The organism is Roseibium sp. RP-7 (assembly GCF_053005225.1).
Genome location: NZ_JBRKQA010000001.1, coordinates 684062 through 798685 on the forward strand (window position 1 = coordinate 684062; position 114624 = coordinate 798685).

The 114624-nt window shown below is 59.5% G+C and carries 105 protein-coding genes and 2 tRNA genes (2 of these 107 only partly in view); 62 read left to right on the forward strand and 45 right to left on the reverse strand.

The features are described 5' to 3' along the window. From ACVDG9_RS03105 to rpmH, 11 genes are all read right to left on the reverse strand, one after another. Window positions 1–148 carry the 5' end (the start) of a LysR substrate-binding domain-containing protein gene (locus ACVDG9_RS03105; RefSeq protein ID WP_023002264.1) on the reverse strand. The gene continues 716 nt to the left of window position 1, outside the view, so 148 of the gene's 864 nt are visible here — the first part of the coding sequence; its start codon is at window positions 146–148; its stop codon lies beyond the left edge, outside the window. Between the two features lie 63 nt (window positions 149–211). Next, a complete protein-coding gene (locus ACVDG9_RS03110; protein WP_447237275.1) occupies window positions 212–1114 on the reverse strand; it encodes a DUF817 domain-containing protein in 903 nt (300 codons plus the stop codon). 133 nt (window positions 1115–1247) lie between these two features. Then, on the reverse strand, window positions 1248–1991 hold the full coding sequence (locus ACVDG9_RS03115; protein WP_447237276.1) for a pyrimidine 5'-nucleotidase: 744 nt from the start codon (window positions 1989–1991) through the stop codon (window positions 1248–1250). Then, on the reverse strand, window positions 1988–2875 hold the full coding sequence (gene argB, locus ACVDG9_RS03120) for an acetylglutamate kinase (protein WP_023002261.1): 888 nt from the start codon (window positions 2873–2875) through the stop codon (window positions 1988–1990). Before argB ends, ACVDG9_RS03115 begins: the two co-directional genes overlap by 4 nt. A gap of 98 nt (window positions 2876–2973) precedes the next feature. Continuing rightward, on the reverse strand, window positions 2974–3621 hold the full coding sequence (gene yihA / locus ACVDG9_RS03125; RefSeq protein WP_023002260.1) for a ribosome biogenesis GTP-binding protein YihA/YsxC: 648 nt from the start codon (window positions 3619–3621) through the stop codon (window positions 2974–2976). Window positions 3622–3757: 136 nt separating this feature from the next. After that, a complete protein-coding gene (locus ACVDG9_RS03130; RefSeq protein WP_447237277.1) occupies window positions 3758–4438 on the reverse strand; it encodes a CatB-related O-acetyltransferase in 681 nt (226 codons plus the stop codon). 228 nt (window positions 4439–4666) lie between these two features. After that, complete coding sequence (locus tag ACVDG9_RS03135) at window positions 4667–5320, reverse strand: transglycosylase domain-containing protein (protein WP_447238279.1); 654 nt, start codon at window positions 5318–5320, stop codon at window positions 4667–4669. 233 nt (window positions 5321–5553) lie between these two features. Beyond that, window positions 5554–6558, reverse strand: coding sequence for a hypothetical protein (locus ACVDG9_RS03140; RefSeq protein ID WP_447237278.1), 1005 nt, complete (start codon window positions 6556–6558; stop codon window positions 5554–5556). Between the two features lie 463 nt (window positions 6559–7021). Then, window positions 7022–8842 carry a membrane protein insertase YidC gene (gene yidC, locus ACVDG9_RS03145; RefSeq protein WP_197923138.1) on the reverse strand — a complete coding sequence of 607 codons (1821 nt, stop codon included), beginning with the start codon at window positions 8840–8842 and terminating at the stop codon, window positions 7022–7024. Further along, window positions 8839–9249: a ribonuclease P protein component gene (rnpA, locus tag ACVDG9_RS03150; RefSeq protein WP_023002254.1), complete on the reverse strand. Its 411-nt coding sequence runs from the start codon at window positions 9247–9249 to the stop codon at window positions 8839–8841. The genes yidC and rnpA overlap by 4 nt, the downstream gene beginning before the upstream one ends. A gap of 59 nt (window positions 9250–9308) precedes the next feature. Further along, entirely contained in the window at window positions 9309–9443 is a 135-nt protein-coding gene (rpmH, locus tag ACVDG9_RS03155) for a 50S ribosomal protein L34 (protein WP_006934271.1), read from the reverse strand. Between the two features lie 325 nt (window positions 9444–9768). Between rpmH and ACVDG9_RS03160 the strand changes: the two genes are divergently transcribed. From ACVDG9_RS03160 to ACVDG9_RS03185, 6 genes are all read left to right on the forward strand, one after another. After that, on the forward strand, window positions 9769–10590 hold the full coding sequence (locus ACVDG9_RS03160) for a TVP38/TMEM64 family protein (protein ID WP_023002253.1): 822 nt from the start codon (window positions 9769–9771) through the stop codon (window positions 10588–10590). A 36-nt stretch (window positions 10591–10626) separates the two neighbouring features. Beyond that, complete coding sequence (locus tag ACVDG9_RS03165) at window positions 10627–12057, forward strand: dihydrolipoyl dehydrogenase family protein (RefSeq protein ID WP_447237279.1); 1431 nt, start codon at window positions 10627–10629, stop codon at window positions 12055–12057. An 82-nt stretch (window positions 12058–12139) separates the two neighbouring features. Continuing rightward, a complete protein-coding gene (locus tag ACVDG9_RS03170; RefSeq protein ID WP_168686386.1) occupies window positions 12140–13612 on the forward strand; it encodes a sensor histidine kinase in 1473 nt (490 codons plus the stop codon). 215 nt (window positions 13613–13827) lie between these two features. Beyond that, a tRNA-Arg gene (locus ACVDG9_RS03175) sits at window positions 13828–13904 on the forward strand. Between the two features lie 764 nt (window positions 13905–14668). Beyond that, window positions 14669–14977, forward strand: coding sequence for a hypothetical protein (locus tag ACVDG9_RS03180; RefSeq protein WP_447237280.1), 309 nt, complete (start codon window positions 14669–14671; stop codon window positions 14975–14977). An 85-nt stretch (window positions 14978–15062) separates the two neighbouring features. Further along, window positions 15063–15566 carry a GNAT family N-acetyltransferase gene (locus tag ACVDG9_RS03185; protein ID WP_447237281.1) on the forward strand — a complete coding sequence of 168 codons (504 nt, stop codon included), beginning with the start codon at window positions 15063–15065 and terminating at the stop codon, window positions 15564–15566. A gap of 150 nt (window positions 15567–15716) precedes the next feature. Here the strand turns inward: ACVDG9_RS03185 and ACVDG9_RS03190 are convergent, their stop codons facing one another. Together ACVDG9_RS03190 and ACVDG9_RS03195 are read right to left on the reverse strand one after the other, a co-directional pair. Continuing rightward, window positions 15717–15968 (reverse strand): hypothetical protein, encoded by a 252-nt coding sequence (locus ACVDG9_RS03190; RefSeq protein WP_370197632.1) that lies wholly within the window; start codon window positions 15966–15968, stop codon window positions 15717–15719. Between the two features lie 127 nt (window positions 15969–16095). Next, window positions 16096–16305 (reverse strand): cold-shock protein, encoded by a 210-nt coding sequence (locus tag ACVDG9_RS03195; RefSeq protein ID WP_023002246.1) that lies wholly within the window; start codon window positions 16303–16305, stop codon window positions 16096–16098. A 449-nt stretch (window positions 16306–16754) separates the two neighbouring features. Between ACVDG9_RS03195 and ACVDG9_RS03200 the strand changes: the two genes are divergently transcribed. Then, window positions 16755–18326, forward strand: a complete 1572-nt coding sequence (locus ACVDG9_RS03200) for a bifunctional AfsR/SARP family transcriptional regulator/alpha/beta hydrolase (RefSeq protein ID WP_296599348.1) — start codon at window positions 16755–16757, stop codon at window positions 18324–18326. A 101-nt stretch (window positions 18327–18427) separates the two neighbouring features. Here ACVDG9_RS03200 and ACVDG9_RS03205 read toward each other — a convergent pair whose 3' ends face one another. Further along, window positions 18428–18694 (reverse strand): BA14K family protein, encoded by a 267-nt coding sequence (locus tag ACVDG9_RS03205; protein WP_023002244.1) that lies wholly within the window; start codon window positions 18692–18694, stop codon window positions 18428–18430. Window positions 18695–18859: 165 nt separating this feature from the next. Further along, a complete protein-coding gene (locus tag ACVDG9_RS03210) occupies window positions 18860–19561 on the reverse strand; it encodes a Crp/Fnr family transcriptional regulator (protein ID WP_023002243.1) in 702 nt (233 codons plus the stop codon). Window positions 19562–19730: 169 nt separating this feature from the next. Between ACVDG9_RS03210 and ACVDG9_RS03215 the strand changes: the two genes are divergently transcribed. From ACVDG9_RS03215 to ACVDG9_RS03235, 5 genes are all read left to right on the forward strand, one after another. Continuing rightward, on the forward strand, window positions 19731–20204 hold the full coding sequence (locus tag ACVDG9_RS03215; RefSeq protein WP_447237282.1) for a FecR family protein: 474 nt from the start codon (window positions 19731–19733) through the stop codon (window positions 20202–20204). Further along, a complete protein-coding gene (locus ACVDG9_RS03220; protein WP_447237283.1) occupies window positions 20201–22072 on the forward strand; it encodes a CHASE2 domain-containing protein in 1872 nt (623 codons plus the stop codon). The genes ACVDG9_RS03215 and ACVDG9_RS03220 overlap by 4 nt, the downstream gene beginning before the upstream one ends. A gap of 382 nt (window positions 22073–22454) precedes the next feature. Continuing rightward, window positions 22455–23807 carry an aspartate aminotransferase family protein gene (locus ACVDG9_RS03225; protein WP_077290837.1) on the forward strand — a complete coding sequence of 451 codons (1353 nt, stop codon included), beginning with the start codon at window positions 22455–22457 and terminating at the stop codon, window positions 23805–23807. Beyond that, window positions 23804–24892, forward strand: a complete 1089-nt coding sequence (locus ACVDG9_RS03230; protein ID WP_062490440.1) for an anhydro-N-acetylmuramic acid kinase — start codon at window positions 23804–23806, stop codon at window positions 24890–24892. The genes ACVDG9_RS03225 and ACVDG9_RS03230 overlap by 4 nt, the downstream gene beginning before the upstream one ends. A gap of 133 nt (window positions 24893–25025) precedes the next feature. Continuing rightward, window positions 25026–25643, forward strand: coding sequence for a GntR family transcriptional regulator (locus ACVDG9_RS03235; RefSeq protein ID WP_023002238.1), 618 nt, complete (start codon window positions 25026–25028; stop codon window positions 25641–25643). Here the strand turns inward: ACVDG9_RS03235 and ACVDG9_RS03240 are convergent, their stop codons facing one another. Both ACVDG9_RS03240 and ACVDG9_RS03245 read right to left on the reverse strand, forming a co-directional pair. Further along, complete coding sequence (locus ACVDG9_RS03240; RefSeq protein ID WP_023002237.1) at window positions 25644–26048, reverse strand: MAPEG family protein; 405 nt, start codon at window positions 26046–26048, stop codon at window positions 25644–25646. An 83-nt stretch (window positions 26049–26131) separates the two neighbouring features. Next, window positions 26132–27526: an L-serine ammonia-lyase gene (locus ACVDG9_RS03245; protein WP_031269831.1), complete on the reverse strand. Its 1395-nt coding sequence runs from the start codon at window positions 27524–27526 to the stop codon at window positions 26132–26134. A 249-nt stretch (window positions 27527–27775) separates the two neighbouring features. Between ACVDG9_RS03245 and kynU the strand changes: the two genes are divergently transcribed. After that, window positions 27776–28996, forward strand: a complete 1221-nt coding sequence (gene kynU / locus ACVDG9_RS03250) for a kynureninase (RefSeq protein ID WP_447237284.1) — start codon at window positions 27776–27778, stop codon at window positions 28994–28996. Here kynU and ACVDG9_RS03255 read toward each other — a convergent pair. Next, window positions 28989–31067, reverse strand: coding sequence for a putative bifunctional diguanylate cyclase/phosphodiesterase (locus ACVDG9_RS03255; protein ID WP_447237285.1), 2079 nt, complete (start codon window positions 31065–31067; stop codon window positions 28989–28991). The genes kynU and ACVDG9_RS03255 overlap by 8 nt on opposite strands. A 427-nt stretch (window positions 31068–31494) precedes the next feature. Between ACVDG9_RS03255 and kynB the strand changes: the two genes are divergently transcribed. From kynB to hemP, 10 genes are all read left to right on the forward strand, one after another. Then, the gene (gene kynB / locus ACVDG9_RS03260; protein ID WP_447237286.1) at window positions 31495–32124 is read left to right on the forward strand and encodes an arylformamidase; all 630 of its coding nucleotides are present in this window, start codon (window positions 31495–31497) and stop codon (window positions 32122–32124) included. 69 nt (window positions 32125–32193) lie between these two features. Next, the gene (locus tag ACVDG9_RS03265) at window positions 32194–32964 is read left to right on the forward strand and encodes an ABC transporter ATP-binding protein (RefSeq protein WP_447237287.1); all 771 of its coding nucleotides are present in this window, start codon (window positions 32194–32196) and stop codon (window positions 32962–32964) included. Further along, entirely contained in the window at window positions 32961–33668 is a 708-nt protein-coding gene (locus tag ACVDG9_RS03270) for an ABC transporter ATP-binding protein (RefSeq protein WP_023002231.1), read from the forward strand. Before ACVDG9_RS03265 ends, ACVDG9_RS03270 begins: the two co-directional genes overlap by 4 nt. A 5-nt stretch (window positions 33669–33673) precedes the next feature. Beyond that, window positions 33674–34546, forward strand: a complete 873-nt coding sequence (locus ACVDG9_RS03275; protein ID WP_023002230.1) for a branched-chain amino acid ABC transporter permease — start codon at window positions 33674–33676, stop codon at window positions 34544–34546. 15 nt (window positions 34547–34561) lie between these two features. Next, window positions 34562–35548 carry a branched-chain amino acid ABC transporter permease gene (locus ACVDG9_RS03280; RefSeq protein ID WP_447237288.1) on the forward strand — a complete coding sequence of 329 codons (987 nt, stop codon included), beginning with the start codon at window positions 34562–34564 and terminating at the stop codon, window positions 35546–35548. A gap of 93 nt (window positions 35549–35641) precedes the next feature. Next, window positions 35642–36847 carry an ABC transporter substrate-binding protein gene (locus ACVDG9_RS03285; RefSeq protein ID WP_055657548.1) on the forward strand — a complete coding sequence of 402 codons (1206 nt, stop codon included), beginning with the start codon at window positions 35642–35644 and terminating at the stop codon, window positions 36845–36847. 320 nt (window positions 36848–37167) lie between these two features. Then, window positions 37168–38346 (forward strand): BaiN/RdsA family NAD(P)/FAD-dependent oxidoreductase, encoded by a 1179-nt coding sequence (locus ACVDG9_RS03290; protein ID WP_447237289.1) that lies wholly within the window; start codon window positions 37168–37170, stop codon window positions 38344–38346. Window positions 38347–38546: 200 nt separating this feature from the next. Then, window positions 38547–39614 (forward strand): LacI family DNA-binding transcriptional regulator, encoded by a 1068-nt coding sequence (locus ACVDG9_RS03295; RefSeq protein WP_447237290.1) that lies wholly within the window; start codon window positions 38547–38549, stop codon window positions 39612–39614. A gap of 101 nt (window positions 39615–39715) precedes the next feature. Further along, entirely contained in the window at window positions 39716–40180 is a 465-nt protein-coding gene (locus tag ACVDG9_RS03300; protein WP_075283567.1) for an Rrf2 family transcriptional regulator, read from the forward strand. 424 nt (window positions 40181–40604) lie between these two features. Continuing rightward, the gene (gene hemP, locus ACVDG9_RS03305; protein ID WP_031269825.1) at window positions 40605–40820 is read left to right on the forward strand and encodes a hemin uptake protein HemP; all 216 of its coding nucleotides are present in this window, start codon (window positions 40605–40607) and stop codon (window positions 40818–40820) included. Window positions 40821–40936: 116 nt separating this feature from the next. Here hemP and ACVDG9_RS03310 read toward each other — a convergent pair whose 3' ends face one another. Further along, window positions 40937–42130 (reverse strand): HD domain-containing phosphohydrolase, encoded by a 1194-nt coding sequence (locus tag ACVDG9_RS03310; protein WP_447237291.1) that lies wholly within the window; start codon window positions 42128–42130, stop codon window positions 40937–40939. A gap of 176 nt (window positions 42131–42306) precedes the next feature. Between ACVDG9_RS03310 and ACVDG9_RS03315 the strand changes: the two genes are divergently transcribed. Both ACVDG9_RS03315 and ACVDG9_RS03320 read left to right on the forward strand, forming a co-directional pair. Continuing rightward, complete coding sequence (locus tag ACVDG9_RS03315) at window positions 42307–43560, forward strand: BaiN/RdsA family NAD(P)/FAD-dependent oxidoreductase (RefSeq protein WP_447237292.1); 1254 nt, start codon at window positions 42307–42309, stop codon at window positions 43558–43560. Further along, window positions 43557–44012 carry a YaiI/YqxD family protein gene (locus ACVDG9_RS03320; RefSeq protein ID WP_062490424.1) on the forward strand — a complete coding sequence of 152 codons (456 nt, stop codon included), beginning with the start codon at window positions 43557–43559 and terminating at the stop codon, window positions 44010–44012. The genes ACVDG9_RS03315 and ACVDG9_RS03320 overlap by 4 nt, the downstream gene beginning before the upstream one ends. A gap of 137 nt (window positions 44013–44149) precedes the next feature. Here the strand turns inward: ACVDG9_RS03320 and ACVDG9_RS03325 are convergent, their stop codons facing one another. Next, window positions 44150–44515: a BA14K family protein gene (locus ACVDG9_RS03325; protein WP_023002219.1), complete on the reverse strand. Its 366-nt coding sequence runs from the start codon at window positions 44513–44515 to the stop codon at window positions 44150–44152. Window positions 44516–44898: 383 nt separating this feature from the next. On the opposite strand from ACVDG9_RS03325, the gene ACVDG9_RS03330 reads away from it, so the two are divergent. Next, on the forward strand, window positions 44899–45111 hold the full coding sequence (locus ACVDG9_RS03330) for a cold-shock protein (RefSeq protein WP_006934329.1): 213 nt from the start codon (window positions 44899–44901) through the stop codon (window positions 45109–45111). A 198-nt stretch (window positions 45112–45309) separates the two neighbouring features. On the opposite strand, the gene choV is transcribed toward ACVDG9_RS03330, so the two are convergent. The 3 genes from choV to ACVDG9_RS03345 all read right to left on the reverse strand — a co-directional run bounded on the left by choV (window position 45310) and on the right by ACVDG9_RS03345 (window position 48220). Then, complete coding sequence (gene choV, locus ACVDG9_RS03335) at window positions 45310–46353, reverse strand: choline ABC transporter ATP-binding protein (RefSeq protein WP_023002218.1); 1044 nt, start codon at window positions 46351–46353, stop codon at window positions 45310–45312. Beyond that, on the reverse strand, window positions 46350–47192 hold the full coding sequence (choW, locus tag ACVDG9_RS03340; protein ID WP_055657561.1) for a choline ABC transporter permease subunit: 843 nt from the start codon (window positions 47190–47192) through the stop codon (window positions 46350–46352). The genes choV and choW overlap by 4 nt, the downstream gene beginning before the upstream one ends. Before the next feature lie 83 nt (window positions 47193–47275). Next, window positions 47276–48220: a choline ABC transporter substrate-binding protein gene (locus ACVDG9_RS03345; RefSeq protein ID WP_023002216.1), complete on the reverse strand. Its 945-nt coding sequence runs from the start codon at window positions 48218–48220 to the stop codon at window positions 47276–47278. A 364-nt stretch (window positions 48221–48584) separates the two neighbouring features. Here ACVDG9_RS03345 and betI point away from each other — a divergent pair, with 364 nt between their 5' ends. The 4 genes from betI (at window position 48585) to ACVDG9_RS03365 (ending at window position 53959) form a co-directional block, all read left to right on the forward strand. Beyond that, window positions 48585–49187: a transcriptional regulator BetI gene (betI, locus tag ACVDG9_RS03350; RefSeq protein WP_023002215.1), complete on the forward strand. Its 603-nt coding sequence runs from the start codon at window positions 48585–48587 to the stop codon at window positions 49185–49187. 15 nt (window positions 49188–49202) lie between these two features. Beyond that, window positions 49203–50861 (forward strand): choline dehydrogenase, encoded by a 1659-nt coding sequence (gene betA / locus ACVDG9_RS03355; RefSeq protein ID WP_152504677.1) that lies wholly within the window; start codon window positions 49203–49205, stop codon window positions 50859–50861. A 45-nt stretch (window positions 50862–50906) separates the two neighbouring features. Further along, window positions 50907–52370: a betaine-aldehyde dehydrogenase gene (gene betB / locus ACVDG9_RS03360; protein WP_447237294.1), complete on the forward strand. Its 1464-nt coding sequence runs from the start codon at window positions 50907–50909 to the stop codon at window positions 52368–52370. 305 nt (window positions 52371–52675) lie between these two features. Beyond that, entirely contained in the window at window positions 52676–53959 is a 1284-nt protein-coding gene (locus tag ACVDG9_RS03365; protein WP_023002212.1) for an adenylate/guanylate cyclase domain-containing protein, read from the forward strand. 72 nt (window positions 53960–54031) lie between these two features. On the opposite strand, the gene ACVDG9_RS03370 is transcribed toward ACVDG9_RS03365, so the two are convergent. Both ACVDG9_RS03370 and ACVDG9_RS03375 read right to left on the reverse strand, forming a co-directional pair. After that, the gene (locus ACVDG9_RS03370) at window positions 54032–54820 is read right to left on the reverse strand and encodes a glycosyltransferase family 2 protein (RefSeq protein WP_077290820.1); all 789 of its coding nucleotides are present in this window, start codon (window positions 54818–54820) and stop codon (window positions 54032–54034) included. Window positions 54821–54905: 85 nt separating this feature from the next. After that, window positions 54906–56576, reverse strand: a complete 1671-nt coding sequence (locus tag ACVDG9_RS03375; protein ID WP_447237295.1) for an alpha-glucosidase family protein — start codon at window positions 56574–56576, stop codon at window positions 54906–54908. A 571-nt stretch (window positions 56577–57147) separates the two neighbouring features. Between ACVDG9_RS03375 and ACVDG9_RS03380 the strand changes: the two genes are divergently transcribed. Both ACVDG9_RS03380 and ACVDG9_RS03385 read left to right on the forward strand, forming a co-directional pair. Continuing rightward, window positions 57148–58314: an acetyl-CoA acetyltransferase gene (locus ACVDG9_RS03380; RefSeq protein WP_023002209.1), complete on the forward strand. Its 1167-nt coding sequence runs from the start codon at window positions 57148–57150 to the stop codon at window positions 58312–58314. A gap of 217 nt (window positions 58315–58531) precedes the next feature. Beyond that, window positions 58532–60259, forward strand: coding sequence for a methyl-accepting chemotaxis protein (locus ACVDG9_RS03385; protein WP_081713387.1), 1728 nt, complete (start codon window positions 58532–58534; stop codon window positions 60257–60259). A 168-nt stretch (window positions 60260–60427) separates the two neighbouring features. Here ACVDG9_RS03385 and ACVDG9_RS03390 read toward each other — a convergent pair whose 3' ends face one another. Further along, window positions 60428–61534: a hypothetical protein gene (locus ACVDG9_RS03390; RefSeq protein ID WP_447237296.1), complete on the reverse strand. Its 1107-nt coding sequence runs from the start codon at window positions 61532–61534 to the stop codon at window positions 60428–60430. Between the two features lie 362 nt (window positions 61535–61896). On the opposite strand from ACVDG9_RS03390, the gene cysG reads away from it, so the two are divergent. The 7 genes from cysG (at window position 61897) to ACVDG9_RS03425 (ending at window position 69692) form a co-directional block, all read left to right on the forward strand. Next, window positions 61897–63360, forward strand: coding sequence for a siroheme synthase CysG (gene cysG, locus ACVDG9_RS03395; RefSeq protein ID WP_447237297.1), 1464 nt, complete (start codon window positions 61897–61899; stop codon window positions 63358–63360). Window positions 63361–63381: 21 nt separating this feature from the next. Next, a complete protein-coding gene (locus tag ACVDG9_RS03400; RefSeq protein WP_023002204.1) occupies window positions 63382–63681 on the forward strand; it encodes a DUF2849 domain-containing protein in 300 nt (99 codons plus the stop codon). Between the two features lie 62 nt (window positions 63682–63743). Further along, window positions 63744–65402, forward strand: a complete 1659-nt coding sequence (locus ACVDG9_RS03405; protein ID WP_023002203.1) for a nitrite/sulfite reductase — start codon at window positions 63744–63746, stop codon at window positions 65400–65402. Then, complete coding sequence (locus tag ACVDG9_RS03410; protein ID WP_023002202.1) at window positions 65389–66150, forward strand: phosphoadenylyl-sulfate reductase; 762 nt, start codon at window positions 65389–65391, stop codon at window positions 66148–66150. Before ACVDG9_RS03405 ends, ACVDG9_RS03410 begins: the two co-directional genes overlap by 14 nt. A 34-nt stretch (window positions 66151–66184) precedes the next feature. After that, entirely contained in the window at window positions 66185–66718 is a 534-nt protein-coding gene (locus tag ACVDG9_RS03415; protein WP_447237298.1) for a DUF934 domain-containing protein, read from the forward strand. 473 nt (window positions 66719–67191) lie between these two features. Beyond that, window positions 67192–67965 carry an enoyl-ACP reductase FabI gene (locus ACVDG9_RS03420; protein WP_023002200.1) on the forward strand — a complete coding sequence of 258 codons (774 nt, stop codon included), beginning with the start codon at window positions 67192–67194 and terminating at the stop codon, window positions 67963–67965. Window positions 67966–68264: 299 nt separating this feature from the next. Beyond that, on the forward strand, window positions 68265–69692 hold the full coding sequence (locus tag ACVDG9_RS03425; protein WP_447237299.1) for a GGDEF domain-containing protein: 1428 nt from the start codon (window positions 68265–68267) through the stop codon (window positions 69690–69692). 20 nt (window positions 69693–69712) lie between these two features. Here ACVDG9_RS03425 and ACVDG9_RS03430 read toward each other — a convergent pair whose 3' ends face one another. Further along, window positions 69713–70339: a TetR/AcrR family transcriptional regulator gene (locus tag ACVDG9_RS03430; RefSeq protein WP_023002198.1), complete on the reverse strand. Its 627-nt coding sequence runs from the start codon at window positions 70337–70339 to the stop codon at window positions 69713–69715. A gap of 94 nt (window positions 70340–70433) precedes the next feature. Here ACVDG9_RS03430 and ACVDG9_RS03435 point away from each other — a divergent pair, with 94 nt between their 5' ends. Beyond that, window positions 70434–71228 carry a MipA/OmpV family protein gene (locus ACVDG9_RS03435; RefSeq protein ID WP_447237300.1) on the forward strand — a complete coding sequence of 265 codons (795 nt, stop codon included), beginning with the start codon at window positions 70434–70436 and terminating at the stop codon, window positions 71226–71228. A gap of 213 nt (window positions 71229–71441) precedes the next feature. Here the strand turns inward: ACVDG9_RS03435 and ACVDG9_RS03440 are convergent, their stop codons facing one another. From ACVDG9_RS03440 to ACVDG9_RS03470, 7 genes are all read right to left on the reverse strand, one after another. After that, entirely contained in the window at window positions 71442–71825 is a 384-nt protein-coding gene (locus tag ACVDG9_RS03440) for a VOC family protein (RefSeq protein ID WP_031269808.1), read from the reverse strand. Window positions 71826–71965: 140 nt separating this feature from the next. Then, window positions 71966–73210, reverse strand: a complete 1245-nt coding sequence (locus ACVDG9_RS03445; RefSeq protein WP_447237301.1) for an RNA polymerase sigma factor — start codon at window positions 73208–73210, stop codon at window positions 71966–71968. After that, on the reverse strand, window positions 73179–73571 hold the full coding sequence (locus ACVDG9_RS03450) for a YciI family protein (RefSeq protein ID WP_023002194.1): 393 nt from the start codon (window positions 73569–73571) through the stop codon (window positions 73179–73181). Before ACVDG9_RS03450 ends, ACVDG9_RS03445 begins: the two co-directional genes overlap by 32 nt. 167 nt (window positions 73572–73738) lie before the next feature. Continuing rightward, on the reverse strand, window positions 73739–74722 hold the full coding sequence (gene mbfA, locus ACVDG9_RS03455) for an iron exporter MbfA (RefSeq protein ID WP_075283584.1): 984 nt from the start codon (window positions 74720–74722) through the stop codon (window positions 73739–73741). 184 nt (window positions 74723–74906) lie between these two features. Then, window positions 74907–76301 carry an aspartate aminotransferase family protein gene (locus ACVDG9_RS03460; protein ID WP_447237302.1) on the reverse strand — a complete coding sequence of 465 codons (1395 nt, stop codon included), beginning with the start codon at window positions 76299–76301 and terminating at the stop codon, window positions 74907–74909. 31 nt (window positions 76302–76332) lie between these two features. After that, window positions 76333–77787, reverse strand: coding sequence for a glutamine synthetase family protein (locus tag ACVDG9_RS03465; RefSeq protein WP_023002191.1), 1455 nt, complete (start codon window positions 77785–77787; stop codon window positions 76333–76335). 104 nt (window positions 77788–77891) lie between these two features. Continuing rightward, a complete protein-coding gene (locus ACVDG9_RS03470; protein ID WP_023002190.1) occupies window positions 77892–78569 on the reverse strand; it encodes a GntR family transcriptional regulator in 678 nt (225 codons plus the stop codon). A 200-nt stretch (window positions 78570–78769) separates the two neighbouring features. Between ACVDG9_RS03470 and ACVDG9_RS03475 the strand changes: the two genes are divergently transcribed. From ACVDG9_RS03475 to ACVDG9_RS03505, 7 genes are all read left to right on the forward strand, one after another. Next, entirely contained in the window at window positions 78770–80158 is a 1389-nt protein-coding gene (locus ACVDG9_RS03475) for a glutamine synthetase family protein (RefSeq protein WP_023002189.1), read from the forward strand. 150 nt (window positions 80159–80308) lie between these two features. Further along, the gene (locus tag ACVDG9_RS03480) at window positions 80309–81403 is read left to right on the forward strand and encodes a polyamine ABC transporter substrate-binding protein (protein WP_031269801.1); all 1095 of its coding nucleotides are present in this window, start codon (window positions 80309–80311) and stop codon (window positions 81401–81403) included. 81 nt (window positions 81404–81484) lie between these two features. After that, window positions 81485–82642 (forward strand): ABC transporter ATP-binding protein, encoded by a 1158-nt coding sequence (locus ACVDG9_RS03485; RefSeq protein ID WP_077290807.1) that lies wholly within the window; start codon window positions 81485–81487, stop codon window positions 82640–82642. A 9-nt stretch (window positions 82643–82651) separates the two neighbouring features. Continuing rightward, window positions 82652–83581 carry an ABC transporter permease subunit gene (locus tag ACVDG9_RS03490; RefSeq protein WP_077290806.1) on the forward strand — a complete coding sequence of 310 codons (930 nt, stop codon included), beginning with the start codon at window positions 82652–82654 and terminating at the stop codon, window positions 83579–83581. Further along, the gene (locus tag ACVDG9_RS03495) at window positions 83578–84402 is read left to right on the forward strand and encodes an ABC transporter permease (protein WP_023002185.1); all 825 of its coding nucleotides are present in this window, start codon (window positions 83578–83580) and stop codon (window positions 84400–84402) included. Before ACVDG9_RS03490 ends, ACVDG9_RS03495 begins: the two co-directional genes overlap by 4 nt. Window positions 84403–84541: 139 nt before the next feature. Then, entirely contained in the window at window positions 84542–85696 is a 1155-nt protein-coding gene (locus ACVDG9_RS03500; protein ID WP_447237303.1) for a GNAT family N-acetyltransferase, read from the forward strand. Between the two features lie 5 nt (window positions 85697–85701). Continuing rightward, complete coding sequence (locus ACVDG9_RS03505) at window positions 85702–86856, forward strand: GNAT family N-acetyltransferase (protein ID WP_447237304.1); 1155 nt, start codon at window positions 85702–85704, stop codon at window positions 86854–86856. A gap of 10 nt (window positions 86857–86866) precedes the next feature. Here the strand turns inward: ACVDG9_RS03505 and ACVDG9_RS03510 are convergent, their stop codons facing one another. Further along, window positions 86867–87112 (reverse strand): DUF6460 domain-containing protein, encoded by a 246-nt coding sequence (locus ACVDG9_RS03510; RefSeq protein ID WP_006940008.1) that lies wholly within the window; start codon window positions 87110–87112, stop codon window positions 86867–86869. Between the two features lie 298 nt (window positions 87113–87410). Here ACVDG9_RS03510 and ACVDG9_RS03515 point away from each other — a divergent pair, with 298 nt between their 5' ends. The 3 genes from ACVDG9_RS03515 (at window position 87411) to ACVDG9_RS03525 (ending at window position 91304) form a co-directional block, all read left to right on the forward strand. Continuing rightward, window positions 87411–88106, forward strand: a complete 696-nt coding sequence (locus ACVDG9_RS03515; RefSeq protein WP_023002182.1) for a CoA transferase subunit A — start codon at window positions 87411–87413, stop codon at window positions 88104–88106. Window positions 88107–88119: 13 nt separating this feature from the next. After that, window positions 88120–88749: a CoA transferase subunit B gene (locus ACVDG9_RS03520; protein ID WP_023002181.1), complete on the forward strand. Its 630-nt coding sequence runs from the start codon at window positions 88120–88122 to the stop codon at window positions 88747–88749. 386 nt (window positions 88750–89135) lie between these two features. Next, complete coding sequence (locus ACVDG9_RS03525; protein ID WP_447237305.1) at window positions 89136–91304, forward strand: putative bifunctional diguanylate cyclase/phosphodiesterase; 2169 nt, start codon at window positions 89136–89138, stop codon at window positions 91302–91304. Between the two features lie 28 nt (window positions 91305–91332). Here ACVDG9_RS03525 and ftsH read toward each other — a convergent pair whose 3' ends face one another. From ftsH to ACVDG9_RS03550, 5 genes are all read right to left on the reverse strand, one after another. Then, entirely contained in the window at window positions 91333–93159 is a 1827-nt protein-coding gene (gene ftsH / locus ACVDG9_RS03530; protein ID WP_447237306.1) for an ATP-dependent zinc metalloprotease FtsH, read from the reverse strand. Between the two features lie 105 nt (window positions 93160–93264). After that, entirely contained in the window at window positions 93265–94953 is a 1689-nt protein-coding gene (locus ACVDG9_RS03535; RefSeq protein WP_447237307.1) for an ABC transporter permease, read from the reverse strand. 319 nt (window positions 94954–95272) lie between these two features. Beyond that, on the reverse strand, window positions 95273–96316 hold the full coding sequence (locus ACVDG9_RS03540; protein WP_023002175.1) for a Fe(3+) ABC transporter substrate-binding protein: 1044 nt from the start codon (window positions 96314–96316) through the stop codon (window positions 95273–95275). Between the two features lie 269 nt (window positions 96317–96585). Next, on the reverse strand, window positions 96586–97278 hold the full coding sequence (locus ACVDG9_RS03545) for a DUF4336 domain-containing protein (RefSeq protein WP_367020132.1): 693 nt from the start codon (window positions 97276–97278) through the stop codon (window positions 96586–96588). A 26-nt stretch (window positions 97279–97304) separates the two neighbouring features. Next, window positions 97305–102011, reverse strand: a complete 4707-nt coding sequence (locus ACVDG9_RS03550) for a PAS domain-containing sensor histidine kinase (protein WP_447237308.1) — start codon at window positions 102009–102011, stop codon at window positions 97305–97307. 261 nt (window positions 102012–102272) lie between these two features. On the opposite strand from ACVDG9_RS03550, the gene ACVDG9_RS03555 reads away from it, so the two are divergent. The 6 genes from ACVDG9_RS03555 (at window position 102273) to ACVDG9_RS03580 (ending at window position 107036) form a co-directional block, all read left to right on the forward strand. Continuing rightward, window positions 102273–102659 (forward strand): phasin, encoded by a 387-nt coding sequence (locus ACVDG9_RS03555; RefSeq protein ID WP_031269792.1) that lies wholly within the window; start codon window positions 102273–102275, stop codon window positions 102657–102659. 366 nt (window positions 102660–103025) lie between these two features. Next, entirely contained in the window at window positions 103026–103544 is a 519-nt protein-coding gene (locus ACVDG9_RS03560) for a phasin (protein WP_023002171.1), read from the forward strand. A 226-nt stretch (window positions 103545–103770) separates the two neighbouring features. Next, a tRNA-His gene (locus ACVDG9_RS03565) sits at window positions 103771–103847 on the forward strand. A 350-nt stretch (window positions 103848–104197) separates the two neighbouring features. Further along, a complete protein-coding gene (locus ACVDG9_RS03570) occupies window positions 104198–104956 on the forward strand; it encodes an SDR family oxidoreductase (protein WP_447237309.1) in 759 nt (252 codons plus the stop codon). A 254-nt stretch (window positions 104957–105210) separates the two neighbouring features. Then, window positions 105211–106287 (forward strand): bifunctional DNA-binding transcriptional regulator/O6-methylguanine-DNA methyltransferase Ada, encoded by a 1077-nt coding sequence (gene ada, locus ACVDG9_RS03575; protein WP_447237310.1) that lies wholly within the window; start codon window positions 105211–105213, stop codon window positions 106285–106287. Continuing rightward, a complete protein-coding gene (locus ACVDG9_RS03580; RefSeq protein ID WP_447237311.1) occupies window positions 106284–107036 on the forward strand; it encodes a 2OG-Fe(II) oxygenase in 753 nt (250 codons plus the stop codon). Before ada ends, ACVDG9_RS03580 begins: the two co-directional genes overlap by 4 nt. 77 nt (window positions 107037–107113) lie before the next feature. Here ACVDG9_RS03580 and ACVDG9_RS03585 read toward each other — a convergent pair whose 3' ends face one another. Further along, window positions 107114–107308 (reverse strand): hypothetical protein, encoded by a 195-nt coding sequence (locus ACVDG9_RS03585; protein WP_152508421.1) that lies wholly within the window; start codon window positions 107306–107308, stop codon window positions 107114–107116. A 252-nt stretch (window positions 107309–107560) separates the two neighbouring features. Between ACVDG9_RS03585 and ACVDG9_RS03590 the strand changes: the two genes are divergently transcribed. After that, the gene (locus ACVDG9_RS03590) at window positions 107561–108049 is read left to right on the forward strand and encodes a hypothetical protein (protein WP_447237312.1); all 489 of its coding nucleotides are present in this window, start codon (window positions 107561–107563) and stop codon (window positions 108047–108049) included. 16 nt (window positions 108050–108065) lie between these two features. Here the strand turns inward: ACVDG9_RS03590 and ACVDG9_RS03595 are convergent, their stop codons facing one another. The 3 genes from ACVDG9_RS03595 to ACVDG9_RS03605 all read right to left on the reverse strand — a co-directional run bounded on the left by ACVDG9_RS03595 (window position 108066) and on the right by ACVDG9_RS03605 (window position 109886). Further along, complete coding sequence (locus ACVDG9_RS03595) at window positions 108066–108371, reverse strand: GNAT family N-acetyltransferase (protein ID WP_152508419.1); 306 nt, start codon at window positions 108369–108371, stop codon at window positions 108066–108068. Window positions 108372–108486: 115 nt separating this feature from the next. Beyond that, window positions 108487–109191 (reverse strand): pirin family protein, encoded by a 705-nt coding sequence (locus ACVDG9_RS03600; protein ID WP_152508418.1) that lies wholly within the window; start codon window positions 109189–109191, stop codon window positions 108487–108489. Window positions 109192–109319: 128 nt separating this feature from the next. Further along, window positions 109320–109886 (reverse strand): DUF3291 domain-containing protein, encoded by a 567-nt coding sequence (locus ACVDG9_RS03605; RefSeq protein ID WP_447237313.1) that lies wholly within the window; start codon window positions 109884–109886, stop codon window positions 109320–109322. Between the two features lie 188 nt (window positions 109887–110074). Here ACVDG9_RS03605 and ACVDG9_RS03610 point away from each other — a divergent pair, with 188 nt between their 5' ends. From ACVDG9_RS03610 to ACVDG9_RS03620, 3 genes are all read left to right on the forward strand, one after another. Further along, window positions 110075–110902, forward strand: a complete 828-nt coding sequence (locus ACVDG9_RS03610) for a sulfite exporter TauE/SafE family protein (RefSeq protein WP_152508416.1) — start codon at window positions 110075–110077, stop codon at window positions 110900–110902. Between the two features lie 132 nt (window positions 110903–111034). After that, window positions 111035–111736 (forward strand): AzlC family ABC transporter permease, encoded by a 702-nt coding sequence (locus tag ACVDG9_RS03615; RefSeq protein ID WP_023002160.1) that lies wholly within the window; start codon window positions 111035–111037, stop codon window positions 111734–111736. Then, on the forward strand, window positions 111729–112049 hold the full coding sequence (locus ACVDG9_RS03620) for a branched-chain amino acid transport AzlD family protein (protein WP_062490371.1): 321 nt from the start codon (window positions 111729–111731) through the stop codon (window positions 112047–112049). The genes ACVDG9_RS03615 and ACVDG9_RS03620 overlap by 8 nt, the downstream gene beginning before the upstream one ends. 1 nt (window position 112050) lies before the next feature. On the opposite strand, the gene ACVDG9_RS03625 is transcribed toward ACVDG9_RS03620, so the two are convergent. Beyond that, the gene (locus ACVDG9_RS03625; protein WP_447237314.1) at window positions 112051–113601 is read right to left on the reverse strand and encodes a bifunctional aminoglycoside phosphotransferase/ATP-binding protein; all 1551 of its coding nucleotides are present in this window, start codon (window positions 113599–113601) and stop codon (window positions 112051–112053) included. Window positions 113602–113729: 128 nt separating this feature from the next. Here ACVDG9_RS03625 and ACVDG9_RS03630 point away from each other — a divergent pair, with 128 nt between their 5' ends. Together ACVDG9_RS03630 and ACVDG9_RS03635 are read left to right on the forward strand one after the other, a co-directional pair. After that, complete coding sequence (locus tag ACVDG9_RS03630; protein WP_055657628.1) at window positions 113730–114110, forward strand: hypothetical protein; 381 nt, start codon at window positions 113730–113732, stop codon at window positions 114108–114110. Between the two features lie 382 nt (window positions 114111–114492). Then, on the forward strand, window positions 114493–114624 hold the 5' portion of the coding sequence (locus ACVDG9_RS03635) for a thiamine pyrophosphate-binding protein (RefSeq protein ID WP_447237315.1). Its footprint extends 1533 nt past the window's final position; the window shows 132 of its 1665 coding nt (coding positions 1–132); the start codon lies at window positions 114493–114495; its stop codon lies off the right edge, out of view.

The window sequence follows — 114624 nt, forward strand, 5'->3', positions numbered from 1 at the left end:
TGACCAGCGTCGCACCAAGCTCGTTTTCCAGCTTGCGCATCAGGTGGGACAGCGCCGAAGGCGAAACCCCGAGCTTTTCGGCCGCAAGCGACGCACGCCCGTGGCGGGCCAGCAGGGAAAAGGCATGTAGCGCACGCAGGGACGCCATGGTCGATCTCCGGAAAGTTGAATATTCTTCAATAATGAACCCCGGAGACCCTGTCGAGATCGGTCAGGCATTTTCGGCGGAACTTTCCCTTTTCGGCCTGTTCACAAGCGTGACCAGTACAAAGGAAATGATCATCAGAAGCACCCATGCATTCAACTTTGCGATTGAAACCAGTGTCCATGCATCGGCCTGGTCCGGATACTGCCAGGCGCGGGCGAAAGTGCCGATATTCTCCGCAATCCAGATGAACAGGGCGACCAGAAAAAAGCCCAGCACCAGCGGCATCTTGTGCCTGTAGCGGAACACCGAATAATGGACCCAGGTTCGTCCAAAGAGCAAAAACAGCAAGACGAAAAGGCCAAGCCGCAGGTCGATGATGAAATGGTGGCTGAAGAAATTCACGTAGATCGCGAGCGCAAACAGCCAAGTGGTCCACAAGGGTGGATAGCCGGTGTAGGCGAAGTGGAATATCCGGGAAACGCGGGCGAGATAGCTGCCGACGGAGGCATACATGAACCCGGTGAACAGGGGCACGCCGCCGATGCGGAAGAGGCTTTCCTCCGGATAGACCCAGGACCCGGCGGAGGTCTTGAAAATCTCCATGACCGTGCCGACCACATGAAAGATCAGAATGATCCTGGCTTCGTCCAGCGTTTCCAGACGCGTGGCAAGCATTGCGATCTGAAGACCAAGGGCCGCGAGAAACAGGAAGTCGTAGCGACTGAGTGCGGCGTCTTCCGGATAGACGAACCGCGTCAGAAGGATGATTGCGAGCAGTAGTCCGCCGAAGATGCAGGCATAGGCCTGCTTCAGGCCGAAGGCGAGAAACTCCGTCGCCGCCAGACCGAACAAGCCCTTGCCGAAGACCGGACGCAGCCTGTGCAGGAGGTGATTGATGAGCCTTTCCGTTCCGGAGCCTGGACGGGAGGGGGCTTGTAGAGGTTGGACGATCCCGGTGAGTAACATGTAACGCCTCAGCTGAAGATACCGGCCGGTCCGCAAGCGGCCGGCAGGTCTTCTATGCATCTGGCGATGTGCAGGAACTGTGCAGTGCCTTCACAGTTTTCAGCAATATTGCGAGCTGACCTGCGGTCGGGCGCTAGCTGATGGCGCCGAGCACGGCCTTCAGGAAACCGGTCAGTTCATCGGTGACGAAATCCACATGCGGATAGGGTTCGCCTTCCATGTCCCAGGTTTCCTGGAACACATCCCGCGTGCCGGTCGGCAGGATCAACGTCGTGCACATGCCAAGCGCATGCGGCACGCTCAGGTTCTTGGCCAGGTCCTCAAACATGGCAGCACGTGCCGGCGCGACGCCGGTATGTGCCAGGAAACGTTCGTAGGTGACCTTGTTGGGCTTGGGCACAAGATCCGCCGAGACGATGTCGAAGATATCCTCGAAATGATCCGCGATGCCGAGCGCAGTCGCCGTGCGTTCCGCATGTGGGCGGTCGCCGTTGGTGAAGATGAACTTCCGGCCCGGCAAGGCCTCGATCGCGGCTGCAAGGTCCGGATCGGGTTTCAGGGTCGAGTAGTCGATATCATGGACGAAACGCAGGTAATCGTCCGGGTCGATGGCGTGGTTGGTCATCAGCCCGCGCAGGGTCGTGCCGAACTCGTGATAGAGTTCCTTCTGATGCGCCATCGCCTCATCGGGCGGCAGGTTCAGGATCTTCTGCACATAGCGCGAGATCTGCTCGTTGATCTGCGGGAACAGGTCGCTCTCGTGAGGGTAGAGCGTATTGTCCAGATCGAATACCCAGGCTTCGACGCCTTTGAAGATCCTCAGGTCGCGGCGATGAGCCTGCGGGCCCTCGTGGGGCAGGGGGCGTTTTCCTGTCACGGGCGGATCAACGTCCCTGCGCCGCCGTCGGTGAACAGTTCCAGCAGCACCGCGTGCGGTACCTTGCCGTTCAGGATGACAACGCCTTCAACGCCGCGGTCCAAAGCTTCGATACAGGTTTCGACCTTGGGGATCATGCCGCCGGAAATGGTCCCGTCGGCAATCAGCTCATGCGCCTTGGCAACGGTGAGCTGCTTGATCAGGTTGCCGTCCTTGTCCAGAACGCCGGGCACGTCCGTCAGGAACAGCAGCCGTTTGGCGTTGAGCGAGCCCGCAATGGCGCCGGCAGCGGTGTCGGCGTTGATGTTGTAGGTCTCGCCGTCTTCGCCCGGGGCGACCGGGGCGACAACCGGAATGATGTCTTCCTTTAGCACCAGCTTCAAAACGGTCGGGTCGACCTTGTCCGGTTCGCCGACGAAGCCGAGATCGAGAACGCTTTCGATGTTGCTGTCCGGATCAACCACGGTCCGGGTCAGCTTGCGGGCGGTCACAAGGTTGCCGTCCTTGCCGCACAGTCCGACCGCGCGGCCGCCTTCGGCATTGATCAGCTGGACGATTTCCTTGTTGATCGAACCGGCAAGAACCATCTCGACCACTTCGACGGTGGCCCTGTCTGTGACGCGCAGACCGCCCTTGAACTCGCTGACGATGTTCAGCCGCTGCAGCATCTTGCCGATCTGCGGCCCGCCGCCATGAACCACCACCGGATTGACCCCGGACTGGCGCAGCAGCGTGATGTCGCGCGCAAAGGCCTGGCCGAGTTCCGGATCGCCCATGGCATGGCCGCCGTATTTCACGACAACGGTCTTGTTGTCGTAGCGCTGCATGTAAGGCAGGGCATGGGCAATGATGTTGGCGCGTGTGGCGGTGTCAGGCGTGGTCATGGAACGGAAATACTCACCGTGGCTGGGAAAACGTCTCGCGAAAGTCCCCTGCTATAGCCGGTTTGAAGTGGCTTCACAATCGGCGCAGGAGTGACGGGTCACTGGGTGGCCAGAAGAAACAGCTCCGCCCGCAGTTCGTCGACACCGCGGTTCTTTTCCGAGGACGTGGCCAGAATCTCCGGATGGGCGGCGACCCGTTTGCGCAGGATTGCCTTCGTGTCCTCGATGAGGCGAACGAGTTGCGGCGGTTTGATCTTGTCGGCTTTGGTCAGCACGACCTGATAGACGACGGCTGCCTTGTCGAGCAGTTCCATCGCTTCGAGATCGTTCTTCTTGATGCCGTGACGGCTGTCGATCAGAAGGATCACACGGCGCAGGTTCGGCCGACCGCGCAGATAGGAAAACACCAGCTGGGTCCAGGCCTCCACCAGTTCCTTGGGCGCCTGCGCATAGCCATATCCCGGCATGTCGACGATCGTCAGCGGCGTCTCGGGAGCAATGAAGAAGTTCAGCATCTGTGTCCGGCCCGGGGTTGCCGAAGTCCGGGCAAGGTCCTTGCGTCCGGTCAGCGCGTTGATCAGGCTGGACTTGCCGACGTTCGACCGTCCCGCAAAGGCGATCTCCGCTCCGGCCGCTTCCGGCAGGTTGGCCATGTCGGTGACGCTGGTGAGAAAATCCCACGGACGGCAGAACATCAGCCGGCCGGCTTCGAGGTCTTCATCGGAATATTTTTGTTCTTCGCTCATAAGCGCCTTCTACCCTGCCTGAAAGCAACCGTCACTAGTTTTGGCGTGCCGGTTCAAGCCTGCAACCCCGCAAGGCGCACCCATTTGAAAGGGACGCCTTGCAGGTCTTTTGGTCCGCACGGCCGGACTGTTCGGATCAGGCGCTGTTTCGTTTGGCATCACACTCACCGCCCAACCCTGTCGCGGCCGCCTCCAGGGCCTCGATATCCGCGCCGCGGATCGCATTGAGGTTCCGGGAGATCGTCTCGGCCGGCCAATCCCACCAGGCGATTTCAAGCAGCCGTTCGATAGTGGCTTCATCAAACCGGAGTTTTACCACCCGGGCAGGATTGCCGACCACCACCGCATAGGGCGGGACGTCGGACGCGACCACCGCGTGCGCGCCGATGATTGCCCCGGAGCAGATGGTGACACCGGGCATCACTGTTGCATTGGTTCCGAACCAGACATCATGACCGACAATGGTATCTCCCTTCAGGTGGTCGAAAATGGTCGCAGGATCGAAGCCCTGTTCCCAACCGTTTTGGAAGATGTTGAAAGGGTAGGTCGAAAAACCCGTCATGGCATGGTTGGCACCACTCATGATGAACGTCGTTCCCTGCGCCAGCGCGCAGAAATTCCCGATCTTCAGCCGGTCGCCGACAAAGTCGAAGTGATAGCGCACATTGCGGCTTTCAAACTCCGCTGCGTGGTTTTCATCGTTGTAATAGGTGAAGTCACCCACTTCGATGGTAGGGCGGGTGATCACGTTTTTCAGGTAAACCGTGTGCGGTTCGCCATTGAAGGGATGGAGCGTGTCGGGGGACGGGCCGTGCATGGGGCCTCCTTAAAAGCAAGAAAACAAGGGAAATTGGAAAACGCGTGTTGGACGCGGTTGACCTGCCGGTGAGCGGCTTCGCCTTGCGGATCAGGTCTTGCTTTATCGGATCATTGGTCCAGGCACTCCAAACGGGATCGGTTGAAAGACGCGAGAGCCTCGCGTCAAGGGTCGGGATAAAAACACGAGGTTCCGGCGCCGGTCAAGGTGGAACCTTTTAGGGCTTGTCTATTTGTCGCGGCAGCCTTCCAGCCAGACGTCGCCATTGTCCAGCGGTTTGCAACTGCCGGCAACCAGGCGTTCGATCCGCGCAACTCGGTCTTCAAGTTTCGGATCGTCTTTTCCAAGATGGTAGGTGGACGGGGCGATAAGGACCGCGACAAGGGAGAGAAATTCCCTCTCGGAAAGCTCTGCCGGAGCTTTCCCGTAAATGGCATTGCTTGCCCTGAAGAACCCGGTCATCCAACCGTCGGGCCCATGGCCCATTTCCAGGGTGTCGAGCCAGAGAGCCAGAATTTCCTGCTTGGTAAGCTCATGTTCCAGCCCGATTGCGTAACCGGTCTGCCGGATCTTGGCGATACCGGGCTGGAATGTTTCGAAACCGACGCGTTTGGCAAGCGATTGGGTAATCGTGGTGAGACCGCCTCCGGCACTGGATAGATCAACACCGGAATGGTCCACAAAGCCGGGATCCTCGACCTGCAGCAATTTCGCAAGTTGCCTTGGCCCAAGATCGACACCGCCTCGGCCGCCGGCAATCAGCCTGTCGGCGCGCGCGGACAGGCGAAAGGCATCGGCTCGGGCATCGAGATAACCGGCAAATCCGTAAACAAAGGCGGCGGCAGTCAGAAGCAGGACGAGGGCGGAAAGGATTTTGAGCACGCGCAAGGGACACCTCCGGAAATATATCTCGAACCGTGTCGGGCAAAGCGGGCACTGTCATGATGGAAACGAGGCCTAAAGACGGCACTTGCCTGCGTTTTTCACATCGAGGGCTGCGGGGATGTGTGGTAGGCGACGACCTGAAAAGACCTGCTTGAGTGGGGTTCTTCGGGTCGGTCAAGAACCCCGTCGAAAGTGGACCGGACAGGTGGTGCCGGTTTCTGGAGTCGTGTTCAGGTGGGAATGCGAACCCGGGCGTCGACACGCCTTTCACCATAAGCCCTGTCCTGCGGCATTTGGACTGCCCTCGGGTCGTTGAACAGGAATTCGGAGATTCTCGACATCAACCTGATACGTGTGTGTCTGTTGCCTTCGTGAAATCCGATATCATTAAGCCCTCTCACATAGGCTTGGAATGTCGGGTCCGGGGCGTTGTCCTGCGGTGGCTTGAAATAGAGCTCACCTTGTCCGAACGCAGGCTGATAGCCGAAAAACGCCAGGCCAAGCAGTTCGCGCGCCAGCACACGCGGGTTCTGGAATGATGCTTTCCTGTTGGTTTGTCTGTCCGTGTACTGTCCGAAGGTCCAGAACATGCCGGCGTTCCGGTTCATGAACTCCTTCCAGTGGTTCTTTTGATAGTCCACGGTTCCCTTCACAAGGTGCTCTGCATTTCTCCGGTTGGTCACATGCGGCAGAATCTTCTGCAGTTTCGGGACCTCTTCGTCCAGCAAATCCTCGCCGCATTGGCGAAAAAGGCCGGCCTCAGCGGTTTCCAGCGTCAGACTGAAGGTCTTGTGGGCAGTGATCGCACCGATGATGAGTGCATCGTTGAGAAGAGGCGTCCACTTCTTTTCACTCAGGATGGCGCCTCCTGTGACGGGCACGGGAGGGATGATATTGTTGTCCGCGTCCGTGTGCGTGCCTTTGCCATCGTTGCGGGCTCTTTGTTCCGTCCGGACATGCTTCCTGGTTACGTCTTCCTGGATGCCGCTGGCAGCCGTCACACCGAAGTTTGCGATCAGGTTTTTGCACATCCGGATACCGGTGCCGCCAAGCAAGGTATATGGCATTCGGTTATTTGCGGCAGCCCTGTACAGACTGTAAGCAGCCCGGCAAAACTGGTCCATTTTGTCCCGATCCTGCCAGTTGGACCAGTTTTGAACCCACGCGTTGTCGTCCCAGTAACGCTGCCAGTGAGGTTCAACCGCTGCTTTGAAGGCGTCGTAGTCTGCGTACATGTTCACGTTCTCCACGATGTGGCCATGCTTGCGGCCGCACAAAAGGGATCAGGCGCACGCTTTGCTGTGTGCCGGTTTCTGTTTCAGGTGTTGGCTGGCTTGCTTGTGTCACCGGGTATTGAGCAGGCGCTTTCTGCTGCGAGCACCCGGCCGCACAAGTTGTTGCGTCTCTGGCAGACAATTTGATGGAAGAAGGGCCAAATGGCCAGTGACGCCCGTCACTGCGCTCGCATGGGCCTTGAAGTGGTCAACGCTGGGTCTTGTCGAGAAATGGCGAACTCTTGCCGGTCATTTCCATACCGAACATTCACTCGACAGGCGGAGCGGGACAAAGTCGGCAATGTCCTGCCGACGGAAGCCAGGGGGGCGTCATAAGAACATCAAAAGGTTCGATGACCGGCCTCTCAATGAATAAGCCCCACCAGTTGGCGGGGCTTATTGTTTTCAGGCAACTGCCAGAGGACTAACTCTTGTCGTCGGGAGCTGGCTTCTTGCGTTTGAAGAGCGCCCCCAGATTGTCCCAGAGCTCCACCTTGGCTCCCTGACGGCGCATGATCACATACTGCTGCGTCACGGACAGGGTGTTGTTCCATGCCCAGTAGATCACCAGACCGGCCGGGAAAGAGGCCAGCATGAAGGTGAAGATCACGGGCATCCAGGTGAAGATCATCTGCTGGGTCGGATCGGGCGGAGCCGGGTTCATCTTCATCTGGATGAACATGGTGATCCCCATGATCAGCGGCCAGACGCCCAGCATCAGCATCTGCGGCGGATCCCAGGGGATCAGGCCGAACAGGTTGAAGATGGTGGTCGGGTCCGGTGCCGAAAGATCCTGGATCCAGCCGAAGAACGGTGCGTGGCGCATTTCGATGGTGACGTACAGCACCTTGTAGAGTGCGAAGAACACCGGGATCTGCACCAGGATCGGCAGACAGCCGGCCAGCGGGTTGATCTTCTCTTTCTTGTAGAGCTCCATCAACGCCTGTTGCTGCTTCTGCCGGTCGTCGGAATATTTCTCCCGAATTTCCGTCATTTGCGGCTGCACGAGCTTCATCTTGCTCATGGAGACGTAGGACTTGTTGGCCAGCGGGAAGAAGATCAGCTTGACGATAACGGTGACGACCAGGATGGCGACACCGAAGTTGCCGAACAGGTGGAAGAACCAGTCGATCGCGAAGAACATCGGTTTGGTGAGGAAGTAGAACCAGCCCCAGTCGATGAGGAGTTCGAACCGTTCGATGCCGAGCGCTTCCTCGTAACCGTCGAGAACCTTGGTTTCCTTGGCGCCGGCAAACAGATACGAGCTGCTTTCGCCGGTCGAACCGCCTGCAATGGTCACACCGTTGCCGAGATAGTCGGCCTGAAAGACGTCGGTGGTGGCGGAGTGGCTGAAGCCCGGCTGGAATTCCTGACCCGGGGTCGGGATGAGCGTCGCGGCCCAGTACTTGTCGGTGATGCCGAGCCAGCCCTGGTCGACCTTGGCCGGCCGGATGGAGCTTTCTTCCATCAGATCGTCGTAATCGACTTCCTTGAGACCTTCCGCGCCGAAGACGCCGAGCAGACCTTCATGGAGAATATATATACCCTTGGTTTCCGGCATGCCCTTTCGAGCGATCAGGCCGTAGGGATAGAGCGTTACCGCGTCGGCGCCAGTGTTTTCGACCGCCTGATTGACGGTGAACATGTAGTTGTCGTCGACAGAGAAGGTGCGCTTGAAAGTGAGGCCCGCACCATTGTCCCAGGACAGTGTCACGGGGGTCGACGGGGTCAGTGTCGTCTCGCCGTCGATGGACCAGATGGTATCCGGGCCGGGCAGGGCGATGTTCGAACCCGGATCGCCGACCCAGCCGTAATCAGCGTAGTAGGGCTTGGGGCTGCCGGACGGTGAGAACAGCACGATGGTCGGGCTGCTCTTGTCGACGGTCTCGTGATAGTCCTTCAGCCGGATATCGTCGAGGCGGCCGCCTTTCAGATTGAGCGACCCTTCAAGGCTGGGCGTATCGATGGTCACGCGCTGGGAAGCGGCAAGCGCAGTATCCCGGTTGGCAAAGGCGGCCTGTTGCCCGGCCGCCGGTGCCGCGGTGTTGGCGCCCTGCGAACCGGTCGGTTGCGGTGCATCCGGGTTTGTTGTGCCGGTCGCGGCCTTTTGAGCGGCCTCCTGCTGGGCCTGAAGTTCGGCCTGCTGGCGTTCCAACTGAGGCGCGGCAACGAAATATTGCCAGCCGAGCAGAACAATCAGGGACAGAACGATCGCGAGAATCGTGTTGCGGTTTTCAGAAATCAACTGGATTTACCCCTGTTTCCTGCGCTGTTTCGATTGGGCTGCGAGCCCTGCCGGCGCGGTTTTCCCCGTCCGCGCGGCGTTTGCGGATCCAGCACCTGGCTCAGGCCAGACTTAAGGTCTGCAACGATTTTTTCAAAGGGAAGAGTGAGTGCGCTGTCGCGAGCGACAAGCACGAAATCCGCCTTTTGCGGGATATCTTCGGGCGCAAGTTCGGCCACGGCGGCTCGAAGCCTCCGCTTTATGCGGCTGCGCATAACCGAATTGCCGGTTTTCTTGGTAACCGTGTAGCCAACCCGCGACGCGTCGTCGCTGTCGCGGTTCAAGCCCTGAACGACAAAAGCGCGCCGGCCCAGCCGGCCGCCTTTGGCGACCGCCAGGAATTCGGAGCGCTTTTTCAAAGTGTCCATAGCGGCGGATTGGTGTTGGCAGTCGCCGCCAACCCGGCGCACTGCGGGCTGGTCGCCGATTAGGCGCTGAGGCTCTTGCGACCCTTCGCGCGGCGACGAGCAAGCACCTGACGGCCATTCTTGGTGGCCATACGTGCGCGGAAGCCGTGGCGACGCTTGCGGACAAGACGGCTCGGTTGATACGTACGCTTCATTGTTCTTCCCCGCGCGGCTAAGAGCGCGGCCCTTGTTCATTTTTTAAATTCTTTGGAGGAAGCACCCGAAGCGCCATGAAGAGCGCGGCTTTTCCAGCCTTGGGTCCGAATGCATGTCCCGGTCGAGCGCGCTTATAAGGGCCATGCCGCCTCAAGTCAACTTTGCACGCCTAAGATTCTGCGTTTTCCTTTCGATCACGCACAGGTGAACCTGAAACGAGCAAGCGTCACTTATCAGTGAAGCACAGTTCTTTTTACGAGGTTTAAGGTACATCTGCCTATCAGAACAAAAAAGCAGGGCGCCCCTGCGACAAGAAGCGAGCTGATGGAAGAGTGGATGCTGGGTGACGAGGCCAACAGGATGACGCCGCCGAAGGACACGGGGCAGACCGGCGGAAAGACGCAGGAACGCACGGCAGCCGAAAGGCTCAGAAAGTGGCTTCCACTGGCGGTTCTCGCAGGACTGATGGTGCTCGGATTCGCGCTTGGCCTGCACAAGCAGCTGACCTTGTCGAACCTCATCATGCAGCGGCAGGACCTTGCCGGTTATGTCGAGCAGAACCTGGTGCTCGCCATTCTCGCCTATGTGGCCATCTATACCGTGGCGGTCGCTCTGTCGTTTCCCGGGGCATCCTTGCTGACCATCGCGGGCGGTTTTCTGTTTGGCTGGGTAATTGGCGGTGTCGCAACGGTTCTGGGCGCGACGATCGGCGCCTGCGCCGTCTTTCTTGTCGCAAGATCCTCCTTCGGTGAGGTGCTCACCAATCGGGCCGGCCCCTTCCTTGCCCGTCTGGCCGAAGGGTTTCGCAAGGATGCGTTTCATTACCTCCTGTTTCTGCGGCTGACGCCGGTATTCCCTTTCTGGCTGGTCAACATCGCCCCGGCAATCTTCAAGATGCCGTTGCCCTCCTACACGCTCGCAACGTTTGTCGGCATCATTCCAGGCACCTTTGCCTTCACCTTCATCGGTTCCGGCCTCGACAGTGTCATCGCGGCACAGGAAGCTGCCAACCCCGGCTGCGCGGCGTCCGGAACCTGCCAGATCGACGTTGCTGCCCTGGTAACTCCGCAGCTGCTGGCGGCGTTTTTTGCGCTCGGAATCGCCAGCCTCATTCCGGTGATCTTGAAAAAAGTCCGCAATCGTTAAACTTTCCGCCAGTTTCCTGCCGAATCGGAGCCCGTCATGGCCAATTTGCTGACCCCGGACATTTGCGTGATTGGCGCAGGCTCTGCCGGCCTGTCCGTTGCCGCGGCCGCGACGGCCTTTGGCGTCGAGGTGGTGCTGATCGAAAAGGGGCTCATGGGCGGCGATTGCCTCAACTACGGCTGTGTGCCCTCCAAGGCGCTTCTGGCCGCCGCCAAGGCCGCGCACACGCAGGAAGCTGCGAGCCGGTTCGGAGTGCATGGCGACAAGCCGAAAGTCGATTTTGCCGAAGCGAACGATCATGTCCGCAAGGTCATCGCCGCCATCGAGCCGCATGATTCCCAGGAACGCTTCGAAGGCCTCGGCGTCACCGTCCTGCGCGAGACGGCAAGGTTCACCGGATCCGATGAGGTGTTGGCCGGTGCAGTCCGTATCAAGGCCCGGCGTTTTGTCATCGCAACGGGGTCCTCCGCTTTCGTTCCGCCTATTCCGGGCCTCGAGGACGTTCCCTATCTGACCAACGAAACCCTGTTCCGGTTGCGCGATCGTCCGGAGCATCTGGCGATTATCGGCGGCGGACCAATCGGTCTTGAAATGGCGCAGGCCCACCGGCGTCTCGGTTCGAAAGTCACCGTGTTCGAAGCCCAGAAGGCTCTTGGCAAGGACGATCCGGAACTGGCGGGGGTGGTGCTGGATACCCTGCGTGCCGAAGGTATCGACATTCTGGAAGAAACGGCGGTCGAAAAGGTCGGGCGATCCGGTGCGGGGCTTGTGATCAGTGCGAAGGGGGCGGATGGAAAGCCGGTCACGGTGGAGGCCTCTCATCTGCTGGTGGCGACCGGCCGTGCGCCAAACGTCGACGGTCTCGGCCTGAAAGAAGCCGGCATCGATCATGACCGCAAAGGCATTGCGGTCGACAAGGGTTTGCGAACGAGCAACCGGCGCGTCTATGCCATTGGCGACGTTGCTGGCGGTCTGCAGTTTACGCATGTCGCCGGCTATCAGGCAGGTCTTGCGATTCGCTCCATCCTGTTCCGGCTGCCGGTCTCCATGACCAGCGACATTGTGCCCTGGGTTACCTACACATCGCCGGAACTTGGTCATGTCGGCCTGAGCGAAGCCGAGGCCCGCTCGCGCTATGGCCAGAAGGTCAAGGTGCTGACGGCGGACTATGCCGGCAATGACAGGGCGCAGGCAGAAGGCCTCACGAAGGGCCGCCTGAAGCTGATTGCCGGGCCGCGCGGCAGGCTGCTTGGCGCGGATATCGCGGGTGCCCAGGCAGGAGAGGTCATCAATCTTCTGTCGCTCGCCCTGTCGAAGAAGATGACCATGAAGGACCTTGCCGGGTTCATTGCGCCCTATCCGACACTGGGTGAACTCGTACGCCGTGCGGCAATTTCTTACTATGCGGAAGCGCCCAAAAATGCTTGGCTGCGCAAAGCGATCGGTTTCCTGCGTCTGTTCGGGTGACCGCTGGTGCCGTCTGTTTTAGAGAAGCTGTGGTACCATCGCTGATGCGGGGCCGGGGCCTTGGGATTTGGAAAGACGTGACATGAAACATGAGGGCGCGCCGCAAGGATCGGCTGTCCCGCAAGAACCCGCCGCCACGCCCGCTTCTCCCGGCGATGGCTTCGGGCATTATCGATTTGGCGGCCTGTCGGGCAAACTGCTGTTGATGACGGTGCTTTTCGTGATGCTCGCGGAAATCCTCATCTATGTGCCCTCGATCGCCAATTTTCGAAACACCTGGCTTACCGACAGGCTGACCACGGCAGGTGTCGCGGCCTCTGTGCTTGCGGAAACCAACACCATCGCCCCGCGTCTTCAGGAAGAATTGCTGCGCACGACCGGTGCGCTCGCGATTTCCCTCGACGAAGGCTCGCGGCGCAGCCTGATCGCCATGAGCAATGTGCCGGGTGAGATGGACTTCGTTGTCGACATGGCCGAAGTCACCCCCTGGTCGGCCATCCTGCACAGTTTCGAAATCCTCACCTATCGCGGCGACGGCGCCATGCGCATCATCGGCGTCGGCCAGATGGGCCATACCGAGCATGTCGATGTGGTCCTGCCCGTACGCCTTCTGCAACAGGACATGCTGGCCTTCTCCGGCCGCATTCTTGCACTGTCGCTGGTGATCTCGATCATCACCGCCAGCCTTGTCTACATCACCCTCAGGGCATTGTTCATCCGGCCGCTGCGCCGTCTGACGCGCTCCATGGAGCGGTTTGCCGAAAGCCCGGAAGATACCTCGCGTATCATGTCGATTTCCGGCCGCCGCGACGAGCTCGGCGACGCCGAAATCCGTCTGGCAGGCATGGAGGAGGCTCTTTCAAGGGCGCTTCATCAAAAGCAGAGGCTTGCTGACCTCGGTCTGGCCGTTTCCAAGATCAATCACGACCTCCGCAACCTGCTGGCCTCTGCACAGCTGTTTCTGGAGCGCCTGGAGCATGTGCCGGACCCGACGGTCAAGCGCCTTGCCCCCAAGATCCTGGCAACGCTCGACAGGGCGGTCGGTTACACACAGGCGGTGATGTCCTACGGCAAGGCCCAGGAACGGGCGCCACAACGCCGTCTGTTGGCGCTGAAGCGTGTCGGTGACGACGTGGCGGACGTGCTGGGTCTCGTGGATCATGCGACGGTGCGTTTCGACAACAAGGTCCCGGTGGAAATCGAGATCGACGCCGATCCGGAACAGATCTTCCGTGTGATGCTCAATCTCGTCCGCAATGCCTTTCAGGCGCTGGAGGCGGAAAAGGACGAAACGCTGGTCCGCCGGATCACCATCGAGGCCGAGCGTGAGGGCACTTGCGTCCGCGTCCGGGTTTCCGACACGGGGCCGGGCATTCCGGACAATATCCGCAAGGCACTGTTCAGGGCTTTTCACAGCGGTTCGAAAAACGGCGGCGTCGGTCTCGGGCTGGCGATTGTCGCCGAATTGCTCAAGGCGCATGGCGGATCGGTGCGGCTGGAAGACAACCGGACCGGCACGTGTTTCTGTTTCGAGGTTCCCGACCGCAAGCCATGAGCGGGAAGGGCGATCTTATTCACCGCTAAGTCTCGAGGAGTTCTGCGGCTTTCCGAACTGTGTGACAGTTCTTTGAAAAAAAGTTCAAAAAGGTTCTTGCAATCCCCATCGGACCGCAGTAGGTAAGCGCCCTGTCCGGGGCACACGACACGCCCCGCAGCGCCAAGACCGGTCATCTCCAGGTTCAACCGAGATGACAAGATCTTCGCAAATACGCACCGGTAGCTCAGCTGGATAGAGCACCAGACTACGAATCTGGGGGTCGGGGGTTCGAATCCTCCCCGGTGCGCCACTTTTCCCGCACCATCGGTATTCGATCTGCTTGCACCTGTGTGCATTGCGCTGAAGCGTTGACGGCCTGTCTGGACAGTTTCCAGGAAGCAACTTCAGCATTTGCCGTTTCCGCAATAGCTACATTCGTGCATTGGGTTCCCGCTTTCCATGCGATGGACCGGACGGGTTCTCGGGGGCGCCAATCTCGTTTGAAGGCCAGCTTGTCAGCGGGTGATTTGCCGAATCCCGACGTGCCTGATCCGGGAAATCTGATTTTTTTCCGATGACACATGCCGCATGTTCTTGGGCAGGTGATTACGGTCGCCCGGCTTGGCTGATCCCGACAACAAGGGGCCGTTTGGGGTCATTCCAAAAGAATTGGAAGAAATAAAAATCTTAAAATATTTTGATGTTTGATTATTTTTGTAAAATGTGTATGCTAAAAGTTAGAAAAATAAGCGCGGAACAAAATAAAAATCAATCTTACCGCCTGTTTTGTCATGAGAATTCAAAGTACATGAGTGTTTTTTACTTGCCAGGGTGCTGCTTATGCCTGCGCCCTCCCTGGATAAGTGTGCCCGCGAAACCGGTCATGACACGTTCGGCGGCGCAGATGTTTACCGCTTGCCGTCACGCATTTGGCCTCGTTGGATCAAGAGCAGTTCACGGAAGCGGGCACCGTATGCCGGTTGAACAGGCCGATACGCGTATCTGTCGATAGCATAGCGTCACTTGGCGGATCTCAGCCGGCGAATTCTTCAAATCAAAGGATACCCAGTTATCATGACCAGGAAAACGGTCACAAATACCAGCCAGGGCAGAGTCTCGGGTGGCTCTTCGGACCACAGTTTCAGGATAGGGCAGGCCGTCCGCCTGAAAAACGTATTCGGTGGCAAGGGCATGTCCGGCATGACGTATCGTGTGACAGGCAGGTTGCCTGCTCGCGATGGCATGCCGCAGTATCGCATACAGTCCGATGGGGAAGCGTACGAGCGCATGACCACGCAGGATCAACTTGAAGCGGTTGGCGAAGCTGCTTCTGGTTCCAATTCGACGCTGCTTGAAAAAACATTCGGTTCAAGCCACCGTTAGGTTGCTGGAGAACCGGTTCAGCCCATGCGTGAGAAGGGGTGTTCCTCGTCTGTCAGTGCCTGATGAACCAGGAACAGGAAATGTGGTGGAGCTGGTCGAATTTGCGTCTGATGGCGATCGATCAGACGGCCTGCCCAGGTCCCGTCTCAGGGCTTTTCTTGCGACGTGTTGGCGCGAAACCTACCAGGAGCAATTGGGTAGCGACATTGCCACTGCGATGGTCGAATCCCTTGCGGGAGAGGATCTGGGTGGCATTCTGCCTGCGACGGATGAGCGGGTGATCCTCGCGTTTCATGACGATCGGATCGTCGGAAGCTGCGTCTACGCAGCTCGTGGGGAAACTGTCTATGTCTGGGGCTGTTACATCAGGCGAGCGTTCCAGAGATCGGGGACCGGACGCAGATTGATCCTGCATGTTCAACGTGAAGGTTTGAGCGCAAGGCGGCTTCAGGTCACGGTGCTATGCGCCAGCGCGGGTGCAATCGCCTTTTACGGATCTTTGGGATTTGCAGTTGTGGAACGCGTAGAATACGAGCTCTTGCCCGGTTGCAGGGAGCCGGCGCTGGTCATGGAACTGGCGACCGCCTGACGGTGTGCCATGGTTCCGAGGCTTTGGGCGGAAAAGCATAAGCGAACGCCGAACGGCAATCAGGGGCGGTCCATATTGAATGCCCGTTTCGCTCGCCTTGCCGACAGTGCTCGCAAGAAGCCCCTGGAAAAAGAGGAATGAAACCTGGCGTCAGGTCTTGGGCACAATGGGTTTGCGGGGTTTTGCCGGGGCTGACTTGCCTTTGGCGGTATTCGTGGCGGCGGCTGCCTGCTTGTCCTGGCTCGCCAGTCTTGCAGCTTTCAGCCGGGCCGTCTTGGCGTCGCGGGCAGATGTCTCGGCCTCATTGATTTCACGCGCGACCCGACGCGTTGTTTCCGCTTTGCTTTCCGCAGTTTCCCGTCGTGTGCGAAGCGGGCTTTCATTATCCTTGGACGAAGTCATCTGCACGTCTCCAACCGTTCACTGGTGGTAATTGCAAAAAAGGCCGGGAGTTACCCCGGCCTTTTCCATTCATCCTGCTGCCCGGTGCCAGTACATCCGTGGTCACCGAACAGAGTTGGATGCAGAATTAGACTTCCTGAAGGTTGTCAGCAGCGGACTTGCCGGAACGGCGGTCCTGGACAACTTCAAAGCTGACCTTCTGGCCTTCGACCAGGCTACGCATGCCTGCGCGCTCTACAGCGGAGATGTGCACGAACACGTCGGCAGCGCCATCTTCCGGCTGAATGAAGCCAAAGCCTTTGGTGGTGTTGAAGAATTTTACGGTACCTACTGGCATAACGATTTCCTTTCAATCGGTCATGGTAGTTTGCGCGCCTCACGGTATGCGGGGCGGCGCGGTTAGGTCGACGTTGATGGGAAGATCGTTCAGAACACGGAAAACCGCGCAGTCACAAAGTTCGACAAACAATATCGATGCCCGATACCTAAGTTGAAACCGTGTCCAAAACAAGGCGCATTTCCTGTTTCTTTGAAAAGAATTTTTGCGGCGATGAAACTTAGCAATAATAATTCGTTTTGATCCGATTTCAGGATCGTTTTGGCGGGTGATGGGTCATCTCGGCTGGGTGCAGACCCAGGGGTAATAACGGGATTCCGGTTAATGGACGTAGAACCTGGCAATTGGCGAAGGCGCAGGCGGTAGTTCTGACAGGTTTGTTTTACCAACCTTCTTTTAGGTGCTACAAAGACGCGAAGTGTTTTTCCAAAGTGAGTTCAGAGACATACATGTCCCAGGCGCTGGAAATTTCGCTCCTTGGGGAACTGCGCGTCAGGGCCATGGGGCAGGAAATTGTTCTGCCGGCCTCCAAGAAGGCACGGGCGCTTCTGGCGTTTCTGGTTGCGACGGGGCGGCCGCATCGGCGTGAGCGATTGTGTGAGCTGTTCTGGGACCTTCCGGACGATCCGAAAGCGGCGCTGCGCTGGGCGCTCAGCAAGCTACGGCGGGCGGTGGATACGCCGGACCGGTTGCGCATCATCGCCGACCGCGAACGCGTCCAATTCGATGCTGAAGGCATCGGTATCGACATTCTCGATATTCACGCAAGGCTTCGGAACCAGGCAGGGATGCTTGGCGTCACCGAGCTTGAGGACATGGCCACACGGCTCGGGAATATGTTGCTGGACGGCCTGGACGGTGCCGGGGACGAGGCTTTCGATGCCTGGCTGACGGCTGAACGTGAAGACGTCCATCTGGCACAGGTGGAAGTTTACAGGCGTCTGGCGACTCACAGGGATATTGGCCCGGCTGCCAGTCGGAAGTGGCAGCGTCTGTGGCTGGAAGCCGACCCGGAAGGCGCAGAGGCGCACCAGCGGATGCGAAGTGATACGTCGCCGGCAGGCCTTCAGCGGATCACATCACCCCCAGGTCTTTTGTCTGACCACGTCGTGCTTGCCGAGACGAGTTCGGCCGACCCCGCAGACAGGGTTCGAAAGGCCCGTGCCCATGCGCTCAGGGCGCAGAATATCGGATTTTGCGACGTGGCAGACGGCACCAGGATCGCCTATGCCAGCATCGGGTCCGGCCCACCTATTTTGAAGGCGGCCAATTGGCTGAACCACCTGGAGTTCGACTGGTCGAGCCCGATCTGGGGCAGAAGCTTTGCAGAGCTCTCCCGCGGCCGCACGTTGATCCGTTACGACGAGAGAGGCTGCGGTCTGTCAGATTGGGACGTGGATGATCTCGGGTTCGACGCCTTTGTCGAGGATCTTGAGGTCGTTGCCGATACCCTGGGGCTGGAGCGGTTTCCGCTGGTGGGTATTTCTCAGGGCTGTGCCGTGTCGGTTGAATACGCCGTGCGTCATCCCGAGCGCGTTTCCGGACTGATCCTGATCAGTGGGTATGCTGCCGGCTGGCGATATCTCGCCTCACCGGAGGAACAGGCCCGGCGCGAAGCGGTGATCACGCTGACGGAACTTGGCTGGGGAACGGATAATCCGGCCTACCGGCATATTTTCACACAAACCTTCATGCCGGATGCCAGCGCGGAAACCCTGGACTGGTTCGACGATTTTCAGCGTCAGACAACCTCGCCGAAAAATGCGGCGCGGTTTCAGGAAGCCTTCGGCCGTATCGATGTCCGCCACCGCCTTGGGCAGGTAAAGGCGCCGACAATCGTTTTGCACTCCAGATACGATCAGCGCATTCCGCTGGAACTCGGCCAGGCTGTTGCGGCAGGTATCCCGGGGGCGCAATTCGTGGCACTGGAAAGCCGAAATCACATTCTGGTCGATCAGGAACCTGCCTGGCAGGTGTGCCTTGGTGCCATCCATCGCTTTCTTGAAGAAAACGGCATCTGATTTTGGCTCTTGCCGGAGGCGCATTCCGGCGGGGCAGAGCCGGGATATTATCTCCGTGCTCTGCCCGCTTTGCCGGCAAATGTCTCCTGTCAGGCGAATGGTCAGCGGCTAATGAACGGAGAGGAGCACTGCAGGCGCGAGCCTTGCCCGGACTGGAACGTGTTGTCGGAAACACGATAGGAGTTGTAGCGGCCAAAGCACCAGTCGATATGCCGTGTCACAACCGCATCGCGAGCGCCAAAAGCCCACTGGTGCTGATAGCCCTTGTGGTTGCTTTTTCCATAGCCCCCGGCAAAGGCGGCAGGGGCGAAGGTCGTGGTTGCCAGGGCTGCGGCGGCAACGGCGGTGAAGATGGTTTTCCTGAACATCTGGATCTTCCTTTGGCTTGGTGAAGGCGAAGTGGTGTTCGCCTGTCCCTCTTACCTAGGAGAGATCATTCGCCGGGGCCTGTGACGCGCGACACTGCCCCGACATCGGCTGTCTGATGAAAGCCAGCGCGTCCCGAGTTCTGGCCAAAACGGCTCTCGTGTTCCTCACACGAAGTCCGCGACGTCCTCCAGGCCTTCCCGGTTCCGGATGATCAGCCAGCCTTCCTTGAGGTCGATCAGGTCTGCTTTCTGGAACTTGCGCAGGCACCGGTTCACTGTCTCTCGCGTATTGCCGATCATCTCTGCGATTTCCGACTGGGAGAGCGACAGTTTGGTCAGTGGCTTCTCTTCAGTGCCGGGAGCGGTCACGGTGATGCGGAGCAGCAGGCGGGCGAGACGTTCCGGCAGACCGAGAAAACCGATTTCCATCATCCGTTCGTCCGACCGGCGAACGCGCTGGCAAAGCAGTTCGATCAGCCGGATGGAAAGAGCCGGATCGCGATTGAGCACTTCAAGCAGAGACCTCCGTTCGACCACGACCAGCTTGCAGTTGGTCAAGGCGCGCACGTTTGCTGACCTCTCGCCGCCATCGAGCAGGGCAATTTCGCCGAAGATGTCGCCGGGATGCAGTTCCGACAAGGTAACATCGCGGGCGCTGGGCGTCGGCATGCTGACGCGCACCGAGCCTTCCGCAATTGCCATCATGCTTTGCCCCGGCGTTCCCATGTCGAAAATGATATCGCCTGCGGTGTAGCGTTTGACATGTGCGAAAGCGGCCAGATCCTTGCGGCTCTCGTCATCCAGCGCTTCGAAAATAAAGCTCTGTCCCAGGAGCTTTTCCTTATTCAAACTCTCTTCGGTAGCCATATTCTCTCTTTCTCGTGTGATGCGAGCACCAGTACAACGGTGGTTACAACGGTTGTTGTGTCATACCATGGTGGTATCTCACGGCGATGCCTTACCTAAAATTGACAAGCCTATCGGGATTGCAATGTCAACAAGACGATTGAAATTGGCCGGAACCCTGATTGGGTTGATGCTCGCAGCTTCCTCCACGGCCATGGCGCAAAATGTGAACGGCTGCGAACGCACACAGGTCCAGGATCCGCCCAGGACCGTGTTTCAGTGCGCGAACGGTCTCGTGATCGAAGCAGAAGCAGCCAGTGCTTTCAACATCGACACTGCCGCAGGCGCCACGCGCCCGGAAGATGTCGATCTCGAAACCGATGCGATGCTGATCGAGGTCGAGCCGGGCAGTGGCCCGTTCCAGGTGCGAACCCCTCACGCCATTGCCGCCGTTCGTGGCACGATCTACGCAGTGGATGTCGGGCCGGAGCGCACGTCAGTCTTCGTTTTGCGCGGTCACGTGTCGGTGTCCCGGCCGGATGGCAGCGATACGGTGCTGCTCGCAGCCGGTGAAGGAGCGGACGTCGCCCCGGGCCTTCCCTTCGCACCGGCCACATGGTCAGCGGAAAGGGCCGCAGGGCTTATGTCCCGTTTCGGTCAATGAAACTGAAGCTCTACGTCTGTCTCGTGGTCCTGGCGATGATCGTCGGGGCCGTCTGGGCAGGCTCCCTGGCGTTGGGCCATGTTGCCGGACGGGCAAGCGTGCTTGACCGGCTGGAAACGGTGCTTCTCGATCTTCGTATCCACATCAAGGGACCGCGCGAAGCGCCGCAGGATGTGGTGATCGTGGCCATTGACGATCAGACGGTGGCCGCAGCCGGTCACTATCCGGTCGACAGGGTGTTTCTGACCGAGCTGGTTGACCGGATCCGGGACGCAGGCGCCAAGGCCCTGGCCATCGACATTCTGCTGATGGGAAAATCGAACGAGGCAGCAGACACCGGCCTTGCGACGGCGCTTGCATCTCTGCCTACGGTGATTGCGGCCGGTGGCCAGTTCCCGCTTGAAAGGGCTGCGGCGGTACTGGTGCCGGCTCCCGAAACCGAGTTGCGCCCGTTTGAAGCCTTTGCGGAAGCAGCCAGCGTCGGCCTCGTCAATGTCTCGACCGATGCCGGCGGCACACCGCGCCATATCCCTCTTATTTTCAAGACCGACCAGGGACTGGCCCCCTCGTTTGGCATGCTGGCTGTTGCCGGGTTCCTGGGTGCACCCCCATCGGTGACCGCGGAAGGTATCCGGATTTCCGGGCGAGTGCAGTCGCTGGATCTGCAGTGGCAGCAACCGCTGAACTATTATGGCAAGGGCGGCACCATCAGAACCGTCAGCGCGCAATCGCTTCTTCAGGATGCCGCAGCCGCCAAGGCAGCTCTTGGCGGTCGTCTGGTGCTTCTTGGTGTCACCGCGTCGGCTGTCGGCGACCGGTTTTCGTCTCCGTTCGACCCTATCCTGCCTGGGGTGGAAGTCCTGTCGACGGGGATTGCCAACCTGCTGGACGGATCGGTTCTGCTACGCGACAGCCGGGTCCGCAGTTTCGATGCACTCGCTGCCGTCTCCATTACGCTACTGGGCATGGCCGTTGTCGTGTTTCTGCCGCTGGCCAGCGCAACCATCGTTTATCTGCTGCTTTTGCTGGGCTGGCTGACCGTCGTCGTCATCTGTTTCAACCAGGGCATCTGGCTCAACGCGGCATTGCCGATTGCGGCAAGCGTGCCGCCGGTTGTCGCGCTTGCTGTGCTGAGGGAAGGTTTCGAGTGGTTCAGGGTACGCCGGCTGGTGGCGGCCCGGGAGGCTCTCAGCCGGTTTCAGGCGCCGGATCTTGCCCGGCGTATTGCCGATGATCCCGGCTTTCTGCTGGTCCCGCGGGAGCAGCCGGTTGCGATCCTGTTCATTGATCTGGCCGGATACACCGCCCTTTCGGAAAAACTGGGTCCTGCGCGAACCCGGGATGTTCTGAAGGCCTTTCATACGCTGGTCGTCAATGAGGCCGCGCGCAACAAGGGGCTTGTACTGGATTTCATGGGAGACGGGGCGATGATCGGATTCGGCATTCCGGACGCCGGACCAAAGGATGCCGCTGACGCCTGTCGCTGTGCCTTTGATCTCGTCGTTGCTGTGCGTGGCTGGATCCTTGCCTCCGGGCTCGACGCCGAAATTCGCGACGTACGCCTTGGCGGCCATTTCGGTCCGGTGGTGCTGTCGCGTCTGGGGCATGAGAACCAGCAGCAGATCGCGGCAACCGGCGACTGCGTGAATGTGGCCAGCAGGCTGATGGAAGTCGGCAAGTCACGTGGCGCTTCGATCGTCCTTTCCACCGCCCTGACGAAAGCCGCCGAGGCAGGTGGTGAAATGTTGGGAATGCCGCCACGCAGGGAAGCCGTCGCAATCAGGGGGCGCGTGCAGGAGCTCGAAGTTGCGCTCTGGACAGCGGACGAAGCCATGCCGGAGCAGCGCGCGCTTTCTGCGACAAATTGAATGTGCGGTAGGCGATCCCGGGTTGGCCGAAAAGCGGACGGGCGGAAGCTTTCTGCCTCCGCCCGTTTGCTCCACCGGCCATCTGCTTGAGGGTTGCTCCTGCCAGTGGTGTGTCCGTTTCTGCGGACAAGATGTAAATAGCCCGACTGAGCCCCGGAGACATGTGACGGCCCTCACAGGCAAAACGGTCTTCAGCCAACGATCGCGACTTGCGATGCCTCGCATGTGGCTCCGGCCTTTCGAGGTTCGTTTGCAGGAAAAATCGTCCCAAGCAATCTCTTCAATTTTGTCAGGCTATGGCCTACCGTGTGCCCCACCGCGCAGGAACCTTTGAGTCGCCTGCGGCCGGATCTTTCCAACCGCATTTGAGACGAGACCCTTCATGGCACAGCTGCCGAATTCCCTTGAAGCCCGCGACACGGCATTCCAGCTCCATTCCTACGCCGACGCCCGCCGTCAGGAAGAGACAGGCGCATTGGTGATCGAGAAGGGTGAGGGCATCTATGTGGAGGATATCAACGGCAAGCGTTACATCGAAGGCATGGCCGGTCTCTGGAGCGTTGCCGTCGGCTTCGGTGAAAAGCGCCTGGTCGATGCGGCCGCCCGGCAGATGGAGAAGCTGCCCTACTACCACACCTTCACCTACAAGAGCCATGGACCGTCGATCGAGCTGGCGGAAAAGCTGGTCGAGATGGCACCCGTGCCGATGTCGAAGGCCTATTTCACCAACTCCGGGTCTGAAGCCAACGATACGGCAATCAAGCTGATCTGGTACCGGTCGAATGCGCTTGGCCAGCCGGAGCGCAAGAAAATCATTTCGCGCGTGCGCGGCTACCACGGTGTCACCATCGCTTCGGCCAGTCTCACGGGCCTGCCCAACAACCACCGCTCGTTCGACCTGCCGCTGCCGCAGATCCTGCACACCACCTGCCCGCACTACCGGACCATGAAAAAGGACGGTGAAAGCGAGGCGGATTTCGCAAAGCGCTGTGCGCAGGACCTGGAAGACCTGATCCTGGCCGAAGGCCCGGAAACGATCGCGGCCTTCTTTGCCGAGCCGGTGATGGGCGCCGGCGGCGTGGTCGTGCCGCCGGACGGATACTGGCAAGCAGTTCAGCCGGTTCTGAAGAAATATGACATTCTCTTCGTCGCCGATGAGGTGATCTGCGGATTTGGCCGGACCGGCAACATGTTCGGCACGGAAACCTACAATCTGCAGCCGGACATGATGACCCTCTCCAAGGCTTTGTCGTCGTCCTACCAACCGATTTCCGCGCTGCTGATCAACGACACGGTCTATCAGCCGATTGCGGACGAAAGCCACAAGATCGGCGTGCTTGGTCATGGTTACACCGGCAGCGGGCACCCGGTTGCAGCAGCTGTTGCGCTTGAAAACCTGAAGATCATCGAGGAGCGCGATCTGGTTGGTCATGTCAGAGCCATCGCACCGACTTTCCAGAAACGCCTTGCCGGTCTTGCGGAAAATCCGCTGGTAATCGAGACGCGCGGCATCGGGCTGATCGGTGCCGCGGAACTGTCGCATGAGGCGCTTGCGGCAACGCCCGGCGCGCTCGGCGCGAAAACCAATGCAATGTTCCACGACAAGGGCCTGATTTCGCGCAACATGCTGGACGCCATGGCCTTCTGTCCGCCGCTGATCATTACCGAAGCCCAGGTGAACGAGTTGTTCGACATCGCAGAAGCCGGTCTCAAGGCAGTTCAGGAAAGCCTGTGAGCGATCACTACTCCATCCTTGGAACAATCTCGGGCACCTCGGCCGACGGTATCGATCTGGCGTGGATCGAAACCGACGGCCGGACGGTTGCCCGGTTCGGCCCTGCGGAGACGGCAAGCTACCGGCCAGAGACAAAGCGCCGGGTGCTGGAAGCTGCTGCGCGCAAGGGAACCGGACGCGACGACTGGCCGGAAATCGCCGCTGCGGTAACGCGCGACCATGCCGAGGCGATCCTGGGGTTTCTGGCAACGCACGGTCTTGCGCCGGATGCCGTGGTTTTTCACGGCCAAACAGTCTGGCACGATCCGGCCAAGGGCGAAACGGTTCAGCTGGGTGATCCGCAGTCTCTTGCAACGGATCTCAACGTTCCGGTGATCGGCGACGTTCGCCTGGCAGATATGGTGGCAGGCGGGCAGGGAGCCCCTTTGGTGCCTGTCTATCATCAGGCGCTCGCCAAGACACTGGTTGGCGAAGACAAGGAGCCCTTGTGTTTCCTCAATATCGGTGGGGTTTCCAATCTTACCTATATTGAAGGCGACAAGCTGCTGGCGTTCGATATCGGACCGGGCAATGCCTTCCTGGACGACTGGGTCCGCAAGCACGGTGCCGGCGACTATGACGCGGGCGGGGCGATCGCGGCAAAGGGCACGGTCGATGAAGGTCGTCTTCAGGCAGCGCTCACCCATCCGTTCCTGACCGAGCCGGGTCCGAAGTCCCTCGACCGCTACAGTTTCTCCGGCGAATTTGCTGAAGGTCTTGGCCTGGAGGATGGCGCTGCCACCTTGCTCGCTTTCACGGCAGCCGCCATTGCCAGCGCGGAAAAGCTTTTGCCGCGGGTTCCTCGGCTTTGGCTGGTTTGCGGCGGCGGACGGCACAATCCGGTTCTGATGAAAGCCTTGGCGAAGCTTCTTGCGGGAGATGTCGTGTCGGCGGACGACTACCGGATCGACGGCGATGCCCTGGAAGCCCAGGCAATGGCATTCCTGGGCGCGCGTTTGAAGGCCGGTCTGCCAACCACCTTTCCAGGCACGACCGGTGTCCGCCAACCGGTTGTCGGCGGCAAACTGTTTACGCCCGGCACATGAGCGTGCGTAGCGAGGTGCTTCTCCCGGTAATCGCAAAAACGCCTCTCTTCCGGAAGTCAGTGGTTCGGAAGGTCAAGCGACCAGAAAGCTGCAATTGCTTGCGCGAACCCCAGCTTGCCGCTAACCAGACATCATGAACGGATCTGAAATCTACCACCGGCTGATCGGCCTCATTGAAGAGCGGGTCTTGAAACCCGGCGACCGATTGCGCGAGGCAGACCTGGCGGAAGAATTCGGCGTCTCCAGAACGCCGATCCGCGAAGGCCTGAAACGGCTTGAGGCCCAGGGCCTCGCCGTGCACGAGCCCAACCGTGGCATGGTGGTGCCGACCCTTGATCATGGCCAGATCAACGAAGTCTACTTCATGCGGGAAGTTCTGGAAGGAACGGCCGCCGGACTTGCCGCCAAGCATGCGTCAAAGCCGGAAGTGGAGATCCTGCAGGATCTGGTCAGCGCCGATCGCAAGCGCATTGCGGACAAGGACAGCCTGGTGCGCTCGAACCGGGAGTTTCACCGCCGCCTGTGCCTGGCCTCGCACAATCGCTATCTGGTCGACCAGATCGACCACCTGCGCCTGTCGCTCATCCTGATGGCGGGCACGACGCTGGATACGCCGGAACGGCGCGAAACGGCGGTCGAGGAACATGCCGCAATCGTTGACGCTATTTCACGGGGCGACTGTGCCGCAGCAGAAGCCGCTGCCCGGCTTCACATTGCGCACGCACACAAGACCCGGCTGCAGCAGATCTGATCAGCCGGTCAGCAGACCGTTTGCCGAGCGCGTTAACAACATCAGTGCCGCGACAACCAGAACGGTGAATGTGAGAGCCATGCCTGCAATCCGGAATCTGAGCGGTTCCGGTTCCTGGCTGACGCTGTAGGCGTGCAGAGCCCTGCCGGTGAAAAGACCCACACCCAGTGCCCAGAGCAGCCAGGGCGTGGCACCCGTCAGCTCCAGAAGCAACATGAGTATCAGCCCCAGCGGGGTGTATTCTGCAAAGTTGCCGTGGGCGCGCATGCGTCTTTGCAAACCGCCATGGCCGCCATCGCCGAGGCCGATGCGTTCGCTCTTGCGCACGCCGATCACCCGAACACTCAGGAAAATGTAAAGCAGCGTCAGCAGGCCCGCGAAAAGCGGGGTGATGTAAAGCGCCATGTCGGCCCCTTGAAAGAGAGAGCCGGCGGCGCAGGTTCTGGCCGCCGGAGATGTTCAGCTTACGCCGGGCGGGCAAAGGCGGATCAGCATTCCACGATATTGACGGCCAGCCCGCCCTTCGAGGTTTCCTTGTACTGCTCCATCATGTCCATGCCGGTCTGGCGCATGGTCTCGATGCAGCCGTCCAGCGGCACGAAATGCGAACCGTCGCCACGAAGCGCCAGAGAGGCAGCAGTAACAGCCTTGACCGCACCAAGGGCATTACGCTCGATGCAAGGGACCTGCACCAGGCCTGCAATCGGGTCGCAGGTCATGCCGAGGTGGTGTTCCAGGGCGATTTCCGCCGCATTCTCGATCTGCTCGTTGGTGCCGCCAAGCGCTGCGCACAAACCGGCAGCCGCCATGGCAGAGGCCGAGCCGACTTCGCCCTGACAGCCAACTTCGGCACCTGAGATCGAGGCGTTTGCCTTGATGATGCCGCCAACAGCTGCCGCCGTCAGCAGGAAGGTCCTGATGCCGGCCTGGTCCGCGCCGGGGCAGTGATCGAGGTAATAGCGGGTCACGGCCGGAATGACCCCGGCAGCACCATTGGTCGGTGCCGTCACGACACGGCCTCCGGCAGCGTTTTCCTCGTTGACGGCCATGGCGTAAACGCCGAGCCAGTCGACCACGTTGTGCTCGAAAGGCGGGTTCGTGCGGCCTTCGCGAATGAGCTTTTGGTAGATATCTGCGGCGCGGCGTTTCACTTTCAGGCCGCCGGGCAGAATGCCGGTCTGGGAAATGCCGCGGTTGATACAGGAATCCATTGCCGACCAAAGACGGTCGATGCCTTCTTCCACTTCAGCCTGAGGCTTGTCGCTGCACTCGTTGCGCAGCTTCATCTCGGCAATGGAAAGCTCGGCTTCCCGGCCCATCTCCAGCATCTGTTTGGCGTTGGCAAAGGGAAATGGCACATCCTGCTTGGCAAGCTCGTTGACCGGTTCGTTGCTGGTCTTGCGCAATTCGGATTCGCTGACCACGAAACCGCCGCCGATGGAATAATAGACAAAGGTGTCGATAACGGCGCCGGCAGCATCCAGCAGATGGAAGGTCATGCCATTGGCGTGCAGCGCCAGCGGAGGACCATAGTCAAAGATGACATCCCGGGACGGTTCGAAATGCAGCTCCGGCAGGCCGTCTATTTTCAGCTTCCTGGTCTGCTCCAGCTCTTCCAGCATCGGGTCGACCTTGTCCGGATCGATGGAATCGGGCCTGGCTCCCAGCAGGCCGAGACACACGGCCTTGTCCGTGGCGTGGCCCTTGCCGGTGAAGGCAAGTGAGCCATGCAGGGTGACGGTCAGCCGTGTCGCACGGTTTTCCGCGCCGGACAGGCCCCGCACCCGGTCAAGGTAACGGTGAACGGCAACCATCGGGCCCACCGTATGAGAACTGGACGGCCCGATGCCGATTTTGAAAATGTCGAAGACGCTGATGAACATCTCTTGAACCGCATATGTCAGATGCACCGGCCCTGCCGGCGCTTTGAGGTCACGCTAACAGATAGCGCCCGGATGTCCTCCATTCAAACGGGCATTTTTGTGTTATTTGCGACATGCGGCTGAAACAGACGTTTTCCCGTGCGGGTTAGAACCGGATCAAACGGTTCGCGGAAACAGTTGTTTGCGAAATGCCCCTTTGATAGCGTGCCGCTTCCTTTCAAATGCAACTATCCGACACAAGAGCTACTCATGACCTCGCAGCACCCGGCCGACACGGCAGATGTTCTGGCTTCCAAAAAACAGGCGTTTCAGATCCCCGACGGGGTCATCTATCTGGATGGCAATTCGCTTGGTGTGCTGCCGAAACACGTGCCTGCCCGCATTGCGCAGGTCATCAACGAGGAATGGGGCAACAGCCTGATCCGGGCCTGGAACACCCACAGCTGGATCGACCTTCCCGCCCGTACGGGCGACCGCATCGGCAAGTTGATCGGCGCACCGGCCGGGACGGTCGTCGCCTGCGACAGCACCTCTGTCAATGTGTTCAAGGTCCTTTCCGCAGCCCTGGCGCTGCGGCCGAAGCGTAAGGTCATCCTATCCGACAACGGCAACTTCCCGACCGATCTATATGTCGCCTCCGGCCTGAAGCAATTGCTCGACAAGGGACATGAACTGAAGGTTGTCGATCCGGAAGCGGTGAAGGACGCCATTGGTGAAGACGTGGCGGTGGTGATGCTGACGCAGGTCGACTACCGCACCGGCCGGGTTCATGACATGGCGGATATCACCCGCGTGGCCCATGAAGCAGGTGCCCTGGCGATGTGGGACCTTGCCCACTCTGCCGGTGCGATCCCGGTCGATCTTCACGGGGCTGGAGCGGATTTTGCCGTTGGTTGCGGATACAAGTATCTGAATGGAGGCCCGGGTGCTCCGGCATTTCTGTATGTCGCGCCCGAGCACCAGGACAAGGTCACCTCGCCGCTGACCGGCTGGATGGGGCATGAGGCCCCCTTTGCGTTCGATCTCGACTACCGGCCGGTTTCCGGCATCAGCCGGATGACGGTCGGCACGCCGGCCATTCTTGCGCTTTCGAGCCTTCATGCGGCCCTTGATGTCTTCGAGGATGTCGACATGGCGGACATCCGCCGCAAGTCCGTTTCACTCAGCGAGTTGTTCATCGCTGAAGTCGAGGCCAAGTGCCCGCAACTGGAACTGGCCAGCCCGCGGGATCCGAATGCCCGCGGCAGCCAGGTCTCGTTCCGCTTCAAGGAAGGTTACGCCGTCATGCAGGCGCTGATCGACCGCGGCGTGATCGGTGATTTTCGGGCACCTGACGTGATGCGCTTCGGCTTCACGCCGCTGTACCTGTCGCATCAGGACATTGTCGATGCGGTTGAGATCCTGAAGGATATTCTGGATACGGAAAGCTGGAACCGGCCGGAGTTCAAGACCCGCGCAAAGGTCACATAGCCGCGACGCGAACCTGTGCCTGCAGCATGTCGATAAACTGCTGTTCGGGCACCGGTTTGGAATAGAGGAAGCCCTGGAAACGGTTGCAGCCGTTTTCAGACAGCCAGGCCCGCTGTTCAACGGTTTCCACCCCTTCGGCGACAACGCTGGCATCAAGCGCTGATGCCAGCGACAGGATCAGCTTCACGATGGCACCGCCGGTGGCAATGTCGTTCATGAACATCCGGTCGATCTTGATACCGTCGATCGGATAGTTGTGCAGATAGGCAAGGTTGGAATAGCCGGTGCCGAAATCGTCGATAACGATCCGGTAGCCGGCGGCTTTCAGCTTCGTCAGGGATTCGTAGGCATGCGGAATATCGCCAAGCAGAACGCTTTCGGTGATTTCCAGCGAGATGTCGTTTGCATTGCAGCCGGTTTCCTTCGGCAGGCTCTGCATGCGTGCAACAAAGGTGGGGTCCGAAAGCTGCTTGGGTGAGACGTTCATCGACAGCGGTACGGAAACGTTCAGCAGCTTGAGCCCGGACTGCATGTAGGCAACATTCCGGCTGACCCAGGTGCCGATCTCGTTGATGAGGCCCGTTTCCTCGGCAACCGGCACGAAGTCATCGGGACTGACCAGGCCTTTTTCGGGGTGCTGCCAGCGCAACAGGGCCTCGGCGCCGACAACACGCTGGGTGCGGGTGCAGGCAATCGGCTGGTAATACAGCAGGAATTCATTCTCGCGGATTGCCCGTTCGAGATCCTTCTTCAGGGACATGTGCTTGTCCCGGAGTTTGCGCATGAATTCCTTGTAGCGGACGCATTTGTTCTTCCGCTCCGACTTGGCCTGGTAAAGCGCAAGGTCCGCATGACGCATGAGCTGGTCGATGTCCGTACCGTCGGCCGGATAATGGGCATAGCCGATGCTCAGCCCGACATGACGAGGCTTGCCCTCAATCAGATGTGGACTGGTAAAGGCCTGCAGCAGTGCCTGTCCGAACCAGTCCGGTCGCGGGGTTTCGGGCGAGGACAGGTGGCAGATCAGAAATTCGTCGCCGCCAAGACGCGCGACAATGTCGTTGTTTCCGGCCAGATCCTTCAGTTTGGATGCAACAAGCTGCAGAAGATGGTCGCCTGCAGCATGGCCAAGCGTGTCGTTGACCATCTTGAAGTCGTCCAGATCCACGAGATAAAGCGTTGCGATCAGATTGTTGTCCTTCGCAGTCTGCCTCACATGCGACAGGCGTTCCTTCAGATAGGTCCGGTTCGACAGTCCTGTCAGCGCATCATGGCTCGCAAGATACTGGGCGCGTTCCTTGGTCTGGTGAAGCTCCGTGACATCGATCTCGCTCAGCAGAAAGGCAGGCTTTCCTGTTACGGCGTCATGGCAGCGGCGGATGGTGATTTCGTGCCAGCGCAGGCCGTCGCTCGTCCGGACCTCCGCCACGAACTTGGTCGTGGCTTTTTCCGTGAGGACGCCCATCACGTTCTTGGCGAGCACCTGATCGATGAAATGATCCCACAAGGTGCACGCGAGATCGGTGCAAGCTGCCCTCGCGGCCGTGTTGCGGTAAAGAGGTTGCCCGTCTTCGGAGAACAGCGAGATCATCACCGTGGTGTGCATCAGCGCTTCGGCGCTTCGGAGCGTTTCCGGCTGTTGCTCGTGATGCGGACGGCCTTCGCACAGCAGCGCCATACGACCGTCATTCAGCCGGATGCCGCTCATGACAACCTGCAGGACCTGAGCCTTGCCATTCGGATAGAGTGTCCAGATCTCCGAAAAGCTCACGTCATGCTTGGTGAAATCCTGCTGGTACTGCCGCAGGCGCTGTTCCACCGAATGGGACATGTCCGAGCCCATGTCGCGTGCCCGCAGCTCTTCCAGCGATTCGGCATCGGTAATCTCAAGCGCCTTGCGATTGGCCCACACAATACATTTCTCGTCGAAATCGAAAATCCAGATACCGGTGTCGAGACGATCGTAAATCGAAAAGATCAGCTCCTGATCCACCCTGCCGTCATCGAGTGTAAAAGGCAGGGACGCTTTCCTTTTTTCGGTTGCCCGCTGCGTCTGGGAAAGATCGGACATGTGTGACAGGGTCGTTCTCCGGGATGAACGCATTCGAAATCAAAAATCATGACGGACGAAGCCGCCAGTTCGTGTCTGGCAACGCAAATTTGCAACTTTGCAGAAGTGTAAGGAACGTGAATATATCATTCAATTTAAAATCGGGAAAACCGCTGACAAACTTAACGAGATCTGGTGATACTTTCAGTTTCTGAATTTAGAATAGTGCCGATAGATAAAACTTGCATCAAACGCCAACAGATTGTTGCGCGACACCTTGGATGCCGGATTTGAGCTTCCCCCGATTGCAAAAGGCCGTATCGCGCTGGTTTTGCGCCAGCTGACTGCCTGTCGCCGGCGTGTCCGCTCAGCTTTACAACACTTGCCAGCCATGGTTGTTTCAAACTGTCTGAAACGCGGCAATTGCCCTTCAGCAGGATATTTCAAGATGACGGATCTGTTCGACATCACGCCGCCCGTTCGACCGGGTATGGCGGTCTATCCCGGCGACGCGCCTTATCGCAGCTCCTGGACGGCGACGATCTCAGAGGACTGCCCGGTGAATGTCGGCGAGTTTTCCATGTCGAGCCATTGCGGAGCCCATGCCGATGCACCCCTGCACTACGACCCTGACGGTCTGACGATCGATCAGCTTGATCTGCATGATTTCGTCGGACCGGCCCGGCTGATCGATGCACGCGGTTCCGGTCCGCTTTGCCAGCCCGGAGAGCTGGAAGCGTTCCTTGAAGGCTGCCCGTCCCGAGTGCTTGTGCGGCTTGCCGAAGAACAAGACGTTACGGTCTGGCCGGCAGGCTACAGGGCTCTGGCACCGGAAACGATGAGTCTGCTGGCGGACGCCGGTGTCAAATTGATCGGCGTGGATGTGCCCTCCGTCGACCCGGATCCTTCCGAAACCCTGCCCAGTCACGGGATCGCCCGTTCCCGTGACATGCTAATTCTGGAAAATCTTGCTCTTTCTGCGGTGGAACCCGGTGATTATGAGTTGATTGCGCTGCCAATGAAGTTAGAAGGGCTGGACGCCGCGCCGGTTCGGGCCATTTTGCGCCCGCTCCGCTAATTCCGGGAAACGGGAAAGCGCGGCCGGAATAAGAAAAAGACTGACCGTTGGGAGCGGCAAGGAGCGTGAATGCTGGAGCTTGATCAGCTCGTTATGGATTTCAGCGGATTCCGGGCGGTGAATGGCTGCTCGTTCCGCGTCGAGGAAGGCAGTATCACCGGATTGATCGGCCCGAACGGGGCTGGCAAGACGACGCTTTTCAACCTGATCGCAGGGGCACTGCAACCGACAAGCGGACGCATCCGGTTTCTGGGCGAGGACGTCACCAGCCTGGCCAGCCATGAGCTGTTTCAAAAGGGACTGGTGCGGACATTCCAGATCCCGCATGAATTTCACAAGCTGACGGCGCTGGAAAACCTGATGATGGTGCCGCCGTCTCAGCCGGGCGAAAGCCTGTTTTCCAATTGGCTCGCCTGGGGGCGGGTGAAGGCTGCCGAGGCCGAGGTCGAGAAAAAGGCCTATGAGACCCTGGCGTTCCTGGAGCTGACGCACGTCGCGCACGAGCCGGCCGGCAACCTTTCCGGTGGCCAGAAGAAGCTTCTGGAACTGGGCCGCACCATGATGACCGATGCCAGACTTGTGCTGCTCGACGAACCGGCGGCAGGCGTCAATCGCACCCTGCTGCGCAAGCTCGAGACCAAGATCGAGATCCTGAACAAGGAGCGCGGCTACACGTTTATCCTGATCGAACATGACATGGAAATGATCGAGAAACTCTGCGATCCCGTTGTGTGCATGGCCGAGGGCAGGGTGTTGATCCAGGGCGATTTCCAGACCGTGCGGTCCAATCCTCAGGTGCTGGAAGCCTATTTGGGCGAAACCACGGGAGATGCCGCATGACTGCGCTTCTTTCCATGGACGGCATTACCGGAGGCTACGGTGACGCCGACATCCTTCAGGACGTCTCCATGCATGTGGATGCGGACGAGATCGTCGTCATCGTCGGCCCGAATGGTGCCGGCAAGTCCACAGCCATGAAATCCGTTTTCGGTCTCCTGACCATCCGCGGCGGCCGCATGCTGTTCGACGGCGACGACATCACCAGTTGGGCTCCCAACCGCATCGTCCAGCGCGGCATCTGCTATGTCCCGCAGGTCGACAACATTTTCCGCGAGATGTCGATCCACGAGAACCTGGAAATGGGCGGCTTTCTGAAGAAGGGCGACCTCAGCGCTGCTTATGACCGGGTCTACACCCTGTTTCCGGACCTGAAGGAACGCCGCAAGACGCTTGCAGGGTCCCTGTCGGGCGGGCAGCGGCAGATGGTGGCGATGGGCCGGGCGCTGATGCTCGATCCGAAGCTTCTGCTTCTCGACGAACCGACCGCCGGGCTTTCGCCTAAATACATGGAACAGATCTTCCAGATCTGCCGGGACGTGCGCGACACCGGTGTCGCCATTCTCCTGGTGGAGCAGCACGCCAAGCAGGCGCTTGCCTTTGCCGACCGGGGCTATGTCCTGGCCGCCGGCAAGAACCGCCACGAAGGCAGCGGTGCCGACCTCTTGGCCGACCGTGAAGTCGCTGAAATGTTCCTGGGGGGCTGAGCGGTATGGATTTTCTTGAGCTCATCAATTTCTACGTCATTCCGGGCATCGTGCTCGGCTCGATCTATGCACTTGGCGCCGTTGGCATCACGCTGATCTTCGCCATCCTGCGCTACGCCCATCTGGCGCATGGTGATCTGGCGACGCTTGGTGCCTTCATTGCGCTGGCGGTTGTCACCGGTCTTGGCGTCTCGCCACTGCTGGCCCTGCCGATCGCCATCATCGCAACCGCCGCCGTTGCCGTCGGCATCGACAAGGTGTTCTATGAACATCTGCGCGAGCGGCCGAAAATCGTCACTGTGATGGCTTCGCTCGGCATAGCGCTGATGATCCGCGCCGTGGTGCAGGTGGTCTGGGGTGTCGATACGGAAACCTATTCACGCGGCATCGTCCGTCCGGAAAATTATTTCGGCCTGCGCATCCGTGACCGCGAAATCCTGACGGTCATCGCCATGCTCGCGCTTGTCGGCGGACTGCAGCTGTTCCTGACCCGCTCCAAGTGGGGCAAGGCCATGCGCGCCATGTCGGACAACCCCAATCTGGCTTTGCTCTCTGGCATCGACAACAAGAAGGTCGTGATGCTGACCTGGGTGATCGCAGGTGGTCTGTGTGCCGCCTCCGGTGTCTTCCTCGGCCTCAACACGGAACTGAAGTCGCTGATGGGCTGGCAGATGCTGCTGCCGATGTTCGCTGCCGCCATCCTGGGCGGGGTCGGCCGGATCGAGGGGGCCGTGCTTGGCGGGTTGATCGTCGGCATTGCCGAGGAGTTGTCGGTTCTGGTGATCCCGAGCGAATACAAGGCCGCAATGGCCTTCGCCATCCTGTTGTTCATGCTGCTTGTGCGCCCGACCGGGCTGCTCAAGGGCAAAGTGCTATAAGGGGAGGGAGAGAAAATGGAATATCTCGGTCTTCTCAACTACGCCCTCTTCATGGCGATCTTCATCGGCATCTACGCGCTGCTGGCGCTGGGGCTCAACATTCAGTGGGGCTTTGCCGGTCTGTTCAACGCCGGCATCGCCGGGTTCTTCGCAGTTGGCGCTTATACCTCCGCGATTCTGACGACAGAACATGCCGACGGCCGTATCGGCGGCTTTGACATGCCGTTCTTCGTCGGCTGGATAGGAGCGATGCTTGCCGCAGCTCTCGTGGCCTGGCCTATCGGCAAGATCTGTCTGCGGTTCCGCTCCGACTATCTGGCGATTGCCTCCATCGGGATTGCGGAAATCATTCGACTTGTGGTCAAGTCCGAACCGGTGCTGACCAATGGTGCCCGCGGTATTTCCGGTATTCCGCGCCCGGCGGCGGAGTTTCCGTCACTGGCGCAGGAAAGCGCCTACATGGCGTCTCAGGCTGCCTATCTTGGCATTGTCATCGTCGTTCTGATTGCGGCTTACCTGCTGGTCGAGCGTCAGTTCAACGCGCCCTGGGGTCGCATGATGCGCGCCATCCGCGACAATGAAGGCGCCGCCAAGGCCATGGGCAAGGATGTCGAGTTCCGCCGCCTGCAGGCCTTCATTTTCGGCTCGGCCCTGATGGGGTTGGGTGGAGCGCTGTTCGCGCATTTCAACCGCTCGATCACCCCGGAAGCCATCGACCCGATGGTCGCGACCTTCCTGGTCTGGATCATGCTGATCCTTGGAGGCTCCGGCAACAACCGCGGCGCCATTCTGGGAGCTGCGGTGGTCTGGATCATCTGGTCGATGTCGGAAATCGCAACTGACCGCCTGCCGACGGAATATGCCATCCAGGCCAAATATATTCGCCTGTTCCTGATCGGCCTGATGCTGCAGCTGGTGCTGCGCTTCCGGCCGGAAGGCCTGCTGCCGGAACCGCTGAGAGGCGACCGGCGTGCAACAAGATCCGGTGCGGATCACACTTAGATCCGTTCCTCAGGCTAGCTTCCCGGTATCGGGAGGCGGAGCCTCGAAAATCCAAAGTCCCGGCGAAGACCGGAATAATGAGGAGGTACTTTGATGAAAACCAAGATTCTCGCGCTTGCAGCCGGTCTGATGACCGCAACCGCGCTAGCATCCGTGCCGGCAAAGGCCGATGTCAAGATCGGCTTGCTCGGTGGCATCTCCGGCCCGATCGCAGCCATGGCTCCGGCCATGATCGACGCCGCGCAGTTGGCCTTTCAGCAGGTCAACGAGCAGGGCGGCATCGGCGATGGCGAAAAGCTGGTCGGTGTTGTCGGCGACAGCGCCTGCAATCCGCAGAACGGCACTGACGCCGCAACCAAGGCCGTGAACATCGAAGGCGTCATCGGCGTCGTCGGTCCGCATTGCTCGGGCGCGGTTCTGGCTGCAGCCGGTTCCGTTACCATTCCGGCTGGTATCACCATGATCACGCCGTCCGGCACCTCGCCGGAAATCTCCACCCTCGACGACAAGGGCACCGTGTTCCGCACCGTGCCGTCCGACGACTATCAGGGCCGTGCACTGGCACGTACCCTGAAGGAGCAGGGCTACGAGAAGGTCGCCGTCGCTTACCTCAACAACGACTACGGCACCGGTCTTGCCAATGCGTTCAAGGCGGAATTCGTCGATGAACTCAGCGGTGAAATCACCCAGTTCGCAGCGCATGAGGAAGGCAAGGCCTCCTACCGTTCCAACCTTGCCGAACTCGCCAAGGGCGGCGCGGACACGCTGGTGATCTTCGACTACGGCGACGGCACCGGCCTCACCATCCTGCGTCAGGCTCTCGAAAACGGCTTCTTCGACAAGTTCGTCGGCGGCGACGGTATGAAGTCCGAAGCAGTCATCAACGAGCTGGGTGCCGAAAACCTGGCCACCTTTGTTTCGTCCTCGCCGGTTGGCGAACAGTCCGAATCCCTCGACATCTTCAACGAAGCCTTCAAGGGCATCGGCGGCGATCCGGATGCGATCTTTGCCACCACCTCCTATGACGCGGCGTTCCTGCTGGCACTGGCGGTCGAAAAGGCCGGCGGCAAGAAGGAAGACGTTGCAGCGGCAATGGCCGAAGTCTCCAACGGCGAAGGTGAAGCGATCCGTCCGGGCGAGTGGAAGAAGGCCAAGGAACTGATCGCAGCCGGCACGGCCATCGACTACAAGGGCGCAGCCGGCGACCACAACTTCGATGAAAAGGGCGACGTCCCGGGCACCTACGCCCTTTGGGAAGTCGGTGCAAATGGCTTCGAAGTCCTGACCGAAATGAAATAAGCGACTTCGCAAGAAGCGTTTTTAAGAGACCGGCGACCTGAAAGGGCCGCCGGTTTTTCTGTTTCCATCGCTTCGATTCCCCGTCATTCCGGACAAGTGAGGCAAAGCCGAACGCAGATCCGGAAACCAGACTTATTTCGCGCGCACGCGGGGTGGCTTCCTTTTCTGTCAAACAAGTGTTCCCTCATGCTCACGCTTACGCACTGGGTTCCGGATCGGCGCGCAGCATTGGCTGCGCTTGTCCGGAAAGACGGAGGGGTAGAGAAAACAAGCTCACATCTCCCTTACCCCCTCCCGAAATTCCCGCTATACACCCCGCCATGCGTGATCTGGATGTTCTTGTGCTTGGTGGCGGTGCCGCGGGGCTGATGTGTGCGATTGAGGCGGCAAAGCGCGGGCGCAAGGTGCTCGTGATCGACCATGCCAAAAACCCGGCGGAGAAAATTCGCATTTCCGGCGGGGGGCGCTGCAACTTCACGAATATTCATTGTTCGCCGGCTAATTTTCTCTCGCAGAACCCGAGGTTCTGTGTGTCGGCGCTGAAGCGCTATACCCAGCAGGACTTCCTGAAACTGGTCGAAAAGCACCGCATTTCCTGGCACGAGAAGACACTCGGCCAGCTCTTTTGCGACAACAGCGCCAAGGACATCATCCGGATGCTGCTGGCCGAGCTGGAAGCGGCCGGGGGCACGTTACAGCTGGAAACGGACATCAAGGCGATTGAAAAACCCGACGACCGGTTTTCCGTGTCAACGTCCAAGGGGCCGTTGCGGGCGGCATCGCTTGTTGTGGCGACAGGCGGGCCTTCGATCCCCAAGATGGGCGCGAGCGGCTTCGGCTATGATCTGGCCAAGCGCTTCGGCCACAACGTAATTGCCCCGCGCGCGGCGCTGGTGCCGCTGACCTTTTCCGATACCAACAAGGAACTGTGCGGCCGGCTTGCCGGTGTTTCGGTGGATGCGATCGTTTCGTTCCAGAAGACGTCGTTTCGCGAAGGCCTGCTCTTCACGCATCGGGGTCTGTCCGGGCCGTCGGTGCTGCAGATTTCGTCCTACTGGCAGGAAGGCAAGCCCATCTCGGTGAACCTGTCTCCCGAGGCCGACGTCTTCGAAGCCCTGCGGCAAGCCCGCCAGGACAACCCGAAACAGGATTTGAAGACCGCACTGGGGGGACTGCTGCCCAACAGGCTGGCTGACGAACTTTCGCAGGCGTTTGCCCTGAAAGGCCGTCTGGCCGACCAGTCGGACAAGGTCCTGCGCCGGGCGGCAGAACAGTTGAACCGCTGGCAGCTGACGCCGGTCGGCACGGAAGGCTACCGCACGGCGGAAGTCACGCTTGGTGGCGTGGACACGAAGGAACTCTCCTCCAAGACCATGGAAAGCACGAAGGTGCCGGGCCTCTATTTCATCGGTGAGGTGGTCGATGTCACCGGCCATCTCGGCGGCTTCAATTTCCAGTGGGCCTGGTCGTCCGGTCATGCCGCCGGGCAGGTGGCCTGAGTTTCGTAATCATCAATTGGTAGAAGACTTTGCGCGGCGCAGCATTTTTTGATGATCGCCCCTCAAAGCTGGTTATAGTGGCTTGAAAGAAGGCTTGGAACCAAGCCGCTCTTTCACCGTTGCCTTGAGTGTCCTCTTCCCGCGGAAAAGGTCTGTGCCGGTGCGAAGTAACGGCAAATGGCTGACGTCCGGGGGGATGAATGAAGCGCGTAACGATCCACGATGTGGCCGAAACAGCGGGTGTCAGCCTGGCAACGGTTGATCGTGTCCTCAACGGGCGGCCGGGTGTCCGGAAGGTCACCATCGAAAAGGTCAAGCAGGCCGTCGAGGCGCTCAACTACAAACCGGATGTCTTTGCCGCCGGACTTGCCAAGAAACGGGTCTACCGTCTGCACTTCCTCATTCCAAATGGCCCCAACGCCTTCATGGAAGACCTGACCCGCGAAGCCTTGTCCCACGCCGAAACCATGAGCGGTGACCGCATGCATGTGCATGTCGAGCCCATCGACGCCTTCGACGGGCACAGGGTGGCCGGTACGCTTGCGATCCTCGACCGCTCGCAGTGCGACGGTGTCGCGGTGGTCGCGCCCGCGTTCCCGGAGGTTCAGGCAGCCATCGACCGGCTGCAGGACAGGGGAGTGCCCGTCGTGACGCTGGTCTCCGATCATCCTTCCTCCAGCCGCCAGCATTTTGTCGGCATCGACAACGTCGCCGCCGGGCGCACCGCCGGACGGTTGCTCGGTCGCTTCCTGCCCAGATCCCCGGCCAAAGTCGCCATCATTGCCGGATCGCTCGGCCTTCGCGATCATGCGGAGCGCTATCAGGGCTGCCGGGCGGTCATCGAGCAGGACTATCCCCATCTGGACTTACTGAAGGTGCGTGAGGGGAGGGACGACAACGCCCGCAATGCGGACCTGATGCGAAAGCTTCTTGCGGAACATCCCGATCTTGCCGGGCTCTACAATATCGGCGCGGGCAACCGCGGCACGATTGCGGCCCTGAAGGAAAGCGGCCGCAGCCAGGGCATCGTCTTTGTCGGACACGAACTGACGCCCTACACGCGCGAAGCGCTTCAGGACGACGTGCTGGATGCGGTGATCGCGCAGGACCCGGGTCACGAGATCCGCAGCGCCATCCGCGTCCTGAAAGCGCTTTGTGATGGTGTGCCGATCATCGAAGGGCAGGAGCGTATCGGCATCGATGTGTTCCTGAAGGACAATCTGCCCGGGGAACTGGAGCCATCAGACACCGCCGGACGACCTGTCTGATCCCGGCAACTGGGCGTCTTTCCGGCATTCCTGCCAAAAAGTCGCCTCTCACACTCAAATTTTGAATTGACCTTTCAGATCGCGCAGCTCATATCTATGGCATGCGTTTGACACAACAGACAAACTATGCCGTGCGCGCGCTGATGTACTGCGCCGTCAACCCGGACAAACCAAGCAAGGTCGCGGATATCGCGGCCAGCTTCGACATGTCCGAAACCCACCTGTTCAAGATCATGAAGGTTCTGGTCGATGCAAATCTGATCAAGACCATTCGTGGCCGGAACGGCGGGGTCATGCTGGCTCGTCCGGCAGAGAATATTTCGGTTGGCGAAGTTGTCCGCGCCGCCGAGGAAAGCTTCCTTCTTGCCGAATGTTTCGACAGTGGCCGCAAGGATTGCCCGCTCATCATGTCCTGCGGCTTCAATGGCCTGCTGCATGAAGCGCTGGAAGCATTCATGGAAGTTCTGGACGGCAAGTCGATTGCCGACCTTTCGGAAGACCGCTTCGGCATGCGCGATCTCCTGAAGATCGAAATGACCAAGGCTCCGATCGCGGCCAACGCGTAAGGTTTTATCTACGTAAAAAGTTTCGAAGGCGCCACCATCCGGTCGGCGCCTTTTTCGTTTCGTATGTCTCGAAATGTGTCGATTGGTCGGGAAAAGGAAAGGCATGCCACGCGTCTTGCGCGGGCTCTCTCAAAGAAAAGGCCGGGCTGGCTTGCCGCTGAGGGAGAGGAGAGGGCGGTTGGCTGGCCTGGCATTTGTCACTCCGGTTGCCCGGAGGTCCTGTCTAATCCGAAACCAGAGGACGCGATTTCCGGTTCCGTTTCGATCAGGCATTGCCTTGATAGGAAAACTTGAGTATGAGTGTCAAGTATAAAGTTGAGTTTGAAACTCATCTTTTGATTCCGATGTCCCATCGCTCCGCTAAGAAGCTGATTTTTTGAACAGTTTCAGGAGCAACACAAAGGCCAAGGACCGATTGCGCGCAATGACACCGACCGCCAACAGCCAGAAGCACCGCCTCTCCCTGGGTTCCAGCAGCCGCGCTACGCGCGCCTTTGCGGCAACACCGCCGCGTGAGCATAAATCGGAGCTCGACACGCGCGACCTGTTCAGCGGCCAGCGCCAGATCCAGATCCGCCACAACGACGAAACCTACCGTCTGTCGATCACCAAACAGGGCAAGCTGATCCTGACGAAATGATTTTGCCGGGCTGATATCCCTTCCCTTTTGCGGGGAAGGGGTGCGGCAGAGGGAGCGCCCTCTCTATAGACTGCGATATGCCCGGCGCTCTCACTACAGCCTTTCTTTCTCCACCTTCAAGCCGTATCGATCAGAGCTTCTTCGGGTGCCGAATGGCGTTCGACGCGGATGGGTTGGCGCACGCCTGCGGCCTGGTGGAAATGTTCCAGCCGGCGGATGGTGGTGGGCGTCAGCATATGGCCGCGGGACAGAACCAGTTCGTGACCGGTTTCGGTCAAGGCGTCGTCGATCAGCACATCACCCGGCCGCAGAGAGCGGATGTAGCATTCGGCAACAAGTCTTTTGCGCTCCTCCGGCACGTCATCCATCAGCGTTTCCTTGGCCAGCTCCAGCAGCATCGGATCATATTTGCGCTTGTTGATGGTAAGCGCCTCGAAGGCCGCTGCATCCGGTCCGCTTTCCGGGCTTGCGTACCACAGATCCGTCAAGAGCTTGAGGATGCGGGCAATCATCGGGATTTCCTTGCCCGTCGGCCCGTCCTTGGGGAAACCCGAGCCGTCGAAACCGCGGCCGGATAGAAACAGGTATTCGGAGACTTTCTCCAGTTGCGGTATGTTCTTCAAAAGATCCCGGGTCTGGTCCGGTGCCCGGTCCAGGATATTCCGCTCCTGCTCGGTCAGGCCGCGTGCGGCCCGGTAGCGGGCAAGGATCTGTTTCGGCAGCAACGCCTCGCCAAGCGGTGACAACATCACCGACATTTCCAGTTCCCAGGTTTTCTTCATCCCCAGGCGTTTGGCCAGCCGCAGGGCCTGTTTGCGAACCGTGCTCGTGCGCCGGAACGCTTCCGGGTGGAAGAGCGCCAGCATGTCGATCAGCAACTTGACGGATCCGGCAAGTGTCCGCTCCAGCAGCGCGCGGTCCTTGGCGAGCTGAAAATGATGGGAAAGAGCTGTTTCCATGGCGCAGGCCAGATCTGTCGATTGACAGGGCTTTTCCAGATACATGAAGGCATGGGCCTCATTGAGCGTCTTCTTGATCGCATCTGCCGAGGTTTCCCGGGTCAGCATGACCCGCGCGGCTTGAGGCGCAATGGTCTCCGCTGCTCGCAGAAAGGCCGTTCCGCCGCGGCCCGGCAGATTGAAACAGGAAAAAATGACGGCTGTGCCATGGTTCTGCTTCAGAAACTGCAATGCAGCTTCCGTTTCGGAAAAGCAGGCAACCCTCATGTGACTGCCGAACAGGCGTTCAAAGCCTGCCTGAACGTCCTTGTCCGGATCGGCAACGACTACCAGGTCCGTGCCTTTTTCCATTCACGGCTCCTTTCACAGGAAGCAGACCCGCCGGGAAAACTTCCGCAGGTACACCCCCTGGATGATATTCTCATGAGACTGATAACAAATACTTGCAATAATTCTCGACATACCAACACCGGTTCTGATGAAAATCGATGGTGGTCTTTGCAGCCCGCCTTGAACTATAAGGCCGCATGTTCGACGTCCTGATTGCCGGTGCCGGTCCGGCCGGTCTCTTTGCTGCGGAGCGCCTGTCCGAAAACGGGTATAGCGTTGTGGTTATCGACCGCATGCCCTCTCCCGCGCGCAAGTTCCTGATGGCTGGCCGCGGCGGCCTGAACCTGACCCACAGCGAAGACCTGACCGCGTTCCTCGCGCGCTACCGGCAGGCCGAACCTTTTTTGGCGCCCTTGATCCAGGAATTTCCGCCCGAAAGACTGCGGCGCTGGTGCGAAGATCTTGGCGAAGAAACCTTTGTCGGCAGTAGCGGACGTGTCTTCCCGAAATCCATGAAGGCCTCCCCTTTGCTGCGTGCCTGGCTGCGCCGGCTCGATGCCAATGGCGTCCGCCTGCTGACCCGGCATGCACTTTGTGCCATTGAAGGAGACGGACCGCTTCAACTCAGGACACGGGATGAAACTGCCGCCGAAGACACTGCAGGTGAAGGCGCCCTGCAATCCCTCACCGCACGTGCCTGCCTTCTGACCATGGGTGGTGCAAGCTGGCCGAAGCTCGGTTCCAACGCCGCGTGGGTGCCGATGCTGGAAGAGCGCGGTGTTCGCATCAACCGGTTCCAGCCGGCAAATTGCGGCTTTCAGACCGGCTGGAGCGATTTCCTGAAAGAGCGGTTTGCCGGTACGCCGCTCAAACGTATCGCCCTGTCCCATGGCGGGAAAAGGGTGCAAGGGGAGGCGGTCTTGACGGCTCAGGGCCTTGAAGGTGGTGCCGTCTACGCCTTGTCCGCCGAACTGCGCGAAACAATCAACGAAACCGGTTCGGCGACACTGCACATCGATCTGCGGCCGCAGGCCGGAGTTGACGAGCTGGCAGCGAAACTCTCAAGACCCCGAGGCAAGCAGTCTGCAGCCACGTTTCTCAAGAAGGTCCTTCGGCTGAGCCCCGTTGAAATGGCGCTGCTGCGCGAAGCCGGCGATGTCCCTTCCGATCCGGAAAGCCTCGCGCGCTGCATCAAGGCCGTTCCCGTTGTTCTGGACGCGCCCTATTCCATCGACCGGGCGATCTCTTCCGCCGGAGGCATCGCGCTGGACGAACTGGACGAAGGCATGATGCTCAAGAAGATGCCGGGCATCTTTGCCGCGGGTGAAATGCTGGACTGGGAAGCGCCGACAGGCGGCTATTTGCTGCAGGCGTGTTTTGCGACAGGTGCCCGGGCAGCAACCGGCATCGCGGCCTTTCTCCAAAGCTCGAAAGGAGAGCAAACAACATGACCGTGCTCTACATCGACGCCGATGCCTGTCCGGTCAAGGACGAAGCCGTTCGCGTGGGCGAGCGCCACAATGTTGAGATCAAGTTCGTTTCCAACAGCTGGATGCGGCTTCCCGAAGGCGATCTGATCGAGCGGGTTGTCGTTCCTGAAGGGCCGGACGAAGCCGACAACTGGATCGCGGAACGTGCGGTGGCGGGTGATGTGGTCGTGACGGCCGATGTGCCGCTTGCGGCACGCTGTGTGAAGGCGGGCGCTCTTGTCATCGGTCCGACAGGCAAGCCGTTTCGCGAGGATGCCATCGGCATGCGCCTTGCCATGCGGGACCTCAACACGCATCTGCGTGAAATAGGCGAGATCCGCGAAAGCGGGCCTGGCTTCACGAAGGCCGACAGATCGCGCTTTCTCAACCAGCTTGAGACCACCATGCGCGCGGCGAAGCGTATATCCCCCTAGGGGCAGACACATAAATCCTTCCTGGCGACATCGGTGTTCCAACAAAAAACTCCCTGCAAGGAGGGGAGGAAACCCTTGCAGGGAGTGGCCGGTGGCCTTTTCAGGCCGGTTATGGCCCGGCGAAGTTGGAAACTGCCTTACTGGCAGAAGCGGTACTGTCCGGAATAGGACAGGAAGTAGCCGGTGTTCGGATTGAACGAACGATACTTGCGGCTGCAGTAGTTGTACCAGGCCGGGCTCCACGGAGCCGGACGGTAGATGACCGGGGCCGGAGCCGGTGCCGGATAGTAGGCCGGCGGAGCCGGATAGTAAGCCGGGGGCGGAGCGACATAACGCGGCTGGGAAAGTGCTGACCCGAGGATCGCGCCGGCGGCAAGGCCGCTGGCGACGCCGACGCCGACCTGCCAGCCCTTGGCGGCATGTGCGGGTGTGGCCTGAGAGGTCAGTGTGACGCCGGCAACAAGAGCCAGCGCAGAGGCGGTAACTGCAAACTTCTTGAACATGACGGTGTCCCTTCCAGTGTCGTGAGGCCCTGCTGTCCGCCTCAACTCATGAGACGAAACTAACCCGCCCCCCGGTCGGGCTCTGTGACTGGTGTCACAAGCTGTCACTTTGTCACCGGAACAGGATTTATCGGCTTTGTGGCCTCGGTTTGACCACTGCAAAAATCTTTCGCTTGCCGTAAGCGCCACCTGGACCTACATTATTCTCCATCGGTACGCGTTGTGCCGTACGGGACTGACGAAAGACCCGGTGAGACTGACTTCGGCAGGGCTCCATCAAGCGCTGCTCTGAATTTCCAAGCTTTCCGTTTCTTGTTGACTTCTCGTTTATCCGCGCCTGCCGGAAACGGGATGGCGCATCCAACCAGCGGAAAGGTTTCTCCATGCGCGAGAACGGCACCATTAAATTCTTCAACCATGACCGTGGCTTTGGCTTCATCACTCCGGAAAACGGTTCCAAGGACGTTTTCGTCCACATCACCGCATTCGAGCAGGCCGGTATCGGAACGCCCGTCGAAGGCGCGAAGATCTCCTTCGTTGCTGAAGACGACCGTCGCGGCCGCGGCAAGCAGGCTGCTCAGCTCGAGCTGCTCTAAGGTTTCAGGCTGCAGCCTCCGTCCGGGGACGGCTGGCGCGGATTGAACAACGAAAAACGGGACCGAAAGGTCCCGTTTTTTGTTTGTTTTTGAGGATGAAACCAAGCCTCGTATCTTCACCCACTCAGCGCGGCCGATTTGTTCATTCTCCTCAGGATGAGGCTCAATGTGCGGAAAAACTCCAGGTCGCCACACGCCTTACGCCATGCAGTCCAGCAGCTCCTTCTCGCCAATGACACCGACGATGGAGCCGCTTGCTTTCACGACGACCGGATCCTTGCTGGACTTTTTCAGCTGTGCGACTTCACGCACCGAAGCGTCGGCATCGCAGGTCAGGGCGCTGGCGAGCGAGCCCGGCAAGCTGCCCGGAGGCACCATGATGTCGCGCGCGCGCAGCACGTTCAGCGGGTTCATGTGGCTGACGAATTCAGCCACATAGTCGGTTGCCGGCGACTTGACGATTTCCTGCGACGTGCCCAGCTGGATCACCCGTCCACCTTCCATGATTGCGATGCGCGAGCCGATCTTGGCGGCTTCATCGAGATCGTGGCTGACGAAGATGATGGTCCGGTTGAGTTCCTTCTGCAGGTCGAGCAACTCGTCCTGCAGCTTGTCGCGGATGAGCGGGTCGAGAGCCGAGAACGGTTCGTCCATCAGCAGAAGCGGCGCGTCGGTCGCAAAGGCGCGAGCGAGGCCAACACGCTGCTGCATGCCGCCCGATAGCTCGTGTACGTGCTTTTCGCCCCAGCCGTTCAGGCCAACCAGCTTGAGCTGCGCCTCTACCTTTGCGGCTCGTTCCTTTGCGGGCATGCCGGCAAGCTCCAGGCCAAAGCCGACGTTTTCCGCCACCGTGCGCCAGGGCAGAAGACCGAACTGCTGGAACACCATGCCGATCCGGTGCCGGCGCAATTCCCTCAGATCGTTCTCAGAGCAGGTTTCCGGATTGACGTAACGCTTGCCGTCATGAACCTGCACTTCACCCCGGATGACCGGGTTAAGACCGTTGACGGCCCGGAGCAGCGTCGACTTGCCGGAGCCGGACAGCCCCATCAGCACGATGACCTCGCCTTCGTAGATGTCGAAGGTCGCACCGGCAACGCCGAGGATCTGGCCGGTTTCTGCCTGGATTTCCTGCCGGGTCTTGCCGGCATCGATCATGGGCAGAGCCGTGTGAGGCTTTTCGCCGAAAACGATGTCGACGTCCTTGAAGGAAACGACGGCCGATTTGTTGGTCTCGCTCATCGTTTGCCTCCCTCTTCGGCGCGGAAGAAGCGGTCAAGCACGATGGCGATCAGGACGATACAGACACCAACTTCGAAACCTTGGGCGATATTCACCGTGTTCAGGGCGCGCAACGTCGGCACGCCGAGGCCGTCCGCACCGACAAGGGCGGCAATCACGACCATCGACAGCGACAGCATGATCGTCTGCGTCAGGCCAGCCATGATCTGTGGCAGGGCGTAGGGCAGCTCGATTTTCCAGAGCAGCTGCGATTTGGTGGCTCCAAAGGCCTTTCCGGCTTCGATCAGCGCGGTCGGCGTCGAGGAAACGCCAAGCTGCGTCAGGCGGATCGGTGCGGGAATGGCAAAGATGACGGTCGCGATGAGACCGGGCACCATGCCGAGACCGAATAGGATCAGTGCCGGGATCAGGTAAACGAAGGTCGGGATGGTTTGCATCAGGTCCAGCACGGGACGAAGTGCGGCGTAAAAGCGGGGGCGATGCGCGGCCAGCACGCCGACAGGCACGCCGACCACCATACAGACCACGGACGCGGCAACCACCAGCGCCAGGGTTTCGGTCGTTTCTTCCCAGTAGCCCTGGTTGATAATCAGCAGCAGGGAAATTGCCACGAAAGCCGCAAAGGATATGGTCCTGTGGACCAGGTAGCCGATGGCGACGGCGACAACAACGATGACCAATGGATGCGGCGTCTGCAGCAACCAGAGGATTCCGTCTATCAGCGTTTCGAGAATTGCCGAGATTCCGTCAAACACCCAATAGGCGTTGTCGGTGAGCCAATCGACCAAGGTGCGCGCCCACGGCCCGATCGGCAGCTTGTGTTCTGTGAGCCAGTCCACGCCACTGCTCCGGTATTATTGTTCTTGGAAAACCAGTGGCGCCGGGCAGGAGACCCGCACCGGCGCCAGATTTTGGTCAGCGATCAGAGACCGAGAGCCCCTTTGACGGCTGCGAAACTGTCGCCGCCATCAAAAGTCTTCACGCCGACGAGCCAGTTTTCGAAGGTTGCCGGATGCTCCTTCAACCAGGCGGCTGCCGCCTTGTTGGGATCCTCACCCTCGATCAGGATGGCACCCATGATCTCGTTTTCCATGGGCAGCGAGAATTCCAGGTTTTCAAGCAGCTTGCCGACGTTCGGGCATTCCTTGACATAGCCGGCACGCACGTTGGTGTAGACGGTGGCTCCGCCATAGTTCGGGCCGAAAATGTCGTCGCCGCCTTCAAGATACTTCATCTTGAAATTGGCGTTCATCGGGTGCGGTTCCCAGCCGAGGAAGACGATGTCCGCCTCGCGGCGGTTTGCACGGGCGACCTGCGCAAGCATGCCCTGCTCGGAGGATTCCACCACTTCGAAGCCTTCCAGTTCGAAGAGGTTTTCATCGATCATGCCGATGATCAGGCGGTTGCCATCGTTGCCCGGCTCGATGCCGTAGATCTTGCCGTCGAGATCGTCCTTGAACTTGGCGATGTCCTGGAAGCTCTTCAGGCCTTTTTCGTAGGTGTATTCCGGAACGGCAAGCGTGTACTTCGCGCCTTCCAGATTGGCCCGGACCGTTTCCACGGAGCCGTCTTCGCGATAGGCCTTGATGTCACCTTCCATGGTCGGCATCCAGTTGCCGAGGAAGATGTCGATGTCCTTGTTCTTGAGCGACGCATAGGTCACCGGAACGGACAGGATTTTAACTTCCGGCTTGTAGCCGAGCGCTTCCAGGACGACCGAGGTTGCGGCGGTGGTTGCCGTGATGTCAGTCCAGCCGACGTCGGAGAAGCGAACCGTCTGGCAGCTTTCCGGATCGTTTGCCAGGGCGGTTCCCGTGAGCATCAGCCCGAGCGCCAGGCCTCCAGCGAGTTTCGCTGCTACTTTCATATGTATACCTCCTATGGAAAGTCTGTTTTCTTGTTTTTCTGCAGGGCATGGGGTGTCAGTGTGGTTCTAACGCCCTCAGTTTCCTCTGCCCACAGCCTGCCTAACCTAGATCCAAACATCCACGGGAAAAAATTGCAAGTTTTCATTGATTGACTGATCAATTAAAAATAAAACTTGGATGTGAGACGAACGCGGCAAGGCGCATTCAGAGGCTCTTGGGAAGGCTTTTCCTTCTCCTTGACGCTGCTGCACCATGATCGTGACGATCGGTAACCGGACTTGTTCTTGTCCGGATGTGCCGCCGTCTGATCATCGCCAGAAACGCTGAGCCGAATTCTTCTCTCGCCCTGTGTCGGAGGTTGAAATGCCCAAGGTCGGAATGGAAGCGGAACGGCGGCGCAGTCTGATTGACGCGACGGTCGATGCCATACACGAACGCGGCTACAGCGACGTGACCATGGCGCAGATCGCAAAGCGCGCAGGCGTTTCCGGCGGTCTTGTGCATCACTATTTCGGCTCCAAGGACCAGTTGCTTGCCGCCACCATGCGCCATCTCCTGACCGAACTCGGCCGGGCGATCCGCGAGAGCCTGGAAAAGGCGGAGACCCCGCGCGAGCGTATTTCGGCAATCATTGCCGGCAACTTTGCGGTCGACCAGTTTCAGCCCGCCGTGATCGCGGCCTGGCTCGCCTTCTACGTTCAGTCGCGTACCACCGACAGCAACAATCGTCTTCTGAATATCTATTCGGCAAGGCTTGCCTCGAACCTGACCCACAACCTGAGGGCCTTCATGCCTCAGGACGAAGCACGCCGGATTGCCGAAGGCACGGCGTCGATGATTGACGGCGTCTGGATCCGGCAAGCCCTGCGCGACGGCAAGACCGACCGGCCGGCCGCGATCGAGCTGGTCGAGGACTATGTGGAAACCCAGATTGCCGTCCACCTGGCGCGCAACACCAAGAATTGAGCAGCTAGGATCAACATGAGCGACCAGTTCGACTTCATCATCGTCGGAGCCGGATCCGCCGGCTGTGCGATGGCCTACCGCCTGTCGGAAGACCCGAGCAACAGGGTGCTTGTGCTGGAATTCGGCGGCACCGATGTCGGTCCGCTGATCCAGATGCCGGCTGCCCTGTCCTACCCGATGAACATGCCGCTGTATGACTGGGGGTACACCAGCGAACCGGAACCGCATCTGGAGGGCCGGCGCCTGGCCACACCGCGTGGCAAGGTGATCGGTGGATCGTCTTCCATCAACGGCATGGTTTATGTGCGTGGCCATGCCTGTGATTTCGACACCTGGGAAGAGATGGGTGCGAGCGGCTGGGGGTATCGCCATGTGCTGCCGTACTACAAGCGCCAGGAGCACAGCCATGGCGGTCAGGACGGCTGGCGCGGCACCAACGGTCCGCTGCATGTCCAGCGCGGCACCAAGTGGAACCCGCTGTTCGACGCCTTCAAGACAGCCGGCGAGCAGGCGGGCTATGGCGTGACCGCCGACTACAATGGCGAGCGTCAGGAAGGCTTCGGCGACATGGAAATGACGGTCCATCGGGGCCGTCGCTGGTCTGCCGCAAACGCCTATCTGAAGCCGGCACTGAAGCGCGGTAACCTGACCCTGATCAAGGGAGCTCTCGTGCGCCGGATCCTGATCGAGGACAAGCGCGCGGTCGGTGTGGAATTCGAAACCGGCGGCGAGGTCCGCGAGGCAAAAGCTGCCCGCGAAGTGATCCTGTCGGCGTCTTCCATCAATTCGCCGAAGATCCTGATGCAGTCCGGCATCGGCCCGGCGGCGCATCTTGCCGAAATGGGGATCGACGTCGTGGCCGACCGGCCGGGCGTGGGTGCCAACCTGCAGGATCATCTGGAGCTATATCTTCAGCAGGCCTGCACCCAGCCCATCACGCTCTACAAGCACTGGAACCTGTTCTCCAAGGCGGTGATCGGGGCCCAGTGGCTGTTCCTGAAGCAGGGTCTCGGTGCATCGAACCAGTTCGAAAGCTGCGCTTTCATTCGCTCCAGGGCGGGCGTGAAATATCCTGATATCCAGTATCACTTCCTGCCCTTCGCCGTGCGTTATGACGGACAGGCAGCTGCCGAAGGCCATGGTTTCCAGGCCCATGTCGGACCAATGCGCTCCAAATCGCGCGGCCGTATCAAGCTGACCTCCAGCGATCCGAAGGCCAAGCCGTCGATCCTGTTCAACTACATGTCCCACGAAGACGACTGGGAAGACTTCCGCACCTGTATCCGCCTGACCCGCGAGATCTTCGGCCAGGAGGCGTTTGCCCCCTATCGTGGCAAGGAGATCCAACCGGGAGACAGTGTACAGAGCGACGAGGACCTGAACGGCTTCATCCGCGAACACGTGGAAAGCGCCTATCACCCATGCGGCACTTGCCGGATGGGGGCGAAGGATGATGCCATGGCCGTGGTCGACCCTGAATGCCGGGTGATCGGCGTTGACGGGCTTCGTGTTGCCGACAGTTCCATCTTTCCGCAAATCACCAATGGCAATCTGAATGCCCCCTCGATTATGGTCGGGGAGAAGGCATCGGACCATATTCTCGGCAAGACCCCGCTGCCCGCGGCCAACCAGGAACCGTGGATCCACCCGGACTGGCAATCCAGCCAGCGATGATCCCCGGCAGTCCAACGGCAGACACACAGATCAAGGAGCCAACCCATGCGCGCCCAACCGCAAGCGTCCCACTATGTCGGCGGCTCATATGTCGAGAGCCAGAGCGGCACTCCCTTTGACTCGCTGTATCCCGCAACCGGTGAAGTCATCGCGCAGATCCGCGCGGCCGACGATGCCGTGATCGAGGCGGCAATCCGCTCTGCCCAGGAAGGCCAGAAGGTCTGGGCGGCAACACCAGCAGTCGAACGCGGCCGGGTGCTGCGCCGGGCGGCCGAGATCCTGCGTGAAAAGAACCGGGAACTCTCCATTCTGGAAACGCTCGACACCGGCAAGCCCTTGCAGGAAACCCTGATTGCCGATGCTGCGTCCGGCGCCGACTGCCTGGAATACTTCGGTGGTCTGGCCGCAACGCTTACCGGCGAACATATCGATCTGGGCGGCTCCTTCGCCTACACCAAGCGCGAACCGCTCGGCATCTGTTTCGGCATCGGCGCCTGGAACTATCCGATCCAGATCGCCTGCTGGAAGTCTGCTCCCGCACTCGTTTGCGGCAATGCCATGATCTTCAAACCCTCGGAAGTCACCCCGCTGAGCGCCTTGAAACTGGCGGAGGCCTTTACCGAGGCCGGTCTGCCCGCTGGTGTCTTCAACGTGCTTCAGGGCTTTGGTGATGTCGGTGCAAAGCTGGTCGCTCATCCGGCCATTGCCAAGGTTTCGCTAACCGGCTCTGTCCCGACCGGCGCCAAAGTGGCAGCCCTTGCGGGTGAGCATCTGAAGAAGACAACGCTGGAACTCGGCGGCAAATCCCCGCTGATCGTGTTCGAGGACGCTGACATTGAAAACGCGGTGTCCGCCGCGATCAACGCCAACTTCTATTCCACCGGGCAGATCTGCTCCAACGGGACGCGTGTGTTCGTTCATGAAGCGATCAAGGAAGCCTTTGTGGCACGGCTGGCTGAACGCACCGCCAAGGCGGTTCTGGGCGATCCGCTGGACGAGGCAACCAATATTGGTCCGCTTGTGTCCAAACAGCAGCTCGACAAGGTGCTCCACTACATGCAGATCGGTCAGGAGGAGGGCGCCCGGCTGGTGTGCGGCGGTGGTTCAGCCTCTGTCGCCAGCTTCCCGGACGGCTATTTCGTGCAGCCGACCGTCTTTGCCGACGTGAAGGACGACATGCGCGTTGCCCGCGAGGAAATCTTCGGCCCGGTGCTGAGCGTGCTCGACTTCACCGATGAGGACGACGTCATCGCCCGAGCCAACGACACCGACTTCGGCCTTGCCGCGGGCGTTTTCACAAGGGACATTCAGCGGGCGCACCGGGTGATCGACCAGTTGCAGGCCGGCACCTGCTGGATCAACACCTACAATCTGACCCCGATCGAAATGCCTTTTGGCGGCTACAAGAAGTCGGGCATCGGCCGCGAGAACGGCCATGCTGCGATCGAGTATTATAGCCAGACCAAAAGCGTTTATGTGGAAATGGGCGGTGTAGAGGCGGCGTTTTAAGGCGCTGCTTCTCGTTCCACCTAGAACAGGTTGACCAACCTTCGAGACGGCGTTTCCTGCTTCTTCAGGACAGGGTTGGCGTGTGTGGTGCGTGCAAGCTGCCTGTCACTCCATGCGTCTTTATCCTGAGAAGCCGCGCAAGCGGCGTCTCGAGGGTTGGGCCGGTTGTCCTCGATGCCCAGTTGCCCTTGGGTCGATGTTTCCCTTGGGCCAATTGAGGGCATTTCCTACCATTCGGTTTTTTGCCGATTGAAGTTTGATCTCCGGCGCCCGAGATATTAGCCAGAGCGTTTCACGGAGCCCCGATGAACAAAGCCTTTCTTGACCCAGCCCCGCGCACATACGCGCCCCATGTCTATCTGCTTGCCCGCTCCAGCAGAGGCCCTTCCTGTGCGCCGGAGACACTCAGCATCGATCAGCTGAATTCGTGGCTCTTGCATGAAGCGACGCGGATCGATGATGTCATGCTGATGTTCGAGGAGTTCATGTGGCGCTGCAAGGCTGCCGGCCTCGCCATCGACCGGGCAACGCTGCATATCGGTACCCTGCATCCGCGCGTCATCGGTTTTTCCTGGGTCTGGAACAGTCAGGACTATTTCTGCGACGAGGTTGCCGCAGATGCCAACGCGACCAAATCGGAAGCCTTTACCCGCAATCCGCTTTTCCACGTCATCAACGAAGGCCAGACCATCAAGGTCGATCTGGAAAGCGAGGAAGGTGCCAATTCCGCTCCGCTGATGCGCGAACTTGCCGATCAGGGATACACGACCTATGTCGCCCTGCCGCTCAGTTCCTCGCACGAAAAGCGGAATGCCATGACCTTGGCAACCCGCAAACCCGGTGGGTTCCCTCCGGCGGAAAAAGACTTGATCCGCAATCTGATCGACCTTTTGGCGCTGCACATCGAGCGCCACATCGTTCAGCGGATTGCCCGCAACGTTGCCGACACCTATCTCGGGCCGATCGCCGGACAGCGCGTGCTGGACGGCGAGATCAAGCGCGGTGATGGCGAGGCTATCAAGGCAGTGGTCTTCATGGCCGACATGCGCGGCTTCACTCAACTCGCCGACCGGCTGAGCGGACCGGAAGTGACGGCTATCCTCAACGCCTATTTCGACAGGATCTCGGACGCCGTGCTCAACCACGGCGGCGATATCCTGAAGTTCATGGGCGACGGCATTCTGGCCGTGTTCGATCAGAAGACATTTGGTGAAACAGCGGCGGCGAACGCCGCCGTGAAGGCCGCCAAGGCTGCACTGGAGGCCATTGACGAGCTCAACCGCAATCCGCCCGAGGATCTTCCCGACCCGATCCACTGGCACCCCTTGAAGATCGGTATCGGCCTTCACCGGGGTGAAGTCTTCTTCGGAAATGTCGGTGGTGAGGAACGGCTCGACTTCACGGTGATCGGCCGCGCCGTCAACGAGACCAGCCGGGTGGAATCCCTGTGCAAACCCCTCGGCCGCGCCTTGCTCCTGACAGAGCCGGTACGCGCTGCTCTTTCCGGAGACCTCCAGACCGGCCTAAATGCCATGGGCGAACATGCCCTGCGCGGCGTCGGCAAACCGGTTGCCATTTTTGCGGCCTAGTATGGAACGACTTTGAAAACCGATACAGGTCCGGTGAGGGGGCTGCGACAACGGTAATGCGCAGCTCTTGCCTCAGTCCGTTTTGGTCCTGTCCAGCAACTCGGCCTCATAGGCCTTGGCGACGCGCAGGAAGCGGGCGTGGGCGTAGTTCATGGCCAGGATAAAGCCCCACCAGCCGTATTTGCGGTACTTGCGCACGAAATAGGCCTTGAAGAAGCTCACCGGGAATTCGGTCAGGAGGCGGCTTTTCGGCAGCTTGCGGCCGCGGGCGCGCATGTCGTCCACCTGCATGCCCGAGTAGCGATTGTATTTGCCGACCTGAAAATCCAGTGACCGGATGGACCGGTGCGCCATGATGCCGGAGAGGTTCGAGATGCGCGCACCTTCCTCGGGCCGGACCGTGTCATGAACTGTCGAGGCAGAGAACCGGCCCTTGCGCCGGTCATAGAGGCGGATCTGGTGATATCCGTAGGCCCAGGGGGCAGGGGCGGTTTCATGGGCATAAAGATCGCGGATCATGATGCGCCAGCCATCGGCGTCCGCGTAACTGCCGTCTGCGAATTTGGCTTTGATTTCCGCGGCGAGGCCCGGCGTCACCTCTTCGTCGGCATCCAGATTGAGCAGCCAGTCATTGCGGCACTGGTCTTCGCCGAAACGCTTTTGCGGACCGTAGCCAGGCCAGTCGTTGCGGATGACCCGCGCGCCAAGTTGTTCGGCCACGGCGACAGTTTCGTCCGTTGATCCGCTGTCGATGACGATGACCTCGTCCACCCAGCCGATGACACTTTCGATCGGTCGGGCGATCCGGTCGGCCTCGTCACGGGCGATGATGAAAACGGAAAGAGGCAGGCGGTCGGTCATGAAAGGTCCGGCGTTGGTTTGCTCGGCCGGAAATGCTCCGGCGCGACTATTTAGCCGTGCCGGAGCCCGAATTGAAGGCGCGAAATCAGGATTTCACGCGAGCAAACAGCGCGTCGAGACCCTGGAGGACAATCGTGGCGCCCTCCAGCGTGCCGTTGAAGCCGGGCGCATTGAGGTTTTCCAGCTCAAGTCCGTTCAAGGTGACGGTGGCCGGCTCGGTGCCGAGGTTGAAGGCACACAGCACGGTCTCACCCTGATGGCTGCGGGTGAAGACCAGCGTGTTGTCCTGGCTGTCCAGAAACACCATGTCGCCCTTCTTCAGGGGCTCCTGAGCCTGCCGCCAGGCATAGAAGGCCCGGTTCCGGTTCAGGATGGAGCTTTCGTCCTTGTCCTGTTCGAAGGCGGCAAGCGCCAGATGATCCTGCGCGACCGGAAGCCAGGGCTCGGCTTCGGAGAAACCGGCGTTGCTGTTGTCTTTCACCCAGGGCATTGGTGTTCGGCAGCCGTCGCGGCCCTTGTATTCCGGCCAGAAGCGAATGCCGTAGGGATCCTGCAGCTTTTCAAAAGGAACTTCAGCCTGCGGCAGGCCGAGTTCTTCGCCCTGGTAAAGGCAGGGGGTGCCGCGAAGCGAGGCGCAGAGGGCGGTTTCAAGCGGTGCGAACCGGGCAATGTCCAGATCCTCGCCCCAGCGGCTGGCGACCCGCTTCACGTCGTGGTTCGACAGCGCCCAGGAAGCCCAGCCGGAGCCGATGCCGGCGTTCATCTCTTCCACGATCTTTCGGATGTAGGGCGCCGAATGCTGGGGTGTCAGCAGGTCGAAGCTGTAGGCCATGTGAATGCGCTTGCCGGCTTCCGTATAGGAGGCCGTCAGTTCCACGGCCTGTCCGTCCGCGCCGATTTCACCGACGGACGTCGTGCCCGGATATTTGTCCAGGAGCGCGCGCAGCTTCTCAAGAAACAACAGGTTTTCCGGTTGGGTCTTGTCGTAAAGGTGATCCTGATAGCCGTAGGGGTTGGTCGGATCGACGGTGGACGGCATTTCAGTCGCGCTCAGGGGTGGGTTGTCCCGGAGCTGCTTGTCGTGGAAATAGAAATTCACCGTGTCGAGACGGAACCCGTCGACACCGCGGTCGAGCCAGAACCTGGCGGCACCCAGAACCGCGTCCTGAACCTCGGGGTTATGGAAGTTCAGATCCGGCTGGCTGGTCAGGAAATTGTGCATGTAATACTGGCGCCGGCGGCTATCCCATTCCCAGGCCGGGCCGCCGAAGATCGAAAGCCAGTTGGTCGGCACCGTGCCGTCCGGCTTGGCGTCGGCCCAAACGAACCAGTCGGCCTTGGCATTGTCGCGTGACGAACGGCTTTCGACAAACCATGGATGTTGGTCGGAGGTGTGCGAAATAACCAGGTCGATGATCACCTTCAGGCCGCGCGCATGAGCGGCAGCCAGCATGCGGTCGAAATCGGCAAGCGTGCCGAACATCGGGTCGACATCTTCATAGTCGGAGACATCGTAACCGAAATCATCCATCGGCGAGGTGAAGAAGGGCGACAGCCAGATGGCATCGACGCCCAGCGAGGCAATGTAGTCCATGCGTTCGCTGACGCCGTTGAGGTCGCCTATGCCATCACCATTGGTGTCGTTGAAGGAGCGCGGATAGATCTGGTAGATCACCGCCCCACGCCACCAATCCGGGTCATTCTTCATGTCTGACGGCACATCAGCCTCCAGGCCCGTTTCGGCTTCTTCGAACATTGCCGGTTGTCTCCGTTCCGCTTCTGAGGCGGTCTTAATGGGTTTCAAAGCGCTTTGAATGGCTATATCCAGCGCCTTCTCAGGTCAAGTGAACAGTGTTGAAAAAGTCGTTCGGCAATTGCTTTCGGTAAGCGATGTGTGAATTGCGTCGCACATGTGGAACGGGGATGATGAGCACATGCAAAAACCGGCCCTGCGAGGCAGGACCGGTTGAGCGACTGAAAAGGAACGAAACACGATTTTGTCCGGAACGCGTTCTTCCTATACCGCTTAAGTGACAGGCATATGACCGTCTGCCTCGCCTTCTTGGCAAAACGCAGTAAGGAAACGCCATGCCGGCAGCGCCGCTGGTAACCGCTTTATCTCTTTGGACTAATGCAATTAAGTAACTGAAATAAAACATGGAAAAATATTGTTATGACGTTTAGGTCAGTTTCTTCTTGCAAAGCAACATGGAAGCTGGAACTGTCCCCGCACACAGAACTTACGTAAGATGGAGCCCCCCGCACGGACAAGAGATCCGGCGGAAATCGGGTTTCATCTTGCGGGCAAAAAAACTGGAGGAAGTGTCATGACGGCAGCCATGGTGGGTTGGGCACACATGCCCTTCGGCAAGCATTCGGAAGAGACGGTTGAAAGCATGATCGTCAAGGTGGCGGTCGATGCCATCAAGGACGCGGGTATCGAGCCGGGAGATGTCGACGAGATCCTGCTCGGTCATTTCAATGCCGGTTTCTCGGCACAGGATTTCACCGCTTCGCTGGTGCTGCAGGCCGATCCGGCGCTGCGTTTCAAACCGGCAACCCGTGTCGAAAACGCCTGCGCCACCGGCTCTGCCGCCGTGCATCAGGGTGTGCGCGCCATTGCTTCGGGCGACGCCCGCTTCGTGCTGGTCGTCGGTGTCGAGCAGATGACCACGACGCCCGGTCCGGAAATCGGCAAGAACCTGCTCAAGGCCTCCTACCTGAAGGAAGAAGGCGATATCCCGGCAGGCTTTGCCGGTGTCTTCGGCAAGATCGCCGACGCCTACTTCCAGAAATACGGCGACCAGTCCGATGCCCTGGCCAAGATTGCGTCGAAGAACCACAAAAATGGTGTCGGCAACCCCTACGCCCAGATGCGCAAGGACCTCGGTTTTGACTTCTGCCGCGCGGAATCCGAAAAGAACCCGTTTGTCGCCGGTCCGCTGAAGCGCACCGACTGTTCGCTGGTGTCCGACGGTGCCGCTGCACTCGTCCTGACCGATCCTGCAACGGCGCTCGGCATGAAGAAGGCGGTTGCCTTCCGCGCGCTTGCCCATGTGCAGGATTTCCTGCCGATGTCGAAGCGCGACATCCTGAAGTTTGAAGGCTGTTCCAAGGCCTGGGGTCAGGCACTCGGCGATGCCAATCTGGCGCTGGATGACCTGTCTTTCGTCGAGACCCACGACTGTTTCACCATTGCCGAGCTGATCGAATATGAAGCCATGGGCCTTACCAAGGAAGGCGAAGGTGCCCGCGCCGTGCTGGAAGGCTGGACGGAAATGGGCGGCAAACTTCCGGTCAACCCGTCTGGCGGCCTGAAGGCCAAAGGCCATCCGATTGGCGCCACCGGTGTTTCCATGCACGTGCTCACTGCCATGCAGCTAACCGGCACCGCCGGTGAAATCCAGGTGAAGAACGCTGAGATCGGCGGCATCTTCAACATGGGTGGTGCCGCGGTGGCCAACTTCGTGTCCGTGATGCAGGCGATGAAGTAATCGGCAACAACTGCCTTTAAGTAAGATTTAAAGGAGGACGAGAAATCGTCCTCTTTTCGTTTTTGTTGAAGATAAAAGTAGTTTTTGTCTAAATACATACTCGTGAAAAGTTCCTAAGTGTTCACCTAAATTAATTTTTTAAAAATCTTATAAAATCAGATTGTTGCCCAGAGTAACGCATCGGCAGGGGGCAGGTGCGACATAAGCTGGGTTAACCATGTCCGTCTTTCAAAGTCTGAAATCCAAAATGATCGCCATGCTGGCTGTACTGTTCGTTGTTGCGACAGCGCTGAGCCTTGGCACGATACGCAATCTTGGCGTGCTCGAAGAAAACGCGGGGCATCTCCGCGAAGGGGCGGAAACCTTTGCCACCGACGGCGTGAACCTGGCCATTTCACTGCAGAAAATGCAGTTCGACATCGTTCAGGTGCAGCAATGGCTGACAGACATTTCCGCAACAAGAGGTCTTGATGGCCTGAACGACGGTTTTGATCTTGCGGTTTCCTTCTCCGACAATTTCAAGAGCGAGAGCACCGCGGCAATCGATCTCGCCGAAAAGCTCGGTTATGCGGATCTTGTTGAAAAGATCAGGAACGTTCAGGCGAAATTCCCGTCATACTACGACACCGGAAAAGCCATGGCGGAGGCCTATGTTGCCGGTGGACCGGAGCAGGGCAACAAGCTCATGGGGGCATTCGACGGCGAAGCTGAAAGCCTGACGACGGCGCTGGAAGCAGCCCTTGATCTTCATCACCAGCATCTGGAAACGGAACGCGCCGAGTTGGCCGTTGAGGTGGCGAGCTATCAGAGTGCGGCCCGGAACGCTGACGTCATGACCTACGCTAACCTCGGGCTCGTCGTCCTTGCCCTGGCAATGGCCGGTTTCTTCATCATGCGTGCGGTCATTCTGCCGCTCGGGTCCTTTGCCGAGGCAGTCGCCCGGCTTTCGAAGGGCGACTATGGCATTCACCTTGCCGAATGCGAACGGGCTGACGAAATCGGACAGCTTGCAAATGCGATCAATGTCCTGCGCGACGGCGCTTCGGAGCGAGAGGAGTTGGTCAAGGCGCAAAAGGCCGAAGACGAGGCGCGTATTCGGCGCATGCGGCAGCGTGAAGAGCTGACTGCTTCCTTCCGCAGCAGCGTATCGTCCCTCATCGTGGATGTGACCGGCACCATGTCGCAGCTGGAAGACACAGCAACTGTGCTGATCGGTGTTGCAGACGACACCACGACACACGCTGAAGGAGCGGCCTATTCATCCAATTCGGCTCTGGGTAATGTCGAGGCCGTCGCTTCTGCCGCTGAAGAGCTTTCGGTTTCCATCGAGGAAATCAACCAGCGTGTGGCTTCCACCTCCGCAGTTGTCTCGGAAGCTGCCGAAACCACCAGCCTGACCAATGAAAAGGTCGCAACCCTTTCGTCTGCGGCCCAGGAAATCGGTGAAGTCGTCCAGCTGATCCAGACCATCGCCGAACAGACCAATCTTCTGGCACTCAACGCAACTATCGAGGCTGCTCGTGCTGGTGAAGCCGGCAAGGGATTTGCTGTCGTTGCTGCGGAAGTCAAGGAATTGGCCAATCAGACAGCGAAAGCCACGGAAAGCATCACCCAGCAGATCATCGCCATTCAGGAAGCGACCACCGATGCAGCCCACTCGATCCAGCAGATCACCGACATCATGGGCAATGTAACGGCGGAAACAACGGCAATCGCATCGGCGGTTACTGAACAGAGCGCAGCGACTGGCGAAATTGCCCGTGGCGTCAACGAGGCCTCCACCAGCACCCAGACGGCAAGCGACAGCGTGTCCGGCATGAAGGAAAACGCGGTCCGCTCCAAGGATGCGGCAGGTGAAGTCCGCCAGGCGGTCAACCTGGTTGCAGAACGCACCCAGACGCTGACCCACCAGATCGAGGACTTCATCAAGTCCTTTGCGGCCTAATGTCAACCGAGACCAGTTACGAAAAGCCGGCGGTTTCCGCCGGCTTTTTTGTTTCCCGGTTTTGACAATCCTCCAAGTGACGATGAGGCGGCGAACGGAAAAAAAGCCGACCTGCTACTCAGGTGAACAGCCGACTTGTGGTCGGTGATCTGGGCTGCTCGTTTTGCCTTACTCCGCAGCGTCGGCGATTGCCGAGTAGAGATCCGGATCCGTCAGTTCAGGCGGAGAAACCGGTGCGCCACCGCCTTCGCCGACGTAAGTATCCGCCACGCCGTAAATGAAGACCCCGCCCGCCTTGCGCTTTGCGATGGCGACCCGCTCGATCAACTGGAAGTCGCCCGTTTCGCAGTTGGCGTAACTTGTATAGATCGGTTTGCCGTTCTCGTTGATCCGTTCGGAACCTGAGGTGAATTTGCCTTCCGCGCATTTCTTCTGGCTGTCGGCAACAATAAGCGACATCAGTTCTTCTTCCGACTGGTAGCTACCCGCCGGAAAAATGTGCGCCACTATCGTGCGTGCGTCGTTGGTGGCAACGGCATGAAGGCCGTTCAGATCTTCTTCGCGCTGTCCGTCGGGAATAAGCTTTAGCCCGGAAAGACCTGCGCTGCCCATCAGGTTGAACAGGGCCTGGGTCGCTTCGATGGCAAGTTGCGGGTCGGTCGCCGAACTGGACGCCGCCGCTTCGTCCTTGGTGGGGGCGGAATGTCCGAGGCCACCTTGAGAGCTGGCGCCTGCAGCACCGGCAACGGGTGCCGCACCGTACCGTGCGATGTTCTGCTCCACACATTTGGCAAGACGTGCCATCAGGCGAGAGGTGCCTGTGAGGCGGAATTCGTAATTGTAGGTGCCATCTCGAACGTAAAGTGTCCGTCCGCGGCGAAATCGGGTGATGATGTAGCCGCCTCTCGGCATTTGCATGCGCGCCAGATTCTGCGACGTCGCCTTGGCAACGCCGCTCTGCCAGGCGCCCCGGTCGATGCGATACTGAAGCGCAATATCCGCGCCGACCTTCATGTTCCACTGAAGTGCCGAAAAGCCGATGGCCCAGTTGTAGTTGGTGTCGAGCTGGACATATAGCGTGATGCCGCTGTGGTAGCTCACGGACGCGACACAGGTCGAAAATGCGCCGGTCTGATCATCAGTGAAGGCACTGCCGTTCCAGCCGCCGCTTTGGAAGTTTTCAACAACGGCTGCATGGCTAGTTCCGAAGCTGCCGAAGAGCAAAAGACCTGCGGAAACCCCGGCGGCAACCAATGAATAAACAAGACGCATCATACCCCCTCTGATGCCACAGCGGCCGTGTCCCAGCCGTCTGGAAAGGCTAAGTGATTTCCTTTGCGGCATCAAGAATGACGCACGCTTGCCCGGAAGGTTGAATGCCGTCGCAAACGACGGCTGAACGGGGTGTTCACCGACCGTTGTAACAGGAGAAAAACTCTTTCAATCGGACCAGGCCCGTTGGAAATTTTTCCTCGCAAAAATCACTCTGACCGGCCGCCGGGAATTGAAATTGGCCAAATCAGAGGATTGCAAAAAACTATTCCGCTTCTGTTTCCAGCTTTGAAATCCGGTGCCCGGCGCAGGCATGGGCTGCCGATTACATTAGACCCATCAAACTGGGACTGGAGACCCTGACGATGACTAGCCGTGGTGGCGACACTCTGAAAACACTGAAAAAGCCGGAAGACCGGCTCGACGTGTTTCCGGCCTTCATGAAGGTTGCCGGCCGGCGTGTGCTCGTTGTCGGGCACGGCGGTGAAGCTGCTGCAAAGGTTCGTCTCCTGGGGGAAACCAACGCCCGGATCGTCGTCGTTTCCAAAATTGTCGAACCGGATCTGCAGGAGGCTATTGACCTCTTCGAGACCGAGCATCTTGCCGAGGATTTCCAGCCTGGTCATCTGAAGGACGCCGCTCTGGTCTTTTCCGCGCGCGAAGACTGGGATCTCGACAAGGCTGTTGTCGATGCAGCACGGGTTCAGGGCGTTCCGGTCAATGCGGTCGACAAGCCGGAACTGTGCGACTTCTACACCGGAGCCCTGGTCAATCGCGCACCGATCGCCGTTGCGATAACCTCGACCGGTGTCGGTCCTGTCCTGTCGCGCCACATCCGCGCGCGCATTGAAGCCATGCTGCCGCGTTCGACCGGCGAGCTGGCGCGTCTTGCCGAAAGTTTCCGCGATGCCGCAACCAAGGTGATCCGCGACGGGGGGCTGCGCCGCAGTTTCTGGGCGCGCTTCTTCTCCGGTTCGGTCGCAACCAATCTCTATGCAGGCAAGGCTGATGTCGCCCGTTCCGAGGCACAGCGGTTGTTGAATTCGATGGCGGACGAGCCCGGTTTTGTCTGGCTTGTCGGTGCCGGGCCGGGCGCGGAAGACCTGTTGACCCTGCGCGCGCAGCGCCTGCTGCAGGAAGCCGACGTCATCGTTCACGATGCGCTGGTGCCGGCAAATGTCGTTGCCATGGGCCGCCGCGATGCGGAGCGCATTTCCGTGGGCAAGCGCAAGGGCGCTCATTCCGTGCCGCAGTCCGAAATTTCCGAGCTCCTGGTCGAGCTTGGCCGCAAGGGCTTGAAAGTCGTGCGTCTGAAAGCTGGAGATCCGATGATCTTTGGCCGTGCGGCGGAAGAAATGGAAGCGCTTCGCGAAGGTGGTATCGGCTTTGAAATTGTTCCAGGCGTCACGGCAGCCTTCGCCGCGGCAGCGTCAGCCCAGATCCCGCTCACGTTGCGCGGTGTCGCCTCCAACCTGGTTTTCGCTACCGGCCACAATGCCAAGTCCGAAACCCTGCCGGATTGGGCTGGGCTGGCACTCAAGGGCGCGACGGTGGCCGTCTACATGGGCCGGACCGTGGCAGCTGCCGTTGCCGAGAAGATGATCGGCGCGGGCCTGAAACCTGAAACACCGGTTGCCGTGATCGAGAATGCGGCACACCCGGACGAACGCCAATTTGCCGGAACCCTGTCCGAACTCGCGGTGCTGTCGAACCGCGCGGAGATCGACGGACCGGTTCTGATCGTGATCGGCGAGGCCGTGGGCCATGCCGCAATGGACAAGGCCGAACCCCTGGCGCCGCAGCTCGCCGCCCGGGTTGTAGCCGCCTGAACTTGAAGAGAGTGGACGCACATGAAAGTCATCACCGCCAACCGCCTTTTGAACGGCGATGTTGTCTGGCTCGCGGAAAACGGTTCCTGGGTCGAGCGCATTACGCTGGCTAAGGTTTATGACGGCAAGGAAGCGGTCGCGGCAGCCCTGGCCGAAGGTCTTGAGGCCGAGAAGAACCAGAAAGTCGTTGGTGTCTACGAGATGGACGTGACCGTGGAAGAGGGCGTCATCGTACCGGTGCGCCTGCGCGAAAAGATCCGGGCAACCGGCCCGACCACCCACCCGGAACTGGGCAAGCAGGCCCAGGCGGTTTCCGCCTGAAACAACAATGAAGGGCAGGGCAGCGCCTTCCATGGCAGCGCCCGCTGAGGAGAGATTGAGACATGTACCGTTACGACGAATTTGACGCGAGCTTCGTGAACCAGCGTACCGAGCAGTTCAAGGACCAGGTCCGCCGCCGTCTGGCTGGCGAACTTTCCGAGGACGAGTTCAAGCCGCTGCGCCTGATGAACGGTCTCTATCTGCAGCTCCATGCCTACATGCTGCGCGTTGCCATTCCCTATGGCACGCTCAACGGCCGGCAGATGCGCAAGCTTGCCCATATCGCCCGCACGTACGACCAGAGCTACGGCCACTTCACCACGCGCCAGAACATCCAGTTCAACTGGCCGAAACTGGAAGATACGCCGAAGATCCTGGAAGAGCTGGCAGAAGTCGAGATGCATGCCATCCAGACGTCGGGCAACTGCATTCGAAACGTGACCGCGGATCACTTCGCCGGTGCTGCCGCCGACGAGATCGCTGACCCGCGCCCCTATGCGGAAATCCTGCGCCAGTGGTCATCGCTGCATCCGGAATTCTCGTTCCTGCCGCGCAAGTTCAAGATCGCCATCACAGGCGCCCCGAACGACCGTGCTGCCGTCCAGGTTCACGATATCGGTTTGCAGCTCGCACGCAACGATGCCGGTGAGATCGGGTTCGTGGTCTTCGTCGGTGGCGGACTTGGCCGTACGCCGATGATCGGCCGCAAGGTGCGCGACTTCCTTCCCGAGGAAGATCTGCTTGCCTACTCGGAAGCGATCCTGCGCGTCTATAACCGCTACGGCCGCCGCGACAACAAGTACAAGGCCCGCATCAAGATCCTGGTTCATGAAACCGGGCTGGACGAACTGAAGGCGGATATCGAGGCCGAATTCGAAAAGATCCGCTTCGGGGTCCTGCGCCTGCCGGATGAGGAGGTGCGCCGCATCGAGGCCTATTTCGCTCCGCCTCCGCTGGAAGTGGGCAATGCGACCTCGGCTGCCGTTGAAACACGCAAGGCGGCGGATGCAGCCTTTGCCCAGTTCACGGCGCATAACCTCAACCCGCACCGGGTGCCTGGCTATACCTCCGTCACATTGTCCATGAAGCCGATCGGCGGCATCCCGGGTGATGCGTCGGATGAGCAGATGGACGTGATCGCGAACCTTGCCGAGAAATACGGTCATGACGAGATCCGCATCAGCCACGAGCAGAACGTGATCCTGCCGCATGTGAAGCTGGACGACCTGCCGGCGCTGTTCGACGAGTTGGTGGCCGCGCGTATCGCGGAAGGCAATGCCGGTCTGATCACCGATATCATCGCCTGCCCGGGCATGGACTATTGCGCCCTGGCAACCGCCCGCTCCATTCCGGTGGCGCAGCGGATCTCCGAACGCTTCGGTGCTGCGGAACGGCAGGCCGAGATCGGTGAGCTGAAGATCAAGATCTCCGGCTGCATCAACGCCTGTGGTCACCACCATGTCGGCCACATCGGCATTCTCGGCCTGGAGAAGAAGGGCGAGGAATTCTATCAGGTGACGCTTGGCGGCTCCGCCAACGAAAACGCGTCCATTGGTGAAATCGTCGGCCGCGGCTTCTCGTCTGAAGAAGTGGTCGATGCCATCGAGAAGCTGGTCGATACCTATCTCGGCCTGCGGAACGGCAAAGAAGAGACCTTCCTGGAAGCCTATCGCCGGGTTGGGGAGGATCCCTTCAAGGAGGCCCTTTATGGCGCTGCATGAGACATTCAGCCTAGGTGTTGACCCGGAGCTGGGCTTGCAGGCGGAAGTCGCCGCACTCAACGCCCAGTTCGAGGATGCAACCGCGGACGACGTCCTGAGGGCGGCCATCCGCCACCAGTTCGCCGGTGGCATTGCCATGGTCTCCAGCTTCGGGGCCGATTCCGCAGTGCTCCTGCATATGGTTGCCCAGATCGACCCGTCGACGCCGGTCGTTTTCGTGGACACGGTCAAACTGTTTCCGGCCACGCTGCTCTATCGTGATGAGCTGATCGAGAAGCTCGGCCTGACCGATGTCCGCACCCAGAAGCCGAACAAGGACGATCTCTCCAGGGAAGATCCCGCGGGCATGCTCTGGATGAGCGATACCGACGCCTGCTGTCATATCCGCAAGGTGGTGCCGCTGGCCGAGGCCTTGAACGGTTTCGAAGCCTGGATTTCCGGCCGCAAGCGGTTCCAGAGCGCAAGTCGCTCCAGCCTGGAGTTCTTCGAAATCGACGAAGGCCGGGTGAAGGTCAATCCGCTGGCGGACTGGACGGCTGCCGAAATTCTGGATTATGCCAAGACCCATGATCTGCCGCCGCATCCGCTTGTGGCGCAAGGCTACCCCTCCATCGGCTGCCTGCCCTGCACCAGCAAGGTTGCCCCCGGCGAGGACCCCCGGGCTGGACGTTGGCGTGGCCAGGACAAGACGGAATGCGGCATTCACTGGCCGACCCATGGCAAGGAAGTTGACGGCAGCGGTATCTGACCGCTGTCGATAGAGGATTTTGAGGACGCAAAGAATGGCAACGATTTTCAAGGACGGCGATTTCGTCGAGGAAAGCTGGGCGCGGACAGATGCCGAAACCGGCATTGCTGTCGAAGGCGATGCGCTTGTACCGATGACCGTGTTTCTCATCGACCCGGATGCATATCTGGCACGTGAGGGCAAAACCGCGGTCATCGTCGAGGCTGGTGACGATGTCGAGCTGATCGAAAATTATCTCGACCGACTGGCACTGGTTGCCGTCGACTTTCCGAGCTTTTCCGATGGCCGCGGCTTTTCCGCAGCCCGCATCCTGCGTGAGCAGATCGGCTACAAGGGTGATATCCGCGCGCTCGGGAAATACATTCTCGACCAGGTGCCGCTGGCACGCCGCTGCGGTGTGTCGACGTTCGAGATCTCCAAGCCGGAAGTGCTGAAAGCCCTGAAAGCCGGTGAATGGCCCGAAGTGACCAAATATCTGCAGCCGGTCGGCACGGTCGATGAAATCCCGGAAGGAACACGCCCGTGGGCGCGCCGCTCCCACCGGGACCTGGCGGTCGCCGCGGAGTAAGCGGAACCGGCCTGCCCGTCTTGCGCCAATGGTCATAGGACGGGCGGCACACAATTCGAATGAGCGTTTCAGGGGACCTCGCAAGGCGGGGTCCCCATTTGTTTGCGAGCGGCGATCCTTGCAAGAGGCCGTCGGCATCGCCGAAGACTACAGGCGCTCGCCCAAGGTCATTTGCTGTCGAAGGAAAAGGTGAAACCGAACCACGGCAAGCGTTTTGCCCCTCCAGTTTGTGTCAGCAACCGGAATGCAGTTCGTCAGTGGATTGAAACATCCGGTTACAGGCTGTGAATCGCATTGTCACAAGACTGACTTATTATACGTCATATGGTCTGGCGGCAAAGTGATTTGCCGGCGAACCGGCACTGGCGCACGAGGCAATGTGGCGTCGAAACGGGGATACCGGGGCATTGCCAATTGTTTCCCGAAATCCAATACCGCAGGCCGGTTCCGGTCCTCAGCAGGAATGTCGCTCAATGGCCGTCACTCGCACCCTCGAAACGCTCTTCGATCTGAGGAAGCCCGCAGTAAAGACCAACAAGGTGCTTGTGGTCGGGGTCAGTTCAAAGCGATCGCTCGGCCTGGCAATCGGCGAACACATGTATCAGAACGGTTGGGAAACCGTGCTGACGTCGCGCCGGCCGGAAAAGCTGTCTGCCAAAACGCCACATCACGACATCCGCTTCCTGGACTATCCGCAGTCCATCGACGCGATTGACGATCTGACCGACCTGACCGGCATGGTGTTCTGCCTGGCCAAGACCGACATCGGCGAAGCCGGACAGAACGGTCTGCTGGGGACGAGCGAAGAGAACTTTCTGAAGACGATCAGCACCAGCTGTTATGCCTTCATCGCCCTGGTGCGGGAGGTGCAACGTCGCAACCCGAACCTCAGATCCGTTGTTGCCCTGACCTTCCTGGGCGGTGAGCGCGTGGTGCCCGGCTACGAGGTCCTGGGTGTCGCAAAGGCTGCACTGGAACACTCCGTGCGGGCGCTTGCGGCGGAACTTGGCCATGAGAATGTCCGTGTGAACGGTGTTTCCGCCGGCGCGGTCCCGACCACGTCATCGCGCGTCCTGCCCGACTTCCGCAAGGTTCATGAAGTTCTCTCGCGGCAGTCGTTCCTGCGCCGCGGTGTCACTGCAGAGGAAGTTGCCGGAGCTGCTGCCTATTTGCTCAGTGATCTTTCCGGCGGAATGACGGGTGAGATCCTGCAAGTCAACGGCGGTCTGCGGCACACGGTTCTCTAAGCCGGTGGCTGGTTCGGCGTCGTGGTCTTTTCGTGATGCCGCACGTCGTTCAGCCTAATCCAAGTCAACGCTCCACGTGAACTTAATGCAAAACATCCGTGCTCCGGAAGTTAATGCATACTTTGTGCTTGTGTTTTTATTGGTTCGTTAGATAAACACCCTCACCATGCCTCAGAGGGATCAACGGATTCGGTTGCCGAAACCTTCCGAAACCAGGGGCGCACTTCGGGAAATTGCGGAACGTCCGACGGCGAATGCCTGAATTATCTTAATTCGAGCTGTCGCAGATGGAGAGAACAGTGGTCGCAAATTTATACGGAAAGGGTGGTGTCCTGGACCGGGTCGCAAGGCCTGAAATGCGCGTACCGTTCTTGCTGGGTCTGGTGGTGTTCCTGGCTTGCATCTTCGGCATTCTTACCCGGCCAACCGGGTTCCTGGCAGCAGTCTGGCCGGCCAACGCAATCCTCCTCGGACTGCTGGTCCGTGTGCCAAAGTCGGCTTGTTGGCAGAGCTGGGTTGCTGCTGCCGTAGGCTATCTGGCAGCGGATCTTCTGACAGGAGCGACGCTCGAAAAGGCCGTGCTGCTGAATGCGGCCAACATGGTTGGGGTGGCTGCCGGGTATCAGGTCTATAAGTACTTGCCTGCTTCCTCCGTTCGGCTGCAACAACCCTTGGCCCTTCTCCATCTCGCGGTGGCTTCGGCTATCGCCGCTTCCCTGGCAGGGGTTGTCGGGGGCATCGCAAATCCGATCCTCTTCGGCGGGGGTGTCATTCCCGGCTGGATATTCTGGTCGACGACCGAGCTGGTGAACTACATCTCCTTTCTGCCGGTTATCCTGTCAGCACCGAAGCTGGAAGGAACGTTGCCGGACTTTTCCGGTCTGCTGGCCCGGTTGAGGCAGGAAAAACGCGCACCGCTGATCCTGCTGCTGATCTCCTGTATTGCTGGAGCAGTCGTCGGAGGGCCTGGCGCCATTGCGTTTCCGGTTCCGGCGCTCCTTTGGTGTGGTGTCGTCTATCCGGTCTTTCCGACAGCGATACTGACGCTGTGCATTGGCGTGTGGGGTCTCGTCATCCTGTCAAACGGGCTTGGCGACAGCAGCTCCCTGCAACTCGACGTGATGACGCTCATTTCCATCCGGCTCGGCATTTCCCTTGTTGCTCTGGCGCCTATCATGTTGTCCTGCGTCACTCAGAGCCGGAATGCATTGCTGGTCCGTCTGCAATATCTTGCCACGCACGACCAACTGACCGACGTGCTCAACCGCAACGCCTTCCGCGAGGAGGTCTCCCGCAGTCTCTCCCTTGGCATGAACGGCTTTGCCCTGCTGATGGTCGACCTCGATCATTTCAAGTCGGTCAACGACACCTACGGACACGCCGCCGGTGATACCGTACTGGTCAGCTTCGTGCGGCGTGTGCAAGGCACGTTGCGGCCAGGCAGTCTTCTGGGTCGTATGGGCGGCGAGGAATTCGCCATCATGATTCCGAACAGCCAGATCATGGACGCAGTCGCGGAAGCCGAGAAAATTCGGCAAAGCGTCTGCAGTGAGCCGGTTGCCGCAGGAGACGGAAAACTGGTTCGCGTGACGGCAAGCCTTGGCGTCGTCGCTGTCGAACACGACAATGCAGCCTGTCTTGATACCCTGTTGGCCGAAGCAGACCGGCTTTGCTACCAGGCGAAGGAACGCGGCCGGAACCGCGTGGAGCACTGCGGAGCGGCATAGGGTTTTCGGACAGGCGGCCGTCAGACTTCCTTATTTCTGGTCAGGTAAAGCAATTGCGGGAAGATTTCTTCCAGCGCCGGGTCACGTCCGGTTTCCGCATTGGCCGTATAGAACTGCCGATTTGCCTTGAGATTGGCATACCCGTGAATGAACGCCCACAGCATGGTTTCAACGGAAGTCCGGTGAACGGGGTTCTCGCAATTCTCCGGTGAAAGTCCTTCGGAGACCTCCCTTAGAACCGCATAGGCTTCGCGGCTGGCCGGCTGAAGCTCCGGATAGATATCGATCTGTCGTTCCATGGAGAACATCAGCCGGAACAGATGCGGGTTCTCTTCAACGAAGGCGATGTAACCGCGGGCGCTTGCGAGTATCTGTTCACGGGCGTCGTTGGACGCATCCGCCATATGCCGGCGCATCGTGCCCGCAAACTGCCGGAAGCCTTCCGTCGCGATGGCTGCCTGCAGGACGGCAAGATTGGCAAAGTGGTTCTTCGGCGCTCCATGGGAAACGCCGGCACGGGCGGCGCACGCCCGCAGCGACAGGGCCTCAAGTCCATCTTCGCGCAGAATGTCCAGCCCTGCCTGGATCAGGGCCTCTTTCAGATTGCCGTGGTGATATTTCAGGTCGCTCAGGCCTGTTTCCTCCATAAATAGACACTGTCAACATTTTCGTTGACGGCTGAAAATTCCGCATATAGACAGTGACAACATTGCTGGGGTCGCAATGCAGAAGGGTTGTCTTATGTCGTCTAAGTGTTATGTGCGGGCTAGCGTCCTTGCAAGTCTCGCGCTTGTCGCATGTCCTGCCATGGGGGAGGAACAGAAGGACTGGAGCGTACTGGTTGGCGCTGGTCCCTTCTTCGGTCCGGAATATCTGGGCTCCAAGCACTACGGTTTCGTTCCCGGCATCATCGCGTCTGTGCAAAAGGGGCCGTACTTCGTCAAGTTCAACGGATTGACGGCGACCGCCAACGTGCTGCCTTTCGACAGCTTTTACGCCGGGCCGCTTATTGGCTACGGCACGGGCCGCAAGGATGTGTCCGACAATGTTGTCGACAAGCTTCCCGATGTTGACGAGGAGCTCTGGGTTGGTGCCACGGCAGGAGGTGGCTACGCCGGTTTGCTGCTTGATCGCGATTCACTTGGTGCCAGTGTCGAGATTGCCCATGACGTTATCGGCGATAGCGGCACAACGGCTACATTCAGCCTGGGTTACGAAATCAACGCGACCCAGCGTCTGGCTTTCGGCCTTGATGTCTCCACGACCTTTGTCGACGGAACCTATGCTGACGCCTACTATTCCGTGACCGCAAAAGGCGCGGCCGCAAGCGGTCTCAAGGAATACAAGGCCGACGCAGGCTTCAGGGACGTGAGCGTGGATGTTTCGTCAAGATTTGCCGTAACCGAAAACTGGGGCGTCGGTGGCCTCGTCGGCGGGTCGGTGCTTCTCGGCGGCATGGCCGATAGCCCGATCGTTGAAGACCGGGGAGAGGCGCTCAACGGCCATGGCGGTCTGTTTCTCTGGTACAAGTTCTGATTTGCGGTCTGCACGGAAAGCTGCTCTGACGCGGTCAAACTGTGCCGGAACCTTTCCCGGTAAAACCACGAAGCGCACCAACGCCAGAACGGTCATCGGTTGCATCAGTGGCTCCGTCAGCCAGAATTTTTGAAAGGTTATCGCGGGGCGCATTCCACCAGGCGTGCCCCGGCACAAGGCCGGGGCTGCTGAAGGTTCAAGCGGCAGGCGCAATCACGCGTCTGTCGGCTCTTCGTATGTGATCATCGCGATCACGCCTCCGAGCGGGTCGACAATCGTTGCCATGCGGCCGACGTTTGGAATGCTCATTGGTTCCATTGCAATCGTCGCGCCAAGCGCACGGGCCTTTTCGACACGCGCATCGACACTGTCGACTGTCACATAAGGCAGCCAACGGGGACTTTCAGTTTCCATGGATGGGAAGCCGCCGATCATGTTTTCATTGTTCATGATCATGGTGTAGGGGCCTACGCCCACATCCACGGTTTTTGTGCCCCAGCCGAGCAGGTCGGAATAGAAGGCCTGCGCCTTGGCACCGTCAGCGCAATGAAGTTCCATCCAGCTGAACGCGCCATGTGTTTGCGACGGAGTGCTCATGTCTTTCATCCTCTGTGTTGAAAACAATTGCCTGGCAGTGCCAGGTGATCAGAGGACGGCGGGCGGCAGGCAGACCCGACAGGGGGACCAAAAATATTTTGGTCTGGCAGGATCTGAACAAGACGAGGCTCGAAACAGGCCTATGGTCTGCCAGAAACCTTCATTTTCCGGCGGATATGGTCGCGATCGACATCGGTTCCCGCAAATTCCAGCGCTTTGCGGTAAGCGGCCTGAGCCTCTTCAGCCAGGCCCAGTTCTTCCAGAAAGGTAGCGCGGACAACGTGAAAGTTCGGGTAGCGCTCCAGAGAGCCAGCCAGTTGCTCCAGGCGGCACAAGCCGGCCTGTGCTCCGTTCAGCTTTGCCTGGACCACGGCGCGGTTGAGCGCCACAACCGGTGAAGGCCGGATATGTTCCAGGGCACGGTAGAGCCGGTCGATCTCTACCCAGTCGGTGGTTGCGTAGGTCGCAGCCTGGGTGTGGGTCGAGGCAATGGCTGCCTCGATCTGAAAGGGGCCGGGCCGCCCCTTGCGCAAGGCGGCCTCAAGCAGAATGTTGCCTTCGGCGATCAGTTTCCGATCCCAAAGCGAACGGTCCTGGTCTTCCAGCGTTACGGCAGCGCCGCTCCGGCTCAGCCGGGCCTTGCGGCGGGAATGCTGGATCAGGCAAAGGGCCAGCAAGCCGCGCAGTTCCGGTTCTTCGGGAAACAGCCGCACGATCAGGCGGGCCAGGCGGATCGCTTCCTCACACAGGGGCTCGCGGATCAGTTCTTCACCCTGTGAAGCCGCATAGCCTTCGTTGAAGATCAGATAGATGGCATTGGCTACGGCGGAAAGTCGCTCGGCACGGGCGGTTCTGTCCGGCTCCTCATAGCTCAGTTTGGCCGCCTGCAGCCGTTTCTTCGCACGCGTGATGCGCTGTTCCATGGTCTTGGCCTGTACCAGAAATGCACGGGCAATCTCCTCCACACCAAGACCAGCGACAATTTTCAGGGAAAGGGCAATCTGCTGGTCCCGGCGCAGCACCGGGTGGCAGCAGGTAAACAGAAGACGCAGGATGTCGTCCCGGTAGACGGCATGATCCAGCGATTGGGTCAGCTCGTCTTCCGGGTGTGGGCCTTCGGGAAGAGGCTCGAGATCATCCGGTGCGGTGAGGGTTTCCTTTTTGCGTTTCCGCAGCGTATCGATGCCGGCATTGCGTCCGGCTATGATCAGCCAGGCAACCGGATCCGCCGGCATCCGGTCGGGCGACCATGCCTTGAGCGCCTTCAACGAGGCGTCCTGAAACGCATCCTCGGCAAGGTCAATGTCGCCGAAGACGCGGTTGAGCGCTGCCAGGACGCGCGGGCGGGCAGCCCTAAGATGCGCTGATGACCAGGCGCTCGGCATTCTTGAAATCGGCTCCCTCGAAGAATTCCACCGGGCGAATTTCTATGCGGCCATGATCCAACGGCAGGATCTTCACCGCCTCGATGGCGTCCTCCAGTGTCGGGCAGTCGATCACGTAGAAGCCCATGAACTGCTCTTTCGTTTCGGCAAAAGGCCCGTCGGTGACAATAAAGTCGTCCTTGTCCTTGTTGATCGTGACCGACGTTCCCGTCGACATCAACTTGGTTGCAACGGCGAAGGAGTTGTTTGTCTTGGTGTGTTCGTGAAAGGCGCCGTGTTTCTGATAAACGGTGGCAAGCTCTTCCGGTGGCAGAGCGTCAATGAAATCTTCGCTGGCGTAAATCAAAACGGAAAAAAGCATGTGGGTCCCTCCGGTTGCTTGGATTGATACCCAAGGAACGTGCAGGCGCGAGCTTATCCGACAGCCGACCGAAAAAAAGTGAAAACTTGCCTGCGATCAGGGCATGGCCTGGCCGAAAGGGAGTGTTGCCGGCCGTTAAGCCGGGCAACTCCGATCCGTGTGATCTGCTAGGCGTTGCCGATGAGAACGCCTGCGGCAAAGACCAGCGAACCACCGAGGACAACCTGGAAGGCCGCTCGCAGAAACGGTGTTTCCATGTAGCGGTTCTGGATCCATGCGATCGCCCACAATTCGATGAAAACGATGAATGCGGCGACAGTTGTCGCTGTCCAGAATTCGGGAATGAGATAGGGCAGGGCGTGACCAAGGCCGCCGAGGGCGGTCATGATGCCCGAGGCGAGGCCGCGCTTCAGTGGTGATCCGCGTCCCGAGAGCACGCCGTCGTCATGGGCCGCTTCCGTAAAGCCCATGGATATGCCCGCCCCGACGGAGGCCGACAGGCCGACCAGGAAGGTCTGCCAGGTATCCTGCGTCGCGAAGGCGGCAGCAAAGATCGGGGCCAGCGTTGATACCGAGCCGTCCATCAAACCCGCGAGGCCCGGCTGGACGTAGGTCAGGATGAATTGCCGGCGTTCGGTCTGGCGCTCCTGTTCCTGCACGTCGTCGGGCGTGTGTTTGGCTCCAAGGCGCTGGGCGAGACTCTCGTGGCCTTTCTCTGCAACCGCAAGATCGCCCAGTAGCTTGCGGGTTCCTGCATCCGAGGTGCGCTTGGCAGCTTCGGTGTAGAAGCGATAGGCCTGCGCCTCCATTTCCTCGGCCATGGCACGGACCTTCTCCAGTCCGAGGGGGCGCACCAGCCAGTCGGGCTTGCGGTCGTAATAGCCGCGCACATGTTCCCGGCGTATGAGAGGGATCGTTTCGCCGAATCGCGCCCGGTGCTGTTCGATCAGTCTCCGCCTGTGCTGGTTTTCCTCTGCGGCCATGTCGTCGAAGACCTTGGCCGATTGCGGATACTGGTCACGCAGACCATCGGCATAAGCCTTGTAGATGCGGGCATCGTCCTCCTCGGAGGAAATCGCAAGCGCCAGGATTTCCTGTTCGGAAAGGGATGAGAAATCCCGCTTTCCCAGTCTGAAAACACGTCCGAACATCAATGCCTCTCACCCAGGATTACCATTTTGCAGGTGGACCGCCTTCAGGCAGGCAGCACGCCGGCCCCGAGCCGGTTCGATCACCGATCAGGTTATATTCGGATGTTAGCAAATTAAGAGAAGCCGAACCGATGCCAAGATGACGCATGTTTCATCGTCCCCGCAACCGGTTCGGCTGTCGATGTCAGCCTATCCAGCCGTCACGCTTCAGGGCCTGATAGGTCTCGTCGAGAGTTTTCTCGGCGGTCTTCACCAGAATATCCGCCTCCTCGTGGGTCAGGACCAGCGGCGGTGAAATGATCAGGCTGTCGCGCACCGCGCGCATGACCATGCCGTTGCCGAAGGAAATGTCGCGGCAAATGGTGCCGGCCGTGCCGACGTCCTTGAACGGTCGATGCGGATTTTTCTTGTCCGGCACCAGTTCCAGGGCACCGACAAGGCCGGTCATGCGGGCTTCGCCGATCAGAGGGTGATCGCCCAGCTTCAGCCAGCGTTCCTTGAGATAGGGACCGATATCGGTCTTGACGCGCTCGACCAGGCCTTCGCGCTCGATGATTTCCAGGTTGGCGAGTGCAGCCGCGGCGCAGGCCGGGTGACCGGAATAGGTGTAGCCGTGGTAGAACTCTTCACCCGAAAGCATCAAACCTTCGGCCACGCGATCGGAAACCATGACACCGCCCATCGGCAGATAGCCGGACGTCAGGCCCTTGGCGATGGGCATCAGGTCCGGCTTCATGCCGTAGTGGGTCGAGCCGAACCATTCGCCGAGACGGCCGAAGCCGCAGATGACCTCGTCGGAAACGAAGAGGATATCCCGTTCGTCGAGAATACGGCGGATTTCCGGCCAATAGGTCTCCGGCGGAATGATGACACCACCAGCGCCCTGGATCGGTTCGGCGATGAAGGCCGCAACCTTGTCCTCGCCGATCTCGTCAATGGCTTCTTCCAGTTTGCGCGCGGCAAAGACGCCGAACTCTTCCGGGCTCATTTCATGGCCTTCACCGAACCAGTAGGGCTGGTCGATGTGATGCACGCCCGGAACCGGAAGGCCGCCCTGCTGGTGCATGCCCTTCATGCCGCCGAGGCTGGTGCCGGCAAGCGTCGAGCCGTGATAGCCGTTCCAGCGGCCGATGATCACCTTCTTGTCCGGCTTGCCCATCTTGTCCCAATAGGTGCGGACCATGCGGAACACGGTGTCGTTGGCCTCGGACCCGGACGAGCAGTAGAACACCCTGTTGATGTGATCGGGTGCCAGTTTCGCCAGCTTTTCAGACAAGGCAATCGCGGGCGGATGGGTCGTCTTGAAGAACGTGTTGTAATAGGACAGCTCGTTCATCTGCTTGTAGACGGCATCCGCAATCTCCTTGCGGCCATGGCCAACCTGCACGCACCACAGACCGGCCATGCCGTCGAGGATCCGGTTGCCTTCCGAATCCGTCAGCCAGATACCGTCGGCATGGGTGATCACCCGGCTGCCTTCCTGGTTCAGCGACTTCATGTCGGAAAAAGGATGCCAGTGATGGGCGGCATCGAGCTCCTGAAGGGCCTTGGTCGGATAGATGTTGGAATGGGCCGTCATTGGCGAACGCTCCGGATAGTGACAGACGGGATCAGACGTTGAGCAGCAGGTATTCCCGCTCCCAGGGGCTGATCACGGACATGAAGGTTTCAAATTCCTCGTATTTGATCGCGCGGTAGGTGGCGACGAATTGTTCGCCGAACACCTCGATCATCTCGTCGGATTTTTCGAATTTGGCCAGCGCCTCTGGCAGACCTCGCGGCAGGGACTTGGACCGTTCCGAGCAGTCGTCGGATTTCGGGGAATCCGGCTTGAGCCCGTGGACCATCCCCAGGTACCCGCAGGCAAGGCTTGCGGCGATCGCGAGATACGGGTTGACGTCGGACCCCGGTACCCGGTTTTCCAGACGACGTGCCTGGGCGTTGGAATAAGGCACACGCAAACCCACCGTGCGGTTGTCGTAGCCCCAGTAGACATTCACCGGTGCGGTCGAGGTCTTGGAGAAACGGCGATAGGAATTGACGAAAGGCGCCATGATGCAGGTGACCCGCGGAAGGAACCGCTGGTGCCCGGCGATGAATGACAGGAACGCCTGTGTTTCCTCGCCGTTTTCATCCGCAAAGATGTTGAGGCCGGTTTCCTTGTCGACCACCGACTGGTGGATATGCATGGCCGAACCGGGCTGGTTCGACATCGGCTTCGACATGAAGGTGGCATACATCTCGTGACGAAGCGCGGCCTCACGGATGGTGCGCTTGAACAGGAACACCTGGTCGGCCAGGGCCAGCGGTTGGCCATGGCGCAGGTTGATTTCCATCTGCGCTGCGCCTTCCTCGTGGATCATGGTGTCGATCTCGAGGCCCTGCTGTTCCGACAGGTCGTAGATGTCGTCGATCAGGTCGTCGAATTCGTTCAGCGCGGAAATCGAATAGGACTGCCGGCCGACTTCCGGACGGCCGGACCGGCCCCGCGGCGGCTCAAGCGGATAGTCAGGATCCGTGTTCGGGCGGACGAGGTAAAACTCGATTTCCGGCGCCACGACAGGCTCCCAGCCCTTGTCCTCGTAGAGTTTGAGAACACGCTTCAAGACATTGCGCGGGGCGGTCTCGACCGGTGCACCCTGCCGGGTGACGGCGTCGTGGATCAGCTGCGCGGTCGGGTCGCTTTCCCAGGGCACGGTGGTAAGGGTGCTGTAGTCGGGCTTGAAATAGAGATCGCCGTCGATGGGGTTGTGCTGAAACCAGTCGTCGTCGTCCGGATAATCGCCCGAGATCGTCTGCGCGAAGATCGAAGCAGGCATCGTCATCACCGGGCCGGAGAAAAACTTGCCAGTCGGCATCATCTTGCCGCGGGCAACACCGGCAAGGTCCGGAACGATGCATTCGATATCCTGGATGTTGCGCGCGTTGAGCCAGTCACGGGCCGCATCGACATCGGGAACGCCGCGCAGGCTGTCGATCGGATTTTCGCTTTCGCTGGCAGGCGTTTCAGCAGTCACAAGAAGCTCCAATGGTTTTGGCACTTTGGCCGGGGCAGGGAAGGCCATTTGGACGGCAAACAGGGGCGTTATCAAGTGCCTGTCTGCATGGGGCTGTCCCGGGTCGGAGAAATCATTTTGTGATCACAAAATGACATGGCTTTCAAAAAGGATCAACCGCCTGATGCATTTGACAGGATTTCCTTGCCGAGAAGCCCCATGCCGTCGGCAATATCGGCCGCGATCGCAGCCCGCAGTGCAGGGCCGTCCTGATCTTCGATCGCGCGGATGGCTTCCTTGTGACGGTCCTCAAGACTGGCAGTGCCGACCCGTCCGTAAACCGTACGCATGAATGGCGCGAACTGCAGCCAGAGACTGTCGATCAGCGGCAGCAGAACCTTGGATCCGGACGCCCTGTAAATGCGGAAATGAAAGGCGTGGTTGAGCCGCATGTAGGCTTCTGCATCGCCACTTGTGAGCCGCTCATCGATGTCGTCATCGATCGATTGAAGGTCCTTTGCATCCTTGGATGTCAGGTGCGGCAGGGCCAATTCGGCCAATTCCGGTTCCAGAAGAAGTCTTGCTTTCAGCACCTCGTCGAAGCGGGCCGGGGTCATGTCGGGTATCTGTACCCGGCCGTTCGGTTTCACCTCGAGAGCGTTTTCTGCCGCAAGCCGTTGCAACACTTCGCGCACTGGCATCGGGCTGACGCCAAGTTCTGCGGCAAGCCCCCGGATTGTCACGGCTTTTCCAGGTATGAACCGGCCTGTAAGCAGCCCGGACCGGACGGCGTTGTCGACCTGCCCACGGGTTGCACCACGGGACGTGGAAGGGCCGCTGGCCTCCTTCACGGGGCCGGATTGCAAAGCGGATTGCCGAAGGGCCAAAGACGTCCTCCCGAAAAAGTCAAACGGTCAATTTATGCGATCCCGCTTGACAGGGTTTTCCGAAAGTGATCACATTTTTGAAAAGGACGCAAACAAAAGCTGCCGGCTGCCGCAGGAGTGCGGACGGCTCAGTCCAGCAAGACGCAGGGGCGTAAAAACTCTAAATGAACGAGCTTCCCCACCAGATCCTCGAGCATCCGGCGCTGCCCGGCTGGAAGACGGACTTCGAGGCCTTCATGGCCGCCCACCCCGATCTTGATACGCTCGAGGTCATTCTGCCCGATACCAATGGCGTGCTGCGCGGCAAGTGGTTGCCGGGCAAGGCGCTCGAAAAGGTATTCGAGGGCGGCGTGGCCTTTCCCTATTCGCTTTACGGGCTTGATGTCTGGGGGCGCGAGGTCGAGGCCACCGGCATGCATCTGGAAACGGGTGACAAGGACGGTGTCTGCTGGCCGATCCCCGAAACACTGAAGCTTGTTCCCTGGACCGACCGCAAGACCGCCCAGGTGCTTTTGTCCATGTACGATCGGGACGGCGATCCGTTCCTGGCAGACCCGCGTCACGTTCTGGAAAACATGGTCGACCGGCTGAAGGACGAATTCGGCGTGACCGCCACCTGCGCCTTCGAGTTGGAATTCTATCTGTTCGAGGAAAGTGACGGCGACTGGACGGAGCAGCCCAAGCCGCTGTTCTCCACCCATCTCGGCCCTGCCCGCCAGAACATGTACGCGCTGTCCGACCTGGAGGCCTTGCTGCCGGTGGTGGACGATCTACGGAAGGCCTGCGAGGTTCAGGGCATTCCGGCGGACGCTGCGGTTTCCGAAGCCGCGCCCGGCCAGTTCGAACTCAACCTGCACCATCGCCGCAACCCGCTGCTGGCGGCCGATGACGTTGTCATGTTGCGCCGCCTGGTGGCGGGGGTCGCCCGCAAGCACGAGCTCAAGGCGTCCTTCATGGCCAAGCCTTTCGTGGAATGGCCCGGCAACGGCATGCATGTGCACGTGTCCATGGAAGACGATAACGGCAATTTGTTCGCGGATCCGGAAACCGGCGCAGACCGGCTGGGATATGCCATCAACGGTCTCTTGAAGACCATGCCGGAAGCCCTGTTGCTGTTCATTTCCACCTTCAACGGCTTCCGCCGGATGCAGCCTGGCTCCTATGCCCCGGCCTCCATCTGCTGGGGTTACGACAACCGCTCCGTGGCGTTGCGCGTTCCTGCCTCGACACCGGAAGCTGCCCGTGTCGAACACCGGATCGCGGGCGCCGACGCCAACCCCTATCTTGTGCTGACGGGCATTCTCGCCGGCATGATGGAAGGCCTCAGGCTGAAAAAGGATCCGCCTGCGCCCGTGACCGGCAATGCGTATGAGAAACGCAAGAAGCGACTGACCCCCTGGATGGACGAAGCCATTGATGCTTTTGAAGCCTCCAAGCTGATGAAACAGGCGGTCGGAAAGGAAATGCACAAGGTACTTACCGAGATCAAACGGGAGGAACTGAACGAATTTGGGCGGGAGATCTCATCGCTTGAGCGACAGACGTATTTGTGATCGGCTGCTGCCCAAAATCGACGCTGGACAAAATCCGGCGCCATAGCCAATCTGCGGGACAGACAAGACGCAAACAGCGCAAATGTCCATTTGCATTCAGGCACTAGGCCATCAAAGGGCCACTGACAAAACTCTGAGGGGAGTTCTCAAATGACGTTTAAATCCATGTTGACCGGGGTCGCCGTTCTCAGCCTGATGAGCGGTGCTGCATTCGCCCAGGACAAGGTCGTGAATGTCTACAACTGGTCCGACTACATTGACGAGACCATCCTGGAAGACTTCACCAAGGAAACCGGCATCAAGGTTGTCTACGACGTGTTCGACAGCAACGAAGTGCTGGAAACCAAGCTGCTGGCAGGCGGCACCGGCTACGATGTCGTCGTCCCGACCGGAACCTTCCTGGCCCGCCAGATTCAGGCCGGTGTTTTCTCTGAACTCGACAAGTCCAAGCTGACCAACCTGTCCAACATGTGGAAGGATATCGAGGCCCGCGTCGACAAGTATGATCCGGGCAACAAGCACTCGATCAACTACATGTGGGGCACCACCGGCTTCGGCTACAATGTCGACAAGGTGAAGGCCGCGCTCGGCGACAACCCGCCGGTGGACAGCTGGGATCTCCTGTTCAAGAAGGAGAACATCGAGAAGCTTAAGGATTGCGGCGTGTTCATCCTGGACGCTCCGACCGAGCTGATCCCGGCTGCTCTCAACTACCTGGGTCTCGATCCGGACAGCAAGGACCCGGCGGAAATCGAAAAGGCCGGAGAGCTCCTGATGTCGGTTCGCCCGTACATCCAGAAGTTCCATTCTTCCGAATACATCAACGCTCTTGCGAATGGCGATATCTGCCTTGCGGTCGGCTGGTCCGGTGACGTTCTGCAGGCGCGCGACCGTGCGGCGGAAGCCGACAACGGTGTGACCGTCGAATATTCGATCCCGAAAGAGGGCGCGCTGATGTGGTTCGACCAGATGGCGATCCCGGCCGATGCTCCGCACAAGGAAGAGGCGCACGAGTTCCTGAACTACATCATGCGTCCTGAAGTGATGGCGAAGGCTTCCAACGTCGTCTACTACGCCAACGGCAACAAGGCGTCGCAGGAATTCCTCAACGAGGACGTGATCGGGGATCCGGCGATCTACCCGACCGAGGAAGCGGTGAAGAACCTCTACACCGTCACCCCCTATCCTCCGAAGGTGAACCGGGTCGTGACCCGCACCTGGACCTCGGTCAAGAGCGGCCAGTAAGCGAACACGAACACCGCCGGGCCCTTTCCAAGGGTCCGGCGATTTAGTCTTGGGAAGGTCTCTTAGGGGTGGGAGATTGTTTTGGCGAAGAAATCGATTGGACCGGTGCGTCGGGCCTACAGCCCGTGGGACGATCCGGACAAGGCACCATTTATCGAATTCCGGAATGTCACAAAGAAGTTCGGTGATTTCACCGCGGTCAAAGACCTGTCCCTGAAAATCTACGAGCGCGAGTTTTTCGCGCTGCTTGGTGGCTCAGGCTGTGGCAAGACCACCTTGATGCGCATGCTGGCGGGTTTCGAGACGCCGACTTCAGGGCAGATCTTTCTGGATGGCCAGGACTTGGCCGGAATTCCGCCCTTCAAGCGTCCCTCCAACATGATGTTCCAGTCCTACGCGCTGTTTCCGCACATGAGCGTCGAGAAGAACATTGCCTTCGGTCTGAAGCAGGACAAGTTGCCGGCCTCGGAAGTTGAAGCGCGCGTGTCCGAAATGCTGCGGCTGACCAAGCTGGAACAATTTGCCAAACGTCGTCCGCACCAGCTTTCCGGCGGTCAGCGCCAGCGCGTCGCGCTGGCTCGCTCGCTCGCCAAGCGCCCCAAGGTGCTGCTGCTGGATGAACCGCTCGGCGCGCTTGACCGCAAGCTGCGTGAGGAAACCCAGTTCGAGCTGATGAACATTCAGGAAGAACTGAAAATGACCTTCCTGATCGTGACCCACGACCAGGAAGAAGCCATGACAGTGGCCGATCGTATTGCCGTCATGGACAAGGGCGAACTTGTGCAGGTTGCGACCCCGGCCGAAATCTACGAAGCGCCCAATTCCAAATTCGTTGCCGACTTCATCGGCGACATCAACCTGATCGAAGCCAACGTCGTCGAGAAATCGGACGCCGGTACGAAGCTGCGTTCAGTCGCGGACAACTTCTCCATCGAAAGTGATCAGGTGACCGATGCCGCCGTCGGCGACCGGGTCTGGTATGCCATTCGTCCGGAAAAGGTCCGCATTGCCCAGGGGCGCCGCGAAAAGGGCGTCCCCAACAGGATTGACGGCGTTGTCTGGGACATCGCCTACCTGGGGGACATGTCGATCATCCATTCGAAAGTCGGCGACGACGACGGCGATACGTTGCGCGCGACCTTCGCCAATGTCTCGCGCATGGTCGAAAACCCGATCACCTGGGATGACGAGGTCGTCATGTCCTTCGACCGGGACGCCGGCGTCATTCTAAAAGGGTAGGAGGAAACGATGTCCGACGTACACGTTCCCGCTCAACCCAAACGGACGCTCGGCGGCTGGCTGCTGATTTCGGTGCCATACATCTGGCTGCTGATCTTTTTTCTGGCGCCGTTCCTGATCGTCTTCAAGATTTCCCTGTCCCAGGTGGCCGTCGCCATTCCGCCCTATGTACCAACCTTCGATCTGGCAGAAGGCTGGAACGGTATCTGGCAAAGCGTCTCGGAATTCTCCTTCGAGAATTATGTCTGGCTGACGGAAGACGATCTCTACTGGAAATCCTATCTGTCGTCGGTTGTTATCGCGGCTATTTCAACGCTTCTTACGCTCATCATTGGCTACCCGATCGCCTATGGCATGGCACGCAGTCCGCAATCCTTGCGTCCGACGCTGCTGATGCTGGTGATCCTGCCGTTCTGGACCAGCTTCCTGATCCGCGTCTACGCCTGGATCGGCATCCTGAAAAACGAAGGCCTGCTCAACCAGCTTCTCCTGATGCTCGGCATCATCGACGAACCGCTGGTGATCATGAATACCAACATCGCGGTCTTTATCGGCATCGTCTATTCCTACCTGCCGTTCCTGGTTCTGCCGCTTTATGCCAGCCTGGAGCGGCTGGACGGCAGCCTTTTGGAAGCCGCCGAAGACCTTGGATGCCCACCCTGGAAGGCCTTCTGGAAAATCACCGTGCCGTTGTCGCTGCCCGGTGTTATCGCGGGGTGTTTCCTGGTGTTCATTCCCGCCGTCGGTGAATTCGTCATCCCGGATCTTCTTGGCGGGTCCAACACCCTGATGATCGGCAAGACGCTCTGGGTCGAGTTCTTCAACAACCGCGACTGGCCGGTGTCTTCTGCGGTTGCCGTGATCCTTCTGATGATCCTGGTGGTTCCGATCGTGCTCTTCCAGAACCAGCAGCAGAAAATGTCGGAGAGAGACGGATGACGCGCGGCCCGACCTGGTTCAACATCACCTCGCTGGTGGTAGGCTTTTCGTTCCTTTACCTGCCCATCGTGCTGCTGGTGATCTACTCCTTCAACGAGAGCCGTCTAGTGACGGTCTGGGGCGGGTTCTCCACCAAGTGGTACGCGTCGCTGCTGCAGAATGATCAGTTGCTCGATGCGGCCTGGGTGACCCTGCGGGTTGCCTTTGCGTCGGCCACACTGGCAACGATCATCGGCACCATTGCTGCACTTGTGCTGGTGCGGTCCGGACGCTTCGTCGGCCGGTCTCTGTTTTCCGGCATGATTTTCGCGCCGCTTGTGATGCCGGAAGTGATCCTCGGCTTGTCGCTGCTGCTGCTGTTCGTGGCCATGGACTATACGCGTGGTTTCTGGACCGTGATGCTGGCGCATACCACCTTCGCCAGCTGTTATGTGGCCGTTGTCGTTCAGTCGCGTCTGGTCGGCTTCGACAAGTCGATCGAGGAAGCCGCAGAAGACCTTGGCTGCCCGCCGGTGAAAACCTTCTTCCTGATCACCTTGCCGATCATCCTGCCAGGGGTCATCGCCGGCTGGATGCTGGCCTTCACCTTGTCTCTGGACGATCTGGTGATCGCCAGCTTCACCACGGGACCAGGCGCCACCACGCTGCCAATGAAGATCTACTCACAGGTGCGCCTTGGCGTGACACCGGAAATCAATGCGGTCTGTACCATTCTCGTTGCTCTGGTCACCATGGGCGTGATTGCCGCCTCCATTGCGACCAAGCGGCAACAGGCGCAAAAGGAGCGGGACGAACGGGCGGCCTTTGGCGCGGAAGGGTGATGATTTCCGAAGCTTCCAGAAGTCGGTGATATTGTGTAGGCAATACTGAATTTTAACAAAACCATGCCTATTTTACGGCGGGGCGGTACACTTCATTGGTGTGTCCGGGCCGATGGTTTTTATTGGGGTATTGCGAGTGATGGCATTGCGGGAAACAGAGCATCTACTGGCTCTGGAAAGCAGCGCTATTTCCCGGATAAAGGTTCGTGAACTCGAAGCTCCAACGCTTTCGGATATGAGCGGTCTTTGGTCTTCGTTGAAGGGCGGCGTCGTATCGACGCCGTTTCAGACACCGGAGTTTCTTGCAGCTTTGCAGGAAACCAAACTGAAGACAGGTGATTACCGATTTTCAGTGGGCGTTTTCGCGGAGCAAGGCGAGGAAGCCTCTCCGTGTATGCTGTTGCCGCTGGTGCGGTTCCAGCGTGGCCCAATCCGGGTCATAGGCATGCCGGATTTTGGTCTCGCCGATCAGAATGCACCGGTTCTTGGTGCAGGATGCCCGGCCTCCAGAGAGTGCCAGGTTGCAATGATCCGGGCATTTTTTGAGCGTCTCCACGATGCGGATATCGTCGACATACATAAACTGCATGGCCGGATCGACGCCCGGGAAAACCCATTGAACTTCATGCCGGAAACCATTTCCCAGAACAGTTCCCTTCTCCTCGACCTTCGCGATGGAGAGGGATCGGACAATTGGTGCGGCAAGTCCATCTACAAGAAGACCAGATCCAAATTTCGCAGGCTCGTGAAGGAAGGTGTCAGCCTGGTTGAGGCTGAAACGCCTGAAGAGCGAACTGAATTGTTCAAGACACTTGCGGCGCAGCGCAGCGACAGGTTCCGACAGCTCGGGCGGAAAGACAGTCTGGAACGTGAAGACCGTGCTGACTTCTACATCCGCCTTGCGCAGATGGAAGCTTCATCCTCGCCTTTCAGGGCCATCGCGCTGAAGTGCGGAGAAGAGACCGTTGCGGCCATGGTGTTGATGATGTCTGGTTCCCAGGCGACCGCCGTGCTGGTGTCCATCGGGGATCCGCGGTGGCACGCCTTTTCGCCGGGCATGGTGTTGTTTGCCCAGGCGATACAGCATGCTGCGCAAACCGGTGTTCGCTGGTTCAGCTTCGGCACAGGACAACAGGAATACAAGCAACGGTTCGGTGGGGTTGAGCTACCTTCCCGACGTCTTCTTATGCCACTCAGCACGCGTGGACGGCTCTTTGTCGGTGCCCGTGAAGCGCATCGTGCCGCTCAGGATATGCTTCAGATCGCGTTGCGCAGGAATGGGGTGGATACGTGACGGAGATGTCGGACGTGGCAGGACAGGAGACCTTCTGCGGGCAGGTGGCTGGGCAGAACCTTCATGTTGTCTGGCATGAGAAGCCCGGCGCGGACCTTTTGCGCTCGCTTTGGGCTTCACTACCCGGCGGAGCCATATGTTCGGCGTTTCAGGCACCGCGGTTCGTCGAGTGCTTTTTTCAGGAAATGGCACCTGCTGCCTGCGACACTTTCGGAGTGCTTGCCGCTTATCGCGCCGGTTTGCAGGACCCGCTTGCATTGCTGCCGTTAATCCGTTTCAGGAAAGGTCCGGTTCGCATCGCATCCACTCCCGACCTCGGCGTGGCAGACCAGAACGGCCCGGTATTGAGCGAAGCGCTCGCAAGCGAAGGCGCTGAAACGGTTCAGGCGGTCATGTCCGCAATGATCGAGGCCATCCCGGATGCCGATGTGGTCGACATCAAGAAACTGCACGTATCGATAGGCAACGCTGATAATCCCTTCTTTGTGCATCCAAATGCGAGCCCGGAAAGCAGCAGCCTCTTTCTGGAAACTGACGCCCTGCTCGCCGCCGGGGCCAAATCCGGGATAAGTATCTACAAGAAGGCAAGGGTCAACTTTCGCAAGCTTCAAAGCGAAGACGTTCAGTTGGTCGAAGCAACGACCCCTGAAGAGCGTGTGAAAATTCTCGAAGCTCTGATCGTCTCCAAGGAGGAGCGTTTCAAAGCACTTGGCCGCGCCAATTCCATGAAACAGGACAACCGGGAAAACTTCTATCGCGCCCTGGCGGCCCAAGCGGGGCTGGAAAACCCCCTGAAGGTTCTGGCGTTGAGGTCCGGTCACGACGCCATCGCCGTGGTTGCGATGTTGGTGGAAGATGGCTACGCCACCCTTATTCTGATTTCGATCGGGGCAGAGCAATGGCACCGGTTTTCACCTGGCATGGTGGCACTGGTTCAATCGATCTATTGGGCGCGGGACAATAACATTCGGGTCTATGGTTTCGGTACGGGTCACCAGGGTTACAAAAGCAGGTTCGGCGCCACGGAACAGCCGACACGACGCCTGCTTTTACCGCTTACGGTGAAAGGTCACGTGGCGATCACTGCCCTGAAGGCAAAACGGAGTTTCCAGGAAACCGTTGATCGCTGGAAACATCGGAAAACCGCTCAGACAGCCTGATCGGGAAATGTCATCCCGCTCGCGGTGGCCGGATCAGGTAGATGACCAGCCAGATCGGCACGACGATGAAGGCGCCCAGGATCATGTTGGGAATGGCCCAGTCCCGAAACTCCAGCAGATAGATCCAGAGCTCCAGAGGACTCATGCCGACGGAGCCCAGAATGTCCTGCGCGGTGATGTTCACGAAGGAAAGACCCGCGCCGACGAGCAGCGAGATGACCGCGATCTTGAAGAATGTCGACAGAAACGGGAACACGGTGCGTAGTGTCTCTCAGTAGGCTCAAGGTATCCGGTGCGCTGGAGAGTGGCGGTAACGCTCCGCGAACGGTGCCCAATTCTTGCCGTTAAGGATTTACAAACCATAAACAACTTGCCGGAAACCGCCCAAACCCGCGCTGCAACGGCAGTTTGGCGCCGGGCAAAGTGACGCAAATCGATTAAGTGACGGGCCATTCATGTTTTTCGCTGCAACGCGGGAAAGAGCTCTTGACCCGGTCGAACCAAGCGGCGAATGTGCGCCTCACGCATGTAGCGGTCTTAAACGGGAGTGAAACATGAACAAAATTTATCCGGACGCAAAGGCCGCCCTCGAGGGGCTGACCTTTGACGGCATGACGGTGATGGCCGGCGGGTTCGGCCTCTGCGGCATTCCGGAAAATCTGATCGTGGCGCTCCGGGATTCCGGAGCCAAGGACATTACGGCCATTTCCAACAATGCCGGTGTCGATGACTTTGGCCTCGGTCTTCTGCTGCAGACCCGCCAGATCAAGAAGATGGTTTCGTCCTACGTGGGTGAAAACGCGACCTTTGAAAAGCAGTACCTGAACGGCGAGCTTGAGCTTGAATTCAACCCTCAGGGCACGCTGGCCGAACGCATTCGCGCAGGTGGCGCGGGCATTCCGGGCTTCTACACCAAGACCGGCGTCGGTACGCTGATTGCCGAAGGCAAGGAGCACAAGGACTTCAACGGCGAGACATACATCATGGAAACCGGCCTCGTGGCCGATGTGTCGCTGGTCAAGGCCTGGAAGGCCGACAAGGAAGGCAACCTGATCTACCGCAAGACCGCGCGTAACTTCAATCCGATGATGGCAACCGCCGGCAAGACCTGTGTCGTGGAAGTCGAGGAGATTGTCGAGATCGGTGAACTCGATCCGGACAACATCCACACCGCCGGCATCTTCGTCGACCGTATCATCGTCGGCAGCCACGAAAAACGTATCGAAAAGCGCACCACGCGCGCAGCCTGAGGGAGAAAACATCATGGCCTGGACTCGTGATGACATGGCAAAGCGTGCCGCGCAGGAACTGGAAGACGGCTTCTATGTGAACCTGGGCATCGGCATTCCGACGCTGGTATCCAACTACATTCCGGAAGGTGTCCATGTGACCCTCCAGTCGGAAAACGGCATGCTCGGCATGGGCCCGTTCCCGACTGACGACGAGGTTGATGCAGACCTCATCAACGCCGGCAAGCAGACCATCACCGAATTGCCGCAGACCAGCTACTTCTCGTCTGCCGACAGCTTCGGCATGATCCGCGGCGGTCATATCGACCTGTCGATCCTGGGCGCTATGGAAGTGTCCGAGGGCGGCGATCTCGCCAACTGGATGATCCCTGGCAAGATGGTCAAGGGCATGGGCGGCGCGATGGATCTCGTCGCCGGCGTCAAGCGCGTGGTGGTGATCATGGATCACACCTCCAAGGCTGGCGACCCCAAGCTTCTGAAAGAATGCTCGCTACCGCTTACCGGCGTGAAATGCGTTGATCGCGTGATCACCAATTTCGGTGTCTTCGATGTTGTCGAAGGCGGCCTGAAGGTGGTTGAACTCGCTGACGGCGTAACGCTGGATGAGGTCAAGGAAAAGACCCAGGCAACGCTTCAGTCATAAGGCAGGATGCGCGCTTCGGCGTCGTTTTAAATCAAGGTGCCTGCGGTCTCGCAGGCACCTTTTTTCGTGGTTGCTTCAGCCAGCTCGTCGATTATTTCAATAAAAAAAGACTGTTTGAACGTGTCGCAGGCGCAATTTGTCCCGAATTGGAACCAATTCGTAGAATTGCCGAGGAAATTTCCAAATTCGTTAATAGATCGAATTGCGAATAACCCGCATAAATCAAGCATAGATAACCCGTTATCCTTTAAAAGCCGGGAAAGTCGATTTCCCGGCTAAAGAACAGATCAGTGTTTACGCGATCTGGTCACCCGCATTTACCTTCTTCAATCCACCTTCAAGACTTGTTCTGTATGGTGTTCAGGTATTCGCAAGGGGTGTTTGGCGTGCCTGGAACGCATGGGGCTGTCTCAAAGCTGATAAAAGTCCTGTCGACCTGGCTGCCCAGCCTGCGCACCCGCTTTGTCTTGCTGGTGGCCGGCCTGTTTCTGGCGCTCTCGGTCGTGATGATCATGGTGGCGAGCTACCTGGACCTGCGGGACGAGGAGCAAAGGGTGGTTTCGGACGCGCGAGCCATCGGGGCGACCGTCAGCCGACTGGCCGTACCGCATCTGACCAACCACCACTATCTGATCCTTGAACAGGAACTGGAAAGCATTGCCGGCAGCGGCGTGGTCGACCTGGCGCAAGTTCACGATCCCGCGCGTGCGGTCACTATCGACAGCGATCCGGACACGAGCTACTTCGACGAAATGGACCTGCATCCGCTGATCACGCTGTCGCTGCAAACCGGGCTCGATCAGATCCGCCAGACCGGAGACAGGATCGAAATAGCCTTGCCGGTGCGCGAGACGGCAGACAGTCCGGTTCTCGGGGTTGCGCTGGTGTCGGTCAAACGTCTTCAGGCCAACGGCATGCTGTTCGCCATCTGGGGACGGAACATCGTCATCACCCTGGTGCTCCTGATATTCTGTGTTCCGGTGACGTTTCATTTTGCGGAAAATTTCGTCCGGCCGATCAAGGCGCTGACCCAGACCGCCCACACGGTCAGTGCCGGCAATTTCGACGCGCCTTTCCCAGTCGAACGAACCGATGAGATCGGTGTTCTCGCCCGCGCCTATCGAGACATGGTCGGAACCATTCGGAACAACATGGCCCGCATCCACGAACTTGCCTATGTGGACCCGGTCACGCGGCTGCCGAACCGGGAGAGCTTCCGTCAACATTTCAATTCAAACATGCAGCTTGCGGACGGCACGCCGGTCCGGATGGCCGTTCTGTTTATTGACCTTGATCGCTTCAAGCGGGTGAATGACAGCTACGGACACGATCATGGCGACGCACTGTTGAAGGAAGTGGCGGCGCGGCTGCAGCGCTTGCTGAACTCCTCGGACAAGGTAGCGGCAGGCAAGACGGCCTTTTCACCACTTGTCGCCAGGCTCGGCGGCGATGAGTTTGCCATCGTCCTGCCGGCTGAAAAGCCCATGTCCAACGTCTACACACTCGCGGACCAACTGGTGCAATGCGTCGAGCAACCGCTGGAAATCAACGGTCTGACAATGGCCGTTGGGGCCAGCATCGGCGTCTCGACCTATCCGGATGACGGCGAGGACTACACCGCTATCCTGAAGAACGCGGACATTGCCATGTATGCGGCCAAGCGAACCGGCGGCAACCGTGCATGCTTCTTCAACGAGATCGAGCGCGATTCCCGATCTCACGAACGCATCCGTCTGGAAGCGGAACTGAAACGGGCCCTTCTGGCGGACGAGATCACTATCGCCTTTCAGCCCAAGATCGACTGCGCCACGTTGAGGGTGGTTGGTGCCGAAGTGCTGGCCAGGTGGGACCATCCCGAACGTGGCCTGTTGGCACCGGGATGTTTCATCGATGTTGCCGAAGAAAGCGATCTGATCACGCGCCTGGGTGACAGGGTGCTGGAACTGGCCTGCCGACAGGGCCGGGTCTGGCTCGATCATGGTCAACGTCTGCCGCTGGCCGTGAATGTTTCCATTCGCCAGCTTGAAAAGCCGGGCTTCACCGCCCGCGTCCTCGACATTTTGGAAATCACGGGCTTTCCGGCCGAGCTGTTGCAGCTCGAGGTGACGGAGACCGTTGCCATGGGGGATCCGGAGCGAATCTCGGAGGCGGCAAAGCCGCTTCTGGAAGCCGGCATTACCTTTGCGATAGACGATTTCGGCACTGGCTATTCAAGTCTGGCGCATCTTCAGCGTCTTCCGTTCAACACCTTCAAGATCGACCGAAGCTTCATCAGTGGCCTCGCCGATGACCATCACAGCCGCTCGATCGTTCAGACCATTCTGGCAATGGCGAAAAGCCTCAATTACGAGGTTGTCGCCGAAGGCGTCGAAACGGAAGAACAACACGTTTTCCTGGCTGAGAACGGCTGCACGACTGCGCAAGGCTTCCTGTTCGCGCGGCCGATGCCGGCAGAACATTTCGAAGCCTGGTCGAAGGCATTTCTGATGGATGGCAACCATCCGCACCTGGCCGCCGGAGCACAGCCGAAAGGTGGCAGCACGTTCGCCGCGTGAGGCAATTCGACGTTGACACGAACCGGCCTTACTCCGCCGCCTCGGTCTTGCGGCGTTCGGTGAGGGGGCGGATTGCTGGGAAGTCCTGATCGGTCAGTGTTTCCTTTGCAAGCAGCAATGAGGCCCCTTCGTCCAGTTCGCCGCGATGGCTGTTCAGGAGCGCCTTGGCGCGCTGGAAGGCGGCTTCCACCCTTTGCTTGATGGCAAGGTCGATCTCCCGCTGGGTCTGTTCGGAAACCTCGGCAACGTCTCCGGCAGGCTGGCCGAGAAAGTTCTGGCGCTGGGTGGCATAGGCGCGATTGCCAAGGTCGGGATCCATGCCGTATCGCATGACCATGTCGCGGGCGACTTCGGTCACTTTCTGCAGGTCGTCGGAAGCACCGGTAGAGATCTCGTTGAAGACAATCTCTTCTGCCGCCCGGCCGCCCATCAGGACAGCCATGCGGTTTTCCAGGTCGAGAGAGGACAACAGGAAACGATCCTCGGTTGGCCGCTGCATCGTGTAGCCGAGCGCGCCGATGCCGCGCGGGATGATCGAGATCTTGTGCACCGGATCACAGCCTTCCAGGTTGGCGGCAACCAGGGCATGGCCCATTTCGTGGAAAGCGACGGTTTTTCGTTCCTTGTCCGACAGGATCCGGCTGCGCTTTTCCAGTCCCGCAATCACCCTCTCCACTGCCTCGTTGAAGTCCAGCAGGGTAACGGCATCCGCCTGCCGACGTGTTGCCAGGAGGGCCGCCTCGTTGACCAGCGTCGCAAGGTCGGCGCCGGAAAACCCTGCTGTTAGCTGGGCCACCTGATCGAGGTCGATATCTGCGGCCAGCTTGATCTTTTTCACGTGGACATCGAGGATCGCGCGCCGGCCGATCTTGTCCGGCCGGTCGACCAGCACCTGCCGGTCGAAGCGCCCGGCGCGCAGGAGGGCTGGATCGAGGATCTCCGGCCGGTTCGTCGCTGCCAGCAGGATGATGCCGCTGGACGGATCAAACCCGTCGAGCTCGGTCAAAAGCTGGTTGAGCGTCTGTTCTTTCTCGTCGTTGGTGCCCATCGGGCCGGCTGCACGCGCCCGGCCCAGTGCGTCCAGCTCGTCGATGAAGATGATGGCAGGAGCGGCCTTTCGGGCCTGCTCGAAGAGGTCTCGAACCCGCGCGGCGCCGACGCCGACGAACATCTCCACGAATTCGGAGCCGGAGATCGAGAAGAACGGCACACCGGCTTCACCGGCCACGGCGCGCGCCAGAAGCGTCTTGCCTGTGCCCGGAGGGCCAACCAGCAGGATGCCCTTGGGCACATGCGCCCCCAGACGGCCATAGGAAGCTGGTTCCTTCAGGAAATCGACAATCTCCTTCAGTTCCCGTTTGGCTTCATCCACTCCGGCGACATTCTGAAAAGTGACTTTCACGTCCTTTTCGACAAATACCTTCGCCTTTGACTTGCCGACCGTCATCATGCCGCCAAGACCCTGTTTTTCGGCAAACCGGCGGATGAAGAACATCCAGAGGCCGAACAGCAGCAGGACCGGCAGCACCCAGGAGAGGATGTCGCGAATGAAGGTGTTCTGGACGACGCCGGTGTATTTGACATCGTACTTGCTGAGTTCGTCGGCGAGCGGAACCTCGACGCGCGTAGTGACGAAATACTGCTTGCCGTCCTTCAGTTCCGCCTTGAACTTGCCTTCGATGAAGTTCTCCTTGACGGCGATCTCCTCGATCTTTCCGTCCTTGAGGTACTGCTCGAACTGGCTGTAGGGGATCTGCTCGACGGTCTTGTAGGTGGTCCACCAGCTTTGGAACATCAGCACCAGCATCATGGCAATGAAGGCGTACCAAAGGTTTATCTGGTGTTTCTTTTCCATCGTGAAACTGTCCCGGCAATTGTCTGAACTATGCCGCCATTGACGCGGTTCGCCCGGAGGCTGTCAAGGCACGAGGTGGGCACGAGGTGGCATGGCTGCCCTGGTTCAGACGACCGGCTCCAGTTGCCGCTTGGACGTTTGCGTGCGGAAGGACGAGGCGCTGGAACGGGCGAGGTAGATGACCGGGATGAGGCCGACCAGAACGATGGCAAGCGAGGGCAGGGCCGCTTCGCCAAAGGCTTCGCGCGAGGCGGCCTCGAACACGGTTGTTGCCAGGGTTTCGAAATTGAACGGACGCAGGAGAACCGTTGCCGGCAGCTCTTTCATGCAATCGACGAAGCTGAGCAGGGCTGCGGACAACAGCACCGGCTTCAGGATCGGCAGGTGGATCTGCGTCAGGGTCTGACCGCTGTTGCGGCCAAGCGTGCGCGCCGCCATGTCGAGATGAGGTGTGATCCTGCCGAAGCCACCTTCAACCTGGCCGTAGGAAACTGCAAGGAAGCGAACCACATAGGCAAACACCAGGCCGGTGCCGCTCCCCAGCAGTAGCAGGCCGGTGTTGATACCGAACCAGGCTTCCATGCGGGCATCCAGGAAATTGTCGAAGCCGGCCAACGGCACCAGAATACCGATGGCGAGAACGGTGCCCGGAATGGCGTAACCGATCGAGGCAAGCCGGACGGCAAACTTCAATGGTCCCCTGGGGTTGAGACGCAGGGCATAGGCCAGGGCAACGGAAATGAGCACGGTGATCAGCGCTGCAATGGCAGCGAGGCTGAGGCTGTTCCAGACAGCATCCAGAAATCCGCTGTCCCAAAAACCGTCCAGGCGCCGGCTGGCCAGGTCAGCAAGCAGCAGCCCGGGAACCACAAAGCCGACAAAGACCGGCGTCAGGCATAACAGCAACGCCAGCGCAGCCTGCCAGCGTCCAAGTTCGAAGCGTGTCGGTGGCCGGTGCTTGGAGCCACCGCCGCTGTCGAAGCGCTGTTTGCGCCGCCCGAACCGTTCCAGCCACAATAGCAGGAACACCATCACCAGCATGGCAAGCGCGAGCTGGGCCGCGCCACCGAGGCTGGAACGGTGCAGCCAGGTGTCATAGACGGAAAAGGTCAGGGTCTTCACGCCGAAGAATGTCACCGCGCCGATATCGTTGAGGCACTCCATCAAGGCAAGCGAAATGCCGATGACGATGGCAGGGCGTGCCAATGGCAGGGCGACACGAAAGAACAGCCCGTAAGGCGAAGCGCCAAGGGTACGCGAGACATCCAGCGTCGAGGCGGATTGAATCAGAAAGCTCGCCCGGGTCGTCAGATAGACATAAGGGTAAAGCACTGCCCCCATGACGAATATGGCGCCGCCCAGTGAGCGAATTTCGGGAAACCAGTAGTCTCTGGACGTCTTGAAACCGAAAAGCGTGCGGATCAGGCTCTGAACCGGCCCGGTATAATCGAGCACTTCGACATAGGCGAAGGCGACGATATAGGTCGGCACCGCAAGGGGCACCAGAAGAGCCCAGTCGAGGACCTTTCTTCCCGGGAAATTGCACATCGTCACGAGCCAGGCCGTGGCAACGCCGGTGATGCCTGTGGTCAGGCCGACCCCGAGCATCAGCAAAACCGTCGTCTGCAGGGAGCCGGGCAGAACCGTTGTCAGAAGATGGCCCCAGACTCCGCCCGTCGGCGTCAGCGCGATCCACACGATCGCCGCCAGTGGCAACAGCACCAGCGTGGCAATCGCCAGCGATGCAATTTGCCAGAAACGGTCAGCAAAAGTGAGGGTGGGCGTGCGCAGCAAGGCCTGTCATTTCTTTGAGAATGGTTCGCAGGAAGCTCTATAGGCAAAACCCGGAAAATGCAAAAGCCAAGAGATCCCGAGGCGCGACCTGAATTTTTGCGGTGGCTTTCTTTTCGTCATGCCATGGCTCGACCATGGCATCCATGCCGTTGAGGGTCGGATCGACGTCACATCTGAATTTTGTCGACAGGGAATGGCATGGATTGCCGGATCAAGTCCGGCAATGACGGGCCCCAGATTAGTTTGAAAGTCCGCCTTCCTTGCTCTCAACAGAAAAGCGCCGCAAAATGCGGCGCCCGTCTTTTTTGTCGATATGGCCTCAGGAGGCCGGGCCGTCATCAAAGCCGACTTCGTCGATCAGCTCGCTGGCGGTCTTGCGGTTCTTGGCAATGTCGGCAAGTGACAGGGTGTCTTTCTTGAACTCGCCCCAGCTTGCAACGCGCTCGGAAACCGCTACGCCCGGCTTGACCGGATATTCATGGTTGGTTTCGGCGTAGATCTGCTGCGCTTCATCGGAAGACAGGAACTCGATCAGCTTGACAGCATTGTCCTGGTTCGGTGCGTTCTTCGTCAGGATGACGCCGGCAACATTCACGTGGCTGCCACGGTCGTCGGTGTTCGGGAACAGGATGCGGACGCTGTCGGCCCAGGTCTGCTGTTCCGGTTCCTTCTCGTTGGTCTGCATCAGGCCCATGTAATAGGTGTTGCCGAGTGCGATGTCGCATTCGCCGGCGAAGATGGCCTTGACCTGGGCGCGGTCGTTGCCGGCAGGCTTGCGGGCAAGGTTGTCGCGAACACCTTCAAGCCACTTTTCGGTTTCTTCCGCACCATGGTGGGCGACCATCGAGGCGACCAGTCCGACGGTGTACACATGCTGACCGGAGCGGGTGCACAGGCGGCCCTTCCACTTCGGATCGGCAAGTTCCTCATAGGTGATGCTGTCCTGGTCGACGCGTTCCTTGGAAGCGTAGATCACGCGGGCACGGTTGGTCAGGCCGATCCAGTGGCCTTCCGGATCGCGGAATTCTGCCGGAACGTTTGCATTGACGATTTCAGAAACAACCGGCTGCGAAATGCCGAGCTGCTTGGCACCGTCCAGGCGCCCGATGTCGACGGTCAAGAGAACGTCGGCCGGAGAGTTGGCGCCTTCTGCCGCAATACGCTCGCCCAGGCCTTCAGCCGCAAAGACCACGTTGGTCTTGATGCCGGTTTCCTTGGTGAATGCGTCGAGCAGCGGCTCGATGAGATAAGGCTGACGATAGGAGTAGATGTTCACTTCCCCGTCGGCAAATGCGGGTACAGCGGTAAGGGTTGCCGAAGACAGCAGGGCAGCGCCTGCCAGGATGCGGAAAGTGGAATTCATGTAACTCTCCCGTTGATATGGTTCTTGTTGCCCGGACGCGGGGTCCGAAGCTTGCCGGGAATATGTCGTTAGCAGGGCTTCAAGTCAATAAATCTAGCAAAATCAATACTTTAGAATGATTCAAAACTAACTGGAGGATTGCATTCCACTATTTTGCCGAAAACCGGTGAGAATACAGGAGTTTAAGACTCGACTTTAGGTCTGATGGTCATTGAAGCTTGCTTTGAAAGGTTGATCACGAACGCGTTACCGGCTGGCGTGAAAAACTGTCACACCCAGGCAAGCGCCTGCCGCAGGAAGGCTGTGCCATTGCCTGGCTGCCAGACGCCATGCGCCATGATCACCCTTTCAGGTGACCAGGCAAGGATCCTGTCCCGGCAGGTTCGGGCCTTTCGGCGGTCGAAAAAGCTCAGCCGCCATTCCAGGGGCGCATAGCCCTTGCCTTCGACAATGCCCCATAGACCGGCAATCCAGCGCTGCCAGGGTTTCCAGTGCCGGTGCAAAAAACCTTCCGAGAAATGCTCGCTGAGATCCGCCAGGATGACCGTTGCCGAGGGCCGGTGCAGAAACACCAACTCGTCCATCACCGGAGAACCGGAAAAGCGCACCATGTCGATGACGCCTTCGAATGCATCTGGCACCGCCTCGTCCAGCGCCGGTTCGAAGGCGAGGTCCGTACGCTTGGCAATGGTGCTCTGTGGTCCCCAGAGCCTGGCTTCCGGCCACGCCGCCTTCCAGTCCTGCAGAAAGAGATGGTGGATCTTGTTGGGACTGACGAGATGTGTCGGGGTTCCAAGGGCATCGATCTGCTGCCGGACCGCCGGCGTCAAGGCGATGGGTGACCAGACCCACAGTTTGCCGGACGGCAGGCGAATGATCACACAGCGGGTCGGGTAACAAAATCCGTAGAAGGAGACGGTGTCCCCTTCAAGGATCCAGATATTGCTGTCGACTTCAACCAAGGTGCTCTCCTGTCGGGAGCCCGGCATTACTCCGAAAGCACCCGCTGTGTCGGGAAGATGATTTCCACCAGGGTGCCCTGATCCGGCGTGGAATCGATATGGAAGCTGGCCCGGTTGGCTTCCACCAGTGCCTTGGTTAGCGGCAGGCCAAGCCCGGTTCCACCGCCGCGGCTGGAGGTATGCAGCTGCCGGAACGGTTCAAGCGCCGCTGCCAGCTGCTTGGCTGTCATGCCGGTGCCGGTATCGCGAACCCGCAGCGCGACTTCGCCGTTGCTTTCCAGTGCGGTCGACAGGATCACCTGCCCACCGGACTTGTTGTATTTGATCGCGTTGGACAGAAGGTTCAGCACGATCTGGCGCAGAGACCGCGGGTCAGCCACGACATCGGGCACGGATTCCGGCAGGCTGGCACGGATGATGACACGCTCCCGGTTGGCCTGCGGCTGCATCAGGGCAACGCATTCGTTGATGACGTCGTTGGTCGAGACGGCGGAGAACTTCAGATCCAGCTTGCCCGCCTCGATCTTGGACAGGTCCAGGAGATCGTTGATCAGGCTCATGATGTGCGAGCCGGATGTGCGGATATCCTTGAGATAGTCCTTGTAGCGGTCATTGCCGATCGGGCCGAAGCGCTCTTCCATCATGACTTCCGAAAAGCCGATGATCGCGTTCAGCGGGGTGCGGATTTCATGGCTGATCTTCGCCAGGAAATCGGACTTCTGAGAGCTGGCGTTTTCAGCCTGGCGCTTAGCCTGGGTCAGCTCTTCTTCTGCCGTCTTCCATTGGGTGATGTCGCGCAGCACCGCACAGTATTTGACGTCGTCCTTGTTGCCGCTGATCCGGCCGATGGTCATGAACAGCGGGATGAGTCCGCCGGTCGGAACCTTGCCAAGCACTTCGCGGCCATCGTTCAGGATCGAGGCAACGCCGTTGCGCGACAATCCGTCCAGATAGTCGGCCGCCGCCCGGTGGCTTTCGGGCGCCAGGAAATCCGTGAAGGGCGCTCCGATCATGTCGGACCGGTTGGCGCTGAAAAGCGCCTCCGCGGAGCCGTTCACTTTCAGGATCGTGCCGTTCTGATCAAGCACGAGAACGCCGTCGGTCGCCGTTTCCAGAATGGTGTCCATCTCGGCGATCTGGTTTCGCGCGCTATCAAGTTCCGAGCGGACTTCCGCAAAGAAGTTCGGCGAAGTCGGAGCAGCGGTCGCAGGTGCCGGCTTGGCCTTGCGTTCGGTGATGGAAATCATCAGACCGCGGGTGCCGTTCCACGGAACGGAATGCATATGAGCGTCGACGTTGAGGACACCGCCATCCGACAGGCGCATCTTCATGGTCTCGTCGACTTCACCATCCATGCCTTCGGCGTCCGGCAGCTCTTCCGCATCGTCGATGAAAAGTGCTTCCAACCCGCCGGCCTCGGAGAGCGCGGTGATCGACTTGTAGCCAAGCATGCTCAGCAGCGCCTTGTTGGCGTAGAGAACTTCCCGGTCATGGGCAATGGCGATGCCGATGGGCAGGCGGTCCAGGAGGCTCGGGTCGATAGGGCCGGCTTCCGGAACTTCGGGCGGCAGCTCTTCGACCGGTTCCACCGGATCGGGTGCATCGAAATCTTCAAGGTCGCCCTCCAGCCGTGCTCCAAGGGCTTCGGCGATCTTGCGAAAGGCCTGACGTTCGGGCCGGGAAAGACCGGAGGTATCCACCGGAACAACGCGCGGTTTCACCGTTGCGAGCGGGATGACCTGGCCTGTCGGTTTCGGTTCGGCCGGCTCATCGGCGTCGGCGGTTTCGGCAGCCTTGTCCTCGCTCTCGAAGGCAGCGGTTTCTTCGAAGAACTCGCGCTCTTCAGCCGCATCGTCCGTTTCCAATGACGCAGCCACGGCTTCGATCTCGCGGTCTTCCTCCTCAACAAGATCGAAATGGGTGTCTTCAAAGGCAGGCTCGGGCTCGAACAGATCTTCGTCGCCAGCCGAAGCCTCATCGGTTCCCGTTTGCTGGTCCTCGTCACTTTCGGCAGTTGCGACGGCTGTGGACGACATGTCGTCGTCTTCCGGGGCCGTGGGGTCTTCTTCTTCCTCAAAGAGGTCGCGAGACTTCTTTTCCGCCTCTTTGTAAGCCTTGGCGAGCGACTTGACCGCGCTTTCGATTTCAGCCGGTTTCAGCGCCGCTGGCCCGGAGATACCGGTTGGTTCGGCACTCGCTGGAGTGGGCACTGCAACGGCTGTGGTGGTATCCCCTGTCTCTTCACCGGTCAGCTCGTCACTCGCAGCATCGGTTTCGCTGTCGGTGTCCGCTTCGTCTTCGTCTGCCAGTTCAGTGTCGTCATCATCGATGGCGGTGTCTTCGCTCGACGTGTCGCTGACCTCGTCTTCAGGGTCTTCGTCATCAGCTACTGCATCAGCGTCATCGACGACCGCTTCTGCCACGTCGTCCGTTTCGTCGGTTGCAGTTCCAATGTCCTCAGCGCTTTCACTGTCCTCAGGAACGGTTTCATCGCTGCCGGAGACGGGCTTGTCTTCGCCAGTCTCCGGAACGTCGCTTTCCTCGGGAAGAGCTTCGTCTTCCGGTGCATCTTGCAGACCGGATTCCAGGGCCTTGAACTTGCTGTCGAGAGCTGCGCCAGGCAGATCGTCGAAATCCTTGTCGGCATCCGGGGCAACGTCCTCTGGAGACGTGTCGGTTTCAAGGTGTCGGGTATCCGCCTTGGCGGGCTCGTCTGCCTTTACCGGCGGGTCTGCCGGGCGCTGCGGAGCCTTGCCGGTGAACTTTGCCAGGGACCCGACGAGAGCAGCCGCACTTGCGCCAAGAAAGGTCTTGCCCGCGAAAGAATCCGGTTTTGCCGGTTTCAATTCCGCAAGCTTGGCTGCCGCCTCCGCGGTTGCCTGCTGCTCTGCTGCCTCTGGTGAACCAGCTTCATCGGTACCAGCCTCACCAGTCGATGTATCTGTTGTTTCATCACCTGTTTCAGAGCGGACGTTTTCATGTCCGTTGTCATAGCCCACGGTGGCAATGTCGTCTTCCACCTCTGGCGCCACGGTCACGTCGGCAGCTTCGGCACCGGGCGTGTCTTCCTGCAGCGTTGCAGCGGCGTGGCTGGCTTCATCTTCCGCAAGTGTGTCGCGTCCGGTTTCGTCCGTGTCAGTGTCGGATGCCCCGACAACGGCCAGCGTCGGACCGGAGGGCTGGCTTCCATGCTCCGGCACGGCATCTGCGGTCCGGCAAACTCCGAAGCCGCGATAGCCTTCGAATTTACGGTTCCGGTCGAAGGCGGGCAGGGCGGCCATGTCGACAGGTACGCGCAAGTCCGCACCGGAGACCGGCCAGTCGATTGTCTTTCCGCTCCAGGTATCGCGTCGGTCGAGCGCCCGCGCAATATGGCCACGGGGATCGAGATCGAAAGCGTCGGACACTTCCTTCCAGGTCAGACCGATAATGTCGGTTGAGGAAGGGCCAAGAACTTCGGCAAACTCGTCGGACAGAAAGGTGAAGCGCTGGTCGATGTCCATCTTCCAGGCAAAGCGCACAGGTCTGCGCCGTGGCTGAAAGACAAAGCCGTCCCCACCTTCCATTGCAGCGTCATCAGAGGTGTCTTCGGCCACGACTTTGGCGGTCGTCTCCTCAAGGACACTTTCCTCGAGGTCGAGTTCTTCGAGGCCGTCGTCCTCTTCAGCATCGGCCGAGACGATTTCTGCCGTCTCGTCGTCATCGTCTTCAATCTCTTCCAGGTCGGACAACGCGGCTTCAAGGTCCGCCTCTCCGGCATCCATCGGGGAGATGTCGTCTGAGGTGACAACACCGGCGGCAATGGATTGCTCACTGGCAGCCAGGTCGTCGAGGTCTTCCTCAACAGGTTCTTCAACGGGTGGGGCAGGGGCGGCCTGCGTTGCGGCCATATCGTCAGCGGTTTCAAACTCGTCTTCGTCGGCCCGTACCCAACCGGCGTCGTCCTCACCGGTCTGGGAAACTGTTTCCTCGTCCGTGGACGAAGTGTCAGCGGCAACTGCAGCTCCGGCGGCAACGCCTTCGGCCAGCAGCCCGGCTTCAATTGCTGAGGCGTCCGCTTCTTGCGTGCTTGCGGGGCTGTCTTCCCCGGCTTCAGTGCCGGGATCCGCCAGAGGCAGGTTTTCCAGGACCACCAGCTTCTGGCGGTCCGTCACCTTCAGAACAACGCCCTCATGAAAGTCACCATCGAGTTCCAGAGGACCGAAAAGCGCCGTCTGCCCGTCCGGCAGGTCAAGGTCTTCCGGCGTTCCCTTCAGTTCGCCAAAACAGCCTTCCACCGAACCGGCATCCGTCACGAACACGGTGGCATCATCGGCACGCAACATCTGTGCAAAAGCCGGCACCGGGTCCTTCGTCATGGACAGACCCTTGTCACCGCAGACAATCAGGGCAGCGGCTTCACCGTTGTCCAGCTCGATACGCATACACTGACAGGTCAGCAGCATGACCCTGAGACCCCGGTAAAACCGCAGCCGGTCGATGCTGAACTTGTCTGTAGGGCCGGATTCGGCGATGCGGGAGATATGCGGACGGGCGGGTGAGCGCTCGAGCGACGTCAGGTTGGCCAGGTCGGCTACGGACTGTGCGGAGAAAAAGGAAGCACCGGCAGCATTCGCCCATAGAATACGCGCCCCGTCGGCCGACCAGAGCCAGGCTGCCCTTTTGTCGGCGACAAGCTGAACCAGATCATCCATGGCAGTCAGTTCCAGGAATGATAGGGTTTGTTCGTCCATGGCTCTGCTCCAAACTGGTCTGCAACACCGGTTGACGGGTGCGTGGCGGCCGGATTTGCCCAAAGTGGTAAACACTCCGTTAATACAAGCAATCTCCAACACAGTCCACGTAAAGCAAGGTTGCTAAAGGGGTTACATGAAGGCGTGGTTAATCCGACCGGACAAGTTTGCCGGAATGCCATCGTCGTGTTACGAATTTTTGGCATGGAAGGATTTCAGGATACCCGCCTGACATCTTTCGTCGACCTGAGGAGCGCCGACATGAGCACAGACAAGACCGGTTTTGAAATTCCCGACCAGATGCGCGATTTCGCGGAAAAGAGCGTCGACCAGGCCCGCAAGGCCTTTGACGACTTCATGGGCGCGACCCACAAGGCTGTCAGCAATGCGGAAGACAGCGCGAATGCGGTTCAGGCCGGTGCTGCGGATGTGAACAAGAAGGCGCTGAACTATGCCGAAGAGCATGTCGACGCGGCTTTCAAGTTTGCGCAGGAACTGGTCAAGGCGCAAAATGTCGAGGACATGATGAAGCTGCAGCAGGACTATCTGCGCCGGCAGATGGAATCCCTCGGCGAACAGGCGCGCGAGTTTTCCAACTCGGCAACGAAGGCCGTTCAGGACGCGGCCAAGGCCACCCAGAAAAAATAATCCGGCCGGCATTTTTCCTTGCGCAGGGCGCCAGAGCCCCGCGCAAGGTGTCACAAGTGTTTCATTGAATATTTCCTGTTTTGGTTGTAATGTTTTTCCGGTCCTGATTGCCTGTTTTCGTCTTCCCTTGTCCAGCCAATGGCTTACCGACAAAGGGCTGCAGTCCGCTCCGCTTTTTGCAGAACGGAACCGACGAAACACCAGAAATCCCCGACGGTAAGTTTGTTGTGCAGTGCAAAAAAATGTTGCAATGCAGCACAGCATGCACTATGTAGTGTTTGCGGATGACGACAGGGTCCGCCGGCACACGTATCGGCGGAATGAACTTGCACCAATGATCGCATCCGGACTCAAGGAGATGAGATCATGACTGACACCACAACCACTGCTCCGGCAAAGCCGGCGCCGAAAGCTCGCACCACCAAAGCCAAAACCGCTGCTGCTGGTGTAGCTTTCCCTGACTTCGAGGCTTTTGCTATGCCCAAAATGGAAGTTCCGGCCATGTTCCGTGAAGCAACCGAAAAAGGCATCGAGAACGCTCGCGAAGCCTATGCAAAAGTGAAAAACGCTGCTGAAGACGCAACCGACCTGATGGAAGACACTTTCGAGACTTCCCGCCAGGGCGTTGTCGAATTCAACCACAAGGCCGTTGATGCTGCCAAAGCCAACGCCGACGCAACTTTCACTTTCGTGAAGGACATCATGTCTGCGAAGAGCCTGGCTGAAGCTATCGAGCTGCAGTCCACGTTTGCTCGCCAGCAGTTTGACGCTCTGAGCGCCCAGTCCAAGGAAATGCACGAACTGGCTACCAAGCTCGGTACCGACGTTTCCGCACCGGTCAAGGAAGCGTTCGAGAAGTCCTTCAAGGACATCAAGGTCAACTAATCCGGCATCCTGCCGTTCGCAGTCACCTGATTGCGGTTCGGCAGGGCCATGCCGATGACATCGGCAAACGGTTGTTATGCCCGGGGCGACGCTCCGGGCATTTGCTTTTCAACAGCTCGAAAATTTCCGCAAATTCCCGCTTGCGGGTTGGAAAAAACGAGTTTAGAAGACGCCCTTGCAAATGGCGGCACGGGTCAGTATGGTCCGCGTCACCTCACGCCTTTAAGCAGACGTAGCTCAGTTGGTTAGAGCGTCGGATTGTGGCTCCGAAGGTCGGTGGTTCGAATCCACTCGTCTGTACCATTTCCCTCTTCATTCGTTTTGAAACTGAACATGGTCCCGCGCAGGGCTCTCTTGCGGCCGGCGACATGATTTTCTGTATTGGGTATGCTGCAGCCGGATTGTCCGAAGCTGTTGAGACATAATCCTTCACTATCAAATTCAGAACCGCCGGCAGGTAGACTGTAACCGGGCAGCAATCCCTGTTGTCTGCAAGCCGATCTCCAACGGCGCACACAGGCTGTCCCTGACTTACAGGGACGGGTTCTCGGATTTGACAACAAGAAACGGATAGTTCGGCTCGGCCCGATCATGGCACCTGTCGCTCGGACCCTGGCTCAGGCCGGGGCCAATGACAGACAGGAGAAAACGTCATGGAACTCGAAAACAAATCGATCATCATCACTGGGGCAAGCAGCGGGATCGGGGCTGCTGCAGCGACCCTTTTTGCGGCCGAAGGAGCGAATGTCATCCTCGGTGCCAGGCGCTCCGCGGAACTTGAGGCTGTTGTGTCCAAAATCCGTGAAGCCGGCGGCACGGCCGTTTTTCTGGAGGGCGACGTCAAGGACGAAGGTTATGCCGCGGCACTGGTCGACCTCGCCCTGAAGGAGTTCGGGCGACTGGACGGTGCCTTCAACAATGCAGGCATTGTCGGGTCCATGGAGCCGGTCCCGGACATGGGTATCGGCAACTGGAACGAGGTCCTGACTGTCAACCTGACGGCGGCGTTTCTGGCTGCAAAAGCGCAGATACCGGTCATGAAGAAAACCGGCGGTGGTTCGATCGTCTTCACATCGTCATTTGTTGGTTTCAGCAACGCGGGCATGCCTGGCATGGGCGCTTACGCGGCTTCCAAGGCCGGTCTCAACGGCTTGGTGCAATCACTTGCCTCAGACCACGCCGCTGAGGGTATTCGGGCTCATGCCTTGATGCCGGGTGGCACAATTACACCGGCCGGCGGCGAAGGGAATCCGGACGTCTTGGCGTTCATTGCAGGTTTGCACCCCATGAAACGCATGGCGGACGCAAGGGAGATCGCACAGGCTGCGCTTTTCCTGCTGTCCGACCGTGCAAGTTTCATGACTGGCAGCCCGACGATTGTCGATGGCGGCATGTCCATTCGGCTGACCTGACCGGACGCTTTGCCACAAGGCGGGCAGCCGCCTTGTGGCAAATCCCGGGCCGCCTGTTTCAGGCAACAGCGCCTTTTCAACAGACTTGAACGGAGCCTCCGCTCCGTCCCTTGCCTTGAAATTCAAATATGCCAGCAGCTCGGAAAACGGGTCGCTGAAGATCCCGATTTGAAGGTAAGGACCGGAGTGCACGGTCGTGAAGCCGGTGACAGGATTGGCGAAGTTGACGACAACAATTTCGGGAAGACGCACCAATGGAAGCCTTGAACGACAATCAGACCAAGCTGCCCCTGGCAGAGGACCCTCGATGGGCGCGCATAGCAGCCCGTGACAAGACCGCAGACGGCCAGTTCTGGTATTCGGTGTCGACAACCGGCGTCTATTGTCGACCGTCGTGCCCTTCGCGCCTGGCCAATCCGAAAAACGTACAGCTTCACACCACGCTCGAAAGTGCCCGGGCGACCGGCTTCAGGGCGTGCAAGCGCTGCAAGCCGGAAGGCTTGCCTGCCGGTGCCGAGAATGCAGCAATTGTCGCAAAGGCCTGCCGCATCATTGAAGGCAGCGAAGAAGAGCCGTCACTGGATGATCTTGCTCGCTCCGTCGGTCGTAGCCCCAGCTACTTTCACCGGGTGTTCAAGGCGACGACCGGGCTTACGCCAAAAGACTATGCGTCAGCGCATCGGGCCAACAAGGTCCGTGATGGACTTGGTTCCGGCATAACGGTGACCGAGGCAATCTATGACGCAGGCTTCAATTCCAGCGGACGGTTCTATGAAAAATCCACCGGGATGCTGGGTATGACACCCACGCAATACCGTGCCGGCGGAGCCGACGAGGAGATCAGGTTCGCGGTTGGCCAGACGACGCTTGGTGCCATTCTGGTCGCGTCCAGCAAGAAAGGCGTTGTATCGATTCTTCTCGGAAGTGACCCGGGGGATTTGGTCCGGGATCTGCAGGACCGGTTTCTCAAGGCAACACTGCTTGGGGCGGATCGCGACTATGAAGGTCTGGTGGCCCGGGTGGTGGGCTTCGTCGAATGTCCAAAGATCGGTCTTGACCTGCCTTTGGATGTCCGCGGAACCGTCTTTCAACAACGGGTATGGCAAGCTCTTCAGGAAATCCCTGCCGGAGAAACGGTCTCCTATGCCGAGATTGCCCGGCGTATCAAGGCACCCAAGGCATCACGGGCTGTTGCCCGGGCTTGTGCTGCCAACAAGCTCGCAGTTGCAATTCCCTGCCACCGTGTGGTTCGAACCAGCGGTGCACTTTCCGGCTACGCATGGGGTGTGGAGCGCAAGCGCGATCTCATCGAGAGGGAGAAACGGGCATGAGAAAGCTTACCGCCAACGAGGATCGTTCGGATGCCTTGGCGACCTCTTTAGAGGCTCGGGTTGCCGGTTATGATTGGGCCGCGATCCACGAAGAGTTGAACGGTTTCGGCTGTGCCACGCTGCCTCAGCTCTTGTCGCCCGGGGAATGTCGTGCCCTTTCGTCACTTTATGCCGAGGAAGAGCATTTCCGTAGCCATGTCGTCATGGCGCGGCACGGCTTCGGCAAGGGGGAATACCGTTATTTCAAATATCCACTGCCGGATATTCTGGGTGGATTGCGGACCGCCCTTTATCCCCGCTTCGCCGGTCTTGCCAACACGTGGAACGAGATCATGGGCTTCGATCAACGATTTCCGGTCACCCATGACGCGTATCTGGAGCAATGCCACAAGGCGGGTCAGGTCCGGCCGACCCCTCTGCTGCTGCAGTATGGCGCCGGTGACTTCAACTGCCTTCACCAGGATCTGTACGGAGATCTGGTTTTTCCGATCCAGGTCGCGATTCTGCTATCGGAACCGGGCAAGGATTTCTCGGGTGGCGAGTTCTGCATGACCGAACAACGCCCGCGCATGCAGAGCCGCGTTGAGGTTGTCAGCCTGCGCCAGGGGGATGCCGTGGCCTTTGCCGTTCACAACCGGCCTGTCCAGGGAACGAGAGGTAGTTACCGCGTGAACCTGCGCCACGGTGTGAGCCGTGTGCGGTCCGGCACGAGACACACCGCAGGGATCATCTTCCACGACGCGAAATAGACACCTGCTCCGTGCTTGGCGAGCCGTCTTGAACTTTGATGGTACCCGGCAGCAGGTTGATAGCTGCCGAAGCGCGATCATGTCTTCCTGAAAGACTTGATGAGCAGGACAATGGCGCTGCAGCCGAGAAGCACGCCGGCGATGAAACACATCAATGGAGCCAGCAGGCCAAAGTCCGCCTTGAGCGCCTCATAGTTCTGGTTGCCGAACTTGAAGAGGGCGGACGTCATCCAGAGGAACAGTATTGCTGTGATCAGGCGGCCGTAGTTCATCCGTGCCCTATCGGTGTTTCGAATGAGAACGGAGTAACCCTTTTTCCGTTAAAGGTACGTGTCGTTTCTCGGATAAAGTGTAGGCTGGGCCGCAGGCAGACGATACCAAGGGCTCTGATTATACGGCGAACGGATGGTCGGTCGGTTCTCCCAAGAAATCAGGTCTTTCTGACGGTTCACGGCCCGGGAGGCCGTTGTGTGTCATGCGGGACTCTGTCTGAATGAGAGCACCTGATCTCTAAGGAGCATGCAATGTCCTATCACGATGCCCCCGGCCTTGGCCGCCGTCTGGTCCGTTTGCCCGGTCAGCTGCTTCTGGCGCTCGTGAATGCGACGGCGCTGCTCGTCATTGCAGCCTGCGTGCTGTCGCTTCTTGTGTTGAACAGGGTCGATACAGCGGGCGAACGTATCGCCGGCAATGTGACAGAAGCCGCGCTCGCCCGGTTGCAGGTCTCTCCGGGCGAATTCAAGGCCCGGATCGAAGCGCTCGACGGCAAGATCACCGGGCTTGCTGCGCAACTCTCTGATCCCGAGCTCAGGGATCATTGGGAAGTGGCGCAGCAACTGAAGGAGCTCAATCGGAACCTTGCCGACATCAGGCTGGCGGCAGTTGGTTTGAGCGCTGCCGGTCCGGAAATCACCGACACCGCTTTCGAACAGGCCGGCAACATGCTGACCGGTGCGCTCTACACCTTGCGGGGGTGCGAGACGGCCGTAGAGGACAACGAGCCTTCGAGCTGAGCATGTTTCTTTTCGCCTAGGCCTGAAACACGTCCGCCCATTCGGGGTGCTTGCGCCGCTGCGCATTCACATAAGGACACAGAGGCACGATCTTCACCTGCTTGCGACGGGCGTCATCAACAAGCCTTTCCACCAGTGCCTTGCCAACCCCCATGCCACGCATACTGTCCGGCACGCCGGTGTGATCGGCAATGATCAGGTGTTCGTTGACAATGGAGAAGGTCAGTTCGGCCGGTTCGGTGATCCCGTCTACCTTCGCCACATAGCGGCCTTTGCTGCCATCCTGTTCCAGGGTGATGTCGGGGGAAGTTGTCTCTACCATTGTCGGTCTCCTGATGTGGATGAAAGCAATTGCTCTGATCCTGTGTTCAATCTGGCTGTTCGTTTCCAGGGAAGTACATGGGGATGGGGCGGGAACAATCCCGCCCCAATTCGTGTCAGGCTGCCAGGTCGAACAGCAGGAATTCGGCATTCTCACTGGCTGTCAGCGAGATCGCGCCTGTCTGAAGCAGACCAAGACCGTCACCTGCGGAAAGCGGTTGGTCGTTGACGCTGATCTTGCCTTTCACCAGTTGCAGCCAGACTTTCCGGCCGGGGCGGATGTCGAAGGCCAGGCTGCGATCGGCGGTCAGAAGCGACGCATAGAGATCGACATCCTGATGAATGGTAACGGATCCGTCCCGCCCGTCGCGCGATCCGATCAGGCGCAGCGCATCGCGGCGGCCGTCTTCCGGAAAGGCCTTCTGCTCGTAGCTTGGCGAGATTCCGTCAGCTTCCGGAACGATCCAGATCTGCAGGAAGTGGACCGGATCCGTGTCCGAGTGATTGTACTCGCTGTGACGGACACCGGTGCCGGCGCTCATGCGCTGCAGTTCTCCCGGCCGGATGACGGAGCCCGTACCGAGCGAATCCTTGTGTTCCAGACCACCGGAAACGACATAGGAGATGATCTCCATGTTCTGGTGCGGGTGGGTCGGGAAGCCGGCGCTGGGCGCGACACGGTCCTCGTTGATCACCCGCAGGGCACCGAAACCGATGTGGTTCGGGTCAAAATAGGACCCGAAGGAGAACGTGTGCTTGCTCTTCAACCAGCCGAAATCGGCATCGCCGCGAGCATCCGAAGGACGGAGTATCTGGTTCATGGTTCAATCCTTTCCCAATTTCTGGCACGGGAATGTCCGTGCGCTGTTGGACCTAAGATTGCCATTGCGAGATTGTTTTACAATTCTGCCAAATCTGGACAATTAGTCATCGATTTTTGAACAATTCCCTATTGAAAAGTCTTTGGAGCTTCGGTCCGGGTTCGGTTTCGTTCCGCGATCTGTTTCGATACGCCGCCGTTCACTGTTGTGGGCTTTCCGGAAGGATCGAAAGCGGACTTGAAAGTGAAGGCCGCGGGCGTGGGGCCCGCGTCGCCCAGGCGCTCGAAGCGGTCGACCGCTTCCACCCAGTCCGGTTGATGGCCTTCCGGCACCCACCACAGGGCATAGGCGGGGTAGGCGTGGTCTTCCTGCATGAAGTCCTGGCCCTTTTTCAGGATCTCGGCGTGCGGCCCTCGGTAGACGGCGGCAAGCGCTGATTCCAGGTCTTGCCAAAGCGAGATGGTGGAGGGTGCCCAGCCGTCGCCATTGTCCTGCCAGTACCTGGGAAAAACCTGCTCGCCCCAGCTGTCCGGTCCCGGTTCGTCCTCGTAGCCGGAACGGGCGACGAAACCCTCGGCGCGTTCCATCGCGGCCCACACAAGCGGCTCGGCCTGGTGAAAGGGTTCCACAACCGGGTGGTCCGCCCGCGTACGGAATTGGCCGAATGTATAGAGCGCAAGCCAGTGACCGTTCATGCTTCCTCCCCGCCTGAATGACACCCGGCAGAGACTGGCTGCAATTCACCCGTGTCGCAAGAGGTTGCAAGCGTCGCAAAACAGATAGTCCGCGCATGCGGCTGGAAAAATTCGCGCAGCTGGTCTAAGCGCTGGAAGAAGACTTTGGTGGCCGGCATGAGCTCGGCACCGGCAACGAGGATAATCGCGTGGAAGATCTCAGCCTTTTCTCCCTTGGCCTTCTGGCTGTTGCGCTGCTGGCAACCGGGCTTGTGGCCGGGATCATTGCAGGCCTGCTCGGCGTCGGTGGCGGCATCGTCATCGTGCCGGTGCTCTATTACATGTTCACCGCTCTGAAGATCGACCCGTCGGTTCTCATGCATGTGGCGGTGGGAACGTCGCTTGCAACCATTCTGGCGACCGGGACGTCGTCGGCGCGTGCCCACTACAATCGGGGGAGCGTCGACATGGATCTCCTGAAACGCTGGTGGTGGGCGATCGCCCTTGGCGTCATCGCTGGGGGAACGCTCGCGGGGAATATTTCGGGCGGCGCACTGACGCTGGTCTTCGGGATTGTCGCTCTGGCCGTGTCGGCCAACATGATGTTCCGCAAGGAGGGCTCCCATCTGGCCGACAAGCTTCCCGGATCTCCTATCAAGGAAACATTGGGTTTCCTGATTGGCGGGATCTCGGTGATGATGGGCATTGGCGGTGGCACGCTCGGCGTTCCGACATTGACCCTCTTCAATTATCCGATCCGCAAGGCGGTTGGCACCGCAGCAGCCATCGGCCTCATCATTGCGGTTCCAGGCACCCTGCTGTCGATCTTTTTCGGTTGGGGCGAGGAGGGGCGCCCGCCGTTCTCGCTCGGGTATGTCAACCTGATCGGCTTCTTCCTGATCATTCCGGCCAGCACTTTTGCTGCACCCTGGGGCGCGAAGATCGCCCATGCCATCGATCCGTCAAAGCTCAAGCTCGTGTTCGCGCTGTTCCTCGGTTTTACCGGCCTGCGCATGATCTACGGCGTCGTGTTCTGACCCGTGGCCTGGTCCTGGCTACAGGATCGCTGATGGGTAAATCAAAAGGTTTCATTGGTTCTGAGGCGATTTATCAGCAATACTGACCTTTCTATGCGGGGGCTGCCCGCCGCCTGACACTCTTGGACAGACATGTTGAACAAAAATGTGACCCTCAGCCTGCAAGGCTGCGTGCGGGGCGCCACGATGTGCATTCCGGTTTCCCCGGGCATCATCGCGCTTGGACTGGTCTTCGGAACGGTCGCCGCGCAAAAGGGGCTGACCTTCCTCGAAACGATCATGATCAACTCGCTGGTCTTCGCCGGCGCCAGCCAGTTTGTCGCGATGGAAGTCTACAGCGATCCGCTCAATTATGCTCTTGTCGTGGCGATGATCGGGGTTACCGCTGCCGTCAACATGCGCATGCTGCTGATCGGCGCGAGCCTGCGGCCCTGGCTTGGCCAGGTGCCGGCCTGGCAGACCTATCCTTCCCTGTTTCTGCTGACGGACCTCAACTGGTTGCTGGCCTTGTCGGAATACGACAAGGGCACGCGCGACTGGGGGATCTATCTCGGCAGCGGCCTCTTCACCTGGTCGGTCTGGTCGCTTTCCGTCGTTCCGGGCTATTTCGCGGGCAGTCTGGTGTCGGACCCGAAGGTCTATGGCCTCGACGTGGTTCTGCCGGCTTTCTTCGCCGCACTTCTGGTGCCGCTCTGGAAGGGCAAGCGCCAGACAGTCAGCTGGCTGTTCGCAGGCGGTATCGCCGCGCTGACCTGGTATCTGGTCGGGGGCTACTGGAGCATTTTCACCGGTGCCATCGCCGGTGCTTTCGCGGGGGCCTATCTCGATGACTGAGGGAGCATTCACCGCCGACCCGATCTTTATCCTGGCCGTGCTTGGCATGACAGCGGTCACTTACGCCCTGAGGGCGGGTGGATACTGGGTCATGGGCCGGCTGCCCATCACGCCGCGGGTGCGGCGCGGTCTGGAGGCGTTGCCGGGGGCGATCATCGTTTCCACCATCCTGCCCATCGTGTTGAAGGGCGGGCTGGCCGTGGCGCTGTGCCTTGTCGTAGCTGCAGCGGCACAGGTGACACTGCGCAAGGAATATGTCGCCGTCTTTTGTGCAGCCGGAGCCGCGGCAGCTCTCAGGGCTGCCGGACTGTAGGCTACTGGCGGTTCAGGATTTTCCGCACCTGTCCGGCGGTTTCGTCGACGTTGCTGCCCGCGTCGATTTCCGCCCAGTTCATCTGGCCGAGGTCGTAGCCAAGCTGGGTATCGACAACGTCGGCGTTTGCGTCCGAAGCATCGTCCCCGCGCGCGGAGACCCGGGCTTTCAGGATGTTCGCCGGCGCGGTCAGCCACAGGCCGCAGAAACCGCATTCAACATTATTGGCGATGGCCTCGATACGGTCCCGTTCGCTCTCGGCGGCAAAAACCGCATCGAAGATTGCGGAGTGACCTGCTGCGAGGACGGTCTGAATGGTGTCGTCCAGCGCGTGGTAGACCTTCTGGGACGCCTCCAGCGTATAGGCTTCCGCGGGCGCCTTTTCCGTTTCTTCAATGCCCAGCAGGCGCTTTCGCATCACGTCCGTGCGCAGCACGCGCGCGCCGGGTGCCCGGCCGATGCCGGGGGCAATTTCGTAGGCAAGCGTGGTCTTGCCGGTGCCGGAAAGGCCGCCGATGGCAACCAGTTGCGGGCGTGAGGGATCCAGAAAGTCCACTGCGTGGCGGAAATAGGCCTGGGCCTGGTCGCGCTCACGTTGTTTCTGGTTGGGGTCCGACTGGTTGAGCGCGGAGCTGGCCGCGATCTTGGAGCGGATCGCCGCGCGCATCATCAGGTAGAAGGGCAGGGCTGCCAGGCCTTCCGAATGCGTGTCCAGGCGGCTCTTGTCCATGTAGCGGTTGAACACCCGGTTGGCCGCACGCTGTTGACCCCGGTCCCACAGGTCCATCAGCAGGAAGGCGAGATCGTAAAGAACGTCGCCGGTGGCAATCGCATCTGAAAATTCAACCGCATCGAACAGGACCGGGGCGTCATCAACCATGACGATGTTGCGAAGGTGGGCGTCTCCGTGGCAACGGCGGACAAGGCCCTGTTCGCCCCGGCGCAGGATCAGCTCGTGCAGAGCCGACAGGACAGTGCGGGAAGTCTCGGTCAGATGCCGGACCGCCTCGGCTTCGAACAGATCGGGGTGCTCGCGAAAGGCGGCGTCGTTTTGCTCCACGTAGCTTGCAAGCTCCGCGTAGAAGCCATTGCCCTGCCGCAGCGGGGCGGCGTCATGAGCAGTGACCATCATGTCCGCCAGCCTGTCCGTCAGGGTGTCCGGAAGCGGGTCGGTTCCAGCGACGGAGTCCAGTTCGTGCTGTCGTTCGAACCGGCTCATTTCAACTGCCCATTCGATGGGCTCTCCAGTGCCGCCAAGATCCAGCGAGCCATCTGCCTCCCGCGTCACAGGCAAGGCCTGCCGGTAGATCTGTGGTGCGTTCGGCTGGTTGAAGGTTATCTCTGCCTTGCAGGCTTCTTCGCGCAAGGGCAACGTCGAATAATCGAGAAAGGGAAACTTGACCGACCGTTTGACCTTGTAGGCCTTGCTGCCCACCAGAAAGACGATATTGGCATGGGTGTCGATCCGCTTCACCTCGGGCCGCGCCGGATCGTCGGACGGCAGGCTGCCGAGGAACTCGAGCGCCTGGTTCTGGGTTTCGGCCTGATCCATCTTCCGTCCCTTTTGCTGACACGTGGCAATACATGCCTCACATGCAAACCACCGGGTTTGATCCTTCTCAATGTGAGGTGCCCCGGATGTGGCACAAATAAACCGGATTGTCAGTAAAGGAGGGCCCCATGAGCGACTATCCGGCTTTGAAGAAGATCAGGTTGAACCTGGCCAGAACCAAGGATTTCCCGCAAGGTTCGGCGAACCACGGTTATGAATTCACCGCTCCGCTTGACGAAACCGGCCATATCGACGCCGGTCTTTGGAAGAAGCAGCGTGACCATTGCCGTGTGCGGCGATTCTGGGGCGCCGAGGAAGAGGAAGTCGGCCACCTCATCCACCGTCCGGGGGGCTCCTGGGCTTTCCATTACGATATCGACGGCGAGGACGACGACGAGGCGGGCTACCGTTTCGGCGCACATGCCTTCAACCCGGGTGAATACGTCTCCATCAAGGACGAGGATGGCGAGATGCACACCTTCCAGGTGGTGACGGTTCAGTCGATCTGAGATCAGCTTCCCATAACAAGACATAACAACGAATGGGGGCAGGGGTACCGGGAAACCGGTGCCCCTTTTTTGTTTGCAGCGCCGGTGCTTACCGGCAAGGCTGGCCATGACATGAGGCCCATCCTTCGAGACAGCGCTTCGCGCTTCCTCAGGATGAGGACTGTGTGTGACACAATCAGGCGGCCTTACAACACATTTAACTTCATCCTGAGGAACGCGTTTGCGCGCGTCTCGAAGGATGAGCTGCAAGTCCGTTGTCGGAGATAAATTATTCTAAATCGGAATGACCCCATTGCCAATTAATCTGATTTTCGCCTCTAACAGGCGGGATTTTCATACGCTATAGAATGAACAGATCATCTTTCTCGTAAGGACCCGGAACATGGACCAGAAGACCGGCGGTGAATTGTTGGTGGAGGCGCTGGAGCGCCACGGGGCGGAGCGTGTGTTCTGTGTGCCCGGCGAAAGTTACCTTGCCGTGCTCGATGCGCTTTACGATGCATCGATCCCGGTC

Coding starts and splice junctions, on each gene's coding strand:
- ACVDG9_RS03110 (WP_447237275.1), bottom strand. CDS start 1,114: ATGTTACTCACCGGGATCGTCCAACCTCTACAAGCCCCCTCCCGTCCA.
- argB (WP_023002261.1), bottom strand. CDS start 2,875: ATGACCACGCCTGACACCGCCACACGCGCCAACATCATTGCCCATGCC.
- yihA (WP_023002260.1), bottom strand. CDS start 3,621: ATGAGCGAAGAACAAAAATATTCCGATGAAGACCTCGAAGCCGGCCGG.
- ACVDG9_RS03130 (WP_447237277.1), bottom strand. CDS start 4,438: ATGCACGGCCCGTCCCCCGACACGCTCCATCCCTTCAATGGCGAACCG.
- ACVDG9_RS03140 (WP_447237278.1), bottom strand. CDS start 6,558: ATGTACGCAGACTACGACGCCTTCAAAGCAGCGGTTGAACCTCACTGG.
- rnpA (WP_023002254.1), bottom strand. CDS start 9,249: ATGGACACTTTGAAAAAGCGCTCCGAATTCCTGGCGGTCGCCAAAGGC.
- rpmH (WP_006934271.1), bottom strand. CDS start 9,443: ATGAAGCGTACGTATCAACCGAGCCGTCTTGTCCGCAAGCGTCGCCAC.
- ACVDG9_RS03160 (WP_023002253.1), top strand. CDS start 9,769: ATGGAAGAGTGGATGCTGGGTGACGAGGCCAACAGGATGACGCCGCCG.
- ACVDG9_RS03165 (WP_447237279.1), top strand. CDS start 10,627: ATGGCCAATTTGCTGACCCCGGACATTTGCGTGATTGGCGCAGGCTCT.
- ACVDG9_RS03170 (WP_168686386.1), top strand. CDS start 12,140: ATGAAACATGAGGGCGCGCCGCAAGGATCGGCTGTCCCGCAAGAACCC.
- ACVDG9_RS03180 (WP_447237280.1), top strand. CDS start 14,669: ATGACCAGGAAAACGGTCACAAATACCAGCCAGGGCAGAGTCTCGGGT.
- ACVDG9_RS03190 (WP_370197632.1), bottom strand. CDS start 15,968: ATGACTTCGTCCAAGGATAATGAAAGCCCGCTTCGCACACGACGGGAA.
- ACVDG9_RS03195 (WP_023002246.1), bottom strand. CDS start 16,305: ATGCCAGTAGGTACCGTAAAATTCTTCAACACCACCAAAGGCTTTGGC.
- ACVDG9_RS03200 (WP_296599348.1), top strand. CDS start 16,755: ATGTCCCAGGCGCTGGAAATTTCGCTCCTTGGGGAACTGCGCGTCAGG.
- ACVDG9_RS03205 (WP_023002244.1), bottom strand. CDS start 18,694: ATGTTCAGGAAAACCATCTTCACCGCCGTTGCCGCCGCAGCCCTGGCA.
- ACVDG9_RS03210 (WP_023002243.1), bottom strand. CDS start 19,561: ATGGCTACCGAAGAGAGTTTGAATAAGGAAAAGCTCCTGGGACAGAGC.
- ACVDG9_RS03215 (WP_447237282.1), top strand. CDS start 19,731: ATGCTCGCAGCTTCCTCCACGGCCATGGCGCAAAATGTGAACGGCTGC.
- ACVDG9_RS03220 (WP_447237283.1), top strand. CDS start 20,201: ATGAAACTGAAGCTCTACGTCTGTCTCGTGGTCCTGGCGATGATCGTC.
- ACVDG9_RS03225 (WP_077290837.1), top strand. CDS start 22,455: ATGGCACAGCTGCCGAATTCCCTTGAAGCCCGCGACACGGCATTCCAG.
- ACVDG9_RS03235 (WP_023002238.1), top strand. CDS start 25,026: ATGAACGGATCTGAAATCTACCACCGGCTGATCGGCCTCATTGAAGAG.
- ACVDG9_RS03240 (WP_023002237.1), bottom strand. CDS start 26,048: ATGGCGCTTTACATCACCCCGCTTTTCGCGGGCCTGCTGACGCTGCTT.
- ACVDG9_RS03245 (WP_031269831.1), bottom strand. CDS start 27,526: ATGTTCATCAGCGTCTTCGACATTTTCAAAATCGGCATCGGGCCGTCC.
- kynU (WP_447237284.1), top strand. CDS start 27,776: ATGACCTCGCAGCACCCGGCCGACACGGCAGATGTTCTGGCTTCCAAA.
- ACVDG9_RS03255 (WP_447237285.1), bottom strand. CDS start 31,067: ATGTCCGATCTTTCCCAGACGCAGCGGGCAACCGAAAAAAGGAAAGCG.
- kynB (WP_447237286.1), top strand. CDS start 31,495: ATGACGGATCTGTTCGACATCACGCCGCCCGTTCGACCGGGTATGGCG.
- ACVDG9_RS03265 (WP_447237287.1), top strand. CDS start 32,194: ATGCTGGAGCTTGATCAGCTCGTTATGGATTTCAGCGGATTCCGGGCG.
- ACVDG9_RS03270 (WP_023002231.1), top strand. CDS start 32,961: ATGACTGCGCTTCTTTCCATGGACGGCATTACCGGAGGCTACGGTGAC.
- ACVDG9_RS03275 (WP_023002230.1), top strand. CDS start 33,674: ATGGATTTTCTTGAGCTCATCAATTTCTACGTCATTCCGGGCATCGTG.
- ACVDG9_RS03280 (WP_447237288.1), top strand. CDS start 34,562: ATGGAATATCTCGGTCTTCTCAACTACGCCCTCTTCATGGCGATCTTC.
- ACVDG9_RS03285 (WP_055657548.1), top strand. CDS start 35,642: ATGAAAACCAAGATTCTCGCGCTTGCAGCCGGTCTGATGACCGCAACC.
- ACVDG9_RS03290 (WP_447237289.1), top strand. CDS start 37,168: ATGCGTGATCTGGATGTTCTTGTGCTTGGTGGCGGTGCCGCGGGGCTG.
- ACVDG9_RS03295 (WP_447237290.1), top strand. CDS start 38,547: ATGAAGCGCGTAACGATCCACGATGTGGCCGAAACAGCGGGTGTCAGC.
- ACVDG9_RS03300 (WP_075283567.1), top strand. CDS start 39,716: ATGCGTTTGACACAACAGACAAACTATGCCGTGCGCGCGCTGATGTAC.
- hemP (WP_031269825.1), top strand. CDS start 40,605: ATGACACCGACCGCCAACAGCCAGAAGCACCGCCTCTCCCTGGGTTCC.
- ACVDG9_RS03310 (WP_447237291.1), bottom strand. CDS start 42,130: ATGGAAAAAGGCACGGACCTGGTAGTCGTTGCCGATCCGGACAAGGAC.
- ACVDG9_RS03315 (WP_447237292.1), top strand. CDS start 42,307: ATGTTCGACGTCCTGATTGCCGGTGCCGGTCCGGCCGGTCTCTTTGCT.
- ACVDG9_RS03320 (WP_062490424.1), top strand. CDS start 43,557: ATGACCGTGCTCTACATCGACGCCGATGCCTGTCCGGTCAAGGACGAA.
- ACVDG9_RS03325 (WP_023002219.1), bottom strand. CDS start 44,515: ATGTTCAAGAAGTTTGCAGTTACCGCCTCTGCGCTGGCTCTTGTTGCC.
- ACVDG9_RS03330 (WP_006934329.1), top strand. CDS start 44,899: ATGCGCGAGAACGGCACCATTAAATTCTTCAACCATGACCGTGGCTTT.
- choV (WP_023002218.1), bottom strand. CDS start 46,353: ATGAGCGAGACCAACAAATCGGCCGTCGTTTCCTTCAAGGACGTCGAC.
- ACVDG9_RS03345 (WP_023002216.1), bottom strand. CDS start 48,220: ATGAAAGTAGCAGCGAAACTCGCTGGAGGCCTGGCGCTCGGGCTGATG.
- betI (WP_023002215.1), top strand. CDS start 48,585: ATGCCCAAGGTCGGAATGGAAGCGGAACGGCGGCGCAGTCTGATTGAC.
- betA (WP_152504677.1), top strand. CDS start 49,203: ATGAGCGACCAGTTCGACTTCATCATCGTCGGAGCCGGATCCGCCGGC.
- betB (WP_447237294.1), top strand. CDS start 50,907: ATGCGCGCCCAACCGCAAGCGTCCCACTATGTCGGCGGCTCATATGTC.
- ACVDG9_RS03365 (WP_023002212.1), top strand. CDS start 52,676: ATGAACAAAGCCTTTCTTGACCCAGCCCCGCGCACATACGCGCCCCAT.
- ACVDG9_RS03370 (WP_077290820.1), bottom strand. CDS start 54,820: ATGACCGACCGCCTGCCTCTTTCCGTTTTCATCATCGCCCGTGACGAG.
- ACVDG9_RS03375 (WP_447237295.1), bottom strand. CDS start 56,576: ATGTTCGAAGAAGCCGAAACGGGCCTGGAGGCTGATGTGCCGTCAGAC.
- ACVDG9_RS03380 (WP_023002209.1), top strand. CDS start 57,148: ATGACGGCAGCCATGGTGGGTTGGGCACACATGCCCTTCGGCAAGCAT.
- ACVDG9_RS03385 (WP_081713387.1), top strand. CDS start 58,532: ATGTCCGTCTTTCAAAGTCTGAAATCCAAAATGATCGCCATGCTGGCT.
- ACVDG9_RS03390 (WP_447237296.1), bottom strand. CDS start 61,534: ATGATGCGTCTTGTTTATTCATTGGTTGCCGCCGGGGTTTCCGCAGGT.
- cysG (WP_447237297.1), top strand. CDS start 61,897: ATGACTAGCCGTGGTGGCGACACTCTGAAAACACTGAAAAAGCCGGAA.
- ACVDG9_RS03400 (WP_023002204.1), top strand. CDS start 63,382: ATGAAAGTCATCACCGCCAACCGCCTTTTGAACGGCGATGTTGTCTGG.
- ACVDG9_RS03405 (WP_023002203.1), top strand. CDS start 63,744: ATGTACCGTTACGACGAATTTGACGCGAGCTTCGTGAACCAGCGTACC.
- ACVDG9_RS03410 (WP_023002202.1), top strand. CDS start 65,389: ATGGCGCTGCATGAGACATTCAGCCTAGGTGTTGACCCGGAGCTGGGC.
- ACVDG9_RS03415 (WP_447237298.1), top strand. CDS start 66,185: ATGGCAACGATTTTCAAGGACGGCGATTTCGTCGAGGAAAGCTGGGCG.
- ACVDG9_RS03420 (WP_023002200.1), top strand. CDS start 67,192: ATGGCCGTCACTCGCACCCTCGAAACGCTCTTCGATCTGAGGAAGCCC.
- ACVDG9_RS03430 (WP_023002198.1), bottom strand. CDS start 70,339: ATGGAGGAAACAGGCCTGAGCGACCTGAAATATCACCACGGCAATCTG.
- ACVDG9_RS03435 (WP_447237300.1), top strand. CDS start 70,434: ATGTCGTCTAAGTGTTATGTGCGGGCTAGCGTCCTTGCAAGTCTCGCG.
- ACVDG9_RS03440 (WP_031269808.1), bottom strand. CDS start 71,825: ATGAGCACTCCGTCGCAAACACATGGCGCGTTCAGCTGGATGGAACTT.
- ACVDG9_RS03445 (WP_447237301.1), bottom strand. CDS start 73,210: ATGCCGAGCGCCTGGTCATCAGCGCATCTTAGGGCTGCCCGCCCGCGC.
- ACVDG9_RS03450 (WP_023002194.1), bottom strand. CDS start 73,571: ATGCTTTTTTCCGTTTTGATTTACGCCAGCGAAGATTTCATTGACGCT.
- mbfA (WP_075283584.1), bottom strand. CDS start 74,722: ATGTTCGGACGTGTTTTCAGACTGGGAAAGCGGGATTTCTCATCCCTT.
- ACVDG9_RS03460 (WP_447237302.1), bottom strand. CDS start 76,301: ATGACGGCCCATTCCAACATCTATCCGACCAAGGCCCTTCAGGAGCTC.
- ACVDG9_RS03465 (WP_023002191.1), bottom strand. CDS start 77,787: ATGGCCTTCCCTGCCCCGGCCAAAGTGCCAAAACCATTGGAGCTTCTT.
- ACVDG9_RS03475 (WP_023002189.1), top strand. CDS start 78,770: ATGAACGAGCTTCCCCACCAGATCCTCGAGCATCCGGCGCTGCCCGGC.
- ACVDG9_RS03480 (WP_031269801.1), top strand. CDS start 80,309: ATGACGTTTAAATCCATGTTGACCGGGGTCGCCGTTCTCAGCCTGATG.
- ACVDG9_RS03490 (WP_077290806.1), top strand. CDS start 82,652: ATGTCCGACGTACACGTTCCCGCTCAACCCAAACGGACGCTCGGCGGC.
- ACVDG9_RS03495 (WP_023002185.1), top strand. CDS start 83,578: ATGACGCGCGGCCCGACCTGGTTCAACATCACCTCGCTGGTGGTAGGC.
- ACVDG9_RS03500 (WP_447237303.1), top strand. CDS start 84,542: ATGGCATTGCGGGAAACAGAGCATCTACTGGCTCTGGAAAGCAGCGCT.
- ACVDG9_RS03505 (WP_447237304.1), top strand. CDS start 85,702: ATGTCGGACGTGGCAGGACAGGAGACCTTCTGCGGGCAGGTGGCTGGG.
- ACVDG9_RS03515 (WP_023002182.1), top strand. CDS start 87,411: ATGAACAAAATTTATCCGGACGCAAAGGCCGCCCTCGAGGGGCTGACC.
- ACVDG9_RS03520 (WP_023002181.1), top strand. CDS start 88,120: ATGGCCTGGACTCGTGATGACATGGCAAAGCGTGCCGCGCAGGAACTG.
- ftsH (WP_447237306.1), bottom strand. CDS start 93,159: ATGGAAAAGAAACACCAGATAAACCTTTGGTACGCCTTCATTGCCATG.
- ACVDG9_RS03540 (WP_023002175.1), bottom strand. CDS start 96,316: ATGAATTCCACTTTCCGCATCCTGGCAGGCGCTGCCCTGCTGTCTTCG.
- ACVDG9_RS03550 (WP_447237308.1), bottom strand. CDS start 102,011: ATGGACGAACAAACCCTATCATTCCTGGAACTGACTGCCATGGATGAT.
- ACVDG9_RS03555 (WP_031269792.1), top strand. CDS start 102,273: ATGAGCACAGACAAGACCGGTTTTGAAATTCCCGACCAGATGCGCGAT.
- ACVDG9_RS03560 (WP_023002171.1), top strand. CDS start 103,026: ATGACTGACACCACAACCACTGCTCCGGCAAAGCCGGCGCCGAAAGCT.
- ACVDG9_RS03570 (WP_447237309.1), top strand. CDS start 104,198: ATGGAACTCGAAAACAAATCGATCATCATCACTGGGGCAAGCAGCGGG.
- ada (WP_447237310.1), top strand. CDS start 105,211: ATGGAAGCCTTGAACGACAATCAGACCAAGCTGCCCCTGGCAGAGGAC.
- ACVDG9_RS03580 (WP_447237311.1), top strand. CDS start 106,284: ATGAGAAAGCTTACCGCCAACGAGGATCGTTCGGATGCCTTGGCGACC.
- ACVDG9_RS03585 (WP_152508421.1), bottom strand. CDS start 107,308: ATGAACTACGGCCGCCTGATCACAGCAATACTGTTCCTCTGGATGACG.
- ACVDG9_RS03590 (WP_447237312.1), top strand. CDS start 107,561: ATGTCCTATCACGATGCCCCCGGCCTTGGCCGCCGTCTGGTCCGTTTG.
- ACVDG9_RS03595 (WP_152508419.1), bottom strand. CDS start 108,371: ATGGTAGAGACAACTTCCCCCGACATCACCCTGGAACAGGATGGCAGC.
- ACVDG9_RS03600 (WP_152508418.1), bottom strand. CDS start 109,191: ATGAACCAGATACTCCGTCCTTCGGATGCTCGCGGCGATGCCGATTTC.
- ACVDG9_RS03605 (WP_447237313.1), bottom strand. CDS start 109,886: ATGAACGGTCACTGGCTTGCGCTCTATACATTCGGCCAATTCCGTACG.
- ACVDG9_RS03615 (WP_023002160.1), top strand. CDS start 111,035: ATGTTGAACAAAAATGTGACCCTCAGCCTGCAAGGCTGCGTGCGGGGC.
- ACVDG9_RS03620 (WP_062490371.1), top strand. CDS start 111,729: ATGACTGAGGGAGCATTCACCGCCGACCCGATCTTTATCCTGGCCGTG.
- ACVDG9_RS03625 (WP_447237314.1), bottom strand. CDS start 113,601: ATGGATCAGGCCGAAACCCAGAACCAGGCGCTCGAGTTCCTCGGCAGC.
- ACVDG9_RS03630 (WP_055657628.1), top strand. CDS start 113,730: ATGAGCGACTATCCGGCTTTGAAGAAGATCAGGTTGAACCTGGCCAGA.